This window comes from Mycobacterium sp. NGS57, from assembly GCF_059812405.1.
The window spans coordinates 451,266-561,234 of the sequence record NZ_JCALCP010000002.1; the positions used below are offsets into that span (position 1 = coordinate 451,266).

Annotated in this window: 116 protein-coding genes, 1 tRNA gene and 1 pseudogene (2 of these 118 only partly in view); 58 read left to right on the top strand and 60 right to left on the bottom strand. The window is 69.0% G+C overall.

Annotated elements, in window-relative coordinates; genetic code table 11:
• Positions 1-14, bottom strand: the 5' portion of a protein-coding gene (locus AC5Y43_RS05615) for a TetR/AcrR family transcriptional regulator (protein WP_499970128.1). It extends 652 nt beyond the left edge of the window; the window shows 14 of its 666 coding nt (coding positions 1-14); its start codon is at positions 12-14; its stop codon lies off the left edge, out of view.
• Positions 15-118: 104 nt separating this feature from the next.
• Positions 119-823 carry a TetR/AcrR family transcriptional regulator gene (locus tag AC5Y43_RS05620; RefSeq protein ID WP_499970130.1) on the bottom strand — a complete coding sequence of 235 codons (705 nt, stop codon included), beginning with the start codon at positions 821-823 and terminating at the stop codon, positions 119-121.
• 405 nt (positions 824-1,228) lie between these two features.
• Here AC5Y43_RS05620 and AC5Y43_RS05625 point away from each other — a divergent pair, with 405 nt between their 5' ends.
• A complete protein-coding gene (locus AC5Y43_RS05625; RefSeq protein ID WP_499970132.1) occupies positions 1,229-1,630 on the top strand; it encodes a DUF4267 domain-containing protein in 402 nt (133 codons plus the stop codon).
• Between the two features lie 7 nt (positions 1,631-1,637).
• Here AC5Y43_RS05625 and AC5Y43_RS05630 read toward each other — a convergent pair whose 3' ends face one another.
• From AC5Y43_RS05630 to AC5Y43_RS05640, 3 genes are all read right to left on the bottom strand, one after another.
• Positions 1,638-3,101 (bottom strand): protein adenylyltransferase SelO, encoded by a 1,464-nt coding sequence (locus AC5Y43_RS05630; RefSeq protein WP_499970133.1) that lies wholly within the window; start codon positions 3,099-3,101, stop codon positions 1,638-1,640.
• A 27-nt stretch (positions 3,102-3,128) separates the two neighbouring features.
• Entirely contained in the window at positions 3,129-3,695 is a 567-nt protein-coding gene (locus AC5Y43_RS05635; protein ID WP_499970135.1) for a hemerythrin domain-containing protein, read from the bottom strand.
• A gap of 160 nt (positions 3,696-3,855) precedes the next feature.
• Entirely contained in the window at positions 3,856-4,134 is a 279-nt protein-coding gene (locus AC5Y43_RS05640) for a WGxxGxxG family protein (protein WP_499970138.1), read from the bottom strand.
• A 258-nt stretch (positions 4,135-4,392) separates the two neighbouring features.
• Here AC5Y43_RS05640 and AC5Y43_RS05645 point away from each other — a divergent pair, with 258 nt between their 5' ends.
• The 3 genes from AC5Y43_RS05645 to AC5Y43_RS05655 all read left to right on the top strand — a co-directional run bounded on the left by AC5Y43_RS05645 (position 4,393) and on the right by AC5Y43_RS05655 (position 6,920).
• Positions 4,393-5,211: a hypothetical protein gene (locus AC5Y43_RS05645; protein ID WP_499970140.1), complete on the top strand. Its 819-nt coding sequence runs from the start codon at positions 4,393-4,395 to the stop codon at positions 5,209-5,211.
• A gap of 80 nt (positions 5,212-5,291) precedes the next feature.
• A complete protein-coding gene (locus AC5Y43_RS05650) occupies positions 5,292-6,212 on the top strand; it encodes an HpcH/HpaI aldolase/citrate lyase family protein (RefSeq protein ID WP_499970472.1) in 921 nt (306 codons plus the stop codon).
• Positions 6,213-6,224: 12 nt separating this feature from the next.
• Entirely contained in the window at positions 6,225-6,920 is a 696-nt protein-coding gene (locus tag AC5Y43_RS05655) for a mycothiol-dependent nitroreductase Rv2466c family protein (protein ID WP_499970142.1), read from the top strand.
• A gap of 15 nt (positions 6,921-6,935) precedes the next feature.
• Here AC5Y43_RS05655 and AC5Y43_RS05660 read toward each other — a convergent pair whose 3' ends face one another.
• Complete coding sequence (locus tag AC5Y43_RS05660; protein WP_499970144.1) at positions 6,936-8,210, bottom strand: HNH endonuclease; 1,275 nt, start codon at positions 8,208-8,210, stop codon at positions 6,936-6,938.
• A 47-nt stretch (positions 8,211-8,257) separates the two neighbouring features.
• Here AC5Y43_RS05660 and AC5Y43_RS05665 point away from each other — a divergent pair, with 47 nt between their 5' ends.
• From AC5Y43_RS05665 to AC5Y43_RS05675, 3 genes are read left to right on the top strand one after another with little or no spacing between them, the layout of a single operon-like run.
• On the top strand, positions 8,258-8,623 hold the full coding sequence (locus tag AC5Y43_RS05665; RefSeq protein WP_499970146.1) for a DUF488 domain-containing protein: 366 nt from the start codon (positions 8,258-8,260) through the stop codon (positions 8,621-8,623).
• Positions 8,624-8,676: 53 nt separating this feature from the next.
• Positions 8,677-8,814, top strand: coding sequence for a hypothetical protein (locus AC5Y43_RS05670; RefSeq protein ID WP_499970148.1), 138 nt, complete (start codon positions 8,677-8,679; stop codon positions 8,812-8,814).
• A 14-nt stretch (positions 8,815-8,828) separates the two neighbouring features.
• Positions 8,829-9,458, top strand: a complete 630-nt coding sequence (locus AC5Y43_RS05675; protein WP_499970150.1) for a GNAT family N-acetyltransferase — start codon at positions 8,829-8,831, stop codon at positions 9,456-9,458.
• A gap of 6 nt (positions 9,459-9,464) precedes the next feature.
• Here AC5Y43_RS05675 and AC5Y43_RS05680 read toward each other — a convergent pair whose 3' ends face one another.
• Positions 9,465-10,481 (bottom strand): phosphotransferase, encoded by a 1,017-nt coding sequence (locus tag AC5Y43_RS05680; protein ID WP_499970474.1) that lies wholly within the window; start codon positions 10,479-10,481, stop codon positions 9,465-9,467.
• 103 nt (positions 10,482-10,584) lie between these two features.
• Between AC5Y43_RS05680 and AC5Y43_RS05685 the strand changes: the two genes are divergently transcribed.
• Positions 10,585-11,169, top strand: a complete 585-nt coding sequence (locus tag AC5Y43_RS05685; RefSeq protein WP_499970151.1) for a TetR/AcrR family transcriptional regulator — start codon at positions 10,585-10,587, stop codon at positions 11,167-11,169.
• Here the strand turns inward: AC5Y43_RS05685 and crcB (AC5Y43_RS05690) are convergent.
• Together crcB (AC5Y43_RS05690) and crcB (AC5Y43_RS05695) are read right to left on the bottom strand one after the other, a co-directional pair.
• Entirely contained in the window at positions 11,153-11,533 is a 381-nt protein-coding gene (gene crcB / locus AC5Y43_RS05690; protein WP_499970153.1) for a fluoride efflux transporter CrcB, read from the bottom strand. The two genes, AC5Y43_RS05685 and crcB (AC5Y43_RS05690), sit on opposite strands and share 17 nt — an antisense overlap.
• Positions 11,530-11,928, bottom strand: a complete 399-nt coding sequence (gene crcB / locus AC5Y43_RS05695) for a fluoride efflux transporter CrcB (RefSeq protein WP_499970155.1) — start codon at positions 11,926-11,928, stop codon at positions 11,530-11,532. The genes crcB (AC5Y43_RS05690) and crcB (AC5Y43_RS05695) overlap by 4 nt, the downstream gene beginning before the upstream one ends.
• Before the next feature lie 42 nt (positions 11,929-11,970).
• Between crcB (AC5Y43_RS05695) and pgm the strand changes: the two genes are divergently transcribed.
• From pgm to AC5Y43_RS05710, 3 genes are all read left to right on the top strand, one after another.
• Positions 11,971-13,599 (top strand): phosphoglucomutase (alpha-D-glucose-1,6-bisphosphate-dependent), encoded by a 1,629-nt coding sequence (pgm, locus tag AC5Y43_RS05700; protein ID WP_499970158.1) that lies wholly within the window; start codon positions 11,971-11,973, stop codon positions 13,597-13,599.
• A 59-nt stretch (positions 13,600-13,658) separates the two neighbouring features.
• On the top strand, positions 13,659-14,864 hold the full coding sequence (locus AC5Y43_RS05705; protein ID WP_499970476.1) for an MFS transporter: 1,206 nt from the start codon (positions 13,659-13,661) through the stop codon (positions 14,862-14,864).
• Positions 14,865-14,904: 40 nt separating this feature from the next.
• A tRNA-Ala gene (locus tag AC5Y43_RS05710) sits at positions 14,905-14,977 on the top strand.
• A 28-nt stretch (positions 14,978-15,005) separates the two neighbouring features.
• Here the strand turns inward: AC5Y43_RS05710 and idi are convergent.
• Positions 15,006-15,587: an isopentenyl-diphosphate Delta-isomerase gene (gene idi / locus AC5Y43_RS05715; RefSeq protein WP_499970160.1), complete on the bottom strand. Its 582-nt coding sequence runs from the start codon at positions 15,585-15,587 to the stop codon at positions 15,006-15,008.
• Between the two features lie 223 nt (positions 15,588-15,810).
• On the opposite strand from idi, the gene AC5Y43_RS05720 reads away from it, so the two are divergent.
• On the top strand, positions 15,811-16,584 hold the full coding sequence (locus AC5Y43_RS05720) for a UbiA family prenyltransferase (protein ID WP_499970478.1): 774 nt from the start codon (positions 15,811-15,813) through the stop codon (positions 16,582-16,584).
• A gap of 9 nt (positions 16,585-16,593) precedes the next feature.
• Here the strand turns inward: AC5Y43_RS05720 and AC5Y43_RS05725 are convergent, their stop codons facing one another.
• Positions 16,594-17,397: a DUF1906 domain-containing protein gene (locus AC5Y43_RS05725; protein WP_499970163.1), complete on the bottom strand. Its 804-nt coding sequence runs from the start codon at positions 17,395-17,397 to the stop codon at positions 16,594-16,596.
• Positions 17,398-17,524: 127 nt separating this feature from the next.
• Entirely contained in the window at positions 17,525-18,484 is a 960-nt protein-coding gene (locus AC5Y43_RS05730) for an Acg family FMN-binding oxidoreductase (RefSeq protein ID WP_499970165.1), read from the bottom strand.
• A 212-nt stretch (positions 18,485-18,696) separates the two neighbouring features.
• On the opposite strand from AC5Y43_RS05730, the gene AC5Y43_RS05735 reads away from it, so the two are divergent.
• Both AC5Y43_RS05735 and AC5Y43_RS05740 read left to right on the top strand, forming a co-directional pair.
• Positions 18,697-20,100 (top strand): WS/DGAT/MGAT family O-acyltransferase, encoded by a 1,404-nt coding sequence (locus AC5Y43_RS05735; RefSeq protein ID WP_499970167.1) that lies wholly within the window; start codon positions 18,697-18,699, stop codon positions 20,098-20,100.
• Between the two features lie 69 nt (positions 20,101-20,169).
• On the top strand, positions 20,170-20,505 hold the full coding sequence (locus AC5Y43_RS05740) for a cupin domain-containing protein (protein ID WP_499970169.1): 336 nt from the start codon (positions 20,170-20,172) through the stop codon (positions 20,503-20,505).
• A gap of 39 nt (positions 20,506-20,544) precedes the next feature.
• On the opposite strand, the gene AC5Y43_RS05745 is transcribed toward AC5Y43_RS05740, so the two are convergent.
• Genes AC5Y43_RS05745 through AC5Y43_RS05755 form a run of 3 tightly spaced genes read right to left on the bottom strand, consistent with a single transcriptional unit; the run spans position 20,545 to position 24,915 of the window.
• A complete protein-coding gene (locus AC5Y43_RS05745; protein WP_499970172.1) occupies positions 20,545-23,118 on the bottom strand; it encodes a multicopper oxidase domain-containing protein in 2,574 nt (857 codons plus the stop codon).
• Positions 23,115-24,212: a DUF8744 domain-containing protein gene (locus tag AC5Y43_RS05750; RefSeq protein ID WP_499970174.1), complete on the bottom strand. Its 1,098-nt coding sequence runs from the start codon at positions 24,210-24,212 to the stop codon at positions 23,115-23,117. The genes AC5Y43_RS05745 and AC5Y43_RS05750 overlap by 4 nt, the downstream gene beginning before the upstream one ends.
• Positions 24,205-24,915, bottom strand: a complete 711-nt coding sequence (locus AC5Y43_RS05755) for a helix-turn-helix transcriptional regulator (protein ID WP_499970176.1) — start codon at positions 24,913-24,915, stop codon at positions 24,205-24,207. Before AC5Y43_RS05755 ends, AC5Y43_RS05750 begins: the two co-directional genes overlap by 8 nt.
• A gap of 77 nt (positions 24,916-24,992) precedes the next feature.
• Between AC5Y43_RS05755 and AC5Y43_RS05760 the strand changes: the two genes are divergently transcribed.
• Entirely contained in the window at positions 24,993-25,760 is a 768-nt protein-coding gene (locus AC5Y43_RS05760; RefSeq protein WP_499970178.1) for a DUF2249 domain-containing protein, read from the top strand.
• Between the two features lie 13 nt (positions 25,761-25,773).
• On the opposite strand, the gene AC5Y43_RS05765 is transcribed toward AC5Y43_RS05760, so the two are convergent.
• The 7 genes from AC5Y43_RS05765 to AC5Y43_RS05795 form a co-directional block, all read right to left on the bottom strand.
• Positions 25,774-25,965 carry a ferredoxin gene (locus AC5Y43_RS05765; RefSeq protein WP_499970181.1) on the bottom strand — a complete coding sequence of 64 codons (192 nt, stop codon included), beginning with the start codon at positions 25,963-25,965 and terminating at the stop codon, positions 25,774-25,776.
• A 31-nt stretch (positions 25,966-25,996) separates the two neighbouring features.
• Complete coding sequence (locus AC5Y43_RS05770) at positions 25,997-26,467, bottom strand: hemerythrin domain-containing protein (RefSeq protein WP_499970183.1); 471 nt, start codon at positions 26,465-26,467, stop codon at positions 25,997-25,999.
• Between the two features lie 16 nt (positions 26,468-26,483).
• Entirely contained in the window at positions 26,484-26,951 is a 468-nt protein-coding gene (locus AC5Y43_RS05775) for an OsmC family peroxiredoxin (RefSeq protein ID WP_499970185.1), read from the bottom strand.
• 124 nt (positions 26,952-27,075) lie between these two features.
• On the bottom strand, positions 27,076-28,197 hold the full coding sequence (locus AC5Y43_RS05780) for a mandelate racemase/muconate lactonizing enzyme family protein (protein WP_499970187.1): 1,122 nt from the start codon (positions 28,195-28,197) through the stop codon (positions 27,076-27,078).
• Positions 28,198-28,201: 4 nt separating this feature from the next.
• Positions 28,202-28,528: a carboxymuconolactone decarboxylase family protein gene (locus tag AC5Y43_RS05785; RefSeq protein ID WP_499970189.1), complete on the bottom strand. Its 327-nt coding sequence runs from the start codon at positions 28,526-28,528 to the stop codon at positions 28,202-28,204.
• Positions 28,529-28,558: 30 nt separating this feature from the next.
• Complete coding sequence (locus AC5Y43_RS05790) at positions 28,559-31,369, bottom strand: aconitate hydratase (protein ID WP_499970191.1); 2,811 nt, start codon at positions 31,367-31,369, stop codon at positions 28,559-28,561.
• 21 nt (positions 31,370-31,390) lie between these two features.
• Positions 31,391-32,380 (bottom strand): Acg family FMN-binding oxidoreductase, encoded by a 990-nt coding sequence (locus AC5Y43_RS05795; RefSeq protein WP_499970193.1) that lies wholly within the window; start codon positions 32,378-32,380, stop codon positions 31,391-31,393.
• Between the two features lie 85 nt (positions 32,381-32,465).
• Between AC5Y43_RS05795 and AC5Y43_RS05800 the strand changes: the two genes are divergently transcribed.
• Together AC5Y43_RS05800 and AC5Y43_RS05805 are read left to right on the top strand one after the other, a co-directional pair.
• Positions 32,466-33,200 (top strand): helix-turn-helix transcriptional regulator, encoded by a 735-nt coding sequence (locus tag AC5Y43_RS05800; protein ID WP_499970196.1) that lies wholly within the window; start codon positions 32,466-32,468, stop codon positions 33,198-33,200.
• The gene (locus AC5Y43_RS05805) at positions 33,193-33,630 is read left to right on the top strand and encodes a group III truncated hemoglobin (RefSeq protein ID WP_499970198.1); all 438 of its coding nucleotides are present in this window, start codon (positions 33,193-33,195) and stop codon (positions 33,628-33,630) included. The genes AC5Y43_RS05800 and AC5Y43_RS05805 overlap by 8 nt, the downstream gene beginning before the upstream one ends.
• A gap of 19 nt (positions 33,631-33,649) precedes the next feature.
• Here AC5Y43_RS05805 and AC5Y43_RS05810 read toward each other — a convergent pair whose 3' ends face one another.
• Entirely contained in the window at positions 33,650-34,396 is a 747-nt protein-coding gene (locus AC5Y43_RS05810; protein WP_499970200.1) for a succinate dehydrogenase/fumarate reductase iron-sulfur subunit, read from the bottom strand.
• Positions 34,393-36,138, bottom strand: coding sequence for an aa3-type cytochrome oxidase subunit I (gene ctaD / locus AC5Y43_RS05815; protein WP_499970202.1), 1,746 nt, complete (start codon positions 36,136-36,138; stop codon positions 34,393-34,395). Before ctaD (AC5Y43_RS05815) ends, AC5Y43_RS05810 begins: the two co-directional genes overlap by 4 nt.
• Before the next feature lie 294 nt (positions 36,139-36,432).
• Here ctaD (AC5Y43_RS05815) and fdxA point away from each other — a divergent pair, with 294 nt between their 5' ends.
• Both fdxA and AC5Y43_RS05825 read left to right on the top strand, forming a co-directional pair.
• Positions 36,433-36,786 carry a ferredoxin gene (gene fdxA / locus AC5Y43_RS05820; protein ID WP_499970204.1) on the top strand — a complete coding sequence of 118 codons (354 nt, stop codon included), beginning with the start codon at positions 36,433-36,435 and terminating at the stop codon, positions 36,784-36,786.
• 52 nt (positions 36,787-36,838) lie between these two features.
• On the top strand, positions 36,839-37,999 hold the full coding sequence (locus AC5Y43_RS05825; protein WP_499970206.1) for a 3-keto-5-aminohexanoate cleavage protein: 1,161 nt from the start codon (positions 36,839-36,841) through the stop codon (positions 37,997-37,999).
• 5 nt (positions 38,000-38,004) lie between these two features.
• Here AC5Y43_RS05825 and AC5Y43_RS05830 read toward each other — a convergent pair whose 3' ends face one another.
• The 4 genes from AC5Y43_RS05830 to AC5Y43_RS05845 all read right to left on the bottom strand — a co-directional run bounded on the left by AC5Y43_RS05830 (position 38,005) and on the right by AC5Y43_RS05845 (position 39,822).
• The gene (locus AC5Y43_RS05830) at positions 38,005-38,280 is read right to left on the bottom strand and encodes a hypothetical protein (protein ID WP_499970208.1); all 276 of its coding nucleotides are present in this window, start codon (positions 38,278-38,280) and stop codon (positions 38,005-38,007) included.
• A gap of 65 nt (positions 38,281-38,345) precedes the next feature.
• Positions 38,346-39,062, bottom strand: coding sequence for a C39 family peptidase (locus AC5Y43_RS05835; RefSeq protein WP_499970210.1), 717 nt, complete (start codon positions 39,060-39,062; stop codon positions 38,346-38,348).
• Positions 39,063-39,122: 60 nt separating this feature from the next.
• Positions 39,123-39,446, bottom strand: coding sequence for a DMT family transporter (locus AC5Y43_RS05840; RefSeq protein WP_499970212.1), 324 nt, complete (start codon positions 39,444-39,446; stop codon positions 39,123-39,125).
• 4 nt (positions 39,447-39,450) lie between these two features.
• Complete coding sequence (locus AC5Y43_RS05845; RefSeq protein ID WP_499970214.1) at positions 39,451-39,822, bottom strand: hypothetical protein; 372 nt, start codon at positions 39,820-39,822, stop codon at positions 39,451-39,453.
• Between the two features lie 79 nt (positions 39,823-39,901).
• On the opposite strand from AC5Y43_RS05845, the gene AC5Y43_RS05850 reads away from it, so the two are divergent.
• The 3 genes from AC5Y43_RS05850 (at position 39,902) to AC5Y43_RS05860 (ending at position 42,647) form a co-directional block, all read left to right on the top strand.
• The gene (locus AC5Y43_RS05850; RefSeq protein ID WP_499970216.1) at positions 39,902-40,831 is read left to right on the top strand and encodes an alpha/beta hydrolase; all 930 of its coding nucleotides are present in this window, start codon (positions 39,902-39,904) and stop codon (positions 40,829-40,831) included.
• 61 nt (positions 40,832-40,892) lie between these two features.
• Positions 40,893-41,687: an SDR family NAD(P)-dependent oxidoreductase gene (locus AC5Y43_RS05855; RefSeq protein WP_499970218.1), complete on the top strand. Its 795-nt coding sequence runs from the start codon at positions 40,893-40,895 to the stop codon at positions 41,685-41,687.
• On the top strand, positions 41,688-42,647 hold the full coding sequence (locus AC5Y43_RS05860; RefSeq protein ID WP_499970221.1) for a phosphotransferase family protein: 960 nt from the start codon (positions 41,688-41,690) through the stop codon (positions 42,645-42,647).
• Here AC5Y43_RS05860 and AC5Y43_RS05865 read toward each other — a convergent pair.
• Positions 42,644-42,886, bottom strand: coding sequence for a hypothetical protein (locus AC5Y43_RS05865; RefSeq protein WP_499970223.1), 243 nt, complete (start codon positions 42,884-42,886; stop codon positions 42,644-42,646). The two genes, AC5Y43_RS05860 and AC5Y43_RS05865, sit on opposite strands and share 4 nt — an antisense overlap.
• 190 nt (positions 42,887-43,076) lie before the next feature.
• Here AC5Y43_RS05865 and AC5Y43_RS05870 point away from each other — a divergent pair, with 190 nt between their 5' ends.
• Positions 43,077-43,763, top strand: coding sequence for an MspA family porin (locus tag AC5Y43_RS05870; RefSeq protein ID WP_499970480.1), 687 nt, complete (start codon positions 43,077-43,079; stop codon positions 43,761-43,763).
• Here the strand turns inward: AC5Y43_RS05870 and AC5Y43_RS05875 are convergent.
• Genes AC5Y43_RS05875 through AC5Y43_RS05885 form a run of 3 tightly spaced genes read right to left on the bottom strand, consistent with a single transcriptional unit; the run spans position 43,760 to position 46,983 of the window.
• Positions 43,760-45,055, bottom strand: a complete 1,296-nt coding sequence (locus tag AC5Y43_RS05875) for an acyl-CoA dehydrogenase family protein (protein ID WP_499970225.1) — start codon at positions 45,053-45,055, stop codon at positions 43,760-43,762. The two genes, AC5Y43_RS05870 and AC5Y43_RS05875, sit on opposite strands and share 4 nt — an antisense overlap.
• Positions 45,056-46,210: a CaiB/BaiF CoA transferase family protein gene (locus tag AC5Y43_RS05880; RefSeq protein WP_499970226.1), complete on the bottom strand. Its 1,155-nt coding sequence runs from the start codon at positions 46,208-46,210 to the stop codon at positions 45,056-45,058.
• On the bottom strand, positions 46,207-46,983 hold the full coding sequence (locus tag AC5Y43_RS05885) for an enoyl-CoA hydratase/isomerase family protein (protein ID WP_499970228.1): 777 nt from the start codon (positions 46,981-46,983) through the stop codon (positions 46,207-46,209). Before AC5Y43_RS05885 ends, AC5Y43_RS05880 begins: the two co-directional genes overlap by 4 nt.
• A 216-nt stretch (positions 46,984-47,199) precedes the next feature.
• On the opposite strand from AC5Y43_RS05885, the gene AC5Y43_RS05890 reads away from it, so the two are divergent.
• Positions 47,200-48,156, top strand: a complete 957-nt coding sequence (locus AC5Y43_RS05890) for an LLM class F420-dependent oxidoreductase (protein ID WP_499970229.1) — start codon at positions 47,200-47,202, stop codon at positions 48,154-48,156.
• 4 nt (positions 48,157-48,160) lie between these two features.
• Here the strand turns inward: AC5Y43_RS05890 and AC5Y43_RS05895 are convergent, their stop codons facing one another.
• Positions 48,161-48,988 carry an oxidoreductase gene (locus AC5Y43_RS05895; RefSeq protein WP_499970231.1) on the bottom strand — a complete coding sequence of 276 codons (828 nt, stop codon included), beginning with the start codon at positions 48,986-48,988 and terminating at the stop codon, positions 48,161-48,163.
• Between the two features lie 414 nt (positions 48,989-49,402).
• The gene (locus AC5Y43_RS05900) at positions 49,403-50,944 is read right to left on the bottom strand and encodes an ATP-dependent DNA ligase (RefSeq protein WP_499970233.1); all 1,542 of its coding nucleotides are present in this window, start codon (positions 50,942-50,944) and stop codon (positions 49,403-49,405) included.
• A 113-nt stretch (positions 50,945-51,057) separates the two neighbouring features.
• Between AC5Y43_RS05900 and AC5Y43_RS05905 the strand changes: the two genes are divergently transcribed.
• On the top strand, positions 51,058-51,816 hold the full coding sequence (locus AC5Y43_RS05905) for an SDR family NAD(P)-dependent oxidoreductase (protein WP_499970235.1): 759 nt from the start codon (positions 51,058-51,060) through the stop codon (positions 51,814-51,816).
• 114 nt (positions 51,817-51,930) lie between these two features.
• Entirely contained in the window at positions 51,931-54,108 is a 2,178-nt protein-coding gene (locus tag AC5Y43_RS05910; protein ID WP_499970237.1) for an acyl-CoA dehydrogenase family protein, read from the top strand.
• 80 nt (positions 54,109-54,188) lie between these two features.
• Here AC5Y43_RS05910 and AC5Y43_RS05915 read toward each other — a convergent pair whose 3' ends face one another.
• The gene (locus tag AC5Y43_RS05915) at positions 54,189-54,521 is read right to left on the bottom strand and encodes a Zn-ribbon domain-containing OB-fold protein (protein ID WP_499970239.1); all 333 of its coding nucleotides are present in this window, start codon (positions 54,519-54,521) and stop codon (positions 54,189-54,191) included.
• Between the two features lie 56 nt (positions 54,522-54,577).
• On the opposite strand from AC5Y43_RS05915, the gene AC5Y43_RS05920 reads away from it, so the two are divergent.
• The 3 genes from AC5Y43_RS05920 to AC5Y43_RS05930 all read left to right on the top strand — a co-directional run bounded on the left by AC5Y43_RS05920 (position 54,578) and on the right by AC5Y43_RS05930 (position 58,302).
• Positions 54,578-55,771, top strand: a complete 1,194-nt coding sequence (locus AC5Y43_RS05920) for a thiolase family protein (RefSeq protein WP_499970482.1) — start codon at positions 54,578-54,580, stop codon at positions 55,769-55,771.
• Positions 55,772-55,801: 30 nt separating this feature from the next.
• Complete coding sequence (locus AC5Y43_RS05925; protein WP_499970484.1) at positions 55,802-57,229, top strand: FadR/GntR family transcriptional regulator; 1,428 nt, start codon at positions 55,802-55,804, stop codon at positions 57,227-57,229.
• Positions 57,230-57,309: 80 nt separating this feature from the next.
• Positions 57,310-58,302 (top strand): anti-sigma factor RsbA family regulatory protein, encoded by a 993-nt coding sequence (locus AC5Y43_RS05930; RefSeq protein ID WP_499970241.1) that lies wholly within the window; start codon positions 57,310-57,312, stop codon positions 58,300-58,302.
• A 6-nt stretch (positions 58,303-58,308) separates the two neighbouring features.
• Here the strand turns inward: AC5Y43_RS05930 and AC5Y43_RS05935 are convergent, their stop codons facing one another.
• Positions 58,309-58,461, bottom strand: a complete 153-nt coding sequence (locus AC5Y43_RS05935; protein WP_499970242.1) for a hypothetical protein — start codon at positions 58,459-58,461, stop codon at positions 58,309-58,311.
• A gap of 314 nt (positions 58,462-58,775) precedes the next feature.
• Between AC5Y43_RS05935 and AC5Y43_RS05940 the strand changes: the two genes are divergently transcribed.
• The gene (locus AC5Y43_RS05940; RefSeq protein ID WP_499970245.1) at positions 58,776-59,279 is read left to right on the top strand and encodes a homocitrate synthase; all 504 of its coding nucleotides are present in this window, start codon (positions 58,776-58,778) and stop codon (positions 59,277-59,279) included.
• On the opposite strand, the gene AC5Y43_RS05945 is transcribed toward AC5Y43_RS05940, so the two are convergent.
• Positions 59,280-60,761, bottom strand: coding sequence for a cytochrome P450 (locus tag AC5Y43_RS05945; RefSeq protein WP_499970247.1), 1,482 nt, complete (start codon positions 60,759-60,761; stop codon positions 59,280-59,282).
• 127 nt (positions 60,762-60,888) lie between these two features.
• On the opposite strand from AC5Y43_RS05945, the gene AC5Y43_RS05950 reads away from it, so the two are divergent.
• Entirely contained in the window at positions 60,889-61,533 is a 645-nt protein-coding gene (locus AC5Y43_RS05950; protein WP_499970249.1) for a TetR/AcrR family transcriptional regulator, read from the top strand.
• A gap of 18 nt (positions 61,534-61,551) precedes the next feature.
• On the top strand, positions 61,552-62,451 hold the full coding sequence (locus AC5Y43_RS05955; protein WP_499970252.1) for an SDR family oxidoreductase: 900 nt from the start codon (positions 61,552-61,554) through the stop codon (positions 62,449-62,451).
• On the opposite strand, the gene AC5Y43_RS05960 is transcribed toward AC5Y43_RS05955, so the two are convergent.
• Positions 62,413-63,453 (bottom strand): DNA polymerase IV, encoded by a 1,041-nt coding sequence (locus AC5Y43_RS05960; protein WP_499970486.1) that lies wholly within the window; start codon positions 63,451-63,453, stop codon positions 62,413-62,415. The two genes, AC5Y43_RS05955 and AC5Y43_RS05960, sit on opposite strands and share 39 nt — an antisense overlap.
• On the bottom strand, positions 63,441-64,043 hold the full coding sequence (locus AC5Y43_RS05965) for a TetR/AcrR family transcriptional regulator (protein WP_499970254.1): 603 nt from the start codon (positions 64,041-64,043) through the stop codon (positions 63,441-63,443). The genes AC5Y43_RS05960 and AC5Y43_RS05965 overlap by 13 nt, the downstream gene beginning before the upstream one ends.
• Before the next feature lie 89 nt (positions 64,044-64,132).
• On the opposite strand from AC5Y43_RS05965, the gene AC5Y43_RS05970 reads away from it, so the two are divergent.
• The 7 genes from AC5Y43_RS05970 (at position 64,133) to AC5Y43_RS06000 (ending at position 70,891) form a co-directional block, all read left to right on the top strand.
• Complete coding sequence (locus AC5Y43_RS05970; RefSeq protein WP_499970256.1) at positions 64,133-64,699, top strand: NAD(P)H-dependent oxidoreductase; 567 nt, start codon at positions 64,133-64,135, stop codon at positions 64,697-64,699.
• Positions 64,700-65,159: 460 nt separating this feature from the next.
• A complete protein-coding gene (locus AC5Y43_RS05975) occupies positions 65,160-65,399 on the top strand; it encodes a redoxin NrdH (protein ID WP_499970257.1) in 240 nt (79 codons plus the stop codon).
• Between the two features lie 41 nt (positions 65,400-65,440).
• Positions 65,441-65,893 (top strand): class Ib ribonucleoside-diphosphate reductase assembly flavoprotein NrdI, encoded by a 453-nt coding sequence (nrdI, locus tag AC5Y43_RS05980; RefSeq protein ID WP_499970259.1) that lies wholly within the window; start codon positions 65,441-65,443, stop codon positions 65,891-65,893.
• Positions 65,863-68,028 carry a class 1b ribonucleoside-diphosphate reductase subunit alpha gene (gene nrdE, locus AC5Y43_RS05985; protein WP_499970260.1) on the top strand — a complete coding sequence of 722 codons (2,166 nt, stop codon included), beginning with the start codon at positions 65,863-65,865 and terminating at the stop codon, positions 68,026-68,028. Before nrdI ends, nrdE begins: the two co-directional genes overlap by 31 nt.
• Before the next feature lie 87 nt (positions 68,029-68,115).
• Complete coding sequence (locus tag AC5Y43_RS05990; RefSeq protein WP_499970261.1) at positions 68,116-68,844, top strand: TetR/AcrR family transcriptional regulator; 729 nt, start codon at positions 68,116-68,118, stop codon at positions 68,842-68,844.
• An 80-nt stretch (positions 68,845-68,924) separates the two neighbouring features.
• Positions 68,925-70,439: a flavin-containing monooxygenase gene (locus AC5Y43_RS05995; RefSeq protein WP_499970263.1), complete on the top strand. Its 1,515-nt coding sequence runs from the start codon at positions 68,925-68,927 to the stop codon at positions 70,437-70,439.
• Positions 70,436-70,891, top strand: a complete 456-nt coding sequence (locus tag AC5Y43_RS06000; RefSeq protein ID WP_499970264.1) for a universal stress protein — start codon at positions 70,436-70,438, stop codon at positions 70,889-70,891. The genes AC5Y43_RS05995 and AC5Y43_RS06000 overlap by 4 nt, the downstream gene beginning before the upstream one ends.
• 16 nt (positions 70,892-70,907) lie before the next feature.
• On the opposite strand, the gene AC5Y43_RS06005 is transcribed toward AC5Y43_RS06000, so the two are convergent.
• Genes AC5Y43_RS06005 through AC5Y43_RS06015 form a run of 3 tightly spaced genes read right to left on the bottom strand, consistent with a single transcriptional unit; the run spans position 70,908 to position 72,911 of the window.
• Positions 70,908-71,447 (bottom strand): TetR/AcrR family transcriptional regulator, encoded by a 540-nt coding sequence (locus AC5Y43_RS06005; RefSeq protein WP_499970266.1) that lies wholly within the window; start codon positions 71,445-71,447, stop codon positions 70,908-70,910.
• Positions 71,431-71,877, bottom strand: coding sequence for an SRPBCC family protein (locus AC5Y43_RS06010; protein WP_499970267.1), 447 nt, complete (start codon positions 71,875-71,877; stop codon positions 71,431-71,433). Before AC5Y43_RS06010 ends, AC5Y43_RS06005 begins: the two co-directional genes overlap by 17 nt.
• A 44-nt stretch (positions 71,878-71,921) precedes the next feature.
• Positions 71,922-72,911, bottom strand: a complete 990-nt coding sequence (locus AC5Y43_RS06015) for a tocopherol cyclase family protein (protein ID WP_499970268.1) — start codon at positions 72,909-72,911, stop codon at positions 71,922-71,924.
• A 137-nt stretch (positions 72,912-73,048) separates the two neighbouring features.
• Here AC5Y43_RS06015 and nrdF point away from each other — a divergent pair, with 137 nt between their 5' ends.
• Together nrdF and AC5Y43_RS06025 are read left to right on the top strand one after the other, a co-directional pair.
• On the top strand, positions 73,049-74,023 hold the full coding sequence (gene nrdF, locus AC5Y43_RS06020; RefSeq protein WP_499970270.1) for a class 1b ribonucleoside-diphosphate reductase subunit beta: 975 nt from the start codon (positions 73,049-73,051) through the stop codon (positions 74,021-74,023).
• A 72-nt stretch (positions 74,024-74,095) separates the two neighbouring features.
• Positions 74,096-74,473, top strand: a complete 378-nt coding sequence (locus AC5Y43_RS06025) for a DUF3349 domain-containing protein (RefSeq protein WP_499970272.1) — start codon at positions 74,096-74,098, stop codon at positions 74,471-74,473.
• A 3-nt stretch (positions 74,474-74,476) separates the two neighbouring features.
• Here AC5Y43_RS06025 and AC5Y43_RS06030 read toward each other — a convergent pair whose 3' ends face one another.
• Positions 74,477-75,517 carry an NAD(P)-dependent alcohol dehydrogenase gene (locus tag AC5Y43_RS06030; protein WP_499970274.1) on the bottom strand — a complete coding sequence of 347 codons (1,041 nt, stop codon included), beginning with the start codon at positions 75,515-75,517 and terminating at the stop codon, positions 74,477-74,479.
• A gap of 206 nt (positions 75,518-75,723) precedes the next feature.
• Complete coding sequence (locus AC5Y43_RS06035) at positions 75,724-76,758, bottom strand: iron-siderophore ABC transporter substrate-binding protein (RefSeq protein ID WP_499970488.1); 1,035 nt, start codon at positions 76,756-76,758, stop codon at positions 75,724-75,726.
• Positions 76,759-77,080: 322 nt separating this feature from the next.
• Between AC5Y43_RS06035 and AC5Y43_RS06040 the strand changes: the two genes are divergently transcribed.
• The 9 genes and pseudogenes from AC5Y43_RS06040 to AC5Y43_RS06080 all read left to right on the top strand — a co-directional run bounded on the left by AC5Y43_RS06040 (position 77,081) and on the right by AC5Y43_RS06080 (position 86,729).
• Positions 77,081-78,355 (top strand): RNA-guided endonuclease InsQ/TnpB family protein, encoded by a 1,275-nt coding sequence (locus tag AC5Y43_RS06040; RefSeq protein WP_499970276.1) that lies wholly within the window; start codon positions 77,081-77,083, stop codon positions 78,353-78,355.
• Between the two features lie 56 nt (positions 78,356-78,411).
• On the top strand, positions 78,412-80,172 hold the full coding sequence (gene ctaD, locus AC5Y43_RS06045; protein ID WP_499970278.1) for an aa3-type cytochrome oxidase subunit I: 1,761 nt from the start codon (positions 78,412-78,414) through the stop codon (positions 80,170-80,172).
• 26 nt (positions 80,173-80,198) lie between these two features.
• Positions 80,199-81,434 carry a phosphoserine phosphatase SerB gene (serB, locus tag AC5Y43_RS06050; RefSeq protein WP_499970280.1) on the top strand — a complete coding sequence of 412 codons (1,236 nt, stop codon included), beginning with the start codon at positions 80,199-80,201 and terminating at the stop codon, positions 81,432-81,434.
• Positions 81,434-82,306 (top strand): ABC transporter ATP-binding protein, encoded by an 873-nt coding sequence (locus AC5Y43_RS06055; RefSeq protein WP_499970282.1) that lies wholly within the window; start codon positions 81,434-81,436, stop codon positions 82,304-82,306. The genes serB and AC5Y43_RS06055 overlap by 1 nt, the downstream gene beginning before the upstream one ends.
• Positions 82,303-83,127, top strand: coding sequence for an NUDIX hydrolase (locus AC5Y43_RS06060; protein WP_499970285.1), 825 nt, complete (start codon positions 82,303-82,305; stop codon positions 83,125-83,127). Before AC5Y43_RS06055 ends, AC5Y43_RS06060 begins: the two co-directional genes overlap by 4 nt.
• A pseudogene (locus tag AC5Y43_RS06065) lies at positions 83,124-83,795 on the top strand (enoyl-CoA hydratase); the annotation flags it as partial. The gene AC5Y43_RS06060 and the pseudogene AC5Y43_RS06065, both read left to right, overlap by 4 nt.
• 22 nt (positions 83,796-83,817) lie before the next feature.
• Positions 83,818-84,801: a class I SAM-dependent methyltransferase gene (locus AC5Y43_RS06070; RefSeq protein WP_499970287.1), complete on the top strand. Its 984-nt coding sequence runs from the start codon at positions 83,818-83,820 to the stop codon at positions 84,799-84,801.
• Positions 84,802-84,818: 17 nt separating this feature from the next.
• A complete protein-coding gene (locus tag AC5Y43_RS06075) occupies positions 84,819-85,991 on the top strand; it encodes a THUMP-like domain-containing protein (protein ID WP_499970489.1) in 1,173 nt (390 codons plus the stop codon).
• Between the two features lie 54 nt (positions 85,992-86,045).
• Positions 86,046-86,729 (top strand): esterase, encoded by a 684-nt coding sequence (locus AC5Y43_RS06080; RefSeq protein WP_499970288.1) that lies wholly within the window; start codon positions 86,046-86,048, stop codon positions 86,727-86,729.
• 3 nt (positions 86,730-86,732) lie between these two features.
• Here AC5Y43_RS06080 and AC5Y43_RS06085 read toward each other — a convergent pair whose 3' ends face one another.
• On the bottom strand, positions 86,733-88,055 hold the full coding sequence (locus tag AC5Y43_RS06085; RefSeq protein ID WP_499970290.1) for an outer membrane protein assembly factor BamB family protein: 1,323 nt from the start codon (positions 88,053-88,055) through the stop codon (positions 86,733-86,735).
• An 80-nt stretch (positions 88,056-88,135) separates the two neighbouring features.
• Between AC5Y43_RS06085 and AC5Y43_RS06090 the strand changes: the two genes are divergently transcribed.
• The 3 genes from AC5Y43_RS06090 (at position 88,136) to AC5Y43_RS06100 (ending at position 91,877) form a co-directional block, all read left to right on the top strand.
• Positions 88,136-88,873, top strand: coding sequence for an acyltransferase (locus AC5Y43_RS06090; RefSeq protein ID WP_499970292.1), 738 nt, complete (start codon positions 88,136-88,138; stop codon positions 88,871-88,873).
• A 177-nt stretch (positions 88,874-89,050) separates the two neighbouring features.
• Positions 89,051-90,691: a triacylglycerol lipase LipY gene (gene lipY / locus AC5Y43_RS06095; RefSeq protein WP_499970293.1), complete on the top strand. Its 1,641-nt coding sequence runs from the start codon at positions 89,051-89,053 to the stop codon at positions 90,689-90,691.
• 106 nt (positions 90,692-90,797) lie between these two features.
• On the top strand, positions 90,798-91,877 hold the full coding sequence (locus AC5Y43_RS06100) for a GGDEF domain-containing protein (protein ID WP_499970294.1): 1,080 nt from the start codon (positions 90,798-90,800) through the stop codon (positions 91,875-91,877).
• A gap of 12 nt (positions 91,878-91,889) precedes the next feature.
• On the opposite strand, the gene AC5Y43_RS06105 is transcribed toward AC5Y43_RS06100, so the two are convergent.
• From AC5Y43_RS06105 to AC5Y43_RS06115, 3 genes are read right to left on the bottom strand one after another with little or no spacing between them, the layout of a single operon-like run.
• On the bottom strand, positions 91,890-93,218 hold the full coding sequence (locus tag AC5Y43_RS06105; RefSeq protein WP_499970296.1) for a cryptochrome/photolyase family protein: 1,329 nt from the start codon (positions 93,216-93,218) through the stop codon (positions 91,890-91,892).
• Positions 93,219-93,221: 3 nt separating this feature from the next.
• Entirely contained in the window at positions 93,222-93,701 is a 480-nt protein-coding gene (locus tag AC5Y43_RS06110; RefSeq protein WP_499970297.1) for a TspO/MBR family protein, read from the bottom strand.
• Positions 93,698-95,782, bottom strand: a complete 2,085-nt coding sequence (locus tag AC5Y43_RS06115; RefSeq protein ID WP_499970494.1) for an MMPL family transporter — start codon at positions 95,780-95,782, stop codon at positions 93,698-93,700. Before AC5Y43_RS06115 ends, AC5Y43_RS06110 begins: the two co-directional genes overlap by 4 nt.
• A gap of 154 nt (positions 95,783-95,936) precedes the next feature.
• On the opposite strand from AC5Y43_RS06115, the gene AC5Y43_RS06120 reads away from it, so the two are divergent.
• Genes AC5Y43_RS06120 through AC5Y43_RS06130 form a run of 3 tightly spaced genes read left to right on the top strand, consistent with a single transcriptional unit; the run spans position 95,937 to position 98,262 of the window.
• Positions 95,937-96,437 (top strand): MarR family winged helix-turn-helix transcriptional regulator, encoded by a 501-nt coding sequence (locus AC5Y43_RS06120; protein ID WP_499970299.1) that lies wholly within the window; start codon positions 95,937-95,939, stop codon positions 96,435-96,437.
• A gap of 22 nt (positions 96,438-96,459) precedes the next feature.
• A complete protein-coding gene (locus AC5Y43_RS06125; RefSeq protein WP_499970301.1) occupies positions 96,460-96,960 on the top strand; it encodes a TspO/MBR family protein in 501 nt (166 codons plus the stop codon).
• A gap of 24 nt (positions 96,961-96,984) precedes the next feature.
• Positions 96,985-98,262 (top strand): glycosyltransferase, encoded by a 1,278-nt coding sequence (locus AC5Y43_RS06130; protein WP_499970303.1) that lies wholly within the window; start codon positions 96,985-96,987, stop codon positions 98,260-98,262.
• Here the strand turns inward: AC5Y43_RS06130 and AC5Y43_RS06135 are convergent.
• The 11 genes from AC5Y43_RS06135 to AC5Y43_RS06185 all read right to left on the bottom strand — a co-directional run bounded on the left by AC5Y43_RS06135 (position 98,212) and on the right by AC5Y43_RS06185 (position 107,359).
• Positions 98,212-98,727 (bottom strand): MarR family winged helix-turn-helix transcriptional regulator, encoded by a 516-nt coding sequence (locus AC5Y43_RS06135; RefSeq protein WP_499970305.1) that lies wholly within the window; start codon positions 98,725-98,727, stop codon positions 98,212-98,214. The two genes, AC5Y43_RS06130 and AC5Y43_RS06135, sit on opposite strands and share 51 nt — an antisense overlap.
• A gap of 36 nt (positions 98,728-98,763) precedes the next feature.
• Positions 98,764-99,177 (bottom strand): DUF2784 domain-containing protein, encoded by a 414-nt coding sequence (locus AC5Y43_RS06140; RefSeq protein WP_499970307.1) that lies wholly within the window; start codon positions 99,175-99,177, stop codon positions 98,764-98,766.
• A 1-nt stretch (position 99,178) separates the two neighbouring features.
• Positions 99,179-100,174 (bottom strand): Rieske (2Fe-2S) protein, encoded by a 996-nt coding sequence (locus tag AC5Y43_RS06145; protein ID WP_499970309.1) that lies wholly within the window; start codon positions 100,172-100,174, stop codon positions 99,179-99,181.
• On the bottom strand, positions 100,171-101,685 hold the full coding sequence (locus AC5Y43_RS06150) for an FAD-dependent oxidoreductase (RefSeq protein WP_499970311.1): 1,515 nt from the start codon (positions 101,683-101,685) through the stop codon (positions 100,171-100,173). The genes AC5Y43_RS06145 and AC5Y43_RS06150 overlap by 4 nt, the downstream gene beginning before the upstream one ends.
• Positions 101,682-102,407 carry a class I SAM-dependent methyltransferase gene (locus AC5Y43_RS06155; RefSeq protein WP_499970313.1) on the bottom strand — a complete coding sequence of 242 codons (726 nt, stop codon included), beginning with the start codon at positions 102,405-102,407 and terminating at the stop codon, positions 101,682-101,684. The genes AC5Y43_RS06150 and AC5Y43_RS06155 overlap by 4 nt, the downstream gene beginning before the upstream one ends.
• Positions 102,394-102,705 carry a lycopene cyclase domain-containing protein gene (locus AC5Y43_RS06160; protein WP_499970315.1) on the bottom strand — a complete coding sequence of 104 codons (312 nt, stop codon included), beginning with the start codon at positions 102,703-102,705 and terminating at the stop codon, positions 102,394-102,396. Before AC5Y43_RS06160 ends, AC5Y43_RS06155 begins: the two co-directional genes overlap by 14 nt.
• On the bottom strand, positions 102,702-103,025 hold the full coding sequence (locus tag AC5Y43_RS06165; protein WP_499970316.1) for a lycopene cyclase domain-containing protein: 324 nt from the start codon (positions 103,023-103,025) through the stop codon (positions 102,702-102,704). The genes AC5Y43_RS06160 and AC5Y43_RS06165 overlap by 4 nt, the downstream gene beginning before the upstream one ends.
• Positions 103,022-103,972: a phytoene/squalene synthase family protein gene (locus AC5Y43_RS06170; RefSeq protein WP_499970318.1), complete on the bottom strand. Its 951-nt coding sequence runs from the start codon at positions 103,970-103,972 to the stop codon at positions 103,022-103,024. Before AC5Y43_RS06170 ends, AC5Y43_RS06165 begins: the two co-directional genes overlap by 4 nt.
• On the bottom strand, positions 103,969-105,489 hold the full coding sequence (gene crtI / locus AC5Y43_RS06175) for a phytoene desaturase family protein (RefSeq protein ID WP_499970320.1): 1,521 nt from the start codon (positions 105,487-105,489) through the stop codon (positions 103,969-103,971). Before crtI ends, AC5Y43_RS06170 begins: the two co-directional genes overlap by 4 nt.
• Positions 105,490-105,508: 19 nt before the next feature.
• On the bottom strand, positions 105,509-106,612 hold the full coding sequence (locus AC5Y43_RS06180) for a polyprenyl synthetase family protein (RefSeq protein WP_499970496.1): 1,104 nt from the start codon (positions 106,610-106,612) through the stop codon (positions 105,509-105,511).
• Between the two features lie 246 nt (positions 106,613-106,858).
• Complete coding sequence (locus tag AC5Y43_RS06185) at positions 106,859-107,359, bottom strand: STAS domain-containing protein (RefSeq protein WP_499970322.1); 501 nt, start codon at positions 107,357-107,359, stop codon at positions 106,859-106,861.
• A gap of 428 nt (positions 107,360-107,787) precedes the next feature.
• Between AC5Y43_RS06185 and AC5Y43_RS06190 the strand changes: the two genes are divergently transcribed.
• Positions 107,788-108,471, top strand: a complete 684-nt coding sequence (locus tag AC5Y43_RS06190) for a phosphodiesterase (protein WP_499970498.1) — start codon at positions 107,788-107,790, stop codon at positions 108,469-108,471.
• Positions 108,472-108,983: 512 nt separating this feature from the next.
• Positions 108,984-109,415: a hypothetical protein gene (locus AC5Y43_RS06195; RefSeq protein WP_499970324.1), complete on the top strand. Its 432-nt coding sequence runs from the start codon at positions 108,984-108,986 to the stop codon at positions 109,413-109,415.
• 1 nt (position 109,416) lies between these two features.
• Here AC5Y43_RS06195 and AC5Y43_RS06200 read toward each other — a convergent pair whose 3' ends face one another.
• Positions 109,417-109,969: the end of a TIGR01777 family oxidoreductase gene (locus AC5Y43_RS06200; RefSeq protein ID WP_499970326.1), read on the bottom strand. 803 nt of this gene lie beyond the right edge of the window; 553 of the gene's 1,356 nt are visible here — the last part of the coding sequence; the start codon falls outside the window, past its right edge; it ends in the stop codon at positions 109,417-109,419.

Sequence of the window (109,969 nt, forward strand, 5' to 3'; positions counted from 1 at the left end):
GCCGGATCAGACATGTGTGTCACAGGTGCGTAGGTACCCCCGTACTCGGTTATTGAAAACGTCCTTTTCCTAGTGAAAACGATCGCTTTCACTAGGCTGCGGCCTTTCGCCGCCCGGGCTAACCGACAGCCTCCTCGTCCGCGGTGACTTGTTCGATCGTGTGCGGTGCCACGCCCAGCCCGCGCAGGCAGAAGCGCACGGCGCGGTCGCGGACGTGCTCGCGGTCCCAGTGGTTCACCGCCCATTGCCGTTGCGTGCCGGCCCAGACCACGCCGTGGATCGACTTGGCCGCGGTCGCCGGAATGATGTCCTTGAACACCCCGAGTTCCAGGCCGTGCTGAAGCTGCTCGATGAGCGGCTCGAGGATCGCGCTGTAGGCGGGAGCCACCATGTCGGGTGAGGAGACCGCCTTGGACTGCGCCTCCAGCGACAGCTGGCGCAACTCCGCCTTGATGTCTTCGTCGAAGGCGAGGTCTAGTCGCCCGTCGATCCAGGCGGCGACCGCGTCGACCGGGTCGGTGGCGTGCGACATCCTCGCCCTCAGCCGCGCCACCTCGGTGCGCGTCAAGTCGAGGAAGACCGCCGCGACCAACTGGTCCTTGGAATCGAAATGCCGATAGAAGGCGCGGGTGCTCAGCCGCGCGCGCTCCAACACCGCGGCGATGCTGAGCCCTCGAACCCCCTGCTCGCGAACCGATTTCGACGCGGCATCCACGATGGCGCGGCGCACCTCCGGATCGGGCGCGAGCTTTTTCCGCCGCGGTGTGACCGCATGGCCGACGAATTGCTGCCGACGCGCGAGCGGATCCCCCTGTCCCGTCATAGTTAAGCAAAATAAACCGCGAACCGTTCGTACACATGCACTTTCGTAAAGCCCAAGCCGATCTACTAATCGCCGAGCGCGTGCGCGACCCGGACTGATGTTGCCGGAACGCCATTAGACGAATGCACAATAGTTACGTTCAAGATCAAACTGAAAGCCCTTGTGCCTGGTCGCTCAGTTTTTCGGTATCGCAACCGCCGGCGGGCAACACGTCGCGGCAAATCCATTGGCGCCAAAACACGTTTGCGGCCTTCCATGACCCAGCCGTTACATTCGTCGCGCCGACCGTCAGGAGGCCGGTCATCGAAAGCCGAACTTTCGGTGAACAATAGTTCGCTTCCACACCCGGCATATGACGACCGGTTTTTTCGCCGCCGGCCCGCCGGGTTGGTCTAGGCTGCGGCCATGTCGATTGACCGCGCCGGGCTCCTCGCCGGGACCATCCGCCTCGCGTCGGGTGTCTCCTTTCTTGTGGACCCGCTCCGGGCGAACCGGTTGTGGGGCGATATGGAGGAGCCGACGCCGACGGCGCGACTGCTGCTGCATTCGATGGGCTATCGCGATGCGCTGATCGGCGGGCTCCTCGCGGTCGCCGCCCTGCGCGGCAGGGGCACCCGCGGCTGGTTCCTCGCCTCGGGTGGCGCCGACGCGGCCGACCTGCTCGGGGGGTTGCGGGTGCATCGGGAGTTGCAGCCCGTGCAGCGGCTCGTCGGCCTGGGCGGCGCCGCGGTCGGCATCGGGGTCGGGCTTTGGGGCGCGACCCGCCGGATCCCGGCCGAGCCGCGTGACGAGAGTTCGCGACGCTAACGCAATCTCAAGTGCCGCAAAACGTTTGGTACTTCCCGAACTCCTCCGGCGCCGGGCTGGCGTAGCGCTCAAGGCCTGGTCGTTCCACGTAGGGCGCGCCGACAGCATCGAGCAGCCGCACCAGAGGGTCGAGGTCGTCGGCCGTCGCCGCGGCCGGCGCCTCCTCGACCAGGTGGTTGCGGGGGATGTAGATCGGGTTGATGCGGTCCATCGCGTCGGCGTCGGGGCCCAAGGCTCGCCAGCGCGACGCCCAGTCGTCGAAGCCCGCGAGGTTGGCGAACAGTCCACGCGCGGACTCGGGATTGCCCCGCGCCGCTCGACCCAGGTGGCGGAAGAAGGAGGTGAAGTCGACGTGGCTCTCCTGTAGCAGTGCGAGCACGTCGTCGACCAACGGCGTGACGATGCCCGCCTCGAGGTCGGCGGGCAGGCCCAGTTTGGCGCGCATGCCTGAGGACCACACGGCGTCGTAGGTGGGCCGGAACACCCCGAACGCCTCCTCGGCCAGCGCCACCGATTCCTCAATGTTGTTGGACAGCAACGGAAGAAGGGCCTCGGCGAACCGTGCCAAGTTCCACCCCGCGACCACCGGCTGGCTGCCGTACGCGTAGCGCCCCCAGAAATCGATCGAACTGAAGACCGTCTCCGGGTCGTACGCCTCCATGAAGGCGCAGGGTCCGTAGTCGATGGTTTCGCCGGAGATCGTCATGTTGTCGGTGTTCATCACCCCGTGGACGAACCCGATCAGCATCCAGCGGGCGATCAGCGCCGCCTGGGCGGTGACCACGGCTTTGAACAGCGCCAGGTACGGGCGGTCGGTCTGCGCCGCGTCCGGATGGTGGCGCGCGATCGCGTGGTCGGCGAGCCGGCGCAGCAGGCCGACGTCGCCGGAGGCCGACACGTATTGGAAGCTCCCGACGCGCAGGTGGCTGCTGGCGACGCGGGCGAGGACGGCGCCGGGCAGCACCGTCTCGCGCTGCACCGGTCGCCCGGTGGCGACCACGGCCAGCGACCGCGTCGTCGGGACACCCAGTGCGTGCATCGCTTCGCTGACGACGTATTCGCGCAGCATCGGTCCGACCGCGGCCAGGCCGTCGCCGCCGCGGGCGAAGGGGGTGGGACCGGACCCCTTCAGATGGATGTCGCGCAGGCGCCCGTCGGCGTCGACGAGCTCGCCGAGCAGCAACGCGCGGCCGTCGCCCAGCCGCGGGATGTAGCCGCCGAACTGATGCCCGGCATAGGCCTGGGCCACCGGGATGGCACCATCGGGGACCAGGTTGCCCACCAGGAAACGCAGGCCCTCCGGCCCGCGCAGCCAGGCGGCGTCGAGGCCGAGCTCCGCGGCCAGCGACTCGTTGAGGGCGAGCAGCCGGAGTTCGGGGGCCGTCTCCGCCTGCCAGCGCACGGCCAACTCCGGCAACTCGCGGAAGAACCGGTCGTCTAACGCGACGGTGGTGACGGGTGCGACGCTCACCTCACCGAGACTACGGAAAGCCCCGGGCTAGCCGATCGCCTGCGCGATCAGGTCGCGGGCGCGGTCGAGCATCGAGGCGAACGGCCCGACGGCGAAGTTGAGCTTCGCCGACTCCACCCCCGGATGCGGCCGGGTGGGCGCGATGGCCTCGGCCGCGCGCACCGCCGCGCCCATCCGCTTGAGGTCGTCGGTGTCGACGTTGCGCTCCAGCACGGGGAATTCCTCGTCCTCCTCGTGCCGGGCGTGGTCGAGCACTGCGTCGCGCAGCTTGGTGATCTCGTCGAGGAACTGCTGCGAGGTGACGTCGAGTTTTTCGATGGCGGACAGCAATTCCTTTGCCTCGTGCTCTTCTTGCAGCCGCGCGTCCACGATCGCGTCGCCGGCGTCGGCCTCGCGGCGCACCCGGGGATGCACCACCATCTCCTCGGCCGTTTCGTGTACGGCCAGCAGCTGGCGCAATTCGATGAACGGCGCCTCGCGCGCCTGGGGGTCCGATGCGTGCAGCACGTCGTCGAACATGTCCTCGATGAGGTTGTGCTGTGCCTTGAGGAACGCGACGACTTCCTCGGGTGATTGGACGATCATCTCGGCCATCGCCGATACCTCCGGTGATAGGGGATTGAGGGGGCGGGCTTCGGGCTGTGCACCGCTGCGCCAGGCGTACCCGGCGGGGGGACGTGTAAACGCGGGTGCCATGCCGCGCGGACCCCCGCCAGACGCGCCCAGCGTCTGGCGGGGGCCGCCAAGGAACCGGCTAGACGGCACCCCCGCGCGGTGTGGTTGTCCCGACACCGGTCACCGCGTTGGCGTCCCTGCGGCGCTTCAGCCCCACGAGCCCACCCAAGCCGAGGAGGCCGAGCAGCCCCCACAAACCTGAGTTGTCGCTGTGCTGCTGCTGGTCATTGTTGTTGTCCGCCAAAGTTGTCGTGGTTGGCGACGGCGCCAGAGCATTCTCGACGGTGGCGTTGGCGACGCCGGCCCCGCCGAACAACAGCGCTCCGGTCGCCGAAATGACTGCAATGGTTTTGCGCATGATTACTCCTGAATGGGTTCTCTCGATCGAGACGGGATGACCGAGACAGAGTTCGGGGCCAGTTCGCTCTAGTCCCCTCGGGAAGCGACGTATCGCAAGCCGTCGGCTACCCGCCACGCCCCCGGTGAAACCCAGTGCGAGCGATTGTTCGCCGCGCGCGGCCCGCCGCCCAGGTTGCTGGGCAAACGCGGACTGAGGGGTCCAAGCGGAATTCAAAGCATGGATGCGGTGTCAATCGCAAAGTGCGATCATTTGCTGATGGGACCGCAGGATCCCGCCGAGCGCGTCGCCGAGCTGGAGCGCCGGCTCGCGCACCAAAAGCGCATCGCGGACCTGGAGCGCCAACTGGCCGAAGCGAAATTCGCCGCCGGGTTGGGACAATCCGTCGGGCGGCCGGCCCGCGCCTCCGCCGCCCAGCTGGAGGCCGTCGACGAGCACGCGCACCGATTGGTGCAGGGCCTGCAGGCCCACCGCGGCCAGTCGTCGGGACCGCAGGTGGCGCAGCTTCGCGAGGCGCTGTCGCGCGCTGTCGTCGAGGCGGGTTTGTCGCGAGATCAGTACAGGGATGCCCTGGATCGCGCCGGTCTGCGAGCCGGCGGGACGATCAAGATCGGCGGCCAGGTCGTCTACCAGCGTTACGACCCTTCCGATCCCGTTTACCTGGCCCCTCGCGGGCGCACCTACGCGGCGGAGTACACGCCGGAGCCGCGGCGCAAGCGCGTCGGCGCCGATCGTGCCGGCGCGATCATCGGGATGCTGGGCGGGGCGGTCGGCCTGTGTGTCGGCGGTGCGGCGGCAGTCACCGCGCTCATCCCGTCGACCGCGCTATGGATGAGCCCCATCGTGTGCGGCAGTGGGTACGACATGGCCTACAAGACCTCGCAGTACAGCTACAAGCCCGGCCAGTCCGGCACCAGCGTGCGCTTCCAGTGTGTGAATGGCGGTGACTTCTACGACGTCAACGACTTGGCCGTCTTTGCGCTGCAGTCGTTGCTCGCCGCGCTGGTGTTGTGTGTCGTCCTCGCGATCGGTGGCGTGCTGTGGCGGCGGGGCAGGCTGCGGCAGGGCGGGGCTTAGGACCACACGTTTCGCCGTGCCGCTACGGTTTAAGCACACCAGTTAGCACCCACGGAATGAAAATGGCGACAGATCACGCAATGTACGACCAGGTCGACGACCCAACGCCGGATCCCGCCGACATCGGGTGGCGCATCGATCCCGTGCTGGCGCGCAGTTGGCTGCTGGTCAACGGCACGCATGCCGACCGGTTCCAGGCCGCGGCGCACTCGCGCGCCGACATCGTCGTGCTCGACATCGAGGATGCCGTCGCGCCCAAGGACAAGCAGGCTGCGCGCGGCAACGTCGTGAATTGGCTCAGTCCCGAAAACGGCGACTGGGTCCGCATCAACGGGTTCGGCACCCCGTGGTGGGCCGACGACCTGGCGGCACTGGCCGGAACCCCGGTAGGCGGGGTGATGTTGGCGATGGTCGAGTCGGTGGACCATGTCACTGAGACCGCCCAACGCCTGCCCAACGTGCCGATCGTGGCACTGGTCGAAACGGCGCGCGGCCTGGAGCGCATCACCGAGATCGCCGCGGCGAAGGGCACCTTCCGGCTCGCCTTCGGCATCGGCGATTTTCGCCGTGACACCGGATTCGGGGAGAGCCCCACCACGCTGGCGTACGCGCGCTCACGCTTCACCATCGCGGCCAAGGCGGCCAACCTGCCGAGCGCGATCGACGGGCCGACGATTGGTTCCAACGCGCTCAAGCTCATCGAGGCAACGGCCGTTTCCGTCGAATTCGGCATGACCGGCAAGATCTGCCTGACACCGGACCAGTGCGCCGTGGTGAACGAGGGGTTGTCGCCTTCGCACGACGAAATCTCCTGGGCCAAGGAGTTTTTCGCCGAGTTCGAACGTGACGGCGGAGAGATCCGCAACGGCTCCGACCTGCCGCGCATCGCCCGGGCGACCAAGATTCTCGAGCTGGCCCGCTCGTACGGCATCGTGGCCTCGGAGTTCGACGACGAGGAAAAGGTTCATTCGCCGGCGCCGTCGGATACCTACCATTACTAGGAACGGGTTCCGATGAGCGTCGCCGTGGACTTTCACTTCGACCCGATGTGCCCGTTCGCCTATCAGACCTCGTTGTGGATCCGCGACGTCCGCGAGCAGCTCGGCATCACCGTCAATTGGCGGTTCTTTTCCCTCGAGGAGGTCAACCGGTCCGAGGGGCAAAAGCACCCCTGGGAGCGGGAATGGTCCTACGGCTGGTCGCTGATGCGAATCGGGGCGCTGCTGCGTCGCACGGACATGGCGGCGCTGGACCGGTGGTACGCCGCGATTGGGCGTGAGCTGCACACCCTGGGCGGAAAGCCCCACGATCCCGCGGTCGCGCGGAAGCTGTTGGGCGACATCGGTGTCGATGCCACGGTTTTGGACGCGGCGCTGGCCGACACGACCACCCACGACGAGATCCGCGCCGACCACCAGCGCGTCGTCGACGCCGGCGGATTCGGCGTGCCGACGCTGTTCTTGTCGGGGCAATGCCTGTTCGGGCCCGTGCTGGTGGATCCGCCGACCGGCCCCGCCGCCCTGACGTTGTGGGGCGTTGTCACCGGCATGGCCGAGCTGCCGCACGTCTACGAACTGCAGCGGCCCAAGGCGCCGGCCGACCTCGAGCTCATCGGCCGAAGCCTGCGCCCCTACCTCGACGGGCGGGATTGGGTCAGCATCAACCGCGGCGAGGTCGTCGACGTCGAGCGCCTGACCAACCCGGGCTAACCGCGGGCGTCGTGACTACGCGGCGTATCTCACAAGCGTGACGCCCACGTGGAGTTCGACTTCGTTGACGGTCACGACCGGCGCGCGCGGCGGTGCGGTCGACCGGTAGGTTTGGCCCGTCGGTGTGGTGAATTCGGCTGTGTGGGTGTGGGATTCGTCGACCGTGGTGCGGACCCGCCAGCCGGGGGCTTGCTTGGTGTAGTTGCACGCTTCACAGCAGCCCAGACCATTGGCGGCGGTGGTGGGACCGCCGTGGGCCCATGGCTCGGCGTGGTCGCGGTGGCGGATCGGCGCGTCGCAGTACGGGGTGCGGCAGCGCCCGTCGCGCAGTTCGATGAAGGTGGCCAGCCCGCGCGGGAAAAGCCGCGCGCGTGACTCCATGGCGACCAGCGCGCCCGAACGGGGGTGGGCGTAGAGCCGGCGCAGCGTCGCCTTGGACCGCCGGTCGTTGACCGCGTCGGCGATCATGGAGCGCGCGACACCCGCCGGAATGGGTCCGTAGCCAGGCAGGTCCGCCGGCGCGCCGTCACCGCCGAGCAGGGTCTCGTCGGGCAGGACCAGGTTGACCGCAATCGGCTCGGCGACCTCGGCGGGCCGTCCGGTGACGCGCTCGACCAGGGTGTCGGCCATGACCTGTCCGCGGGAGCGGTCATCGAACGTGGTGTCGGCCGCGCGCTTGAGCGCCGCATATACCGCCACGCCCTTGGCCACCGGCAACAGCGCCGTCAGATACGCCATGGTGTCGGGGGCCGGGCGGATGGTGACGGTGCGTTCCTCGTGGGCCTTGGCGGCGCGCTCGACGACGGCACGCGGGTCGAGCCGGTAGGCGATCGCCTTGGCCGCCGCGGCCACCCGGGCATCGCCCATCCCGGCCAGCCCGGCCGCATCGGCGCACAACTCGGCGTCCAATCTGCGGCGGTCCTCGACGTCCAGGCACGCGCTCTCGCGCACGATCAGCGTGGCCCGCCACTCGGACAGGGCCCCGCATTCCAGCGCCGCCAGGGTGTGGGGCATCTCGTGCACCAGCGCCTTGGCGAAACCCAGATGCCGACCGCCGCGAAAGGGGGAGTCCTGCCGGGCCAGCGCGATCTCGCCGGCCACCCCGCGCCCGCGCCGCGCGGCGGGCACCCCGGCGGCGGCCTCGGCCGCACGCCGCGCCCCGTCGAAAGCGGCCGCCAGCCGGGCCTGACCCGCCGCCGCCGCGCACTTGACGCGCTCCAGCTCCGCGATGCGCTCTACCAGCGCCTTCTCGTCGGCTAACGGGTCTACGGCCACCAGTGGATCGAACATACGTTCGACTATACCAGGCCTCCCGGCACGGCGCTACTGTGGCCTCCATGGGTGCCAAAAGCAGGATCCGGGTGGCGCGCGTGTACGAGGACCCAGGTCCCGACGACGGGCACCGCGTGCTGGTGGACCGCATCTGGCCACGCGGAATCCGCAAGGACGACCCACGGGTCGGCACTTGGTTCAAGGACGTCGCGCCCTCGAAAGAACTGCGGGAGTGGTACAGCCATGACCCGGACAAGTTCGACGAGTTCGCGGAGCGCTACGCCGACGAGCTCCGCGACAACCCGGCACTGGGCGAACTGCGCAAGCTGACGAAGCAAGGCGTCGTGACCCTGGTGACGGCCACCCGTGCGGTCGACATCAGCCAGGCGGCCGTGCTGGCCAGGCTTCTCAAAGGCCGTCGACCGGCGTGAGACGATCGTGCGGTGTGATAGCCGTTCCCGCACAAGCGGATTGGCTTGAACCGATGAGCACGATGAGCTCGGCCGCGGCGGACCTCGCCGCGTTCGGCGTCGACGAGATGGTGCTCGTGGCGGCGCCGTCGGACCGCCCGGAAGCCGCCGGCCGTCGGGTGACGGGCCTGGCCGACGGGTGGCTTCGGTAGGCTGGAATTTCGTTATGAGCGAACCCGAAGTGATCTTGCCGCGGGAGCTGACCGACATCAGCGACGAGGTCCGCAACGTCCCGCCGCCGCCGGGTACGGCAGAGGTCCCCGAGCCGTACGCGTTCCGGCTTGCCGATCCCGAGGCCGACGCGGAGATGGTCGCCGAATGGATGAACCGGCCCGCCCTCGCCGAAACGTGGGAGTACGCCTGGCCGGCCGAACGCTGGCGTCGCTACCTGCGCGCGCAACTCGACGGCGCCTATTCCCGGCCGTTTTTCGCCAGCCTCGACGGCCAAGACCAGGCTTACATCGAGTTGTACCGCGCCGCAAAGGATTCCATCGCCACCCGGTACGAAGCCGGCCCGTTCGACTTGGGAATACACGCCGCCATCGCCAACGAAGAATTGGTGAACCAGGGCATCGCCGGGTTCGTGCTGCCCCACTTCGTGGCCAGCGTGCTCGGCCAGGACGAACGGTGCCGGCGGATCATGTTCGATCCCGACCACCGCAACAAGACCGCGCGGCGGTTCTGTGAGCGGGCCGGTTGCGTGTTTCTCGGCGAGCACGACATGTCGAATCGGCGCATGGCGCTTTATGCGCTGCCGCTGACCCCCGGGGACATTCCCAAGCTCCGCGAGGCCTGACCTGGGTTATCCGGCGATCTCGGCCAGGGCCGAGGCCGTGTCGAGGTCGCCGTAGGCGATCGAATACCGTTGCGCCAGAGCCAAAGCGATGTCGGGACGCTGCCACAGTTCCCCGGCGCTGGCCGTGCACAACCACAGCGTCAGCCCGTGTGCCACCGACGCCCGGTAACGTAACCAGATCTCGTCGGCGCTCGGCATCTCGTCGGCGGGCAGGCCCAGTGAACCGCGGTACTCCTCGAGCAGCGCGCGCTCGCTGCGGCGACGATCCTCGACGGTCAGCGCGCCCTGCAGGAAGTAGCCCAGGTCCAACGACCAGTTGCCGCGGCGCGCGACCTGCCAGTCGAGGAAGCCGACCTCGCCGCTGGGCAGCAGGTAGGTGTTGCCGATGTGGGGGTCGCCGTGCAGCAGGGTTTGCGGCGATGTGGTCAGCGTTCTGATGTAGGGCTTCCAGAGGGATTCGATCAGCCCGTCGATGGTCAACGACGTCACGGCGGAGGGAGTGTCGTCACTGAGTCGTTCCAGCGCGCTGGGCAGCGGCGCGAATTCCATTCCGTCCCAGGGCAAGAACGGTTCGAGCCAGCCCAGGGCCGGATCGCGCAGCACCCGGTCGCCCCAGTACTTGCCGTGCATCCGCCCCAAACCCCTTACACCGGTAGCGACTTCGTCGACGGTCATCGGCCGGGTGGCGTCGCGGGGGTCGGCCCCGCGGGCGGTGAGATCCTCCATGATCATCACGAAGTCGTAGTCCGCCTCGTCGATGAGGGCGGTGTAGACGGCGGGATGTTCCAAGGGCAGCTGTGCCCCGCAGGTGAACAGCCGCGGCTCGTGGAACATGCCGCTCGTCATGCGGATCATCGCCTTGTGCGCGGGATCGGCGGCCTTGGCGAACACCGTCGCCGGCCCGTTGCCGGCCGAGTAGGTCACCCGTAGGCGGGCGCGACGGTTGGTGCCGTCGTCGCGCGCATCGACGGTTACCGCTTCCACCGTCGCACCCGGATGGTCCGCCGCCAGCGCCGCCGTCATCCATTCCGGGGTGATGTCCTCCCAGGCCTTGGGCACCGGCAGCGGGTTGGTCACGACGATCCTTTCGACGCAAATAAGGGAAACGACACGTATCGTATCGCTTATGACCTCGGCCCGCGGCCGGCCCCGCGATACCGAACTGCACCGGGCGATCCTGGTTGCCGCCCGCGAGCTGCTGGCCAGTGGAAGTTACGCCGAACTGTCGATGGAAAGCGTCGCGGCGCGCGCCGGGGTGGGGAAGAAGACCCTGTATCGCCGGTGGCCGTCGAAGGCGCCGTTGGTCGCCGAGGCGGTCCTGGAGGCGTACGGGGGGTCGGGCTCGTTTCCCGTCGCGCAGACCGGAGACGTGCGCGCCGACTTGCGGTCGTGGCTCGACGAGCACGCCGAGTTCCTGGGCGAGCCGGCGAACGCTGCGTTGGTGCGGGCGCTGGTCGCCGCCGCGGCGGCCAGACCGCCGGACGGCGCGGCCCTGTACCAGCAGCTGAGCGCGCCCCAACACGACGGGTTGACCACCCGGCTGCGTCAGGCTGTCGAGGAGGGACAACTGCGCGCCGACGCCGACCTCGATGCGGTCGCGGGCGCGCTGATCGGCACCCTGCTCCTGCAGGCGCTCGCGCAACCGATCCCCAAACCCCGGTTCGATGGCCTGCTGGACGCGCTGCTGAGGGGCGTCACGAACGCGAAATGAATTGCTGCCCAACCCATTGCCCGAGTATCGCGGCGGCAATCCCGAGCACGAGGCTGACGACGACATTGGCGAGCGCCGTCCGCGTCCGGCGTTCCTCGCCCAGGCGCTGGGTTTCCAGCATCCACGTGGAAAACGTGGTGTAGGCCCCGACGAACCCGGTCCCGGCGACGAGCGCCGCGTCCTTGCCCAACGTGAGGGCCCCGAGGAAGCCCAGCAGCGCGGCGCCGCTGATGTTCACGGCCAAGGTCCCGTACGGGAACGCGCGGGCTACGCGGCGGGCCACCGCGCGATCGACCAGAAAGCGGAGCACCGACCCGATGCCGCCGACGACCGCCACCCCGGCCCACACCGCAACCGCGGTCACGAGTGCACCCGCACCCGGCGCACCAAGGTGGTGGTCAGGGAGACGGCCACCAATCCCAGCGCGATGCTGCTGGCGGCGTAGGAAGCGGCCAGGGCCCAGTGGCCGTGCTCGATCATCCGCAGCGTCTCGACCTGCATGGTGGAGAACGTGGTCAAGCCGCCGCAGAATCCGGTGCCGAGCAGCGGGCGCCGGTAACTGGACACCGGCAGCCGCTCGAGAAGCCGGGTGGTGAAATAGCCGAGCAGGATCGCGCCGACGATGTTGACGACGAACGTCGCCCACGGCCAGCTCGCCGGGTCGCCGACAGCGGCGGTGCTCAGCGCCGCGCGGGCCAGCGCGCCGAGCGCGCCGCCGACGAAAACCGCGGTCAGCTCGCGGTAGTCGGGTTGGGGCACGCCTAGCAGCGTAGGCGGCGGGCATGGGCAGAATTGGTAAGCATGGCCCACCCGCGTGCCGGTCAGCCGGCCCAGCCCGAAGACCTCGTCGACCTGCCCCACCTCGTCACGTCGTATTACGCGATCGAACCCGACCCGGACGACGTCGCCCAGCAGGTGGCGTTCGGGACGTCGGGCCACCGCGGGTCGTCGTTCAACGGCGCGTTCAACGAGGCACACATCCTGGCAATCACCCAGGCCATCGTCGAATATCGTGCGGCCCAGGGCACCACCGGGCCGCTGTTCATCGGGCGTGACACCCACGGCCTTTCCGAGCCGGCCTGGGTGTCGGCCCTGGAGGTGCTGGCCGCCAATGACGTGGTCGTTGTGATCGACAGTCGCGACCGCTACACGCCGACCCCCGCGATCAGCCACGCCATCCTGACCCACAATCGCGGCCGCACCGATGCGCCGGCCGACGGGATCGTCGTCACCCCGTCGCACAACCCGCCGTCCGACGGCGGTTTCAAGTACAACCCGCCCAACGGCGGCCCGGCGGACACCGAGGCGACCAACGCAATCGCCAAGCGCGCCAACGAGATTCTCCGCGACGGGGCGGGCGTCAAGCGGGTGTCGCTCGCCCGCGCGCTGGCGGCCGCGAAGCGCTACGACTACCTGGGCGCCTACGTCGACGACCTGCCGAGCGTGGTCGACGTCGCGGCGATCCGTGAGGCCGGGGTGCGCATCGGCGCCGACCCGCTCGGCGGCGCGAGCGTCGACTACTGGGGCGAGATCGCCGAGCGCCATGGCCTGGATCTGACCGTGGTCAATCCGCTGGTCGACGCGACGTGGCGGTTCATGACGCTCGATCACGACGGCAAGATCCGGATGGACTGCAGCTCGCCGGACGCCATGGCCTCGCTGATTGGCAACCGCGAGCGCTACCAGATCTCCACCGGCAACGACGCCGATTCCGACCGCCACGGCATCGTCACCCCCGACGGGGGGCTGCTGAACCCGAACCACTACCTGGCGGTGGCCGTCGAGTATCTCTACACGCACCGGCCGTCCTGGCCGGGGGGCATCGCGGTGGGCAAGACGGCGGTGAGTTCGTCGATCATCGACCGGGTGGTCGCCGGCATCGGCCGCACACTCGTCGAGGTGCCGGTCGGCTTCAAGTGGTTCGTCGACGGCCTGCTCGGCGGGACGATCGGCTTCGGCGGCGAGGAGTCGGCGGGGGCGTCGTTCCTGCGGCGTGACGGGTCGGTGTGGACCACCGACAAGGATGGAATCATCTTGGCGCTGTTGGCTTCTGAGATCCTGTCCGTCACCGGTGTGAGCCCTTCGCAGCGCTACCGCGAGCTGACCGACGAATACGGGACGCCGTTTTACGCGCGGGTAGACGCGCCCGCGGACCGCGAGCAGAAGGCCCGGCTGGCCAAGCTCTCGCCAGACCAGGTGGGTGCCACCGAGTTGGCGGGGGAGCCGATCACGGCGAAGCTGACCGCGGCGCCCGGCAACGGCGCACCGTTGGGCGGGCTGAAGGTGACGACCGCCGACGCGTGGTTCGCCGCGCGGCCGTCGGGCACCGAGGACGTCTACAAGATCTACGCCGAATCCTTCCGCGGCCCCGAGCACTTGGCCGAGGTCCAGGCAACCGCGCGCGAGGTGGTGAATAAAGTCATCGCGTGACTTTTTCCCTCCGCACTGGCCGCTCGGGGGGCTGGCGGCAGCTACCACGCGAAATCTGGATCCTCAGCTGGGCCAACATCATGATCGCGCTGGGCTATGGCGTGGTGTCGCCGGTGTTGCCGTCCTTCGCGCGCACGTTCGGGGTCAGCATCGGCGCCGCCACGTTCGTCATCACGATCTTCTCGGTGGCGCGCTTGTGTTTTGCGCCGCTTAGCGGCCTCATGGTGCAGCGATTCGGCGAACGGCCGACCTACCTGTGGGGCGTGCTGGTGGTGGCGTTGTCCACCGTGGCGTGCGCCTTCGCCGAAACGTACTGGCAACTGCTGTTTTTCCGTGCCCTCAACGGCATCGGCTCGACGCTGTTCTTCGTCTCCGCGTTCGGGCTGATGATTCGCATCAGCCCCGCCGACGCGCGCGGGGAGGTCGCGGGCTTGTTCACCACGTCGTTCCTATTGGGGGCCGTCGGCGGACCGGTGGTCGGCAGCCTCACGGCGAGCTGGGGCTTGGCCGTCCCGTTCATCGTCTACGGCATCGCGCTGCTCGGCATGGCTTTATGGCTGTCCTACAGCCTGCGGACTTCGGAGCTGACCGCGCCCAGCCATGTCACGCGGACCGCGGTGACGATGGGGGAGGCGCTGCGCCACCGCGCGTACCGGTCGGCGCTGCTGTCCAACTTCGCGACCGGCTGGTCGGTGTTCGGGCTGCGCATCTCGCTGGTGCCGCTGTTCGTCTCCGACGTCATGGGCCGCGGCGTCGGGATCACCGGGCTGGTGCTGGCGACTTTCGCCGCCGGCAACGCGCTGGCCGTCATCCCCAGCGGCTACCTGTCCGACCGGATCGGGCGGCGCTCGTTGCTGATCGTCGGCCAGGCGACGGCCGGGATCGCGACCATCTGGCTGGGCGCCGTGTCGTCGCTGCCGGTTTTCCTGGTGGCGGCGTGCGTGAGCGGTGCGACGGCCGGCATCTTCATCTCCCCGCTGCAGGCCGCCGCCGCCGACATCCTCGGCAGCGACGCGCGCGCGGGCGGCCCGGTGGCGGCGGTGCAGATGACGTCCGACGTGGGCGCGATCGTAGGTTCGATAGCGGTGGGCCAGATCGCCGAACACCTGACCTTCGGGCTGGGCTTCATTGTCAGCGGGGTGGTCCTGTTGATCGCGGCCGCGGGGTGGGCGCGGGCACCGGAAACGCGGGTGGCGCCGGCGCCGCCTGCCGAAGTCGTCGCGCCAGAAGAGGACGGCGAGCTGGCCGGTGACCAGCAGCTTTGAAGGGCGGCTGCAGGTGGTGTAGCTTCGATGGGCATCACTTGGGGCTATGGCGCAGCTGGTAGCGCACCACACTGGCAGTGTGGGGGTCAGGGGTTCGAGTCCCCTTAGCTCCACCCATCGCGGATGTCAGCTCACCCATGCTTATCCGCTACATGGCGCGCGCAAGACCCGTGGATGGTCACGCACGAGGCGCGCCCATTCGAGCTTGAACCACGGTGTGAAAGTCTCGGGCGCGCTGATGATTTCGGCGTGCAGTGCCTGCGGGCTGACGTAGCGCCAGGCCGCGATCTCATGGGCGTTCGGGCGCGGTCGCTCGGCGCTGCGCCCGGCGTAGACCCAGCACAACTCGTGTTCGGCGCCTTGCGAGTCGTACTGGGCCTGGTACTGGAACTTGAACAGGAATTCCACCTCCGCCCTCAGGCCGAGTTCCTCCTGTAAGCGGCGCCGGACGGCGTCGTCCATCGACTCGCCCACGCGTGGATGCGAGCAGCAGGTGTTCGACCAGTGGCCCGGCCACAGGCGTTTGCTCGTCGCGCGCTGCTGCAGAAGCAGTTCGCCGGCCGGACTGAATACGAACACCGAGAAAGCGCGGTGCAGCGTTCCGCGACCGGCGTGCGCATCGGCTTTCGCGAGGGAGCCGATCTCGCGGTCATCGCTGTCCACCAGAATCAGCCGTTCGTCGTCGCGGGAGACGACTTGGTTGTCGGGTTCCGGGTTATTCAAGCCGCACGTCGATCCCTGGTGAAGTAATCAGCACAGCGGGCACGGCCTTCCGTCACATTTCAGAATTCACTACCATTTCCGGTCTATCTCACACTGATTCACAGTTTCCGCCTCCGCAAGGGCGCCGACGTGAGGGGAGACCGGCATTATGGTCGACACGCGGTCAGCGCCCTCCGTCCTCAGTCGTGTCCGAGCGCTGGTCACCGCAGGTCATCCGGTGGAGATGCTCGCTATCACGGCCCTGACCACCGCCTTGGCGGTGCAGGTGGCATCGCACGGCATGGGGCCCGTACTGACCGCGCCTGCCATGCTGGCCGGCCTGCTCTCGGTCGGCTGGTCCAACGACGCCTTGGACGCGGCCCGGGACGCCGCGGCGGGCCGGACGGACAAACCGATCGCCACGGGTGCCCTCAGCGTGCGCGCGGTCTGGATCGCGGCCTTCGCGGCGCTGCTCGCGGCGCTGGCGATGTCGCTGGCCATCGGCGTGGCAACCGCGATCATCCTGGCGGTGATCGTCGGCCTGAGCTGGGCCTACAACCTCGGCCTGAAGTCGACGCTGGCGGACGGCCTCGTCGCGGTCCTCGTGTTCGGCCTGTTACCCGTGTACGCGGTGAGCACGCTGCCAGGTCACCTCGTGCCGGCGTGGTACGCGATCGCGGTGGCGGCCCTGCTCGGCGCGGGCGGTCACTTCGTTATCGCGCTGCCGGATCTCGCCGCCGACCGGGCCACCGGTGTAAACGGGCTGACGCAGCAGGTAGCTGCACGTTGGGGCGTCGGGACCATGCGGGCCGTCGTGCTGGTGCTGCTGGTGTCGCCGTCCGTGCTGCTGTTGCTGGCCTCAAGCCGCCCGTGGGTCGCGCTGGCCGGGCTGAGCGTCGCCGTCCCCCTCGGGCTGATTGCCGCCCGCGGCGCCGGCCGGGTGTCGCTGTGGGCCGTGGTCGGCATCGGGGCTGTCGATGCTGTCGTGTTTGGTGTGGGCGGGTGCCCCCTGATCTGAGATCACGCATCAGGGATGCAGGTTCCATTGACCGCAATCCGCGGCAAGGACGTCGTTGACGTCGACTTCGAGTCCCCCGACTACGGGTCCGGGATTCGACGCGGTACTCACCACGCGTTGGTAGAGAACGGCGGTGGGCTCGATCTGACCGCGGGACCAGGACCGGGTCTGCCACGCCCACCGGTGGCCGGGACTGCGCGAACTTCCGATGACGCCGTCGGCGGCGGCCCATCGGCACACATCGATACCGCCGTAGACGCCGGTGCGCTGCACGCCCAGTACCGAATTGATTCCGCGAAACCACTTGAGTGCCAAACTGTTCCAGGTGTCGTGGTTGATGTCCTCGTCGACGCTGAAGAAGATCGGGGCACTCTGACCGCCACCCGCCGCGGTATGCAGCTTCCAGGCGGTGCGAGCATCGGCCACGCCGCCCTCGAACCCGCGCCTGAAGTCCGATGGCGCTGTCCCGCCTGGCTTTCCGTATTGGTAATTGCTGACGATCATGAGCCCCGCGGCGGTCAACTGCTCGGCGTACGGCCGGGTGATCGGCTTGGCGCCCATGGACGAGCCGGGACGCGACAGCGACACGTAGTTGATGACCCCGGAGTAGCCGGCAGCGCGAATATGCTCCGCTGAAACTTGGCGCATGGCGAAGTCGATCAGCCTGGGCGGGGCGGCGGCTGTCGCGGGAACGGCGACGCTTGCCGATGCCGCGAACAACCCGGGCACCGCTGACATGGCGATGGCGCAGCGCAATACGTCGCGCCGGGGCAGAGTGCGCTGCAGGCACACATCGACCGGCAAATCCTGCATCGCGTGATGCTAAGTAGGTGACTTCGATGAACAGAAGTGGCGGGCAGTAGTCGATATCAAATCGGTCTTTGTGGTTCACCGACCTGAGTCAATGGCTGCTTGGACCGTGAACGGCCCTGCTCCGCCATCAATCGATTTCAGTCGACCACTCCACGACCCGGGAAAGGTCGCGCCGCGGCGTCGGCGGCAACGGATCGGCTTTGTCGGGCGCCCAGCCCAGCCGCACCAGCATCTGCGGGTATCCGTCGGTACCCAACACACCGAGGCGAATAGCGTCGCGCGTTTGCGGGATTTCCAGCGGTTCGGTGATGGGGCAGGAGGCCAGCCCCATCGCCGTCGCGGTCAGCAGCAGCGCGCTGCTCGCCTCGCCGGCGCGCAGCCAGGCCAGACGGTCGTCGGCGACAGTGCCGAGTACCAGGACGGTGGCGTTGTCGTCGGCGGGTGAGGCGCCCGGCGGCTGCGCCAGGCCCGGGCCCGCGAAGATGCGGCCGGGTACCGCTGCGCTGCAGTCGTGTTCGGGGACGTTGCGCGCCGGCACACCGGCGCGGGATCCGTAGCGCCCGCTCCACCGGGTGAGCTCGGCGAGGTAGTCCGGATCGGTCGCGTGGGCTCGCGCGGCCCGCTTGACGATCTCGTGCAGGTGTCCCATGTCGTCGACTCGGCGGAGGGTGACGCCCATCCGGTCTGCCAACGCCGTCAGCGCGGCGATATCGCCCTCGGCAACCGGCCGAGAGCTGTAGATCCGCCGGTCGGTCCGGCGCCGCGGGATGGCCGCCGCCAGGACGAGCTGGGTGGTATCGGGGTCCTCGCGGTGCACCTCGATGGCCGCCAGGTGGTTGGGGTCGGCCGGATTGGGCAACCGGTGCACGTCGGTGCGCCACCCCGCGGCCGCCAACGCGACGACGCAATGGTGAAGCACTGCACCGCAACTCAGGATCAAGTCCCGGCCGTCCGGGTCGGTGTTCGGCAGGCGCATACCCGGGTCGGCGTAGAGGTGCAGAGTCGTGCGACCAGCCCGCCACCGCCACGGCTGCGTGTTGTCGATGGACGGCGCCCGGATGGCCAGGCTCAGCACCGCGTCCCACATGGCCGCCTCCCGACCGATCCCCTCGCCCCGGATCTATATGAATGAATAATATCCTTTAAATAACCCGCGCGGCAAGGGCGAGGGAGGCTCGGCACCGACGGTCACGGTGCGAGAGTCCTTCGGCCTGGGGACTTTTGGCCCTGCCGTCGGGGCCACGCCGGCCGGAGAATTGTTGTTACTACTAGTTTCAGATAAAGCCGGAGGTGGGGGTCATGGACCAACTGACAACCCTGGACGCGGGCTTTCTCAAGGCCGAAGACGCCGACCGCAACGTGAGTCTGGCGATCGGAGGCCTGGCCGTCATCGAGGGACCGATCCCGGACCGTGACGCGCTGTTGGCGACGCTGGCCCAGCGGATCCGCGCCTGCCCCCGCTTCCGGCAGCGCCTGCGCACGCGCCCATTCGACCTTGGTGCGCCCGAGTGGGTCGACGATCCCGATTTCGGTCTCGGCCGGCACGTGCGGCACGTCGCCCTGCCGCGGCCGGGCGACGACGGGGAGTTGTATCAGCTTGCCGCCGATGTCATTTCCCGGCGCCTCGACCGCGATCGGCCGCTGTGGGAAATCTGGATCATCGAAGGCCTCACCGACAACCGGTGGGCGATGCTCACCAAGATTCACCACTGCATGGCTGATGGAATCGCGGCCACTCACATGCTCGCCGGCCTGTGCGACGACGGTATTGGTGAGAGCTTCGCGCGACATATCCGTGCGACCAAAGAACCTGAGCGGCAAGGGGCCTCGCCACCTACATGGAATCCCCTGAGCGTGCTGGGCGGTCTATGGCATGCATCGGCCGCCGTCACGGCCTCCGCCGCGCGCACGGCGTTGGGGGCCGCGGAGATCGCGGCCGGGTTGCTGCGCCCCACCACGACATCGCTGAACGGGCCGATCACCACCCTGCGCCGCTACGGCGTCGCGCGCGTGCCGCTCGCCGACATCGCGCAGGTGTGTCAGGCGTTCGGTGTCACCATCAATGACGTTGCGCTGGCAGCCATCACGGAGAGTTACCGCAACATCCTCGTCCAGCGGGGCGAAGAACCGCTGCCGGATGCGCTGCGCGCGTTGGTGCCGGTGTCGATGCGGTCGGTCGACGCGCTGGACCAGACCGACAACCGCGTCTCGGTGATGCTGCCGTACCTCCCCGTCGACGAGCAGCACCCGATCGAGCGGTTGCGGGCCGTCCATTCCCGATTGGACCGCACGAAATCACACGGTCAGCGCCAGGCGGGGCAGGCGTTCGTGTCGATGGCCAACCTCATACCGTTCCCGCTGACCGCTTTGGCCGTCCGGTTGTTGACCCGGCTACCGCAGCGCGGCGTCACCACGCTGGCAACGAACGTCCCGGGACCCCGCCAGCCGCTGCAACTGATGGGCCAGCGGGTACTGAGCGTGTTCCCGGTCCCGCCGATCGCGATGCAGTTGCGCACCGGGGTGGCCATGCTCAGCTATGCCGAGGACCTGTTCTTCGGCGTCCTGGCCGACTACGACGCCGTGGCCGACATCGACGCGATGGCGCGCGGGATCGAGACGGCGGTGGCGCGCCTGGTGGCGATCAGCAAGCAGCGCAAGCGAATACACGGCCGCCGGGGCCTGTCGCTCGTCGTCAACGACTGATCGCTCGCAGCGCTCCCGTCGCCAACCTGCCACCGGCATACGCATTGCGACGAGGAAGGAGCCCGTCGGATGGACAAGATCTCGCTCACAGCTCTCGCGCGGGAGCAGTTGGCGGCGGCGCACCGGGCCGCCAGCGGCCGCAGCGCCCACACCGTGTACGGAGGTCACCAACACACGCTGCGACAAACCATGGTTGCCTTGACAGCTGGGGTGGCGCTGCATGACCACGACAGCCCCGGCGAGGCCACGTTGCAGGTGTTGCAGGGACGCATCCGGCTGACGGCGCCCGAAACCAGCTGGGACGGCGCCCCGGGCGATCACCTGGTGATCCCGCCGAGCCGGCACGGAGTACAGGCCGTCGAAGACTCCGTCATCCTGCTCACCGTCGCCAAAAGCGTTAGCTGAGGCGCGATGTCGCGCCGTCGACCGAGGCGCGCTTGACGATTACCGCCCGGCCACCTCGATGATGCCGTGGGCGCCGCGCTCGGCGTCGACCATCGCGTGTGACACGAACGGGTATCGACCGGGCTCACCGAAGGTCAGCTCGACGAATCCGCCTTGGGCCGCGAACAATCCGAGCGTCTGCGCGCCGCCCGCGCCCGGGCGCAGCCGGTAGTCGCCCTCGGACCACACGGTGTCGAACTGGCCCCCGACCACGTGGAAGGAAGTGCCCCGGTTCGGCCCGGCGGCAAGCACCCAGATGCGGACCCGCTCACTCACGCGGGCGGTCAGCGGCGCATGGTCGTACTGCCGCGCGTAGCCGTTGAACACCACCAGGTCGGGTTTGTCGGCGGCGACCTTGTCCGCGTCGGCCTCGCCTCCGGGCGCGCCGAGGTACATCTCCGACTGCACGATCACATATTCACGATCGACGCGCGGCAACTCCGGTGGGTCGATGACCACCGCCCCGAACATGCCGTTGGCGATATGCAGCGACATCGGCATCGTCGAGCAGTGGTACAGCCAGATGCCGGCACGCGTCGCGGTGAATCGGTACACCAGGCTCTGGCCGGGTTGGATGGTCCGCATCGGCATGTCGGGGGCCAGCGACCCGGCGTGGAAGTCGATCGAATGTCCGGTGCTGCCGTCGTTGACGAGGGTGATCTCGAAGACGTCGCCGAGCTTGCCCCGTAACGTGGGCCCGGGAGCGGTGCCGCCAAATGTCCAGAGCCGCTGGCTGATTCCGGGAGAGATCTCCCGTTCGATCTCGGTCACCGGCAGCGTCACGCGGTGATCGGCCGTGGCCGGCGGCGCCGTGGCGTCGCGCGGGGCGAAGCCGGGGCCCGGATCGGCGCCGAGGCTGCGGGCGATGTCGGCGGGCGGAATGGTCGCGGCGGGCGCCGGGCCCTGGTGGTTGTGATGATGCGTCGCGGGCGGGGGCGTGCCGGTCACCCGGACCGAGAACGTCATGCCCATCTGCCGGTGCCCGGCCACCGCGCACCAGCCGTCGAGGCTGGAGCCGATCACGCCGGCGTCGAGCACGGCCGACTCGCCCGGCGCGATCCGTCCGGTGCGGGTGCCGTTGGCCAGCACCAGGTCGTGTTGGTCGCTGCCGGTGTTCGCGAGGCTGATCAGCAGCCGGTCTCCGGCGGGCACCTCGACCGCGTCGGGTACGAAGCGCATGCCCTCGATCCGCACCGTCGCGGTAGTGGTGTGCCCGGTGGCCGTCACCGCCAGCCGAGGGGAGGTGCCGATACCGACCGACGTGGGGTCGGCGGCCACGCCGGCCGCGGCGACGAGCACGACGACCGAGAGCCCGGCGGCGGCGGCGCCGAGCCGTCGAGCCGGCGGGGCCGCCGGCTGCGGTTGGCCCGGCCCCGCCGGTGTGTCCCGCTCCTGATGCGCGCGCCACACCGCCCGGACCAGCAGCGGCAGGAAAGCCGCGTAGGACAGCAGCACCAGCATCGACGCGGCGACCCGCACCAGGCTCGGCGTCGGAAGCACACAGAGCACCAGCCCGGAGTTGGCGACGGCGAGCCGCCACGGGGCGCCTCGCTCGAGCTCGGCCGCGGCCGCCATCGTGGCGGCACGGCCGCCCATCACCACGGGGGTCAGGTAGGTCAACGATCCGAGCAGCACCTGCACCAGAAAGCCGGCCAGCACCGCCGCGGTGAGGTCACCGGCCGCTGCCACCGCCGCCGGCCAGGTCGGTGCGCTCGCCAGCGCGACGGCGGCCAAGGCCAGCGACCCGATCAGCCACGCCACGCCCGCCAGCACGGACAGGGTCGCGAAGTCACCGGGCCGCTTGCGGCGGATCTCGTCGAGGTGCGGCCGCAGCACGAATCCGACGGCGCCGAGGTAACCGGCGGCACCGGCCCCGGTGATCAGCGGTGAGGCCGCCACCGCACCGCCGGTGGCCACGGCCAGGGCAATCAGCAACCCCGGCAACCCGCGGCGGGCGGCCACCTCGACTCCGGCGGCCATCCGGGTGCGCAGCATCGTCGGCCACAGCGTGACCAGGGTGCCTACCACCATGAGGCCCACCCAGCCGAACAGGTTCACCACCGCGTGCGCGATGACGAACCGCTCGTGAACGCGGCCCGGCAGCACCGAATTCGCCATCGCCACACCAAGTCCCGCGCCGAGCGCCAGGCACACCATGGCGGCGACGTAGTAGCGCACGGTGACACCGAAGCGGGACGGCAACGCGGTGCGCAACTGCCGCAGAAGTATCGCCCCGTGTGCCAGGGCGACGGCGCCGACCACCACACCGCCCACGAGCACGACCGGCCACCACCTCCCCAGCATGCCGGCGACCACCGTGACGGCCCCGGCGTTGAAGGCGGTGATCAACAACACTTCCGCGGTCCGCGGATCCGGCGGCCGGCGCAGCAAGGCGTCGGTGAAATGCCGACTCCAGATCAGGATCGCGTTGCCTGCGGCGCCCAGCGCCAACAGATGTATCAGCAGCCAGCCGGACAGCGGGACGAACCGATGCGCGACCGCCACCCCGACGAGGGCGGCGAGCCAGGCGAACACGACCGCCCCGACACGCAGGTGCCACCCCGAGCGGTTCATGCCGGCACCCGAGTGGCCGCGCGTGCCGCCGAATAGGCGGCGACGGCGACGAAGCCAAGCACCGCAACGATATTCAGCACGCCGCCCGCCTGCACGGCCCACTGGACGTCGCGCGTGTCACCGACCGCCAGCCGCAGCAGCAACGACAGGTGCAACAGCGCGACCGGGCCATACATCGAAGGAAGGTAGGGCAGCGGGCGGCGCAACACGGCCGGCAGGATCACGGGTGCGTGCGCCATGATCATCGACAGCACAAATCCCAGCATCATCGCGTGCACCACCGCGTCGTAGCCGCGCGCGGAATCCTCGGGGGCGACCTGTCCGACCAACAGCCACGTCAGCGCCGGCACCAATAGCCACACGTAACCGGCGAGCAGGCACACCGCCATGTATCGCGTCAGGCCCGTGGCGCGCACCGTGTGGCGGGCGACGTCGAACCGGCCCAGCCACAGCACCGCCGCCAACAGCGTCGCGCCGAGCAACGGGTAACCGGGCGCCGGCCACAACAACGCGGCGACGGTGGCCGCGACCATCGTCGCGGCGACGAGGGTGATCAGCGCCTCGGCGCGGGTGCCGAGCATCGCGACGCGGGCGAGTTCGAGTCGTTCCCCGACGATGGTGAGGATCAGAAAACCCGAAAGCCACGGCAGCAGATCGGGAATCAGTACGCCACCCAGCCACAACACCGCGGCACCGGTCGCCAGCACCGCACCGGCAACCTGGACCAGAACCGCCACGTCCGCGGACCGCCGCCACAACGAGACGTACACCGCAACCAGCGCCGCGGATCCGGCGAGCAGCAGCGTGCCGCCGAGATTTCGTGGCGCCCTGGTGACCAACAGCACCGCGCCGGCGCCGAGGAACATCGGGGCCAGGTAGCCCCACCAGCACTGCGCGGCCACGGCGCGCTCCAGCGCGATCACCGTGCCGACGAACCCGAGCACCAGCAGGATGCCGTGCACCTCGGTCAGTCGGGTCGTCTCGATCGGCGCGGGCAGGCCGAGCAGCATCAGCGCGGCGTCGAGTCCGGCCAACAGCGCGAACCCGCCGGGTACCAAAAGGATTGCGCGGGGCGGGATTCGGCGCTCAGACATCATGTCGCACCACGGGATGGGGCAGGAACAGCCGGCATGCGCCGGGCTCGGCGAACGGAATGAGATCGAGTCCCGCCCGCCGGTGCACGCCAAGCCGCTCGAGCATCCCCTCGACGATGCCGAGGTGGACCTGACAGACGACGGTGGGGTAGCGGCGGGCAGCGTCCAGCAGCGGGCAGCGGCGCAGTGCGATGCCGCGCGGGTCGTTCGGGCTGTCTGCGTCGACGTCCGGCGCGAAGCCGAGGCGGTCCAGCGCAACGAGGACGGACTGTCGCGGATCGTCGCCGGCCCGGCTGGACTCGTCGATGAGTTCGCGTCCCCACTCGACGCCGGCGGCTCGCGCGTCGCGCTCCGGATTTGCGCTGGTGCGCGCCAGATGGCCGGCCAGCGCGGTCGCCAGCCCCGCGTAGTCGCGGACCGCCACGGCGGGGTCGGCGGCCGACACCCGATACAACGTGGCCGGACGTCCGCGTCCGAGTGCGCCCGCGGTGGAGCGCTCGACGAGCCCCAGCCCGGCAACCGCGTCGAGATGTTCACGAACGGTGTTGGGGTGCAGGTCGAGAGCGGCGGCGGCGTCGGCGACCCGGACGGGGGAGTGCGCGCGTACGTACTCGAGCACCCGCAGGCGTTGCCCGGACAGCGCCACCGGGGCCTCGAGGACCGGAGTCGGTTCCGGGCCCAAAACGGTTGACCCTTTTTTCACGGAATTTAGTGTAGTAAATTGTCGGTCAATGCACACAGGGCAATGAGTCACATTCGAGTCAGTGGAGAGGAACCAACATGCCAGCCAACGATGTGATCGTGGCGTCCACAGCCGCCGATGCCGAGGCGGTCGAAGCGATCACGAATCACCACGCGCAGCTGGCCGGCCAGCTTGCGGTGCTCACTGATGCGATGCTGTCCGCGATCGAGCGCGGTGCGGACTTCGAACCGGCGCGGGCCGCGGCAATGGTCTTTCTGACCGGCGAGCTGCTGCCGCACGCCGCCGCGGTAGAGGAGCGTTTGTACCCGGCCGCCACCCGCACCGAACGCGCGCGGCCCCTGGTCGAATCGATGATTGCGGCGCACCGCGTCATCGGCTCCCTCGTCGACGGCATCCGTACGGAACCGCCGGTGCGCGCGGCCGGTTCCGGCCAAGCCCTGCGGGTGCTGTTCGACGCACACCTGGCCGACGAGAACGAGCGGATCCTGCCGATCGTCGCCGCCGATCCGGAGGTCTCCCTCGTCGAGGTGACCCACGGCATGCACGAACTCCTGGGGCATGCCCACTCGAGTGACGGTGCGGAGCACTCACACAGCTGCGGTTGCGGCGAATCCGACGCCGACGATCCGGTGCTCGACGTGCGCGAGGTGCCGCATTCGATCCGGCACGCCACCGTGTTCGGCGCGTTCGACGCCGTTCCGAACGGCGGAACGCTGGTGCTGGTCGCTCCGCATGATCCGATCCCCCTGCTGCGCCAGCTCGACTATCGCGCGTCGGGCCGGCTCGTGATCGACTATGAGCAGCGCGGCCCGGAGGCGTGGCGCCTGCGGCTGACCAAGCGGTAGGCCGGGTCGGCTTCTAGTCTTTGCGGGACAGCGCCGCGCGCGGGCACGCGGCGATGGCCTGCTCGACGAGCGTCTCCTGCTCGACGGGGACGGGGTCGGTGAGGACCACGGCGTACTCGTCCTCGTTGAGTTCGAACACCGCCGGCGCGATGTTCACGCAGAAGGCGTTGCCCTCGCACCGATCGAGATCTACGACGACGCGCATGAAATGTCCTCCCTTGGCGTGACTTCGAGGTTCACCCAGCCGCCTGCTGGCACACCCATCCGTCCGGGGTGCGGCCGGTCTCGAAGAACCGGGTCGCTTCCGCGTTCGTCTGCGGCGGCAGTTGGTCGGCATTCGGATAGATGATCGGCTCCTCTTTGGAGTTGTGCTGTTGAAGCTGATCCAGCAGCTGCGTGCAGGCATCGCGCAGCCGCCGGCCGTCGTCCCCATCGGTGAGCAGATCGGTCAGGGCCTCCATGGTGCGCCATAGCTCCCCATGCTCGCGCAACATCACGAAGACCGGCATCACCAGACCGGCCTCGCGGATCGGCGGGAACAGGAAGACCTCCTCGAGATAGATGTGCCGGCGCAGCGCGTCCAACGTCCCGGTGAGCAGTTCGGGCTGCAGGCTGCCGCAGTCGAGCTTCTCGACGAAAGTCTCTATCGCGGCGTCGATTTCGTGGTGTTCACGCGTCAGGGCGTCAGATAGCGTCGGGCTGGCCATCGTGTGCTCCTCTGCGTCAGCTCGCGGGACGGGCGGGCTCGGTCTCCTCGAGTTCGGCGTCGACGCTGATCGTGGCGCCGGCGAACAGCCGCGATACCGGGCACAGGGCGGCGGCCTCGTCCACCACGGCCGCGAACGCTGCGGCGTCCAGCCCGGCCACGCGTGCCTTGACTCGCAACCGCGACGTGGTGATCGTCGGGACTCCGTCGACCGCATCCAGGGTGACGGTGGCCGTGACATCGAGTCGCTGTGGGGGGGTGTGGTTCTCGCCCAGTTTCAACGCCAACGCCATCGAGAAGCACGACGAGTGCGCCGCAGCCGCCAGTTCTTCCGGGCTGGTCTTGCCGCCCGGTTGCTCGGTCCGGGAGGCCCAGGTCAATGGCAGGCCGTCCAGCGCCCCGCTGCTGCCCTGCGACAATGTGCCTTCGCCCGAGGCCAGCGGCCCTTCCCAGGTGGTCTGCGTGGCCCGTTCCGCAATGCTCATAACTCTCGACCCCTTTCTCCGAAACACTCAGATATTTTTACAAGTGCGCCTTGTGTAAACCCTAGACCGTCACCGCGCGCATTGACCAGAGCGATTTGGCCGGAGCGTGAGACGGCGGCCAGCGTCATGGCGGAGTTTCCCGGCGGTAAGCGCTGACGACATCGGGATCGGGGTCAATCCCGAGGCCAGGTCCCTGCGGGACCGCGACCCGGCCCGACGCCGGGGTGAGGGCATCGCCGTAGATGGGCGCTTCCAGATCGAACCAGCGCCACTCGATCATGGAGTCGGCGGTACCCAGCGCAGCGGTCGCGTGAATCGCCGCGAGCAAGCCCGGACCGTCGTAGAAGGAGTGTGTCATCACCGGGATGTTGTGGGCGGCCGCGAGGGGAAAGACCTTACACAGCTCGCTGATGCCTCCCATCTTGGCCGGGCTTGGCTGAACAAAGTCGACCGCTTTCGCGGCCAGCATTCGCTCGAATTCCATGAGGGTGGAGACGTTCTCACCGGCCGAGACCGGGATGTCGGCGGTTCTTCGCAGCTCGGCAAGGCCATCAAAGTTTTCCGGCGGCCAGAGTGGCTCCTCGAGAAACTTGATTCCGACCGCCTTCAGATCGCGCGCGGCGGGACCGGCTTCGGTCAAGGTCCAGGGACATCCGGTGTCCACGATCAGCCCCACGTCGGGGCCGGCTTCCGCGCGGGCCGCGCGAATCGCCGGCAGGCCCGCCTCGTGCAGCTTGAGCACGCGAAAGCCGGCACCGATTGCTCGCCGAACGGCGGCGCGGACCAGCGACGGGTCGGAATAGCAGGCCAGACTTGCATAGCAAGGCATGGTGGTCATTCCGCCGCCAAGGAGTTGACACACCGGCGCGTCGGCGAGCTTGCCGGCAATGTCCCACAGGGCGATATCCACCGCCGAGAGCCCATAGGTCAAGGCGCCGCCGCGGCCGAAAACATGCAGCTTCTTTTGCACCTCCAGCATCAGCGGCCCGATTCGAGTGGCGTCCCGGCCGATGCACAGCGGCGCGATCAGTTCGTCGACGGCGAGCTTGGCCGATTCGACGGCGCGAAACCCGAACGCTTCCCCCCAACCCTCGGCTCCGTCCCGGGTGGTCACTTTGACGAGCAGCGAGTCTGCGGCAGACAGCTGATCGCCCCAGAGGGACGCACCGGGTGTGGCATCCGCCTTCAACGGGATACGCAGCGGAACCGTTTCGATCTTGGCGATGGCTGCGGCGGTGGGAGGCATGCGATTATTTGGCGAGTTCCTCGAGGGCCAGCGTGGCGTGAGCATAAGCGCCCCCGGCGCGCATCTCGGCGGCGACCCAGATGGCCTCCATGATCTCCTGGTCGCTGTTGCCTTTCCGGCGCGCGAGCCGCGTGTGGCCGCGGATGCAGTAGGGACATTGGGTGGTGTGGGCGACCGCGACAGCGATCAGCTGTTTGGTTTTTTCGGGCAGCGCGCCGTCGGCGAACACCGCACGGCTGAACGCCTCGAACGCGTCGTGGGTGTGCGGGGCGAGTTCCCTACGGAGTTGGTGGATCTCGGGGGCGGTGGGGTGATACATCTCCCCGGCCATGATGGCTCCTTCCGGCGTCGATCTGCCTCGTCAGGGTGTTGGGGCGGCGGCGTCGGCGTCGCCGAGCAGCTGCCTCAGGACGTACTGCATGATGCCGCCGTGGCGGTAGTAGTCGGCCTCGCCGGGGGTGTCGACGCGCACGATCGCGTCGAACTCGACGTCACCCGCTTTGACATGCACGGTCTCGGGGATCTTGTCGCGCAATGCGTCGATGCCGGTGATGTCGACGATCTCCTCACCGGTGAGCTCCAGCGAGTCCGCGTTTTGCCCGTCGGGAAATTGCAGCGGCAGCACCCCCATCCCGATGAGGTTGGAGCGGTGGATGCGTTCGTAGGACTCGGCGATCACCGCGCGCACACCTAGCAGCGCGGTGCCCTTGGCCGCCCAGTCGCGCGACGAACCCGACCCGTATTCCTTGCCGGCGAGAATAACCAGGGGGGTGCCCGCGCCGGCGTAACCTACCGACGCGTCATAGATGGTCGCCACCGGTCCGCCCGGCCGGGTGAAGTCGCGCGTCCACCCGCCCTCGGTGCCGGGTGCGAGCTGGTTGCGCAGTCGGATGTTCGCGAACGTACCGCGGATCATCACGTCGTGGTTGCCGCGTCGTGAACCGTAGGAGTTGAAGTCCTTGCGTTGAATGCCGTGCTCCGACAAGTACTTTCCCGCGGGTGAATCTGGCTTGATGGATCCGGCGGGGCTGATGTGGTCGGTCGTTACCGAGTCACCCAGTTTCGCGAGCACCCGGGCGCCGGTGATGTCTACGACCGGCTCGGGCTCACGTTCCATCCCGTCGAAGTAGGGCGGCTTGCGCACGTACGTCGAGTCGGGTTCCCACCCGAACCTGTCGCCGTCGGGAACCGGCAGCGAGCGCCAGCGCTCGTCGCCGGTATATACGTCGTCGTAGTCCTTACTGAACATCTCGGAGCGCAGCGAGCTGGCGACTACTCCGGTGATCTCCTCGGTCGCGGGCCAGATGTCGCGCAGGAAGACGGGCCGCCCGTCGCTGCCGGTGCCCAGCGGGTCGCGCAGCAGGTTGAGGTGCAAGGTACCCGCCAACGCGTAGGCCACCACCAGGAGCGGGGATGCCAGGAAGTTCATCTTGCATTCCGGATGGATGCGTCCCTCGAAATTCCGGTTGCCCGACAGCACCGAGCAGACGGTCAGGTCGTTGTCGGTTACCGCCTGGCTTACCTCGGGAATCAGTGGCCCGGAGTTACCGATGCAGGTCGTGCAGCCGTAGCCGACCAGATTGAATCCGAGCTTGTCCAAATACGGTGTGAGCCCGGCTCTTTCGTAGTAGTCGGTGACCACGCGCGAACCGGGGGCCAGTGAGGTCTTGACCCAGGGCTTGGAGGTGAGGCCTTTCTCGACAGCCTTTTTCGCCAGCAGCGCGGCACCGATCATCACCGACGGGTTGGAGGTGTTGGTGCAGGAGGTGATCGAGGCGATGACCACGTCCCCGTTGTCGACGCTGACCCGATCTCCGTGCAGGTTGATTTGGACCGGGTTGCGTGGCCAGGCGTTTCCGTCGCCGTCGGTCTGCGGCGCGTGTGGGCGATCGCCGGGGTGGTCGCTGCTGACAGCGATCGGATCGCTGGCGGGAAACGACTCCGCGGATGCCTCATCCAGACCCAATTCCATTGCCTCGGCATATGTCTGACCGGACAGCAGCGCGGCGACTGCTTGGGGAGCGACGCGCAACGGGATGCGGTCCTGCGGTCGTTTGGGCCCCGCGATCGACGGCTCGACCGCGCTGAGGTCCAGCTCGATCGTTTGCGAGAACGTCGGCTCGTCGTCGGGGTGGTGCCACAGGCCCTGCTCCTTGGCGTAGACCTCCACGAGCCGGATCTGTTTCTCGGGGCGTCCCGTCAGCCGTAGGTAGTCCAAGGTGATGTCATCGATCGGGAAAATCGCGCACGTCGCGCCGTACTCGGGGCTCATGTTGCCGATGGTGGCCCGGTTGGCGAGCGGTACGTTGGCCACGCCGGGCCCGTAGAACTCGACGAACTTGCCAACCACACCGGTGCGGCGCAGCAACTCGGCCACGGTCAGCACCAGGTCGGTGGCGGTGACGCCGGGGGGTAGCTCGCCGGTCAGCTTGAGACCCAGCACCTGCGGAATCAGCATGCTCATCGGCTGGCCGAGCATGGCCGCCTCGGCTTCGATGCCGCCGACACCCCAGCCCAGCACACCCAGTCCGTTGACCATCGGCGTGTGTGAGTCGGTGCCGACCAGCGTGTCGGGGTATGCCAACGGCCCGTCCGCGCTGTCGCGCGTGAATACCACGCGGGACAGGTATTCCAGGTTCACCTGGTGGCAGATGCCAGTGTCCGGGGGCACCACCCGGAAGTCCGCGAAGGCCTGCTGCGCCCAACGCAGCAACTGGTAGCGCTCGGCGTTGCGCTCGAACTCCAATTCGGCGTTGATGCGGAAGGCATCCGGGCGACCGAAGACATCGGCGATCACCGAGTGGTCGATCACCAACTCGGTCGGACACAGCGGATTGATGCGTCTCGGGTCACCGCCGAGTTCGGTGATGGCATCGCGCATCGCGACCAGATCCACCACGCATGGCACCCCGGTGAAGTCCTGCATCAGGACCCGCGCCGGCGTATAGGCCACTTCTCTGCCGTGCCGGGCAAGGGGATCCCATGCGGCCAGCGCATTGATCTGCTCAGCGGTGACCAAGCGCCCGTCCTCGTTGCGCAGCAGATTTTCCAGCAGGATCTTCAAGCTGTATGGCAGCCGATCCGTGCCGTCGATCCGGTCGAGGCGGTGGATGATGTACGTCTTGTCGTCGACCGTGAGCCGGGCGAGTGTTCCAAAGCTGTTCGAAACCATGGGATATCGCGTCTCTGCGGGTCAGCTCGTCAACCGCAACACGTCGGCGAGCGAACGCCGCGGGGTGGGCGGCGGCAGCGCGTCCAGCACCGGCGCCACACCGACCCGGATCAGGACCTGGGGCAGGTCGGTATGGTCCGTCAGCGCCGCGAGGAGTTCGCGGCTGACCGACAGTTCCGTCAGATGTGACACCGGGCAGGTGGCCAAGCCGGCCATCGTGCATTCCAACAGGACGCTCGACAGCGCCTCGCCGCACGCCAGCGCATCGGCGCGGCTGTCACCGTCGGTCGACAGCATCAGGATCTCCGAGTAGTCGTGGACGATCGCGGTGCGCCGCTCGCTGTGGTGGGTGAAGGGAAAGGCCCGATTGACGCCGACCCGATCGTGCTCGGCAACCGAAACCAGGGAGCTGTACGGGATGCCCTCCGAAATCTCGAATGGCGATGTCCACCAGTTGAGTTCGCAATGATACGTGGAGTCGTACCGGCGCAGCGATTCGGTCAGCTCGGCTGCTTCGGCAAGGCGCGGACGCATCTCCTCTCCGAGGACGTCCAAACGCACCGCCTCGGTATCGATGCTGCTGCGTAGCAGGGGCTCCAACGCCCCCCAGTCGGCGGGCGCGAAGAACGGGAGCCGATCGGTTCGGCGATTCAAGATCGCGTCGGCACGGCGACTTTGCTCGTCGGTCACGTCACCCGCGGGGGCGAATTCCACCCGTGCCAGGTGCGTGGGGTGATCCGGGTCGGGAAAACGCTCGACCTCGGCCCTCCAGCCCGCGGCCGCCATCGCCACCCGAAGATGCTCGAGCGCTCCGCCGCAACCGATATGGGCCTCCCGCATCGATCGGTCCGCGTGCACGACGCGACTCCGGTCAAGAAACAGGTCCAAGCGGGGGCCGTCCGCCGCCCACCGCCACGGTTGGGTGTTGTACAGCGACGGGGCACGGCACGCCAACCGCAGGGCGTTCTCGATGACTTCGATTTTCACGGTCTCCACCATCGTTCCCAACACAGCGCACCTGCCTTGCATCGAGCTTATTATTAATGAATAATATCCTCTAAATAACCGCAGGGCAACCGGCGAGAGGAGGGATGGGGTGGATTACCAGCGCGCCGAGAGCGAGGCCGGACGACTGCACCGGTCCGGCCGCAACCAGCAACGCCAACGGGTCCTTGAACTGGTGCGCGAGCGCGACGAGCCGGTCGACGCGGCCGAACTCGGCGCCCGCCTGGGCCTGCATACGACCACGGTGCGGTTCCACCTTGACGCGTTGTGCGGCGACGGAGTCGTCGAGCGTAGCCGGATCACCCGGGCTGGTGTCGGTCGTCCCCGCACCGGCTACCTTGCCGTGCGCGAGCGGTTGGACTATCGAAGCCTGGCCGAGATATTGGCGCTGGAACTGGGTGACACCGTCGACGAGCGGCGCCGGCGTGCCGAAGCCGTCGGCCGCCGCTGGGCCGAGCGCGTCAGGGGTGCAGTTGCAGCGCGCCAACAGTTCCCGGATCGTGCCGAACCGATGGCAGTCCTCGAGCAGCAAGCCGAGATGGTCGCGAAGGTCTTCGACCGGATGGGATTCGGCCCGGAGCTGAGTCCGCCCGAGGCATCGGCGACCGGCAACCAGCGGAGCATCGAGCTGCACAGCTGCCCGGTCCGCGACCTGGCCCGGGCCCACCCCGAGGTGGCGTGTGCCATGCACCGTGGAATGCTGCGGGGACTGCTCGCGAATACCGCGGCCCGCGAGGGCGATTCGGCTTCTCGCGCGATGCAAGCCGAGCTGGAGTCGCTCGTCGAACCCGACTTGTGCCTCGTACGGGTGATCGCACATGACTGAGTTGCGTGCGCCGGGCGGTCAAGCGGTCGCCGATCTCGCCGACCGCGCGGATGTCGAGGCGCTGCTGCGCCGGTTCTACGGTCGGGTGATGCTCGACGACACGCTCGGCGAGCCCTTCGCCGAGTTACGCAGCACGGGCCTGGACTCGCACATCCCGGTGATGGCCGACTTCTGGGAGACCGCGCTCTTCCGCGCCGGACTTTACCGGGGGAGTGCGTTGCATGCCCACCGACGCGTCCATGAGCGAACTCCGTTGAGCGGCCGTCACTTCATCCGGTGGCTGACCGTATGGATCGACACCGTTGATGAGATGTTCGATGGACCCGTGGCCGAGCGCGCGAAGATCCAGGGCACCAGGATCGCCTGGGCCATGCACCGGCGGCTGACGGGCACGGACACGCCTGAGCTCGACACCCTGATTGCCCGCTGAAGCCAGTCCGAACGGAGCACTACCGGCGGAAGAGCTTGCGCCCCAGCCAGACAGCCGGGTCATACCTGCGGCCCGCGACGCGTTCCTTCATCGGGATGATCGCATTGTCGGTGATCTTGATGTGCTCCGGACAGACCTCGGTGCAGCACTTGGTGATGTTGCACAGCCCCAGGCCGTGCCGGTCCTGGGAGAGATCCCGCCGGTCGGCGGTATCGAGTGGGTGCATCTCCAGCTCGGCGATGCGAATGAAGAAGCGCGGTCCGGCGAACGCCTTCTTGTTGTCTTCATGGTCGCGAATCACATGGCAGACGTCTTGGCACAGGAAGCATTCGATGCACTTGCGGAACTCCTGGGAGCGCTCGACGTCGGCTTGGGCCATCCGGTATTCGCCGGGCCGCAGGTCTTTGGGTGGCGCGAACGACGGGATTTCCCTGGCCTTCTCGTAATTGAACGAGACATCGCTGACGAGATCGCGAATTACGGGGAAGGCTCGCATCGGGGTGACGGTGACGACGTCGTCGTCGGCAAAGGTCGACATGCGGGTCATGCACATCAACTTCGGATAGCCGTTGATCTCCGCCGAGCAGGAACCGCATTTGCCCGCTTTGCAGTTCCAGCGCACCGCGAGGTCATGGGCTTGTGTGGCCTGCAGCCGGTGGATGACGTCCAGCACAACCTCGCCCGGGTTGACCTCGACGGAGAAGTCGCGGAGCTCACCGCCGCCGCCGTCGCCGCGCCATACCCGCATGGTTGCGGTGTAGGTCACGAACCTCTCCGGTCGGCCGGAGTTTTCTCAGGTGGCGGCCCGGCATTGATGCGGGGTTTGTGTCCGACGTGCAGCTCGCTGCGCATCCGCTCCATCATGTGCGGGTAGTGCAGCTCGAAAGCCGGGCGCTCCGAACGGATCCGGGGCAGCTCGGTGAAGTTGTGCCGCGGCGGCGGGCAGCTGGTCGCCCACTCCAGCGAGTTGCCGTGCCCCCACGGGTCGTCGACGGTGACCGGTTCACCGAACCGCCAACTCTTGAACACATTCCACACGAACGGGAACATCGAGACACCCAAAATCAACGCGCCGATCGTGGAGACGATGTTCAGCGGCTGGAAGCCGTCGGTGGGCAGATAGTCGGCGTAACGGCGGGGCATACCCATGTTGCCGAGCCAATGCTGGACCAAGAAGGTGGTGTGGAAGCCGATCAGGGTCAGCCAGAAGTGCAGCTTGCCCAGTCGCTCGTCGAGCAGCCGGCCGGTCATCTTCGGAAACCAGAAGTAGATACCGGCGAACGTGGAGAACACGATGGTGCCGAACAGCACGTAGTGGAAGTGTGCGACGACGAAGTAGGTGTCGGTCACGTGGAAGTCGATCGGTGGGCTGGCCAACATGACGCCCGATAGTCCGCCCAGCAGGAACGTCACCAAAAAGCCGAACGCGAACAGCATCGGCGTCTCGAAGGTCAACTGGCCCTTCCAGATAGTGCCGATCCAGTTGACGAATTTGATACCGGTCGGCACGGCGATCAGGTAGCTCATGAACGAAAAGAACGGCAGCAGCACGGCTCCGGTGGCGAACATGTGGTGCGCCCACACCGCCACCGACAGCGCCGCGATCGACAGCGTCGCGTACACCAGCGTGGTGTAGCCGAAGATCGGCTTGCGGGAGAACACCGGCACAACCTCGCTGATGATGCCGAAAAACGGCAGCGCGATGACATACACCTCGGGGTGGCCGAAGAACCAGAACAGGTGCTGCCACAACAGGACTCCGCCGTTGGCCGGGTCGTAGACGTGGGCACCGAGGTGGCGGTCGGCGGCCAGCCCGAACAGCGCCGCGGTCAGCAGCGGGAAAATGATCAGCACCAGGATCGAAGTGATCAGGATGTTCCAGGTGAAGATCGGCATCCGGAACATCGTCATCCCCGGCGCGCGCATGCACACCACGGTGGTGATCATGTTGACCGCGCCCAGAATGGTGCCCAAACCACCGACCGCCAAACCTAGGATCCACAGGTCGCCCCCGGCGCCGGGACTGTTGACGGCGCTGGACAGCGGCGTGTAGGCGGTCCACCCGAAATCGGCAGCGCCGCCGGGGGTGATGAACCCGGCCAGGGCGATCAGCGCGCCGAATGCAAACAGCCAGAATGACAGGGCATTGAGCCGCGGGAACGCGACGTCGGGTGCGCCGATTTGCAGCGGCAGCACCAGGTTGGCGAACCCGAACACGATCGGGGTGGCGTAGAACAGCAGCATGATCGTGCCGTGCATGGTGAACAGCTGATCGAACTGCTCGTTGGACAAAAATTGCAGCCCCGGCGCGGCCAGCTCCGTCCGCATCAACAGCGCCAGCAGGCCGCCGATGAAAAAGAAGATGAAGCACGTGACGCAGTACATGATGCCGATCAGCTTGTGATCGGTCGTGGTGATCAGCTTGTAGAGCAGGCTGCCCTTTGGTCCCTGCCGCGCGGGAAAAGGGCGGCGTGGCACCAATATTCGCGGCGACACTTCGGTAGCCATCAGGCCCTCCACTGACTCGGTGTTGGACGGCCGACCGTTAGCCGACGCCCGTCGGTTCGCGGGCTACCGCGACGGCGAGTGCATGTCGGGCTTGCACAGCTGCGGGTTGCGGGCCTCCGGGAATTTCTACAAGCGCACTTGTGGAAACGGTACCTCATGGGCGGGGGATTGGGAAGGTCTTCCACGTCACCTCGGTCCGTGCCGCCGGAGTCGGCGGGCGCCGGTTTCGTTGTCGGCCATGGGCGCTCATAATTCGAGTGGTTTATACAAGCACGCTTGTGTAAACTCCGCGACATGGCATATGTGATCGGAGAACCCTGTGTTGACGTGATGGACCGGGCGTGCGTTGAGGAGTGCCCGGTGGACTGCATCTACGAAGGCGGCCGGGCGCTCTACATCCATCCCGACGAATGTGTGGACTGCGGCGCGTGCGAACCCGTCTGCCCCGTCGAGGCGATCTACTACGAGGACGACCTGCCCGAAGAGCTTCAACCCTATCTAGCGGACAACGCGGCGTTCTTCTTCGACCCGCTGGCCGGTCGTAACGAGCCGCTGGGGTCACCGGGCGGGGCTGCCAAAGTCGGCCCGCTGGGCGTCGACACACCGCTGGTGGCCAGCCTGCCCAGGCGGGACGAGCAGCAAGCGTGAGCGCGGTCGCCATGTCACATGCGGACACCTGTGAAGAAAGGGCAGCAACGCGATGAGCCTTCGCGACGACGGCAAGGTGTGCCTGGAAGTCGGGGTCAACGAGGAGGCCACCAAGGACGAAAACCCGAACGTGCCCTACGGTGCTGAAGAGACGGCTCGCGATGTGGTGGAGTGTATTCAGCACGGAGCCACGGTGGTTCATTACCATGCCCGATACGATGACGGTCGGCAAGCCTGGTCCGACGACGAGGTCTCCCGCGCCGTATTGGCTACGGCGGCCCGTGATGTGGATCCGCTGGCCTACCCTGGCTACGCCGGTAGCCTCGAGCACGTCTGGGCGCTGGCCGCGCGGCCACCAGCCGGTGCCGAGTTGTTGTTCGCACCGTTCGACCCGGTTCAGCACGTCAAGCGCGTGGTGTGGCTGGAAGACGAGAACCAGTTCCAAGTGGCCGATTTCGGCCCCGACGATCCGAACGGCTCACATCCGCCCTACCCGCCCGAACTCGACCAATTCACCAAGGTGGGGCTGGTACCGAGCATCGCCGTGTTCAACGCCGTCGACCTACGCTGGGTGATACTGGCCGCCCGCATCGGGATCTTGCGGCAACCATTGAATATCAAGCTGTTCTTTTCCGATCGTTGGGTGTCCAATAACGAGCCTGACCCTGCCGTACTCGACTTCCTGGTCTCGCGCATCCCGAAATGGATCGACCACGAAATCGTCGTCGTGCCATATGCGATGAGCTCCGCCGAACGCTGTCAAGAGCTCTGGGAGCACGCACTGGACCGTGGACTGGGCATTCGCGTGGGCATCGGGGACTGTCCGTCGGTGTTCCGGACTGTCACCAACGCCGAGATGGTGGATCGCGCGGTCAACCTCATCACCAAACGGGGGCTCACCCCGGCCACACAGGCTGACATGCGCGCCCGCTTCGCTGCGGCCGAGGTGGACGAAACCGAGCTGATAAGGGTGGTCGTCAACCGAAATCGCTGCCTGGGATGGGGCGTGTGCTACTCCCACGCCCCAGAGATCTATCAACCCGACGCCGAGGGCTTCTGCGTCGTCGTCAAGCCCTACGTCGATGCCAGCCTCCTGGAGAAGGCCATCGAGGGTGCGGCGAGCTGTCCGGAACGGGCGATCAGGGTCGAGTTATGCGAGGACACGTCACCGCCGGAAGATGCCCAGTCGGTAGCGGGCAAGGGCGCCCGCTAGCGGTATTACCGCCAGCTGGCCGGCAGATCGACGATGTGATTGGGGCAGTAGTCCTGGGCCGCCAGGGACATGACGTTCCGCGCGGCCTCGGCCGACATCCTGGCGCGCAGCATCATGAAGGCGTATTCCGCTGGCGCGTAACCAGCTTCGGGGCCGGCCGGGTCGTCCATCAGCTGGCAGGCCTGCTTTTCCAGGTCGCTGTCGGCGTGCGCGGTGCCCGCGCCGAACAGCGCCGGCAGGGCGACGAGCCCGCCGGCGGCGATTTTGGTGGCAAGCCTCAATGTTTCACCTTCACCCGCATCTCGCCGGCCAGTGTAGAGCGCTTCTCGCGGGACGGAGTCCCGCCCTAATCGGTGACGGTCATCTGGTCGTCGCTGCTGGCCCACGATCGGGCGAAGACGTCGAGCGGCACCCGCTCGCTTCGGCCGTCTTCGTTGCCGCTGTCGTTGAGGTACACGACGCCGTCAGCGGTGTCGATACCGGTGACGACCACCGCGTGGTTGGCCTCGGGCCGGCCGTCCGGTGTCTTGTCCTCGACGAGCTCGCCCCAGATGACTTCGGAGTTGACCCCTGCGATCACCTTGCGGCCCTTAACCAGATCCTGCTCGAGCGCGCTCATGTCCGTGGGGACGCCGGCGCTTGCGGCGCTGTCCCTGTTGGTGGTCACGGCGTGGATCCCGTAGTGCGCGAGCAGCACCGGCTCGTCGTCGAAGGAGGTGCCGGCGCCGGCCTTGTGCTGCTTCGGCTTGGTGTACACCGGCCCGGCGTGCACGACGCTCGGAGTGGACTGCGCCAGCTTGACGATGTCGCGCTCGGTGGGCTGGCGACCGGTCAGCTCACCGACCACGTCGGCGACGGCCATCTCCACGCAGTCGTCGTCGTATCCCTGGTAGCGCCAGAACGGGGCGGCCGCCGCGGGATTGCCAAAGAGCGTGCCCTCGCCGCGGGGCGGGGTGGGCGTGGCGTGCGCGGTCCCCGCGTCCAGGCCCACGTTCAAGCCCAGCGCCATGCCCAACGCTGCCGCGCCGGCCAGGACCGCCGGGGCCGTGCGGGTGCCGATCATGCTGTGCCCTTCTCACGAATCTCCAATACATGTCTGAGAAGAGGCTGCGTTCGTTACCTGCTAATGGGCTCCGGCCAGGTTCAGTGTGACCACGCCGGCGATGATCAGCGCGACGCCGGCGACCTTCGCCGCGGACACGGGGGAGCCGAGGAACAGCACGGCGATCAGCACGATGGCGGCCGTGCCGATCGCCGACCACAACGCGTAGGCGACGTCCGTGCGCATGCCGCGCGAGATCGACAGGGCCAACAATGCGAAGGAGACGGCGTACCCGGCCAGGCAGGTGAGCGTCGGCCACAGCCGGCTGAACCCTTCGGTGCTCTTGAGCAGGCTGGTCGCGACCACTTCGGCGAAGATCGCACACAGCAGGATGAGGTAGGTCATCGAGTCACCGCGACGACGACGTCGCCGGGTTCTCGGCCTGCGCCTCGTCCTCGACAGCCTCGAGGTGGCTGTCGTGGGCGGCCTGCCAGTGCTCGTCGGCCGCCTGCTGCAGCCGGGCCGAGCCCCCGCGCCCGGCCATCGCGGCGCGCTGGTAGGCGTTGGCCGTGCGCTCGTGCGCCCGCGCCAGTTCCTCGTGCCGCCGGGCGGCGGCGTGATGAGCGTCGACGGCGAACCGCAGCGATTCCTCGGCGCGATGTTGCGCGAGGATCACCGACTCCGGGGACGGCCGCTCGCCGGCGGCCAGCTCGGCCCGCCGCTGGCGAAGCTCCTGCACCCGCTCCCCGACCTGCTCAGCACGTTCGGATCCTTGACCCATGGCACCTCCCGACGACACCTGCAACCAACCACCACGCTACGACGGTAGAAACTATGACGGCTACGACGGAGGGTGCGCCATGACCGTTTCCGCACGACCGATGCGCTTCGACGTCGGCGACGCGATCGGCGAGGAGGCGTCGTTGGCGGCGACCTATTACCCCGCGGCCGGGGGCGTTCCGGCCCCCGCCGTCCTTGTCTGCCTGCCCGGCGGCACCTACAGCCGCGAATACTGGGACCTGAACATTCCCGGCCGCAGCGGCTACAGCTTCGCCGACTTCGCCACCCGCAACGGCTATGCCGTCGTGACGATCGACCCACTCGGCACCGGCGAAAGTTCCAAGCCCGCAAGCGCTTTCGGCTTCGCCGACATCGCCGCCGCACTCGCCCGGGCCGTGGCCGCGCTGCCGGGCGTTACCGGTGACCACGCACCCGCGGTCGCCGTGGCGCATTCATTGGGGGCCTACCTGGCCATCGTCCAGCAGGCGCTCTTCGGCAGTTACGCCGGCCTGGCGGCGCTGGGCTGCACCAACCAGCACGTCGCGCCGCTGAACCTGGATGCCGCGGTCCTCGCGCAAGCCGCGACCCCGCAAGGCCGCGCCGAACTGGCCCGGCAGATCCTCTCCGCCCTGCCCGACCCCTATTTCGAGGGCCCCCGTGAGTACCTGCAGAGCTGGTTTCACCTCGCCGACGTGCCCGCCGACGTCGTGGCCGCGGACTGTGTCACCGCAAAGTCCGTGGTACCGCGGGTGTTTGGCACCGCGATGATCCCCGGCGTAGTCGCCGACCATGCCGCGCGGATCGGCGTTCCCGTGCTCCTGGGCTACGGCGTCGTCGACGTCTCGCCGGAGCCCCGCGCGGAGGCCGGCCTGTACCGCGCCAGCCCCGACATCACCACCGTCGTCCTGGCCGACAGCGCGCACTGCCACAACATGGCGTCGAGCCGCCAGCGGCTGTGGCGGCGCCTCCTCGGCTGGGTGGAGACCGCCCTTCCGGCCGACAGCGGATAATGGCATTCTCTTCATTGGAGAAGCCGTTTCCGGTACCCGGCCGAGGAGTGGAGGCATGCACATGGGCGCAGATCAACGCTGCGACGGGATGGTGGCACTGGTCACCGGGAGTAGCCGGGGTCTGGGCAAGGCGATCGCCGCGCGGCTCGCCGCGCGCGGCGCCACCGTGGCGCTGACGGCCCGCACGATGGACCCGGACCCCAAATACCACGGATCGTTGAGCCAGACCCGCGACGAGATCGTCGCCGCCGGCGGCAAGGCCGTCGCGGTCCAGGCGGATCTCTCCCAATCCGAGGACCGCGAAAGGCTTTTCGCCGAGGTGGCCGGCGCCGTCGGCGCGCCCGACATCCTGGTCAACAACGCCGCGGTCACCTTCCTGCGGCTGCTGGACGGGTTCCCCGAGCGGCGCGCGCGCCTGATGGTCGAGATGCATGTGCTCGCACCGTTGCATCTGAGTCAGTTGGCGATCCCCGCGATGCGCGAGCGGGGCCGGGGCTGGATCCTCAACGTGACGTCGGTCGGCGGTGACCTGCCCACCGGACCGCCGTTCTCGGAGTTCGACCGGACCGCGGGGTTCGGTGTCTACGGGACGGTCAAGGCCGCACTCAACCGGCTCACCAAAAGCCTTGCCGCCGAACTCTACGACGACGGCATCGCCGTCAACGCCGCCGCGCCGACCAACCCCGTGGCCACCCCCGGGGCGGGGACCCTGGACCTGGCCAAGACCGACACCGAGGACATCGAACTGATCACCGAGACCGCCGTGCGGTTGTGCACCGGCGACCCGAAGACCATGACCGGGCGCATCGCGCATACCCAGTCCTTCCTCGCCGAAGTCGGCTGGCCGGCGAGCTGAATGGTCGAGCTCGACCTAGGCACGCTGCGGCGGCGGTTGCGTGCCGCCGGCGTTGCCGGCGTGGTTCCGCTCGCCGGCGGCGCGTCCAGCCTTACCTTTCGCGGTGAGTGCGACGGCCGGGCGGCGGTGATCAAGGTCGCGCCGCCCGGTGTCGAGCCGGTCGCGCACCGCGACGTGCTGCGTCAGGCCCGCATCATGAAAGCGCTTGCGGCGAGCCCGGTCCCGGTCCCACAGGTGCTGTGGGAGGATCCCGGCGACCCGCCGGACACGCCGCCGCTGTTCGTGATGTCGCGCGCCGAGGGTGAGTGCGTGGAGCCTTTGTTCGACGGCTGTGCCCCCAGCCCCGATCTACCCGAGCGGTACCGCACCGCGTGCCGCGTGATGGCCGCCCTGCACGTCCTGTCACCGGCCGACCTGGGCTTGGGTGGCGAACCCGTCGTCGACGCGGTCGCGGAAGTCCGGCGCTGGTGTGACACGCTGCAGACCGTCGACGCGACACTGGTGCCCGGCTGGCAGGGCGTGCGCGACGCGCTGTTGGCTTGTGCGCCAACGGCCGTGGGGCCCCGCGTGGTGCACGGCGACTTCCGGCTGGGCAACACGCTCGCCGAGGGCAGCCGGGTCAACGCGGTGATCGATTGGGAGATCTGGTCGCTCGGCGATCCGCGCATCGATGTGGGCTGGTTTCTGATCAACTGCGACCCGGACACCTACCGGCGCGTTGCCGCCCCGGCCGGCGTCGTTCCGCCGACCGCCGAACTCGCCGAGATCTATCAGGCTGAATTGGGTTGCAAGATACCAGATTTGAGTTGGTTCACCGCCCTGGCCTGTTTCAAGTCAGCGGCGACGTGGTCGCTGATCGTCAAGCACAATCGCCGAAGGCGCTCTCCGCGAGCGGAGTTGGAGGCGATGGCCGTCGCCCTGCCGGGACTGCTGGAGCGGGCGCGGTCGATGCTGGATTAGTGGCACCGAACATACAAGTTTTGGCAATACATGCCGGTGCGGTTCGAATTGGCCGACGGGCCGCCCTCGTCGCGGGGATCCACAAAGAGGTCCGGTGTTTCGGTCAGCAATTGATCGATCAACCCGGGCGCCGGCGGTGTAAATGGATCATCCGCGTGCGCGACGCCGGGGCCGACGACCAAGGTCATGGCCGTCATCCCACCGGCCAGGATCCCCAGCGCGAGCAGGTGACGTTTCATAGCAGCCTCTCTGGCCTGGTGTCGGATAGTGGCAATTCTAGCCGTCCGGCGAAGGAAACGGTTGCCTGCCAGCATCAAGACGTGAAGTCGCATTCCAGTTACGAACGGACAACAACTGTGGCGGGGGCCCAGCAAATACGTCGACGCCGGATCGCCGCCGCGTACGGTCCGGTCCGTGAGGCCAATTGCCGTGGTCGTCCGCCGCGCCGCGGTTGGCGCCGTCTGCCTTGCCATGCTCGTGACCACCGCACCGCCGACCAGCGCCGACCCCGAGGTCGACCCCGCCGCGTCCGCCGCGCCGGCACCCGACGGCCGGGTCCCCTCGAACCCCCCAGTAACCCTCAACACCCCTGACGGCTGGACCCTGGGCCTCGGGGCCAAAGACGAGTCGCAGGTCCCGGTGGCGCCGTTGACCACCGCGCTGGCCTCCCGCGAATACCTGTCGAGCGGCATATACGTCGCCTCGCTGATCGGACCGGAACCGCCCCGAGGCGAGCTCGAGGTGGGTTACGAGATCGGCTGCGGAATCGACATGAGCACATCCAACGGCGTCACGATGGCGGGGAGCGCCGGCATCACCCCGGGGATCGGGACGACGGCGCTGTTGCCCGGCACCGTAACGGGTCTTCTGCCGATTGTTTCGACCCCGGTCAACGGGGTGCTCAGCGTGGGTCTGAAGCCGGGCCTGGTGATCATCGTGCCGGTGGTCAGAAAGGAGTTCAAGGGACCCAGTCCCTGGGTGATGATCAGCAACTTTCACGTGAAAATCGACGGGTGCGTGGGCCAGTCTTTCATCCGCTCGTATGCGGTGCTGACCCGATCGACCGACCAATCCGACGTGGTGCTGTCCTACGTCGGCGTCACCAAGGCCGTCTAGCGGCGGGGGATGCCCGCCAGCTTGTCGGCGAACTTCGCCTCGGCCTCGGCGCGCAGCCGCAGCAAATGTTCGGAGGGAAACAGGTCGGGCGCCGGCGGGCGGTCTTTCAGCAACAGCCGGGCCAGCGTCACCTTGTGCACTTCGGTGGGGCCGTCGGCCAGGCCGAGCACGAACGACTCCACCAGGTACTGCACGAACGGCATCTCGTGCGTGGTGCCCAGAGATCCATGCAGCTGAAGCGCCCGCGACGACACGTCGTGCAGCACCTTCTGCATCATCGCCTTCACCGCCGAGATATCGGCGCGCACCGCCTTGTAGTCGTTGAATTGGTCGATCTTCCAAGCGGTTTGCAGGGTCAGCAGCCGGAAGGCCTCGATCTCCATCCACGAGTCGGCGACCATCTCCTGCACGAGTTGCTTGTCGGCCAGCACCTCGCCCTGGGTGTAGCGCGACACCGCCCGCTCACAGATCATGTCGAAGATGCGGCGCACCAACCCCACGGTGCGCATCGCGTGGTGAATTCGCCCCCCGCCCAGCCGGGTTTGAGCGACGACGAACGCCCCGCCGCGCGGCCCCAGCATGTGATCGGCTGGTACGCGGACGTTTTCGTAGCGGACGTAGCCCTCGCGCCCGCCGCCCATCGGCTGGTATCCCAGCCCGACGTCGCGCAGCACGTTGATGCCGGGGGTGTCGCCGGGCACGACGAACATCGAGTAGCGCTGGTACGGAGGCGCGTCGGGGTCGGTCATCGCCATCACGATGATGAACGACGCCATCGAGGCGAACGACGAAAACCACTTCTCGCCGTTGATGATCCAGTGATCACCGTCGGGTACCGCGGTGGTGCGGAACACCTTGGGGTCCGCGCCGCCCTGCGGTTCGGTCATCGAGAAGCAGGAAACGATGCGGTTGTCCAGCAACGGCTCGAGGTAGCGCGTTTTGAGCTCGGGCGTGCCGTAGTGCGCGAGGATCTCGCTGTTGCCCGAATCCGGCGCCTGCGAGCCGAAGACGATCGGCGCGCATTCCGAGCGGCCCAGGATCTCGTTCAGCAGCGCCAGTTTCACCTGACCGTAGCCCGGCCCGCCCAGGTGCGGGCCGAGGTGGGTGGCCCACAGCCCGCGTTCCTTGACGATCTGCTGCAGCGGCGGGATGAGGGCCTGGCGCACCGGGTCGCCCAGGTCGTGCGACTCCTTGACGATCAGGTCGATCGGTTCGCATTCGCTGCGCACGAACTCCTCGACCCATTTCAGTTGTTCGGCCCACTGCGGGTCGGTGGAGAAGTCCCACGACATCTAGCGTCTCCTCTTACTCTGCGCCACCACGCCGGAGTCGACGAGTTCGGCGATGGTCTCGGTATCCAGGCCCGCCTCCCGCAGCAGCGCGTGCGTGTGGTCGCCCGGCAGCGCAGGCGCCGACGGCGCCGCAGGCCGGGTGCGCGAGAAGCGCGGCGCCGGGGCGGGCTGCCTGACGCCGTCGACGTCGATGAACGTCTGGCGCGCGGCGAGGTGCGGGTGGTGCGGCGCCTCGGCCAGCGAAAGCACCGGCGTCGCACAGCATCCCGGCGAATCCAGGATGGTCTCCCATTCGTCGCGGGTTTTCTCGGCGAAGCGAGCGCCCAGCTCGGCGCGATGCGCCGCCCACGCCGCCGGGCGGTCGTCGTCGTGGGGCACGTCTTGTACGTCCAAGCCGAGGCGATCGCACAGCTCGGCGTAGAACTTTCGTTCCATTGCGCCGACGGCGACGTGACCGCCGTCGGCCGTGGCGTAGGTGCCGTAGAAGTGGGCCGCGCCGTCGAGCAGATTGTCACGGCGGTGGTCGCGCCAGGTGCCCGCGGTGACCATGCCGAAGTACGGGGCCATCAGCGTCGCCGCGCCGTCGACCATCGCGACGTCGAGGACCTGGCCCTCGCCGGACTGGCGGGCCTCCAGGATGGCGCTGAGCAACCCGACCGCCAGCAGCATCCCGCCGCCCCCGTAGTCGCCGACGAGATTCAGTGGGGGCGTTGGGGATTCGGCGGTGCCGATGCCGTGCAGGGCACCGGCCAGGGCGATGTAGTTGATGTCGTGGCCGGCGTGCCCGGCCAGGGGCCCGTCCTGCCCGTAGCCCGTCATGCGGGCGTACACCAGGCGCGGATTGCGCTCGCGCAGCGCGTCCGGACCGATGCCCAGCCGTTCGGCCACGCCGGGCCGGTAGACGTCGACGAATGCGTCGGCATCGGCGGCGAGCCGGCGGACCAGGTCGACGCCGCGGGCGTCCTTGACGTCGGCGGCCAGCGACCGTTGGCTGCGTCGCACCGTGTAGTCGATCGGCAGCTCGCCGTCGACACCCGCGACGGCGTCGATACGCACGACATCGGCGCCCAAGTCTCCCAACAGCATTCCGCAGAACGGGGCGGGACCCAGGCCCCCCATCATCACGATGCGGACGCCGGTCAACGGTCCGCTCACTTGGACCACTTTTTGCGGCGCTCGGCCGCTTCCTCGGTCGCGTGCGTGATCGCCTGGTTGCGGTTCTCCAGTTCCAGCGCCGCCGACAGGTTCGCCGCGTCGGTGTTGACCTGCAGCGCACGCTTGGTCAGTTGCACTCCCAGCGGGGCCAGGCCGGCGATCAGCGCCGCCAGCTCCACGGCGCGCTCGATCAGCCCGCCGGGTTCGACGACCTCGCTGACCAGTCCGCGCCGATCGGCCTCGGCGGCCGGCACGGTGCGCCCGGTGAGCATCCAGTCGGCGGCGACACTGGTGCCGACGACGCGGGGCAGGTGGTAGCTCATGCCCATCTCGGCGCCCGACAGCCCGAGCAGGATCGCGGCGTTGCCGAACGAGGCCTGCGCCGAACAGATCCGGATGTCGGCGGCCAGGCACAGTGCGAATCCCGCTCCGACGCACGGCCCGTTGACCGCGGCGATGACGGGCTGCGGCAAGGCGCGCACGCCCTCGGCCAGCGCGGCCATGCCCTCCTGGAAGCGCATCCGGTCGATCGCCGGGGCGGTCGCCTCGGGCACGTCGGGCCCGAAGTCGCGCACGTCGATCCCGGCGCAAAAGCCGCGCCCGGCGCCGGTGAGCACGACGGCGCGCACCGAGGCGTCGGCGCCCAAATCGCCGAGGGCCTGGCCCAATTCGGCTTGCATGAGCGCGTTGATGGCGTTGAGGCGCTGCGGGCGGTTCAGGCGCACCAAGACGACGCCCGCGTGGGGCCGGTCGAGTTCCAGCGTGGACGGCACCCACCGATCGTAAGGGGTCTCTCGGCTCAGGAGAACAACCTTCTCCTGAACGGCGAACCCATTCTCGCGAGCGGTTGGTGCGCATGCTCGGCCCCGAGTGTGGGGCCAGCCGCACACTCGGGGCCGAGGTTGCGGCCAGCCGCACGCTCGTCGGGATTGGCGCCGTCGCCGTTCGGTCAGTTGCGTAAGGCGCCGCGCAGCGGGTAGCCCGGCGGAATGACCGAGATCGGATATTTCCTGTCCTGTGAACAGTTCGGCCCCAAGGAACTCGTCGACCAGGCCAAGCGGGCGGAGGCGGCCGGGTTCGACGCGCTCTGGATCTCCGACCACTTCCACCCGTGGAACGACGAGCAGGGCCAGAGCCCGTTCGTGTGGGGCGTGATCGGCGCGCTCTCGGAGGTGACGTCGCTGCCGGTCAGCACCGCCGTCACGTGCCCGACCGTGCGGACGCACCCGGCGATCATCGCGCACGCGTCGGCCACCGCGGCCGTGCAGCTCGACGGCCGCTTCGTGCTCGGGGTGGGCAGCGGCGAGGCGCTCAACGAGCACATCCTCGGCGACCCCTGGCCGTCGGTCGCCGTGCGCCAGGAAATGCTGGAGGAGGCCGTCGACGTCATCCGGCTGCTGCACCGCGGCGACGAGGTCAGCCACCACGGCAAGCATTACGAGGTGCAGGAGGCGCGCATCTACACCCGCCCGGAGCGCCCGGTCCCGATCTACGTGTCCGGGTTCGGCCCCCAGGGCGCCGGGCTGGCCGGGCGCATCGGCGACGGCTATGTGCTGGCGATGCCTGAGGCCGAGCTGGTCAAGGCGTTCCGGGAGTCCGGCGGCGGCGACAAGCCGGTCCAGGCCGGAACCAAGGTCAGCTGGGACGAAGACGCCGACGCCGCGCTGAAGATCGCGCACCGGTTGTGGGGCAACGAGGGACTGCCGGGACAGACCTCACAGATATTGCCGCGGCCCAAGGACTTCGCCGCCCTCATGTCGCTGGTGCCGCCGGAGAAGGTCGCCGAGAGCGTCGCGTGCGGGCCGGATTCCGGCAAGCACATCGCGCAGGTGCGCCAGTTCGTCGACGCCGGCATCGACGAGGTCTACGTGCAGCAGATCGGTCCCGACATGGACGGCTTCTTCGCCGCGTGGGAGCGCGACGTGCTGCCCGAGCTGCGCGGCTGAGTGCTCAGTCGAAGTTGGTTCCGCCGCTGAGCTTTTCCCATTTCGCGATCTCGCCGGCGCGCGCGTCGCTCACGTGCCGGTAGAGGGCCAGCGCGTCGGGACCCAGCAGCAAAAACCCGGGCGGCTCGCTCGACTCGACGGCCGTGATGATCGCCCGGGCGGCCTTGGCGGGGTCGCCGGCCTGGTTGCCGTGCATGGTGTCGTTTTCCTTGCGACGCTGCCCGGCGGTGGCCGCGTAGTCGTCGATGACGGTGACCGACTGGGCCAGCGAGCGCCCGGCGAAGTCGGTGCGAAACGCGCCCGGCTCGACGATCGTGACCGAGATGCCCAGCGGCGCGAGCTCGCCGCGCAGGGCCCCGCTCATGCCCTCGATGGCGGCCTTGGCCGCCGCGTAGTAGCCGGATCCCACCGGGTGCACGGTCGCGCCGATCGAGGAGACGTTGACGATCGCCCCGCTGCGACGTGCCCGCATTCCGGGCAGCACGGCCTTGATCATCGCGACGCTGCCGAAGAAGTGCGTCTCGAACAGCTCGCGGACCTCGGCGTCGTCGCCCTCCTCGACGGCGGCGCGATAGCCGTAGCCCGCGTTGTTGACCAGCACGTCCACACCACCGAATCGCTCGCCGGCCTGGCGCACGGCCGCGGCGACCTGCGCGGGCTTGGTGACATCGAGCGCGACGGCGAGCACCCGCTGCGGTGCGGCCTCGGCGAGGTCGGCGACCTTGGCGGCGTCGCGCGCGGTCACGACCGCGTTGTGGCCGGCCGCGATGACAGCCTCGGCGAGCGCGCGACCGAGCCCGGTCGAGCAGCCGGTGATGAGCCAGGTGGACATGCCCAGAACGTAGCGGATGGCGTCACACGTTTGCGGCGGCGGCTCAGTCTTCGAAATGGCGCTCGTAGTCGGCGCGCTCCAGCCGCCATTGGAGGCTGTACATCGCGGCCGCGAACATCACCATCACCGCGGCGGAGCCAACCGAGATCAGCACGTTCATAATCTGTCCACCTCGCGTGCCATGGCTGCCTTCTCGAGGTATCCGTAGCGGTTCGGGTAGTGCCGCGGCCGTGATGCCTCCGTCGACGTGGCGAACACCCGGCGCAAGACTCCGGCGATCCGAGCCTCGCCGGATGACACCTCAAGTGAAGTCGACATTTGGTGCCTCCTTTGGATGCCACCACGGTATGGCGGACGACCAGGTCCAGGGATGCGTAATTGACTACCTGTTCGGGCCCTGTTTCGGGGCGCGCGTCAATACAGCGCGCGCACGGCGTCGATGGTGTCGGCGTCGGCGGGGCCCTTGTCGTCGCGGTAGCGCACCACCCGGGCGAACCGCAGCGCAACGCCGCCGGGGTAGCGCGACGATTGCTGCACGCCGTCCAGCGCGATCTCGACCACCTGCTCGGGGCGAAGCCGGACGACCCCGTGGTCCAAGCCGTCGTCGACGCCACCCACGGCGAGTTCGCGGAACCGCGCGGTCTGCCAGTCCAGCATGGCGTCGGTCATCCCCTTGAATGTCTTTCCGACCATGACGAACTCGCCACCGGCCTCATCGCGCGCGCCCAGGTGGATGTTGGACAGCTTTCCGCGGCGGCGCCCCGATCCCCACTCGACGGCGAGCACCACCAGATCGAGGTTGTGGACGGGCTTGACCTTGAGCCAGCCCGCGCCGCGGCGGCCGGCGAGATACGGCGCGTCGGGCGCCTTGGCCATGACGCCCTCGTGGCCGGCGGCCAGCGTGGCGTCCAGGAAGGCGCCGGCCCGCGACGGGTCCGAGGTCATCAACCGGTCGACGCGCTGTGCCGGCGGCACCAGCGCGTCCAGCGCGGCCAACCGGTCGGCGGTCGGCGCGTCCAGCAGGTCGGTGCCGTCGCAGTGCAGGACATCAAAGAAGAACACCGAAAGCCGCTGTGCGGCAAGGGCTGCGCCGATGTCGACGGAACGGCCGAACCGGGAGGCCGTGACCTGGAAACGGTGCGGCCGGTCGTCGGGCCGCAGGGCGATCGCCTCGCCGTCGGCGATCAGGTCGGTGACCGCCAGCGCCAGCGTCGCCTCGACGACCTCGGGCAGCCGCGCGGTGACGTCGTCGAGGCTTCGCGTGTAGACGGTGACCTCGTCGCCGGCCCGGTGTATCTGCACCCGCGCGCCATCCAGCTTCGTCTCGAAAATGCTTGTGCCGCCGTGTCGTTCGAGCGCGTCGGCCACACCGGTCGCGGTCTGCGCCAGCATCGGACTGACCGGCCGTCCCACCCGCAGGGTGAAGGCTTCCAGCGCCGCCGCGCCGCCGGAAAGACCGGCGGCCGCGACCGCCGGCAGGTCCCCGCCCAGCATCGCCGCGCGCTGCACCGCGGCCGCCGGGATCCCGGTGGCCTTGGCCACCGCATCGGCCATGATCCCGGCCAGCGCCCCCTGGCGCAGCTCGCCGCCGAGCAACCGCAGCAGGAAGGCCTGCTCGGTCCCGGTGGCGGCGGCGAACAGCCCCGCGACCAGTTCGGCGCGCCTGCCCTGCGCACCCTTGCCGGCCACGGAGCCAATCTGGGCGAAGGTGGCGTCGACGCCGACGACGGTCAGCACCGGCTCGGCCGCCGGCGGCGGGCGGTCGCGCAACGACGCCCACCCGACCCCGATCTGGCGTTGGCGCAGCTCACCCGACAGCCACGACACGATGATCGCCACCGCTTCGGGGTCGGTGGCGGTGCGGCGCAGCAGGTCGGCGATGTGCGCGACCTTGGCCAGCCGCGACGAGGTGCCGCCGACATTAAGCGATGTGCTTGCCACGTCGAGGAGGAGCACGCCGCCCAGCTTGGCATGGCTCGCCGACAAGCGTCGGGGACGGACACGCTAGCGTGCCTACCTAACGTTACAAATCGCACGGATTCTGACAAGCCTAGAAAAAGGAGGCCCGGATGGAGATCAACGGGAAGAAGGTCGTCGTCATCGGCGGCGCGTCGGGGATGGGCCGGGCCACGGCCGAACTGCTGCACGAACGCGGCGCGGACGTCGCGGTGCTCGACCGCGAGGGTTCCGACGGCAAGCAGGTCGCCGAGGGCGTCGGCGGCACGTTCTACCCGGTAGACGTCACCGACTTCGCCGGCACCGAGGAGACGCTGCAGTCCGCGGTCGACAAGCTCGGCGGCCTGCACGTCATCGTGACCACCGCGGGCGGCGGCATCGCCAAGCGGACCATGACCAAGACCGGTCCCCACGACCTCGAGTCCTTCCAGTCCGTGATCGATCTCAACCTCATCGCCAGCTTCAACATCAGCCGGCTGGCCGCCGCGCACATGAGCAAGAACGAGCCCGAGGACGAGGAGCGCGGCGTCATCATCAACACCGCGTCGATCGCGGCGTTCGAGGGCCAGATCGGGCAGGTCGCCTACACCGCCGCCAAGGCGGGCATCGCGGGCATGTGCCTGACCATGGCGCGCGACCTCGGATCGCTGGGCATCCGGGTGCTGGCGATCGCGCCCAGCCTGTTCGCCACCGGGCTGACCAAGGGCATTCCGGACGAATTCGCGACGCAGCTGACCAAGGACGCGGCCTTCCCCAAGCGCCTCGGCCGGCCCGAGGAGTACGCGAAGCTGGCGGCGGCCATCGTCGACAACCCGATGCTCAACGGCCAGTGCCTGCGCCTGGACGCCGGTCAGCGCTTCGCCCCGAAGTAAGCACCCGCGGCGGGCGCCCTTCTCGCAATAAGTACACTCTTTAGCCAGCCGCCCCGCTTCCCCTCGGAGCGGGGCAGGCCACCATCCCGGTAGCGGCGCGAGGAGGGCTCCCTCATGGGTATCGCACTGACCGACGATCATCGCGAACTCGCCGAGGTCGCCCGCGCGTTCCTGACCGCCCAGAAGGCGCGGTGGGCGGCGCGGTCGCTGCTCGACGCCGCCGACGAGGCCCGGCCCGGGTTCTGGCCGAACCTGGTGGAGCTCGGCTGGCTCGGGCTGCACATCGACGAGGAGTACGGCGGGTCCGGCTACGGCCTGCCCGAACTCGTCGTCGTCATCGAGGAACTCGGCCGCGCGGTGGCGCCGGGGCCGTTCGTGCCGACCGTGATCGCCTCGGCGGTGATCGCCAAACAGGGCACCGCCGAACAGAAGTCGCGGCTGCTGCCGGGGCTGATCGACGGGTCCGTCACCGCGGGCATCGGCGTGGGCGGCACGGTGCAGGTCAAGGATGGCAAGGCCGACGGCGACGCCGGAATCGTGCTGGGCGCCGGACTCGGCGAGCTGTTGGTGATCGCCGCCGGCGACGACGTGTTGCTGCTGGACCGCGGCCGCGACGGCGTGTCGGTGGACGTGCCGGACAACCTCGACCCGACCCGGCGCTCCGGCCGGGTGCGCCTGGACAACGTGAGCGTCACCGACGACGACATCCTGCGCGGGGCAAGGGAATCGGCCCTGGCCCGCGCGCGGACGCTGCTGGCCGCCGAGGCGGTGGGCGGGACCTCGGACTGCGTCGACGCCGCCGTCGACTACGCCAAGGTGCGCCAGCAATTCGGCCGCACCATCGCCACCTTCCAGGCCGTCAAGCATCATTGCGCGAACATGCTGGTGGCCGCCGAGGCGGCGACCGCGGCGGTGTGGGACGCGTCGCGCGCGGCGGGCGAGGACTCCTCGGCCGACGAGACGCAGTTCCGGCTGAGCGCGGCCGTGGCTGCGGCGCTGACGTTTCCGGCTTACGCGCGCAACGCGGAGCTCAACATCCAGGTGCACGGCGGCATCGGCTTCACCTGGGAACACGACGCACACCTGCACCTGCGCCGGGCCCTGGTGACCGCGGCACTGTTCGGCGGTGACGCGCCGGCCGCCGATGTCTTCGAGCGCACCGCGGGCGGGGCCGTCCGGGACAACAGCCTGGACCTGCCCGCGGAGGCCGAAGAGCTGCGCACCCGAATCCGCGCCGACGCGGCCGATATCGCCGCCCTGGACAGGGATGCCCAGCGCGACAAGCTGATCGCGACCGGTTACGTGATGCCGCACTGGCCCAGGCCGTGGGGCCGCGCGGCCGATGCGGTCGAGCAGCTGGTGATCGAGGAGGAGTTTCGCTCGGCGGGCATCAAGCGCCCCGACTACGGGATCACCAGCTGGGTGATCCTGACCCTGATCCAGCACGGAACGCCGTGGCAGATCGAAAGATTCGTGGAGAAGGCGCTGCGCAAGGACGAGGTGTGGTGCCAGCTGTTCTCCGAGCCCGAAGCGGGCTCGGATGCGGCGTCCATCAAGACCCGCGCCACCCGGGTGGACGGCGGCTGGAAGATCAACGGGCAGAAGGTGTGGACCAGCGGGGCGCACTACTGCGCGCGCGGCCTGGCCACCGTGCGCACCGACCCGGACGCGCCCAAGCACGCCGGCATCACCACGGTGATCGTCGACATGAAGGCCCCCGAGGTCGAGGTCCGGCCGCTGCGCCAGATCACGGGCGGCTCGGATTTCAACGAGGTGTTCTTCAACGACCTGTTCGTTCCCGACGAGGACGTCGTCGGGGCGCCCAATTCCGGGTGGACCGTCGCGCGGGCGACGCTGGGCAACGAACGCGTCAGCATCGGCGGCAGCGGCTCCTTCTACGAGGGCCTGGGCGACGCCCTGATCGAGCTCGCCAGGCAGCGGCCGGATCAGTTGGCGGGGGCCGACGTGCGCGTCGGGAACTACCTGGCCGACGATCACGCGCTGCGGCTGCTGAACCTGCGCCGCGTCGCGCGCAGCGTCGAGGGCGCGGGCCCGGGACCCGAAGGCAACGTCACCAAACTGAAGCTGGCCGAGCACATGGTGGACGGGGCCGCGATCTCGGCGGCGCTGCTGGGGCCCGACGTGGCCCTCACCGACGGGCCCGGCGCGCTGGCCGGCCGCATGATCATGGGCGCCCGCGGCATGTCCATCGCCGGCGGCACCTCGGAGGTGACCCGCAATCAGATCGCCGAGCGCATCCTCGGCATGCCGCGCGACCCGCTGATCAACTAGCCTTCACCCCGGCGAGCGCCCGTGTTGGTACGCGACACGCCGCGTGCGGCTGGCATTTTGCGGACGCTCGGCGAGGGTCGCTAGGCCGGGGCGAACAGGGGTGCGCCACCGCTGCCCTTGTCGGGCTGGACATCGACGGGCATGCCGCAGCTCACCGAATCCGGCTCGCAGCCAACGATATTGGCGGCCACCCGCAGGCCGCTTTGTTCGGCCAGCTCGACGAGGGCGATCACGTAGGGCGTGGGGATGTCCGGGTTGTACGGATGGTGATTGACCGTGTAGGTGAACACCGTGCCCCGCCCGGAGACCGGCCGGGCCACCAACGCGCCGCCGCAGTCGCGGCATTCGCCGGCCGGGGGGTGCACCCAGCGCGCGCAATCCTCGCAGTGTTCGATGAGCAACTCGCCCGGCACGCCCAATACAGTACACTCTATTGATTCGGTACGGGCTGGTCGGACGGGCGGTGCAGGTGACCTACTTCGAGAAGGACGCGATCGTATCGGGTCTCGGGATCTCGCGAATCGGCCGCCGCACCGGCATCCCCGGCCTGGAGCTGACCATGGAGGCGGTGCGGGCCGCCATCGCGGATGCCGGCCTGACCCCCGCGGACGTCGACGGGATCGCAACCTTGGGTGACACGCCGGCAACGGACGTCAACGCCGAGCTGCGCATCGAGGCCGCCGACTGTGGTGCCGGATTCGGCACCGGCGGGCTGCTGAGTCCGGTGATGTCGGCGTGCCGCGCGGTCGCCGAGCGGCGCGCCCGCCACGTGGTCGTCTACCGGACCATCCAGATGCTGGGCGGGACGGTGCCGGTCAAACCGCAAAAGAATGCGCCCGCCCCGCCGCTCGCGCGCATGTTCGAAACCCCCGAGGGCGCCCCGAAGCCGGCGGTAGGTGCCATGGACGACGTCAACGATCTGGTTGCGGCCCAAGCCTATTCCGCGGCGAACTGGCTGGCGCTGAACTGCCGCCGGCACATGGAGCTGTACGGAACCACCAAGGAGCAGCTGGGCTGGCTGGCGCTCAACGGCAGGCGCAACGCGGCGCTGAATCCCCTTGCGGTGTACCGCGAACCGATGACCATGGCCGATTACCTGGGCGCGCGACCGGTGTCGACGCCGTTCGGGCTGCTGGACTGCGACGTGCCCATCGACGGCTCGATCGCGGTGGTGGTGTCGCACGCGGAATACGCCCGCGACTGCCCGCACCGGGCGGTGGCGGTGGAGGCGATCGGCGGATCCGATGGTGCCGGCGGCTGGTTCCACCGCGACGACTACCCCAAGATGGCGATGTCGGACGCGACCGCGCAGATGTGGTCGCGCACGCAGCTGACGCCCGCCGACCTCGGCGTGGCCCAGTTGTACGACGGTTTCACGTTTCTCGCGCTCGCCTGGCTGGAAGCCCTCGGGGTGTGCGGCGACGGCGAGGCCGGCCCGTTCGTCGAGGGCGGCACGCGCATCGCCCTCGACGGGCAGTTGCCGCTGAACACCTACGGCGGCCAGCTCTCGGCCGGGCGGATGCACGGCTACTGGGCCCTGCACGAAGGGTGCCTGCAGTTGCGCGGCGACGCGGGAGAGCGTCAGGTGTCCAAACGCCCGGAGGTCGGCGTGGTCTCGGTGGGCGGCGGCCCCGTCGCCGGCTGCATGTTGCTGACCTGTTGAGAACGCTTGTGGGAGAGCCTAATTGAGCTGCTGAGCCGCGAGCCGGACACCGGCCGGGTGAACAAGATGGCTTCGAGGGTTGCCCGCCGCATCGAGGCCGATATCGCCCGCCGCGGCTGGACCATTGGCGAATCGCTGGGCTCCGAGCAGGCCCTGCAGCAACGCTACGGCGTGAGCCGCTCGGTGCTGCGGGAGGCCGTGCGCCTCGTCGAACACCATCAGGTCGCGCGGATGCGCCGCGGCCCTGGCGGCGGGCTGCTGATCTGCGAGCCCGACGCCGGCCCGGCGACCCGCGCGGTGGTGATCTACCTCGAGCATCTGGGCACGACGCTGGTCGACCTGCTCAACGCGCGGCTGGTGCTCGAGCCGTTGGCCGCCTCCCTGGCCGCCGAACGCATCGACGAGGCCGGCATCGACCGACTGCGCGCGGTGCTGCGGGCGGAGGAGCGCTGGAACCCGGGCTCGCCCGCGCCGCGCGACGAGTTCCACATCGCGCTGGCCGAGCAGTCGAAAAGCCCGGTCCTGCAACTGTTCATCGACATCCTGATGCGGCTCACCACCCGATACGCCCTGCAGTCGCGGCCGGATTCGGCGACCGAGGCGATCGAGGCGGTCGAGCACATGCACCACGACCACTCCCGGATCGTCGACGCCGTCACCGCCGGCGACGCGGCGCGGGCCAAGACGCTGAGCGAGCGCCACATCGAGGCGGTGACCGGCTGGCTTCAGGAACATCAGGGAGCCGGCCGTAGGCGGCGCCGCTCGCGGCCGCTCGAGGGTGATGCGCCGCGGGGCAAGCTCGCCGAGGCGCTGGCGGCGGCCATCGGCGACGAAATCGCCGCCGGCGGCTGGCGACCCGGCTCGGTGTTCGGGACCGAACCGGCCCTGCTCGAGCGTTACCGGGTGAGCCGCGCGGTGTTCCGGGAAGCGGTGCGGCTGCTCGAATATCACTCGGTCGCGCAGATGCGCCGCGGGCCCGGCGGCGGGCTGATCGTCACCGAGCCCCGCGCCGAGGCGAGCATCGACACCATCGCGTTGTATCTGCAATACCGCAAGCCGACCCGAGAAGACCTGCGCTTCGTCCGGGACGCCATCGAGATCGACAACGTCGCCAGAGTCGTCAAGAGGCGCACCGAGTCCGCCGACGTCGCCGCGCACTTGACGGAGTTGGGCGGCCAGGCCGATGCACGGCAGGCGGCCGTCGAGGAGGGGCGCTTCCACCTCGGGCTGGCGCAACTGGCCGGTAACGCGCTGCTGGGCCTGTTCCTGCGGATCATCATCGAGGTGTTCCGCCGGCACTGGTCGAGCACCGGGCAGTCGGAGCCGACCCCCGCCGACGTCGCCGCCGTCGAGCACGCGCACCTGCGGATCCTGCAGGCGATCGAGGCGGGCGACGACAGCCTCGCCCGCTACCGCGTCCGTCGTCACCTGGACGCCGCGGCGTCCTGGTGGCTGTAGGAGGCGGGTGGCGTGGCGCGCATATCGAAGGCCCGGATGGGGTATGGGGAGGGGATGTCGGTCCAGCAGCGGGTCGGCACGTGATCGAAAGCGAGAGCGCTGGAATGTCGGGGGGCGCACCGGACCCACAAACCGGCCGATCGGGCTTCGTTCATTCCGTGCTCTTCTACCGCTCCCGGCAGGAATGCGTGGAGTTCGTGGTGCGCTTCGTCGGCGACGGCCTGGCAGCCGGCGAACCCGTGTTGGTGGCGGTGCCCGGCGACGATCTCGGCGAGCTGTGGGACGCGTTGCGCGGCACCGACGGCGAGCTGCCACCCGACTTGCAGATGGCCGACATTGCCGAGGTCGGCCGCAACCCGAGCCGGTTCATGGCGCTGGAAGGGTCGTTCGTCGACGAGTATCCGGATCGGCGGGTGCGGATCGTGAGCCAGCTCGCCTGGCCGGGACGCCGCGGCGACGAACTCGTCTCCTGCCTGGAGCACGAGGCCTTGGCCAACGCGGCCCTCGACGGATACCCGGCGACGAAGTTGTGCCTGTACGACGAGAGCCGGCTCACCGACGATGTGCTCGCGGATGCCCGCGCGACCCATCGCGCGCTGTGGAGCCAGGGCGCGATGCACCCCTGCGCCGAGTACGCGCCCGACGACGTCCTGGACCGTTGCAACCAGCCCCTCGACGCCAACCCGGGGGCGGTCACCTACCTGGTCAGGGAGTCCGCGGACCTGCGCCCCGCCCGATCGTTCGCGGTCGACTACGCGGGGTGGGTGGGGATGTCCGAGGACGCCATCGACGACCTGCAACTGGTCGCCACGGAGCTGGCCACCAACAGCCTGATGTACACCGACGGGGCGTGCCGGCTGGCATTCTGGCGCCAGGACGAGCACCTGGTCTGCGAGGCGCGCGACACCGGACGGTTCGACGACCCGTTGGTCGGGCGCCTGGATCCCGGCCCGGCCGGGCCGGCCAGCCGCGGGCTGTATCTGGTCAACGCCATCTCGGACCTGGTGCGCACCCACACCACGTCGACCGGGACGACGATTCAGGCCTATCTCCGGCTCGACCCCAACGACTGAGCGCGCTCAGTTGGACTGCTGTGACGGCGTGGTCAGCACCGGGCCGGGGCTGCTGTCGGTGGGGGCGCACCCGGCGGCCAGCGCGGCGAATACCGCGGCCAGCACCGCGACCAGCGTCCGAACCGACAGGATTGTCTTGCTGGCATTCTTCGCGCTCATCGATCGCCTTTCGCTTGTCCGTCATCGGAGGCACTCACCGCCCAAGATGCTATCGCGATCGCGGCGGAGCTCGACCCGCTTTGCCGCGATAAACTTCGGAAGTCCTTGTCCGGCAAGGCTTTCCTCTGCCCACGCGAAACGGATTTGCATTTACCGGCGGGCGCCGTCTATCGTCGCGCTCGTGCGTCTTCTCGAGGCCTGCCAAAAGGCCGTAGTAGCCGGCACCCGCAGCGGGGTCTGATCCCAGGCCGACCCCCGCCGTGGGTCGGAAGCTACTGCCGTCGGTCGCCCTCTGATCAGAGAAGACCGACACCATGTCTATCCCGTCCATCCCCCTTCGCGACCCGGCGGACGGCTGGTTCGTCGACCACTTCGGCGCCGCGCTGCCGCGCGGTCTGCGCGAGGAGGCCGGGGCGATGTCGTGGGAGAGCTTCGTCGCCGCCTACGGTGACACCGCCGGTCCGGTGCGACTGGGGCAGTGGGCCTGCACCGACATCGAGCGCCCGGCGGGGCGGCTGGGCCCCCAGGCCCGCAACTTCCGGGCCACGATCGCCGTCGGCGATGAGCTCGGGACCTCGACCGCCGCCGCCGGCGGACCCGTCGCCGCCTTGACCGCGATGCTGCACGAGCGCTCGATCACGGTGGAGATGTTGAGGTTTCACCAGATCCGCTCGGCCGACGTCACCGCCACGTTCATCCGCGGCAGCGACGGGATCCGCGCCGAGTGGGCGATGGGCTGGTCGCAGGATCCGACGGAGTCGGCGCTGCGCGCGGTGATCGCCTGCGCCAACAGGCTATTGGCCGGGCAAAAAGCGTGACTACAGCGGGCGCAGCACGATCGGCATGCCGTCCTTGGGCACCGGCATGCCGCCGTAGTCCCACTCGGCCTCATATCCGGGGTGGGGCAGCTCGAGTCGGTACTTGCGCAGCAGCCGGTGCAGGATCGTCTTGATCTCCAACTGCCCGAACGCCATTCCGATGCACTTGTGCGCGCCGCCCCCGAACGGGCTGAACGCGTAGCGGTGCCGCTTGTGCTCGCTGCGCGGCTCGGTGAACCGGTCCGGGTCGAATTTCAGCGGGTCGGTCCACAGCTCGGGCAGCCGGTGATTCATGCCGGGATAGGCGATGACGTTGGTGCCCTTGGGGATGTAGTAGCCCAGCAGATCCGTGTCGCGCACCGTCTGGCGCATGGCCCACTGCACCGGCGTCACCAGGCGGATCGACTCGTTCATCACCAAGTCCAGCGACTCCAGCTTCTCCAGCGAGTCGATGTCGAGCGGACCGTCGCCGAGCCGGTCGGACTCGTCGCGGCAACGCTCCTGCCACTCCGGGTTGGCGGCCAGCTGGTAGATCATCGTCGTCGACGTCGACGTCGACGTGTCGTGGGCGGCCATCATCAGAAAGATCATGTGGTTGACGATGTCCTCGTCGGAGAAGCTGTTGCCGTCCTCGTCCTCGGTGTGGCACAACACCGACAGCAGGTCGTTGCCGTCCTTGCCGCGCTGTTCCTTGACCCGCTCGCGGAAGTAGTTCTCCAGCAGCTCGCGCGCCTTGAGGCCGCGCCACCAGGTGAACGGCGGAACGCTGGTGCGGATGATCGCGTTGCCGGCGCGGGTGGTGACGGTGAACGCCTTGTTCACCTTGGTCACCAGCTCGTGGTCGGTGCCCGGCTCGTGGCCCATGAACACCATCGAGGCGATGTCGAGGGTCAGCTCCTTCATCGCCGGATAGAGCAGGAAGCGCGCGTCGTTGACCACCCAGTCGTTGGCAACCGTCTTCGACACGACACTGTCCATCTGCTCCACATAGGAGACCAGCCGGGGCCGCACGAAGGCCTCCTGCATGATCCGCCGGTGGAACATGTGCTCCTCGAAGTCGAGCAGCATCAGCCCGCGGTGAAAGAACGGCCCGATCACCGGGACCCAGCCCTGCTGCGAGTAGTCCTTGTTGCGGTTGGAGTAGATCACCTGCGCGGCATCGGGTCCCAGTGCCGCGACGCCCGGCAGGACCGGCGAGTCGCCGAACACGACCGGGCCCTTGGTCCGGTAGAGGTGCATCAGGTAATCCGGTCCACCGCGCAGCATCTCGATGATGTGCCCGAGTACCGGCAGCCCCGCGTCACCGAGGACCGGCTTGAGCTCCGTGCCCGGCGGGGGGTCGGCGAGCTTGCGCTCCGGGAACTGCGTGTTCAGCAGCTTGCGCTCCACCACGCCCATGCCCGGGAAGTTGTTGAACGACGGGGTCAACCGGCGCCGCGCCTGGTCAAGCAGGTAGTGCGGCGTGCTGATGGTGGCGGCCATTGCGGCTCCTTTGCGCTCCTGTGCAAGCGGGGAGAGGGGTGACAGCGGTCACTGAGCCCTATCCTTCGGGACAAAGTTGACGGCTGTCAAGTTTGCTTTTCCCCCGGCGTGGTGCAAGGTCAAGGGCGTGAGCAGCCAGCCGGGCGAACCGGCGATCCGCCGGCGCGGTGACAAGCACCGGCAGGCGATCATGCAGGCGGTGCGCGACCTGCTCGAGGAGAAGCCGTTCGCGGAGCTGTCGGTCAGCACCATCAGCCAGCGCGCCGGGGTCGCCCGCTCCGGTTTCTACTTCTACTTCGACTCCAAGTACGCGGTGCTCGCCCAGATCGTGGCCGAGGCGGCCGAGGAACTCGAGGAGCTCACGCAGTACTTCGCCCCCCGCCAGCCGGGCGAGTCGCCCGAGCAGTTCGCCAAGCGGATGGTCCGCAGCGCCGCCGCGGTCTACGCGCACAACGATCCGGTCGTGACCGCGTGCAATGCCGCCCGCTACACCGACGCCGAGATCCGCGACATCCTCGAGCGCCAGTTCGAGGTCGTGCTGGGCGAGATCGCCGACGTCGTCGATGCCGAGATGAAGGCCGGGACCGCCACGCCGATCAGCGACGACATCCCCACCCTGGTGCGGACTTTGGCCGGTGCCACCGCGATGGTGCTCACCGGCGACCCGATCATGGTCGGCCAGCAGGGCGTCCGCGACGACGACATCGAGCGCCGGGTGCGCGTGCTCGAGCAGCTGTGGCTGAATTCGCTGTGGGGTGGGGGCCCGAAATAACGCGGTAGGGTCACGGCCATGGCGGCATCGGGACGGTATTACGCGGGGAAGCGGTGTCTGGTGACCGGCGCGGCCAGCGGCATCGGTCGCGCGACCGCGCTGGCGCTGGCCGCCCAGGGTGCCGAACTGTATCTGACCGATCGCAACCCCGACGGTCTGGAACTGACCGCGGCCGACGCCGCCGCGCTGGGGGCGCGGGTGCCCGTCCACCGCGCCCTCGACATCGCCGACTACGACCAGGTAGCGGCGTTCGCCGGGGCGATTCACGCCGAGCACCCGAGCATGGACGTCGTGCTCAACATCGCCGGGGTGTCGGCGTGGGGCACCGTGGACCGGCTGACCCACGAGCAGTGGCGCAAGATGATCGCCATCAACCTGATGGGACCGATCCATGTCATCGAGACGTTCGTCCCGCCGATGGTGGCGGCCGGGCGCGGGGGGCGGGTGGCCAACGTGTCCTCGGCGGCCGGTCTGGTCGCGCTGCCGTGGCACGCCGCCTACAGCGCGAGCAAGTATGGGCTGCGCGGACTTTCGGAGGTGCTGCGCTTCGACCTGGCCCGCCACCGCATCGGGGTGTCGGTGGTGGTGCCCGGCGCGGTGAAGACACCGCTGGTGAACACGGTCGAGATCGCCGGGGTCGACCGCGAGGACCCTCAAGTCGCGCGGTGGGTGGACCGCTTCAGCGGTCACGCCGTGTCGCCGGAACACGCGGCCGGCAAGATCCTGGCCGGCGTGGCGAAGAACCGCTATCTGATCTACACGTCGCCGGACATCAGGGCGCTGTATGCGTTCAAGCGGCTGGCGTGGTGGCCCTACAGCGTGGCGATGCGTCAGGTCAACCGGATCTTCACGCGGGCGCTGCGTCCCGCTCCGGTGGCGTCAGTCCGGCATGGCCAGCTCGAGGCGCACCCCGAGTAGCCGGATCGGCCGGTCCAGCTCGAAGAGGTCCAGCACGCGCAGGGCGGCGCCGGTGATGGTGCCGGCGTCGGTGTTGGGCTCGGGCAGCTTGCGGATCTTGGTGCGGGTGTAGAACGTCGCCGTCCGCACGGTGACCGCGACGCGGGTGACGATCCGCCCGCCCGCCAGCACGTCGTCGAGCGCCTGTTGCGCCAATCGCGTTACCGCGGCGTGCATTTCGGCGCGGTCGGTCAGGTCTTGGGGAAACGTGACGACGTGGCTGCGCGAGCGCGGAATCCAGGGTTCGGCGCTGACGTCGGCGTCACCGCCGCCCTTGGCCAGCAGCAGCAGCCACAGGCCGGTGCGCGCGCCGAACGCCGACGTCAGCAGCTCCGGATCGCTGTACGCAAGTTCGCGCACCGTCGTGATGCCCAGGGCCGCAAGCTTTTTCGTGGTCTTGGGACCGACACCCCACAGTGCGTCGACGGGGCGGTCCGCCATCACCGTCATCCAGTTCGCGTCGGTGAGCACGAAGACGCCGTCCGGTTTGGCGAAACCGGTGGCGACCTTGGCCCGCTGTTTGTTGTCGCTGATGCCGACGGAGCACGACAGCCCGGTTGCCGACGAGATGGTCGTTCGGATCCGCTCGGCCACGTCGACGGGATCGTCGTCGGTCACCTTGATATAGGCCTCGTCCCAGCCCCACACCTCGACGGGGTTGCCCAGGTCGCGCAGCAGCCCCATCACCTCGTCGGACGCCGCGTCGTAGGCCGCCGGGTCCGACGGCAGGAAGGTCGCGTCCGGGCACCGTCGTGCGGCGGTGCGCAGCGGCATGCCCGCGCGCACCCCGAAATTGCGGGCCTCGTACGAGGCGCACGTGACGACCTTGCGCGGCTCGGCCGGGTCGCCGTTGCCGCCGACGATGACCGGCAGCCCGGCCAGCCCGGGGTGGCGGCGCAACTCGACCGACGCCAGGAATTGGTCGAGGTCCACGTGCAGGACCCAGCCGGTCACCGCCCGCACAGCTTGCGCGCCAGGCTTTCCCACGCGTCGCCGAGCTGCGCCAGGGTGCGGCCACCGGCGTCGAGTTGGTGCTCCACGTAGTCCGGGTCGAGCAGGGCCAGCAGCGCGTCGGTCTGGGCATCGAGGTCGCCGGTGCTGTGCGCCGAAGCCAGCAGCATCCGCACGTGGGTCCGCTGCACCGCGACCGGCGGCCCGAAGCGGCTATGCGGGGCGCGGTTGGCCGCCGACAGCAGCGCGCGGTGGGTGTGCACGAAGCGCATCCGGTCCCGGCCGAAGGCCAGCAGCCGATCCAGCGGCGGGGCGTCGGGACCCAGGGGCGGTGGGCCGAACAGGAAAGCCTGCTGGCTGGCGCGCTCGTCCTCGTCGAGCAGCACCATCATCAGGCCGGCCCTGCTGCCGAACCGGCGGAACAACGTGCCCTTGCCGACGCCGGCGGCCGCGGCGACGTCGTCCATGGTGACGGCGTCCGCGCCGCGCTCGGCGACCAGCGCGCGGGCCGCGTCGAGCAGCAGCGCGCGGTTCCGCGCCGCGTCACCGCGTTCCTGCGGGAGCTCTGGTGGCGCGCAAACGGGCAACTCGGCACCCCTCATCCCTGCACTGTAGCGCCGCCGGAATAAACCGGACCACGGTCCGGTTTGCTCGTGCGAAGATGTAGACCGACAAGCGAAGGGACTCCGAAGTGCCAGAGAACTCCGACATCAAGGTCTTGGCGTTGGTGGGCAGCCTGCGGGCGGCGTCGATCAACCGCCAGATCGCCGAGCTGGCCGCGGCGGTCGCCCCCGAGGGCGTCTCCGTCACGGTGTTCGAGGGGCTCGGGGAGTTGCCCTTCTACAACGAGGAGATCGACGACGCCGTCAGCCCCGGTGTCGCGGCGCCGGCCCCGGTGGCCGCGTTGCGTGCCGCGGCGGGCGGCGCGCATGCCGCCCTGGTGGTCACCCCGGAGTACAACGGCAGCATTCCCGCGGTCGTCAAGAACGCGATCGACTGGCTGTCGCGCCCGTTCGGCGACGGCGCGCTGAAGGGCAAGCCGATGGCCGTCATCGGCGGGTCCTTCGGCCGCTACGGCGGGGTGTGGGCACACGACGAGACGCGCAAGTCGTTCGGGATCGCCGGCGCCCGCGTGCTCGACGCGATCACGCTGTCGGTGCCGTTCAAGACCCTGGAAGGCAGGGCGCCCGCGGAGCACGCGGAGCTCACGGCCAACGTGCGCGACGTGGTGGGCAAGCTCGCCGCCGAAGCCGGCTGAATTTCGCTTTGCTGGCGGGCCGGGATGCGACCGGCGCCCGGCCCGGCCGGGCGGCACGGCGGAGCGTAGTTGTCGGTGGCCGCTGATATACCGGTGGGCATGCACCCCGTCGATCGATTTGTGATCTGCGACACGCCGGTGGCGCGCGCGGCGGACGGCTCGCGACCAGCGAATTTCAGAATTGTTATTCAGAACATCTTGTATCTAGACAAGTTGTCGGCCACTAGGTGTAGTGTTTCGAGCACCGGCAGATCCCAAGATCCCCAAGCCGGCCGGGCTTGGGGGACCTCCCTGAATCGGCTTGAAGGCATCGAAGCGCGCTGTTTCGACCCGGACCGCCGCACGACGGGAATCTGGGGCCCTGACGGACCGCTGAACAACAGCGATGACCGAGTTCGTTGCACTACCCCCTTAGTTGCCAGTCCGTATCAGGTCCACCTTCCGCAAAGGAGCGGCATCCATGAGCATCACCGTGTACACCAAGCCGGCTTGCGTACAGTGCAGCGCCACCTACAAGGCGTTGGACAAGCAGGGTTTGGCCTACGAGAAGGTCGACATCACGCTCGACTCCGAGGCACGCGACTACGTGATGGCGCTGGGCTACCTGCAGGCCCCGGTGGTGGTGGCGGGCAACGACCACTGGTCGGGGTTCCGGCCTGACCGCATCAAGTCGCTCGCCAGCGCCGTGCTGAGCGCGTGAGCATACAGAGGTAGACGTTTAGGTAAGGAGGTTGCGGTGCCATGGACGTCACGCGGCGCAACCTGGTCTATTTCTCTTCGGTGTCGGAGAACACCCACCGCTTCGTGCAGAAGCTGGGTGTTCCCGCCACGCGGATACCGCTGCACGGGCGCATCGAGGTCGATGATCCGTACGTCCTGATACTGCCGACCTATGGGGGTGGGCGGGCCACGCCGGACATCAACGACGGCGGCTACGTCCCCAAGCAGGTCATCGCGTTTTTGAACAACGAGCACAACCGGTCGTTGATCCGCGGCGTCATCGCCGCGGGCAACAACAACTTCGGGGCCGAATTCGCCTACGCGGGCGACGTCATCTCCCGTAAGTGCGGCGTGCCCTACTTGTACCGATTCGAATTGATGGGAACCCCGGACGACGTGGATGCCGTCCGCGCCGGTCTCGCCGACTTCTGGAAGGAACAGACGTGCCACCAACCGTCGCTGCAGAGCCTGTAATTGCCCCCGCGCATGTGGTGCCCGAAGAGACGGACTACCACGCGCTGAACGCGATGCTGAATCTGTACGACAAGGACGGCAGGATTCAGTTCGACAAGGACGTGCTCGCGGCGCGCCAGTACTTTTTGGAGCACGTCAACCAGAACACCGTCTTCTTCCACAATCAGGACGAGAAGCTCGACTACCTGATCCGCGAAAACTACTACGAGCGTGAGGTTTTGGACCAGTACTCGCGCAACTTCGTCAAGACGCTGCTGGACCGGGCCTACGCCAAGAAATTCCGCTTCCCGACGTTTCTGGGTGCGTTCAAGTACTACACCTCCTACACGCTGAAGACGTTCGACGGCAAGCGCTACCTGGAGCGCTTCGAGGACCGCGTCGTCATGGTCGCGCTGACGCTGGCGGCCGGCGACACCGGGCTGGCCGAGAAGCTGGTCGACGAGATCATCGACGGCCGGTTCCAGCCGGCCACCCCGACGTTCCTGAATTCCGGCAAGGCGCAGCGCGGTGAGGCGGTCAGCTGTTTTCTTTTGCGCATCGAGGATTCCATGGAGTCGATCGGGCGGTCGATCAACTCCGCGTTGCAGCTGTCCAAGCGCGGCGGGGGAGTTGCGTTGCTGCTCAGCAACATTCGCGAACATGGGGCACCGATCAAGAACATCGAGAACCAGTCCTCGGGCGTCATCCCGATCATGAAGCTGCTCGAGGACTCGTTCTCCTACGCCAACCAGCTGGGGGCGCGGCAGGGCGCGGGTGCGGTGTACCTGCACGCGCACCACCCCGACATCTACCGCTTCCTGGACACCAAGCGCGAGAACGCCGACGAGAAGATCCGGATCAAGACGCTCTCACTCGGCGTGGTGATTCCCGACATCACCTTCGAGCTGGCCAAGAAGAACGAGGACATGTACCTGTTCTCGCCGTATGACGTGGAGCGGGTCTACGGCGTGGCGTTCGCCGACGTCTCGGTGACCGAGAAGTACTACGAGATGGTCGACGACGCGCGTATCCGCAAGACCAAGATCAAGGCGCGCGAGTTCTTCCAGACGCTGGCCGAACTGCAGTTCGAGTCCGGCTACCCGTACATCATGTACGAGGACACCGTGAACCGGGCCAACCCCATCGACGGCAAGATCACGCACTCGAACCTGTGCTCGGAGATCCTGCAGGTGTCCACGCCGTCGCTGTTCAACGAGGATCTGTCGTATGCCAAGGTGGGCAAGGACATTTCGTGCAACCTGGGGTCGCTGAACATCGCCAAGACGATGGACTCGCCGGACTTCGCCCAGACCATCGAGGTGGCCATCCGCGCACTCACCGCGGTCAGCGACCAGACCCATATCTGGTCGGTGCCGTCGATCGAGCACGGCAACAACGAATCGCATGCCATCGGGCTGGGGCAGATGAACCTGCACGGCTACCTGGCCCGTGAGCGCATCTTCTACGGCTCCGAAGAGGGCGTCGACTTCACCAACATCTACTTCTACACGGTGCTCTATCACGCGCTGCGGGCGTCGAACCGCATCGCGATCGAACGCGGCACGCATTTCAAGGGTTTCGAGAAGTCCAAGTACGCGTCGGGCGAGTTCTTCAACCGCTACACCGACCAGGTGTGGGAACCGGCGACCGAGAAGGTGCGCCAGCTGTTCGCCGACGCCGAGATTCGCATTCCGACCCAGGACGACTGGAAGCGGCTGAAGGAGTCGGTGCAGGCGCACGGCATCTACAACCAGAACCTGCAGGCGGTGCCGCCGACCGGGTCGATCTCCTACATCAACCACTCGACGAGCTCGATCCACCCGATCGTGTCGAGGGTCGAGATCCGCAAGGAGGGCAAGATCGGGCGGGTCTACTACCCGGCGCCGTACATGACCAACGACAACCTGGAGTACTACCAGGACGCCTACGAGATCGGCTACGAGAAGATCATCGACACCTACGCCGCGGCCACCCAGCACGTGGACCAGGGGCTGTCGCTGACCTTGTTCTTCAAGGACACCGCGACCACCCGCGACGTGAACAAGGCGCAGATCTACGCCTGGCGCAAGGGAATCAAGACGCTGTACTACATCCGGCTGCGGCAGATGGCGCTGGAAGGCACTGAGGTGGAGGGTTGCGTCAGCTGCATGCTGTAGTCCGACGCCGCGTCTCGGCGCACCGGATCGGGCCGAGTCTGCCCAGGTCAGCGGGGCCCGCGCGGTATGGTGCTTGATGTGGTGAGAATGCCTCGGCCAGCTAGGCCCCACCCGAGCGCGAATCCGGGGGCCAAGGTCGACGCGCGCAGCGAACGCTGGCGCGAGCACCGCAAGAAGGTGCGCGGCGAGATCGTCGACGCGGCGTTCCGCGCCATCGACCGGCTGGGACCCGACCTGAGCGTGCGCGAAGTCGCCGAGGAGGCCGGCACCGCCAAGCCGAAGATCTACCGGCACTTCCACGACAAGTCCGACCTGTTCCAGGCGATCGGGGAGCGCCTGCGCGACATGCTGTGGGGGGCGATCTTTCAGTCCATCGACCTGAAGACCGACTCGTCGCGCGAGGTGACCCGGCGCGCCGTCGAGGAGTACGTCAACCTGGTCGACCAGCACCCCAACGTGCTGCGCGTCTTCATCCAGGGCCGCTCGGCGGCCAGCCCCAAGATCCTCGACGAGGGCCGCGGGATCACCCTGGCCCTGGCCGACATGTTCGACAACGAGCTGCGCGAGATGGAGCTGGACCACGCGGCGATCGAGCTGGCCGGGCACGCGGCGTTCGGGTCGGCCGCGTCGGCCACCGAGTGGTGGCTGGGTCCCGACCCCGACAGCCCCCGGCGCATGCCGCGCGAGCGGTTCGTCGCCCACCTGACGACGATCATGATGGGGGTCATCGTCGGCACCGCCGAGGCGCTCGGCATCACGATGGACCCCGACCAGCCCATCCACAGCGTCGTGCCCAGCAACCCCGCCGCCAGCTGACCCGCGTTGACATATCCGATACCCTGAGTACTGGATATTTGCGTAACTACTAGGAAGACCGATCCAGCGTGACCGATTCCATGACACAAGCCGAACCGACCAGTCGGGCGCCCGAGCCGGTGCACACCCGCGCCATCATCATCGGGACCGGGTTTTCCGGGCTCGGCATGGCCATCGAGCTGCAGAAGCAGGGCGTGGACTTCGTCATCCTGGAGAAGGCCGACGACGTCGGCGGCACCTGGCGCGACAACAGCTATCCCGGGTGTGCCTGCGACATCCCCTCGCACCTCTACTCGTTCTCCTTCGAGCCCAAGCCGGACTGGAAGAACCCGTTCTCCTATCAGCCCGAGATCTGGGACTACCTCAAGGGGGTCACCGAGAAATACGGGCTGCGCCGCTTCATCGAGTTCAACTCGCTCGTCGACCGCGGCCACTGGGACGACGACGAGAACCGCTGGCACGTCTTCACCACCGACGGGCGCGAATACGTCGGCCAGTTCCTGATCTCGGGGGCCGGCGCGCTGCACATCCCGTCCATCCCCGACTTCGAGGGCAAAGACGAATTCCGCGGTCCCGCTTTCCATTCCGCGCAGTGGGACCACAGCGTCGACCTCACCGGCAAGCGGGTGGCGGTGATCGGGACCGGCGCCAGCGCGATCCAGATCGTGCCCGAGATCGTCAAGCAGGTCGCCGAACTGCAGCTCTACCAACGCACCCCGCCGTGGGTGGTGCCGCGCTCCAACCCCGACCTGCCGGTCGCGCTGCGCCGGGCCATGGAGAACGTCCCCGGGCTGCGCGCCGCGGTGCGGCTGGCCATCTACTGGGGCCAGGAGGCGCTGGCGATCGGGATGACCAAGCGGCCGGGCGCGCTGAAATTCATCGAGGCCTACGCCAAATACAACATTCGCCGTTCGGTCAAGGACCGCGAGCTGCGCCGCAAGCTGACCCCGCACTACCGCATCGGCTGCAAGCGAATCCTCAACTCCTCCACCTACTATGGCGCGGTCGCGGACCCGAAGACCGAGCTGGTGACCGAGGGGATCAGCCGGATCACGGCCGACGGGATCGTCACTGCCGACGGGCGCGAGCGGAAGGTGGACGTGATCGTCTACGGCACCGGCTTCCACGTCACCGACTCCTACACCTACGTCCAGATCAAGGGCCGGCACGGCGAGGACCTGGTCGACCGCTGGAACCGCGAGGGCATCGGCGCGCACCGCGGGATCACCGTCGCCGACGTGCCCAACCTGTTCTTCCTGCTGGGGCCGAACACCGGGCTGGGGCACAACTCCGTGGTGTTCATGATCGAATCCCAGATCCGCTACGTCGCCGACGCGATCAAGACCTGCGACAAGCGCGGCGCGCAGGCGCTGGCCCCCACCCGCGCCGCCCAGGACCGCTTCAACGACGAGCTGCAGCGCAGGCTGGGCCCATCGGTGTGGAACAGCGGCGGCTGCAGCAGCTGGTATCTCGACGAGCACGGCCGAAACACCGTGCTGTGGGGCGGCTACACCTGGGAGTACTGGCGGGCGACCCGCTCGGTCAAGCCCGGGGAGTACCAGTTCTTCGGCGGGCCTGCAAAGCTAGGCAGATGAGCGCTTATCAGACCGTCCTGGTCGGCACCGATGGCTCGGACTCGTCAATGCGTGCGGTGGACCGCGCGGCCGCGATCGCCGCGGAGCACGGCGCGAAATTGATCGTTGCGACTGCGCATCTCCCCGTCCCCCAGGAGCGCGGCCGCTACGCCATCCCGCCGGGGAGCGACCACGGCCAGGATTATCGGACCGTGGGCGAGGCCCCGTTCTACAAGATCCTTCAGGACGCCAGGGAACGGGCACACCAAGCGGGCGCCCAGAACGTGGAGGAGAGGTCGATCGCCGGTTCCCCCGTCAACGTGCTGGTGCAGCTCGCCGAAGAGGTCCACGCCGACCTGATGGTCATCGGCAACGTCGGGCTCAACAGCTTCGCCGGGCGCCTGCTGGGATCGGTCCCGTCCGAAGTCTCCCGCAAGGCCAAGACCGACATCCTGATCGTCCACACCGCCTGAAGCGTCTCGGCGTCAATCACCGGCTGAGCAGCTCCGCGAAGGCGCGCGCGGCCGCGTCGACGCCGGCGTCGTCTTCGGTGGCCACGAGATCCAGTAACAGGCCGCGGATTACGGCCAACCCCAGCCGGGCCATGGCGGGGTCGAACGCGGCGCCGACGACGGCCCGGACCTCGTCGAGCCACCCGTCGACGGCGCCGGGAACCATTGCGGCAAAAGGCTTTTCGCCCTGTGCGGCGCGGGCGTAGCACTCGAAGAACAGGCGTTCGGCCTGCCGCAGCTCGGGTCGCCGCACGTCGGCCCACATGGCGGCGAAGCCCTCCGCCGGGCTCGTCGGCAGCCCGGGCAGGAGCGCCATCTGGCGGCGCTCGACCTCGTCGACGATCGCTACCAGCAGGTCCTCGCGAGACCCGAAGTGGTGCAGCAACATTCGGTGGCTGGTGTTGACGGCGGCGGCCACGTGGCGCAGGGAGCGGTCGCCGACGCCGCCAGCGGCAAACTCCTCGACGAGCGCGTCAAGCAGCTGTCGGCGGCGCCCGACGTCAGGGGTGCGCGCCATCGGCGCGGCTGAGTTGCTCGGACCGGGCCTTGAGGCCCTCGGCCTCGAGCTTGAGGTAGCGCTTGGTCATCGAGCCCATGAGCCGCCCGACGAGCGCGCCGAGTACGCCGTTCTGGTCGATCCGCTGCCGCACCAGGGTGCCGCCGCCCGGCTGGGGGATCACGTCGTGGCGGGCGCTCGCCCGCGCGCCGGGGGCGCGCTGCTCCCAGGTCCACGACGAACCCGGGTCTATCTCGGTGACCCGCCACACCAGCTTCGACATGCGGGGCTGCTTGATCGCGAACCGTTTGCCGACCGCCAGACCGGGCCCGTCGACCGCGGCCAGCGACGTCACCGACGCCGTCCACTCCGGCCAGCGCTCGACGTCGCTGAACACCTGCCACACCACCTGCGGCGGCGCGTCGATCTCGATGCTGTCCTCGGTAATCATGTACCAAATGGTACATGCCGTGCCGCGGGTTGAACAAGGGCCGGTCAGTCGGGCCGGCTGCCGATTTCCAGGCCCGCCAACTGCGTGGTGCCGTCGAAAATGACGCGGCCCCACTCGCGGACCGTGCAGCGCAGGGTGCCGGCCAGATACTCGTAGTCGGTGTCGACGTTGCGGCGCTCCGCGGGCAGCGGCACCGGAAGCACGTGGGGCCCCGCGTCGTCGCCGCGGCCGTCGAGCTCGACGTGGTAGCGCGGGGTGCGCGCGTCGACCCGCCACCGCCGGCCGTCGCAACGAGACGACACCCAGGCCGGGGGAGTGATGCGCAGGACCCGATCCTGTAGTCGCACAACGACTCCGGTCACCTCACGCCGCAGCGGCCCGAACTCCAGCAGGCCCCCCGAGAACGCGACGGACACGTCGCCCTCGTCGAAGTCGTGGGCCTGGCCCCACCACCAGCGGCGTGGAAAGCCCGCGCCCCAATTGCGTTCGCAATACAGCGCGGCGTCGGCGAACCGCCACTGCTGGTCGCCGCACGTCACCGTCCCCGAGGCCGTGCCGCCCAGGCGGTAGGGATGCCAGTACTGATTCAGGAACGGCACCGACGAGACCGCGCCACCCCCGGCAAAAGCCTTGGGCCATGGGAATTCTCGGGTGACCGTGAGGTCGATCGCGCTGTCGCCGATGGCCATGTGTAGCCGCTCGGCGTCGGCGTCGACGAAGTCGCCGCCCGCGCGGGCGGCGACCGAAAAGCGCGAGCGGTCGGCGCTGACGCCGTCGATCGCGGCGGAGCGCACGATGCCACCGGGGTGCAGCGCGATCGCGGCGGTCGACCAGTCGCCGTCGGGGTGCCGGTTCGCGCTGCACAGGGCGACCACGACGCGTCCGTCGGCGGGGTCGGAAAGCCGCCAGAACCAGCCCTCCATCTCGGTGCCGTGGGAGGGCAGCGGATCGCCGAACGGCACATCGGCCCCTGTCCGGCGATAGAGGGAGACAAATTGCTGCGCCGCGCGGGTAATCGGGGCGAGGATGTCCACGGCGCTTCTCATACCCCCGCGCGCGGCGTGCGACACGGCAAAACACAACCTCTTGTGTTGCACCGCCTTGTCGGGCCCCAGGGGTAGTGTCTGAAGTCTCAAGTACAGGCCAAACCGTCTGGTGAAGTGGGGTTCCGGTGACCGAAAACATGAAGCTGATTGACCGCGTTTCGGCGATCAACTGGAACCGTCTGCAAGACGACAAGGACGCCGAGGTCTGGGACCGGCTGACCGGCAATTTCTGGCTGCCCGAGAAGGTTCCGGTGTCCAACGACCTGCCGTCGTGGGGGACGCTGACCGCCAACGAGAAGCAGCTGACGATGCGGGTGTTCACCGGCCTGACGTTGCTGGACACCATCCAGGGCACCGTCGGGGCGGTGAGCCTGATCCCGGACGCGCTGACCCCGCACGAGGAGGCCGTCTACACCAACATCGCGTTCATGGAGTCGGTGCACGCCAAGAGTTACAGCTCGATCTTTTCCACGCTGTGCTCGACGGCCGAGATCGACGACGCGTTCCGCTGGTCGGAGGAGAACCCCAACCTGCAGCGCAAGGCCGAGATCGTCATGCAGTACTACAAGGGCGACGAGCCGCTGAAGCGCAAGGTGGCCTCCACGTTGCTGGAGAGCTTCCTGTTCTACTCCGGGTTCTATTTGCCGATGTACTGGTCGAGCCGGGCCAAGCTGACCAACACCGCCGACATGATCCGGCTGATCATCCGCGACGAGGCCGTGCACGGCTACTACATCGGCTACAAATTCCAGCGCGGCCTGGCCCTGGTCGACGACGCCAAGCGCAACGAGCTCAAGGACTACACCTACGAACTGCTCTTCGAGCTCTACGACAACGAGGTCGAATACACCCAGGACCTCTACGACGAGGTCGGGCTGACCGAGGACGTCAAGAAGTTCCTGCGCTACAACGCCAACAAGGCGCTGATGAACCTCGGCTACGAGGCGCTGTTCCCGCGCGACGAGACCGACGTCAACCCGGCCATCCTGTCCGCTCTGTCGCCGAACGCCGACGAGAACCACGACTTCTTCTCGGGGTCCGGCTCGTCGTATGTGATCGGCAAAGCCGTCGTCACCGAGGACGAGGACTGGGACTTCTAGAAAAACGGGGTGTGAATTTCCGGGGCGGCACGGCCCTACGGTGGCGCCGCTGACCGGATAGCCGCGACACTGATGAGCGTGGCGATAACCCCATCCTCAACGGCCGCGTTCTTCCGTTCCGTGATCCGGTGGCTGCAATGCGGCTACCCGGACGGCGTTCCCGGGCCCGACCGGGTGCCGCTGCTGGAGCTGTTGCGCAGCACGCCGCTCACCGGGGAGCAGATCAAGCAGGTCGTCGACGCCATCGACGAAGAAGTCGCTCCGGATGACGAGATCGGCCGCGATGTGATCGCCGACTTCATCTCCGGGGTGACGCAGCGCGACGCCGGCCCGGAGAACATCGCGCGGGTGGCCGCCCGGCTGGCCGCCGCCGGCTGGCCGCTGGTCGGCATCTCCGTAGGGCCCGAAACGATCGCCGACCGCGACGAGGCGACGGATCAGATCTCGTGAGCTCTACAGCTTCGAGATGTCGACGACGAAGCGGTAGCGCACGTCGCTGGCGAGCACGCGCTCGTAGGCCTCGTTGATGTACTCGGGGTCGATGACCTCGATCTCAGGCGTCACGCCGTGGTCGGCGCAGAAGTCCAGCATCTCCTGGGTCTCGGCGATGCTACCGATCAGCGAACCCGACAGGCTGCGCCGCCAGCCCGCCAGCGGGAACGCCGGCACCGCCATCGCGTGCTCGGGGATGCCGAGTTCGACCATGGTGCCGTCGACGTCGAGCAGCTTGAGGTACTGGCCGAGGTCGAGGTTGGCCGAGACGGTGTTGATGATCAGGTCGAAGCCATCGCGCAGCACCTTGAAGGTGTTGGGGTCGGAGGTCGCGTAGTAGTGGGCGGCACCCAGGCGCAGCCCGTCCTCCATCTTCTTCAGCGACTGCGACAGCACCGTCACCTCGGCGCCCAGCGCCGCGCCCAGCTTGACGCCCATGTGCCCGAGCCCGCCGAGGCCGATGATGGCCAGCCGGGTCGTCTTGCCGGCTTTCCAGTGCCGCAGCGGGGAGTAGAGCGTCACACCCGCGCACAGCAGCGGCGCCGCCTTGTCCAGCGGCAGCGCGTCGGGGATGCGTAGCACGTAGTTCTCGTCGACGACGATCGCGCTGCTGTAGCCGCCCTGGGTGGGCTGGCCGTCCTTGTCGACGCCGTTGTAGGTGGCCATCGACCCGCGCTTGCAGTACTGCTCCAGGCCGGCCAGGCAGCTGCTGCACTCGCGGCAGGAGTCGACGAAGCAGCCCACGCCGACGCGGTCGCCCACCTTGTGCCTGGTGACCGCCGAACCCACCGCGGTCACCACACCGGCGATCTCGTGGCCCGGCACCAGCGGGTAGGTGGGCTCGCCCCACTCGGCCTTGACGGTGTGGATGTCCGAGTGGCAGATCCCGGCGAATTTGATGTCGATCGCCACGTCATGCGGGCCCGGCTCGCGACGGGTGATGGTGGTCTTGGTCAGCGGTGCGGTCGCCGACGTGGCGGCGTACGCGGAAACAGTGCTCATTTGGGAATCCTCTTCGAAAGTTCGTCCGGGAAAAAGTTTAGCTAAGGTAACGGTTTCGGGCCAACCGCGGCGGGTGTGATCTGCGCTGCAGCCGAGTGTGAAACCACGGCTTCGGGTGTGCGTGCAGGGCGGGAATCCGGCCGGGTTTGCCGCCAGGGCTTCACACTGAAAGCCCACGATTCACACTCAACGTCCGGGCGAGCCGTCTAGTTGATCGGTGCGTTGACCAGCCGCAGGTCGTCGACGATGCCGCGGGCCGCGATCAGACCCTCACCGGTCTGCCAGATCTCGTCGTTGACGACGTAGACGCGGTTGTCCCGCGTGGCCGACAGCTTGCGCCACGCGCCGCTGTCCAGCACGGTGGCGGCGCGCGCGGCGGCGCCCGGGCCGGCGCACGACACATAGACGACGTCGGCGTCGGCGGCCGAGAGGTCCGGGTTCTTCGCGAGGTCGGCGTCGGTGGCGGCGATCTCGAGGTAGGGCTTGTCGGTGAAGCGCTGGGCGGCGGGGCGGTCCGCGCCGACCGCGCCGAGCACGCTGGCCGGGAAGTTGTCGGCGCCGTAAACGCGGATGGTGTCGGTGGTCAGCCGCACGATGGACGCCTGGAAGTGCGACGCGTCATGGCTGGTCCCGATCTGGGTGGCCCGCTGGGTGAAACCGCCCAGCAGCGCGTCGACGGCCGCGCCGCGGGCGGTGGCGGCGCCGACGCCGCGCAGGTTGTCCTGCCAGGCGGCGCCCGGGGCGGCCGTGAAAAGCGTCGGGGCGATCGCGGCCAGCTGCGGGTACAGCTTCGGGGTCAGGCCCTGCGACCCGAGGATCAGGTCGGGATGCAGAGCGGTGATGGCGCCCAGGTCGGGGTTGGTGCGGGTGCCGGCGCCGGGCAGCCCGTGCACCGCGCCGCCCAGGTACGACGGCTGGCCCGACGCGCCGTCCGGCAGCGCGGCGCCGACCACCCGCGACTGCAGGCCCAGCGCGCACAGGGCGTCGAGCTGGTCACCGGAGAGCACCACGATGCGCCGCGCCTCGGCGGGGACCGCGACCGTGTCGGGGGTGACGCCGGCGGCGTTGCGGGCCTCGCGGGTCGCCGGGCCCTCGTCGGCCGGGGCGGCGTCGCGCGCACACGACTCGTCGGGGCGCCGATCGTTGCCGAGCACGCCGGCCCCGGCGATCTGGGTGGTGGGCGTCACCAGCGACGGGGACGACGCTTTGGAGCCGTCGGAGCCGCATCCGCCGCAGAGCATAACGGCCGCGGCCAGAACGGCGGCGGCCCCGGTCGATTGCCTGCCGAACACGTTCCCGACGCTAACATCCGGCCAGCTTGGCAACGGCCAGCGGACAATTCGTCAGACATGTGCCGGATTGACCTGCCCAGTGCGGGGACCGCGGTTCTAACCGCCGGAGTCGGCCAGGCGAAAGTCCAGTTCTCGGGGTTGTCGGTGGTCTTTCTTAAGGTGCGAGGTATGTCAGAGCGCTGGCGGGGCTGCGCCCAGGGCGTGGTGTCATTACGCAGGCCGCGTCTGGTGCGCGGCTGCATCGAGAGCGACTCGACGTGGTGAAGGCCTGATGAGACGCACATACGTGTTTTTGTTGCGTCCGACGGCACGTCAGCACACCGCGTTGGCGGCGTGTCTGGAATCGCATCGCGAGTTGTATAACGCGGCGCTGCAAGAGCGTCGAGATGGGTGGGCGCACGGCAAAACGCGGGTTCGCTACGGGGACCAGTCGGCACAACTAAGCGAGATCCGGGCGCTGCGCCCGGATGTAGCAGTTTGGTCGTTTTCAAGCCAGCAAGCCACCTTGCGCCGATTGAACAAGGCGTTTGCCGCGTTTTTCCGGCGAGTCAAGATAGCCAAACGCGGTGTCAAAGCTGGCTATCCCCGCTTCAAGGGCGCGGGTCGGTTCCACAGCGTGGAGTGGCCGAAAGACGGCGACGGCGCCCGCTGGCTGCCTGATCAACGGCGGGTCTATCTGCAAGGCATCGGAGAGGTTAAGGTCCACTTGCACCGCAAAGTGGTGGGCCGGGTGAAGACAATCCAGATCAAACGCCAAGGGCGTCGCTGGATGCTGGCGCTCTCTTGCGATGATGTCCCGACAAATCCGCTGCCCGCAACCGGCTGCCATGCAGGAATCGATCTCGGCATCGTCAGTTTCGCCACCATCAGCGACGGCGAGCACATCGACAACCCCCGTTGGGGACGCGTCGCCGCTGATCGGCTGGGCGCAGCACAGCAGCGGCTTGCCCGTGCCAAGCGTGGTTCGAAGAACCGTGTATTGCGCCGAAACACGGTTGCGGCGCGGCACCGCAAAATTGCAAATCAGCGTAAGGACTTTCACCATAAGCAGGCTCGCGCTCTCGTGGAGCGGTACGACCTGCTGGTGGTAGAGAATCTGCGGATCGCCAACATGGTGCGGCGGCCGAAGCCTGTGGCCGATCAGGAAAGCCCAGGGCAGTTTCTAACCAACGGTGCCCGGGCTAAATCCGGGCTCAATAAGAGTATCGGTGACGCTGGCTGGGGTGGCTTCGTCTCGATTCTGCGCGCCAAAGCGGAGGAAGCTGGGCGTACCTGGATCGCTGTCGACCCCCGGCACACTTCCGATGGCTGCGAACAATGCGGCCATGTCGCCGCTGGAAACCGCGTCAACCAAGCGGAGTTTGAATGCCAACGATGCCTGCATCGTGCCCCTGCAGACGAACATGCCGCACGCAACATCCTCAGGGCCGGACTGGCCCTTCACGCCCAGAAGGCGGGAGAACAGGTCGGCGGTTGCACACCGCCGGAGAAGTCACTTACGACAGTTTGTAGGACCAACCCTGACGGCGAGTTCCACGGAGGCTAAGATTCGAGTCAATACTGGGTTCGGGCCCTGTCCGATACGGATGTTTGGAGGAGCTGTTGACAGCCGAAGCCCCCCCGTTGGGAGAACTCGAGGCCGTCCGTCCGTACCCGGCCCGGACCGGTCCCAGAGGGAACCTCGTCTACAAGCTGATCACCACGACCGATCACAAGCTGATCGGCATCATGTACTGCGTCACGTGCTTCATCTTCTTCTTCATCGGCGGCCTGCTGGCGCTGTTGATGCGGACGGAGCTGGCCGCGCCGGGGCTGCAGTTCCTGTCGAATGAGCAGTTCGACCAGCTGTTCACCATGCACGGCACGATCATGCTGCTGTTCTATGCCACCCCGATCGTGTTCGGGTTCGCCAACCTGGTGCTGCCGCTGCAGATCGGCGCACCCGACGTGGCGTTCCCGCGGCTGAACGCGTTTTCGTTCTGGCTGTTCCTGTTCGGCGCCACGCTGGCGATGGCCGGCTTCATCACCCCGGGCGGGGCCGCTGACTTCGGCTGGACGGCCTACACGCCGCTGTCCGACGCCATCCACTCGCCCGGCGCCGGGGGCGACCTGTGGATCATGGGCCTGGCGGTGGCCGGTTTGGGCACCATCCTGGGTGCGGTCAACATGATCACGACCGTCGTGTGCATGCGCGCGCCCGGCATGACGATGTTCCGGATGCCGATCTTCACCTGGAACATCCTGGTGACGTCGATCCTGGTGCTGATCGCCTTCCCGTTGCTCACCGCGGCGCTGTTCGGGCTGGCCGCCGACCGCCACCTCGGCGCCCATGTCTACGACCCGGCCAACGGCGGAGTCCTGTTGTGGCAGCACCTGTTCTGGTTCTTCGGCCACCCCGAGGTGTACATCATCGCGCTGCCGTTCTTCGGCATCGTCACCGAAGTATTCCCGGTGTTCTCCCGCAAGCCGGTCTTCGGTTACACCACGCTGGTGTACGCGACGCTGTCGATCGCGGCGCTGTCGGTGGCGGTGTGGGCGCACCACATGTTCGCCACCGGAGCCGTGCTGCTGCCGTTCTTTTCGTTCATGACCTACCTGATCGCCGTGCCGACGGGAATCAAGTTCTTCAACTGGATCGGCACGATGTGGAAGGGCCAGTTGACATTTGAGACGCCGATGCTGTTCTCGGTCGGCTTCGCGGTCACGTTCCTGCTGGGCGGCCTGACCGGTGTGCTGCTGGCCAGCCCGCCGCTGGACTTCCACGTGACCGACACCTACTTCGTCGTCGCGCACTTCCACTACGTGCTGTTCGGCACCATCGTGTTCTCCACGTTCGCCGGCATCTACTTCTGGTTTCCGAAGATGACCGGCCGGCTGCTCGACGAGCGACTGGGCAAGCTGCACTTCTGGCTGACATTCATCGGTTTTCACACCACGTTCCTGGTGCAGCACTGGCTGGGCGACCAGGGCATGCCGCGTCGTTACGCCGACTACCTGCCCACCGACGGCTTCCAGCCGCTGAACATCACCTCCACGATCGGCGCATTCATTCTCGGCGCGTCGATGTTCCCCTTCGTGTGGAACGTGTTCAAGAGCTGGCGCTACGGCGAGGTCGTGACCGTCGACGACCCGTGGGGCTACGGCAACTCGCTGGAGTGGGCGACCAGCTGCCCGCCGCCGCGGCACAACTTCACCGAGCTGCCCCGGATCCGTTCGGAGCGCCCGGCTTTCGAGCTGCACTACCCGCACATGGTGGAGCGGCTGCGCTCCGAGGCGCACGTCGGGCGCCACGCCACGGCGCTGGAGTCGCCGAAGGGGTTCGGCCCGCGGACCGAACCGGACCGCTCGACGCATGACCAGTAGCGGCGCCGAACGGCCCTGAGTCGCGAGTGAACTCCCCACTCAAGGTGTCGGTGCTGATCACCGTCACCGGCGTGGATCAGCCCGGCGTGACGTCGGCGCTGTTCGAGGTGCTCTCCCAGCACGGGGTCGAGCTGCTCAACGTCGAACAGGTCGTCATCCGGGGCCGCCTCACGCTCGGAGTCCTGCTGTCCTGCCCGCCCGAGATCGCCGACGGCGGCGTGTTGCACCGCGACGTCGAATCCGCCATCCGCGCACTGGGTTTGGATGTCACCATCGAACGCAGCGACAACGGGCCGATCATCCGGGAGCCCTCAACGCACACCATCTTCGTGCTGGGCCGGCCGATCACGGCCCACGCGTTCGGCGCGGTGGCCCGGGAGGTCGCGGCGCAGGGCGTCAACATCGACCTCATCCGCGGTGTCTCCGACTACCCGGTGACCGGCCTGGAGCTGCGGGTCTCGGTGCCGTCGGGAGCCGACGGCGCCCTGCGCAACGTGCTGACCCGGGTGGCGGGCGAGGAGAGCGTCGACGTCGCGGTCGAGGATTACAGCCTGGAACGGCGGGCCAAGCGCCTGGTGGTGTTCGACGTCGACTCGACGCTGGTGCAGGGCGAGGTCATCGAGATGCTGGCGGCCCGGGCCGGTGCCCAGGGCGCCGTCGCCGCCATCACCGAGGCCGCGATGCGCGGTGAGCTGGACTTCGCGCAGTCGCTCGAGCAGCGGGTGGCCACGCTGGCCGGCCTGCCCGCCACGGTGATCGACGAGGTGGCCGAGCAGCTGGAACTGATGCCCGGCGCCCGGACCACGCTAAGGACGTTGCGGCGCTTGGGTTTTCACTGCGGTGTGGTGTCCGGGGGGTTCCGGCGGATCATCGAGCCGCTGGCCGAGGAGCTGTCGCTGGACTATGTGGCGGCCAACGAGCTGGAGATCGTCGACGGGACGCTCACCGGCCGGGTCGTCGGCCCGATCATCGACCGGGCCGGCAAGGCCCGGGCCCTGCGGGAGTTCGCGCAGCGGGCCGGCGTGCCGATGGCCCAGACCGTCGCCGTCGGCGACGGCGCCAACGACATCGACATGCTGGCCGCGGCCGGGTTGGGGGTGGCGTTCAACGCCAAGCCCGCGCTGCGTGAGGTCGCCGACGCCTCGCTGAGCCACCCCTACCTGGACACGGTCCTGTTCCTGCTGGGCGTGACGCGCGGGGAGATCGAGGCCGCCGACGCGGTCGACGGGCAGGTGCGCCGCGTGGAGATCCCGCCGGATTAATGCCGCCGGCGGTACGGCACGATGGTCGGGTGCCCGAAATCGGAAGTGAGGCAGCCGACCCCGACCTGCTGATCGACTTCAGAGACGTGGCGCTGCGCCGCGGCGGACGCACCCTGGTCGGGCCGCTGGATTGGGCGGTCGAACTCGACGAACGCTGGGTGATCATCGGGCCCAACGGGGCAGGCAAGACCTCGCTGCTGCGCATCGCGGCGGCCGCCGAGCACCCGTCGTCGGGCGTGGCGTTCGTGCTGGGCGAGCGGCTGGGCCGCGTCGACGTCTCCGAGCTGCGCTCGCGAATCGGACTGAGCTCGTCGGCGCTGGCGCAGCGGGTGCCCGGCGACGAACTGGTGCGCGACCTCGTCGTGTCGGCCGGCTATGCGGTGCTGGGTCGCTGGCGTGAGCGCTACGAGGACGTGGACTACGGCCGGGCGGCCGACATGCTGGAAAGCCTTGGCGCCGAACATCTGGCGGACCGCACCTACGGCACGCTGTCGGAAGGCGAACGCAAGCGAGTGCTGATCGCCCGCGCGCTGATGACCGATCCCGAGCTGTTGCTGCTCGACGAGCCCGCCGCGGGGCTGGACCTGGGCGGCCGCGAGGAGTTGGTGGCCCGGCTGGCCGACCTGGCCGCCGACCCGGACGCGCCCGCGCTGGTGCTGGTCACCCACCACGTCGAGGAGGTTCCGCCCGGCTTCAGCCACTGCATGCTGCTCTCGGAGGCCCGGGTGGTGGCCGCGGGCCTGCTACCCGATGTGCTGACCGCCGAGAACCTGTCCACCGCGTTCGGCCAGTCGATCGCGTTGGACGCCGCCGACGGGCGGTATTTCGCCCGCCGCATCCGCACCCGCGCAGCCCACCGGAGGCAGCTATGACGTCACCGCAGGAGCCGCCGCCGCTGGTGCCCCGGCCGGCCGCGACCGTGATGCTGGTCCGCGAAACCTCGGCGAAAGACCTGGCCGTCTTCCTGATGCGACGGCACTCGCAGATGGAGTTCGCCGCCGGGGTGATGGTGTTTCCCGGTGGCGGCGTCGACGACCGCGACCGTAACGCCGAGATCGCGTGGGCCGGGCCGCCGCCGCAGTGGTGGGCGCGGCGCTTCGGCATCGAGCCCGACCTGGCCGAGGCGCTGGTGTGCGCGGCCGCGCGGGAGACGTTCGAGGAATCGGGGGTGCTGTTCGCGGGCCCGGCCGATGACCCGGACGGGATCGTCGGGGATGCGTCGGTGTACCGCGACGCCCGCCACGAGCTGGCCACGGGCGCGCTGTCCTTCGCGGACTTCCTGCGCCGCGAGAAGCTGGTGTTGCGCTCGGATCTGCTGCGGCCCTGGGCCAACTGGGTCACCCCGGAGGCCGAGCGCACCCGCCGCTACGACACCTACTTCTTCGTCGGCGCCCTGCCGGCCGGCCAGCGCGCCGACGGGGAGAACACCGAATCCGACCGGGTCGGCTGGACGACGCCGCAGGCCGCCATCGACGACTTCGCCGCCGGGCGCAGCTTCCTGCTGCCACCGACCTGGACGCAGCTGGACTCGCTGGCCGGCCGCAGCGTCGCCGACGTGCTGGCCGTCGAGCGCCAGGTCGTCGCGGTGCAGCCGCACCTCGAAATCCAGGGCGACAACTGGATTTTCGAGTTCTTCGACTCCGACCGCTACCACCAGGCCCGGGAAGCCGGCGGGATGGGGTGGACGTTTTGAGCGAGTTCGTGTCCGTCGTGGTCAGCGACGGCTCGCGGGACGCCGGCCTGGCCATGCTGCTGCTGTCGCGCCCGCCGACCAACGCGATGACCCGGCAGGTCTACCGCGAGATCGTGGCCGCGGCCGACGAGCTGGGGCGCCGCGACGACGTCGCCGCGGTGATCGTCTTCGGCGGCCACGAGATCTTCTCCGCCGGCGACGAGATGGGCGAGCTGCGCACGCTGACCCCACCGGAGGCCGAGACCGCCGACCGCGTGCGCCGCGCGGCCGTCGACGCCGTGGCGGCCATCCCGAAGCCGACCGTGGCCGCGATCACCGGCTACGCGCTGGGCGCCGGGCTGACGCTGGCCCTGGCCGCCGACTGGCGGGTGGCCGGCGACAACGCGAGGTTCGGCGCCACCGAGATTCTGGCCGGGCTGGTTCCCGGCGGCGGGGGAATGGCGCGGCTGGCCCGGGCGGCCGGGGCGAGCAAGGCCAAGGAGCTGGTGTTCAGCGGGCGCTTCGTCGACGCCGAGGAGGCCCTGGCGCTGGGGCTGATCGACGAGATGGTGGGCCCCGACGACGTCTACGACGCCGCCGCGGCGTGGGCGCGCCGCTTCCTCGACGGGCCGCCGCACGCGATGGCCGCCGCCAAGGCCGGCATCAACGCTGTTTTCGACCGGGAACCGGAAGCCCACTAGGCTGCCCTGCATGACGACGAGTACCGACCTCCCCGGCGACGCCGTTCCCAACCCGCACGCCACCGCAGAACAGGTGGAAGCGGCGCGACACGACAGCAAGCTCGCCCAGGTGCTCTACCACGACTGGGAGGCCGAGAGCTACGACGAGAAATGGTCGATCTCCTACGACCAGCGCTGCGTCGAGTACGCCCGGCACTGCTTCGACGCCGTCGTGCCCGACGAGGTCATCCACGAGCTGCCCTACGAACGGGCACTGGAACTGGGCTGCGGAAGCGGATTCTTCCTGCTCAACCTGATCCAGGCCGGGGTGGCCCGGCGCGGGTCGGTCACCGACCTCTCGCCCGGCATGGTCAAGGTCGCCACCCGCAACGGGCAGTCGCTGGGGCTGGACATCGACGGCCGGGTGGCCGACGCCGAGGGCATCCCGTACGACGACGACACCTTCGACCTCGTGGTGGGACACGCGGTGCTGCATCACATCCCCGACGTCGAGCTGTCGCTGCGTGAGGTGCTGCGGGTGCTGAAGCCCGGCGGCCGGTTTGTGTTCGCGGGCGAGCCCACCAACGTCGGCAACGGGTACGCCCGTGCGCTCGCCGACCTGACGTGGAATATCACCATTCGCGCGGTAAAGCTGCCCGGGCTGAGCGCCTGGCGCCGCCCGCAGGCCGAGATCGACGAGAACTCGCGTGCGGCGGCCCTGGAGTGGGTGGTCGACCTGCACACCTTTGCACCGAAAGATCTGGAGCGAATGGCGACCAGCGCCGGCGCCGAGCAGGTCGAGACCGCCACCGAGGAGTTCACTGCCGCGATGCTCGGGTGGCCCTTGCGCACCTTCGAGTCGACGGTGCCGCCGGGCAAGCTGGGCTGGGGGTGGGCCAAGTTCGCCTTCACCGGCTGGAAGACCCTGAGTTGGGTGGACGCCAACATCTGGCAGCACCTGGTGCCGAAGGGCTGGTTCTACAACGTGATGGTCACCGGGGTCAAACCCTCCTGAACCGCGCTTTCGCAGGGCTGCGGTTCAGCGGCGGCGACGTCGCTTACCTGCGCTCGGAGCCCGGCGCCGCGGCGCTGGCCTGCATTGCCGAGCTCGAGCTGAGCGACGCCACCCGGCTCGCCGACACCGCGACAGCGCGCGCCCGGTTCGGCGACAGGGCGCCGGCGCTGGTCGAGACGACGCTGCTGCGCCGCCGGGCGGTGGAAAAACTGGGGGAGCTGGGGGTCTCCGGCTGGCTGTTCACCGACGAGGCGCTGCAGCAGGCCACCGCGGCGCCGGTCGCGCTGCACCGGGCCGAGCGGCTGGCCGGCCGGCTGGTGCACGACGCGACCTGCTCGATCGGCACCGAGCTGGCCGCGCTGCGGGCGCGGGGGATTCGGGCGGTGGGCAGCGACATCGACCCGGTGCGGCTGGCGATGGCGCGCCACAACCTGGGGTCCGGTGCCGGGCTGTGCCGCGCGGACGCCCTGCACCCGGTGACCCGCGACGCGGTGGTGCTCGTCGACCCGGCGCGCCGCAGCGGCGGGCGGCGGCGGTTCGGGATCGAGGACTACCGGCCCGGGCTTCCCGCGCTGGCCGACGCCTATCGGGGCCGGGACCTCGTCGTAAAGTGCGCTCCCGGAATCGATTTCGAGCAGGTGCGGCGGCTGGGTTTCGACGGCGAGATCGAGGTGACGTCGTATCGCGGGTCGGTGCGGGAGGCGTGCTTGTGGCCGGCCGGGCTGACGTCCCCGGGGGTGCACCGGCGGGCGAGCGTGCTGGATCTCGGCGAGCACCTCACCGACGCCGAACCCGACGAGTGCGGAGTGCGACCGGCCGGACGCTGGATCGTCGACCCCGACGGCGCCGTCGTGCGCGCCGGCCTGGTGCGCCACTACGGCGCGCGGCACGGGCTGTGGCAACTCGACCCCGACATCGCCTACCTGTCCGGGGATGGGCTGCCTCCCGGGGTGCGCGGCTTCGAGGTGCTCGAGCAGCTGGCGTTCGACGAGCGCCGGCTGCGCCGGGCCCTGGCGGCACTGGACTGCGGGACGCTGGAGATCCTGGTCCGCGGCGTGCGCATGGACCCCGACGCGCTGCGGCGACGGCTGCGCCCGCGCGGCGGGCGGTCGCTTTCGGTGGTCATCGCCCGCCTCGGCTCGGGGGCCGCCGGGCATGCGACGGCGTTCGTGTGTCGTCCCTCCCGGTAGGCTGGCTGCATCACTCAGGCGCCCCGCCCTTTGATCTGCGAGGACAATCCGACGATGCGTTACCTGTTGTTAGCGACCGCGGCGCTGGCCGCCGCGGTCCTGCCGACCTGGCCCGCGGTTGCCGAGCCGTCGTGTGCAGCCCTGGGCGGCACGGTCGAGGCCGGGCAGCTGTGTCACGTGCACGCCACCGGCCCGACCTACATGCTCAACATGACGTTTCCCGCCGACTATCCCGACGAGCAGGCGCTGGCCGACTACATCACGCAGAACCGCGACGGGTTCGTCAACGTCGCGCAGGCGTCCGGCGCGCGTGACCAGCCCTACCAGATGGAGGCGTCCACCGAGCAGCACACCGCCGGCCAGCCGCCGCCCGGCACGCGCAGCGTGGTGCTCAAGTTCTTCCAGGACGTCGGCGGATCGCGCACGTCGACCTGGTACAAGGCGTTCAACTACAACCTCGGGGCCAAGCGGCCCATCACATTCGACAATCTGTTCGCCCCCGGCGCGGCGCCGCTGGACGCCATCTTCCCGATCGTTCAGCGCGACTTGGAGCGGCAAAGCCCGTTGGGCGCAGCGATTCTGCCGTCGACCGGGCTCGACCCGTCGCACTACCAGAACTTCGCGATCACCGACGACCAGCTGATCTTCTACTTCGCCCCGGGGGAGATGCTGCCGGCGTTCGCCGGCGCGGCGCAGGCGTCGGTGCCGCGCAATGCCATTCCGCCGCTGGCGATTTAGCGTTCAGGACGGCGCGAAGCAGTAGACCTGGCCGTCGCTGGTGGCGGCCACCACCCGGCGATCGTTGCCGACCGACACCCCGACGGGATAACCCGTGGCGGCCGGCAGCGGATAGCTGCCCAGGGTGTGACCGTTCGCGGGATCGAAGACCAGCAGCGACATGCCGGGCGCGCCGTTGGCGGGCGGGCCGCCGACGACGGCGTAGCCGACCCCGCCGCCGGCCAGACCGGCCGACGACAGCGGCGTGACGTCGTCGCGGCGCCACATCGCGTCGGCGTGGTCGCCGGCATCCTTGAACGCCGCCAGGCGGGTGTCGGGGCCGCCGCCGGACACGATCAGCCCCTGCGGGGTGACCGCGGGCGGCGTTTGCGCCAAAAAGCCCAGCGGCGCAGACCATTTCACCTTCCCGTCGGCGGCGCGCAGCGCCCACAGCCGTCCGTCGCGGCCGTTGACGTAGACGGTCACCCCGTCGGCGGACAACACCGGGCTGGCGATCACGCCGGCGGCCACCGCATCGCTCGTCCACTCCCGGCTCAGCAACGGCGACTGACCCGCGTGATACTTCAGCCCGACCAGCCCGGCCGCCGTCGCGCCGGGCTGCCAGACGGCGAGCACCGCCGTCCCGGTCGCCGCCGAGAACGCCGGCGCCGTCGCGACCGGGCAGCCCGGCCGCGCCGGGGCGCAATCGGAAAGTCCGCGCGTCGCGTCGGTGGGATCGACGCCGTCGACCAGATCGAGCGGGCTGCCGGCGACCTCGCCGCGGTGGGAGTCGAACACCAGCACCTGGCCCAGGTGCGTGGCGACGAGCAGCTGGCCGTGCCCGAGAAACCTTGGGGTGGTGGGCATTCCGATCACCGGCCGGCGCCACCGCGTCCACTGGGTCATCGGGAACGATAAAAACGTCCCCGGCTGGCCGACGTAGAGGTTGTCGAAGCCGTCGAACAGCGGGCCGGCGAAGCCGCCGCCCTGCACCAGCCGGACACACCAGCGCTGGCGGCCGTTGGCGTTGTTCTCCCACTCCATCAGCGAGCATCCACCCGAGGTCTGCCCGTTGAGCGCGAGGTAGCCGCGCGCGCTCAGCGCCGCGCCGGCCGCCAGGCTGCCCTTGACCGATCGCGTCCACTGCAGCGAGAGCTTGGTGGCGCCGGCCGTCGCGGTGTAGCTGCTGTTGGCGGCGTCGCCGTAGGGCGCGGGCCAGCCCCGCGCGGCCGACGCGTCGACCCACGAGTCGGTGTTGCCACAACCCCCGAGCCCGATGGCGAGCGCGGCCGCCAGCGCGGCGCTCGACCCGCGCCGAAGCCCGCGCGGGAGATGTCGGGCAAGCACCTCGGGGTTCCAAATCCTTTACACCGGCGATCGAGTACAGGTGAGGGTAACCCGCGACGCCTCCGATAGGCTTTCCGGCCATGACGAGCATGTGGAATGCTCCGCTCCACCGCCGCTGGCGGGGATCGACGCTGCGGGACCCCCGCCAAGCGCGGTTCCTGACGCTGGCGTCGCTGAGATGGGTGCTGGCCAACCGGGCCTACACCCCGTGGTACCTGGTGCGTTACTGGCGGCTGCTGAAGTTCAAGCTGGCCAACCCGCACATCATCACGCGCGGCATGGTGTTCTTGGGCAAGGGTGTGGAGATCCACGCGACGCCCGAATTGGCGGAGCTGGAAATCGGGCGCTGGGTGCACATCGGGGACAAGAACACCATCCGCGCGCACGAGGGCTCGCTGCGGTTCGGCGACAAGGTGGTGCTGGGCCGCGACAACGTGATCAACACCTACCTCGACATCGAGCTCGGCGACTCCGTGTTGATGGCCGACTGGTGCTATGTCTGCGATTTCGACCACCGCATGGACGACATCACCCTTCCGATCAAGGATCAGGGCATCGTCAAGTCTCCGGTGCGGATCGGGCCCGACACCTGGGTCGGGGTCAAGGTGACGGTGCTGCGCGGCACGGCCATCGGTCGCGGCTGCGTGCTCGGCTCGCACGCGGTGGTGCGCGGCGTCGTCCCCGACTACTCGATCGCCGTCGGCGCGCCGGCCAAGGTGGTCAAGAACCGGCAGTTGTCCTGGGAGAGTTCGGCCGCCCAGCGCGCCGAGCTGGCCGCCGCGCTGGCCGACATCGAACGCAAGAAGGCGGCGCGGTAGCGGGCCGTCGCTGACGTCCACGAGCCCGGGCAATTCCGGTCAGTTGTCTTACCGCCTTCCCGCCGCGTCAAGGCCGGGAAAGCCGTGCCCCGATCTCCTGGTGGCGAGCGGACCCGACGTTGTACGTTTCTATGAGTTTCCTAAAGGGGTGTTGACCGGCTTTCGAGGGGAGAACCAATGAGCTTTTCCGTGTGGCCGCCCGAGGTCAATTCGCTACTGCTGCTCGACGGCCCGGGTCCGGGACCGATGCTGGAGGCGGCCGCGGCCTGGGACGGGGTCGGCAGCGAGCTGAGTTCGGCGGCGAACGCGTTCAGTTCGGTGACCTCGGACCTGACGGGCGCGGCCTGGCAGGGCCCGGCGTCGGCGTCGATGACGACCGCGGCCGTCCGCTACGTGGACTGGCTGGGCGGGGCCGCCGCCCGGGCCGAGCAGTCGGCCGCCCAGGCCCGCGCGGCGGCCACCGCGTACGAGTCGGCGCTGGCGACGATCGTGGACCCCGCGATGATCTCGGCCAACCGCGGCCAGTTCGTGTCGCTGGTGATGTCGAACCTGTTCGGCCAGAACGCCCCGGCGATCGCGGCCGCCGAGGCCACCTACGAGCAGATGTGGGCCCAGGACGTCGCCGCGATGGGCGGCTACCACGCCAGCGCGTCGGCGACGGTCGCGCAGCTGGCCTCGTGGGAGCAGGCGCTGGAGAACCTGCCCGCCGAGTTCGCCAAGGCGCTCGGGAACGGATTCGCCCTCGTCGAGCAGGAAATCCAGCAGGCCCCGACCACGGCGATCAACGGGTTCACCCGGGTGGGCGACACGATCTTCAACGGGATCTTCGGGCTGCGCGCGGACCCGCCGTTCGCGGCGAACCAGACCGGCGCCTACAGCGGCACCCCCTCGCTGGTGACCAGGCTCGAAGAGGCCGCGCTGTATCCGGTAAAGCCGTTCCTGGCCTTCTCCGGGCTCGACACGATGATCTCGTCGCCGAGTTCCCCACTGCTGCAGCTGTTTACCGGCAACATCCCCGGCCTGGATTTCTTCATCGGCAACCACCCGCCACAGTTGCTGACGCTGCTGATGGGCGAAACGGTCCAGACCACCACATATAACGGGATGCCGGTCGTGCAGCTCACGCCGGCCCATCCGACCGGCGACTACGTGGTCGCCATTCACGGCGGCGCTTTCATCTTCCCGCCGTCGATCTTCCACTGGCTGCAGTACACCGTGATGGCCTACCAGACCGGCGCGACCATCGAGGTGCCGATCTACCCGCTGCTGCAGCAGGGCGGCACCGCCGGCACCGTGGTGCCCAACATGGCCGGGTTCATCTCCTCGCAGGTCGCCGCGCACGGCACCCCCCACGTCAGCGTGATCGGGGACTCCGCGGGCGGCAACCTCGCGCTGGCGGCTACCGAATACATCGCCGGCCATGTTGGCTATCAGGAGCCGTCGTCGATGGTGCTGCTGTCGCCGTGGCTGGACCTGGGAATGACCAACCCCGCCATCGGGCTGGTCCAGGATCCCCTGCTTCCCGTTGGGGCGGGGCAACTGATCGGCAAGGCGTGGGCGAACGGTCTTTCCATCACCAACCCGATGGTGAGCCCCCTGTACGGGAACCTCAGCGGACTGCCGAAGACGTATGTCTACACGGGCAACCTGGATTCGCTCTCCCCCGACGCGCTGGTCCTGCAGCAGCTGGCCGCGCAGGCGGGGGCGCCGTTCAACTTCGTGCTGGGCAACGGCGAGATCCACGACTGGGTGATCCTCACCCTCGACGGCCCGCAGTACTGGGCACAGATCGACCAGGAGCTCGGCTTGGTGGCCTGACGGTCCTTGACCGCGCGGATTGCCGCGCGTCCTGGTCGTAGTGTTGAATCCGTTGTCGGTGGACGACTTCCAAAACCCGCGGCGTGGCGCGTAGGGCTGTTCGGCGATGAGCAGATCGGATCAGTTCGACTGGTTCAGCGCATACCTGGAAACCCGCGGCCTGCAGCGGGTGTGGCGGCTGGCGACGTTCGGATTCACCGCGTCGCAGGCGGCGCTCCCGCTGGTGATGCTCGCCACCCCATACGGACCCGACCATCCGGGATCCAAGGCGGTGGCGGTGGCGGCGGCCGTGCTCGGCTCCGCCGCCGCGGTTCTGTGGCTGCTGCGCTGGCCCACCCGGCGCCAGTCGATCCTGTATACGCAGGCCGCAACCGTCGCGATCGCGGCGACGTGCTTGACGCTGTCCAACCCGTACTCGGGATTGTTGGGGTGCACGACGTTTGCGGTCGTCGGTGGGTTCATCGCCTATTTCCACACGGTTGGGTATGTGATCGCCAACTTCGCCGTGGCCGCCACCTGCGCGGTGGTCCTGGCCTGTCGCCTCGTCGTGAGCACCGGCGACGTCGCGCTCACCGCGGCCTCGCTGATCACCGTCGCGGCGCTCAACGTCGGCGTGCCGTTCGGGATCGAGTTGCTGGTGCACGCGTTGCGGGCCGATTTGCGAAGTTCGGACCGCGATTCGCTCACCGGGCTGCACAACCGGCAGTCGTTCTACAGCTCGGCCTATGAGCTGATGATGCGGCAGCGCGGTTCGCCGGGCACCTACCTGGTGATCGCCTTGATCGACCTCGACAATTTCAAGCAGATCAACGACACGCAAGGGCATGCGGTCGGCGACCGGGCCCTGGTCGCGGTGGCCGCGGTCCTCAAAGAGAACTGCCGCCCGAGCGCGGTCATCGGCCGCCTCGGCGGCGAGGAATTTTTGATCGCGGATATCGATTCCACCCCGAACCCGGCCGCGCTCGCCGAGCGACTTCGCCGTGCGGTGGCTTTGACGCCGTTGCGCATCACCGCGAGCATCGGCACCGCGGGCGCCCTGGTCGGCGGCGGCCAGAGCGTCACCGACATGCAACTCATCGAAGATCTCGTCAGTACGTCGGACGCTGCCATGTATGAGGCCAAACGCGGTGGGGGCGACCGGGTTTGCCACTATTCGAACGTGGTGCGCACTCGGGACCGCCAGTGACGGCCCGCGCACTCACATGCTCTGATACCGGCGCAGCGCCTCGGCGCGCTCGGCACCGTGGTCGACGATCGGCGCCGGATACTCCTGTGGCCGTTGGCCTTTGCGCAGGTGCGGGTCGCCGGCCGCGCGCAGCTCGGGGACCCAGCGCCGGATGTAGTCGCCCGAAGGGTCGAACTTCTGGCCCTGGCTGAGCGGGTTGAACACCCGGAAGTACGGCGCGGCATCGGTGCCGCATCCCGCGCACCACTGCCAGCCGTGCTGGTTGTTGGCCATGTCGCCGTCCACGAGCTGGTCGAGGAACCACGCTGCGCCCCACTGCCACGGCAGATGCAGGTCCTTGACCAGAAACGACGCGACGATCATCCGCACCCGGTTGTGCAGGAAGCCGGTCTCGCGCAGCTGGCGCATGCCGGCGTCGACGACGGGGAACCCGGTCTGGCCGGCCTTCCAGGCCTCGAAGTGGCGGGTGGCCTCGGCGCCGGTGTCGGTCTGGATGGCGTCGAAGTTTCGGTTCCAGTTGCGCCACGCGCTGGCCGGCCAGTGGTGCAGCACGTCGGCGTAGAAGTCGCGAAACGCCAACTCCCGCAGATAGGCCCGCGCCCCGGCGCCACGCAGGTCGACGTCGGCGACCAGGGTGCGGGGATGGATGGTGCCGAACTTCAGGTGGGCCGACATGCGGCTGGTGCAGGCCAGGTCGGGCCGGTTGCGATCCGCGGCGTAGCGGTGTAAGCCGTTGTCCACGAACGACTTCCAGAGTTCGCCCGCGGACTCCTCGCCTGCCGTCACGTCGAGGGTGGCGCCGGGGTCGGGGATCTCGCACCGCTCGATCGGCAGGCGCGCCGGATCGATCCAGCGCGCGGACTCGGGCCCCGATTTCGCCGGCGACCGCCACCCGACCTCGCGCCAGCGGTGCAGGAACGGGGTGAACACCCGGTAGGGCGAGCCGTCGTTCTTGACGACGCGCCCGGGTGACACCAGGTAGGGCGAGCCCGTGGCGACCAGTGGCACGCGATCCAGTGCGGCGCGGACCTTCTCGTCGCGGCGCGTGCCGTACGGCGCGAAGTCCGCCGAGATGTGCACCGACGACGCGCCGATCTCGTTGACAATGCGGGGAATCTGGCGCTCGGGTGGTCCGCGGGTCACCAGCAGGCGGCCGTCGAGGTCGTGGCGCAGTTGCCGCAGCGAGTCGCCCAGAAACTGCAGCCGGCGTTCACCCGAGGAGGCTTCCAGCCGCGGGTCGAGGACGAAACAGGCCAGGACGTCCCCGCTTTCGGCGGCGGTGGCCAGCGCGGGGTGGTCTTTCAGCCGCAGGTCGCGGCGAAACCACAACAGCGCGACCATGATTCAGCGGTTCAGGCGCCAGATGTGAGTGGACAGCGCGGTAGCGAACCCGCACCACAACGGATACGGCGCCAGCGCCGCCCCGGCGCGCGCGTCGGCGTCGGCCGCCCGCCGGACCAGATCGGCGCTGCTGGCGGTGAGCGCCGCGGCGCCGAGGGCGGCGGCACCGAGTTTGTGGTAGCGGAAGAACAACCAACTCCATCCGGCATTGAGGACGAGGTTGGTCCCGAGGGCGGCGATGTAAGCGCGGGCCTTGTCGTCGCGGCCGGCCGCGCGGAAGTGGTCGATGGCCACCGCGGAGGTGGCTGCGATGTCGGTGTACAGGCTGGTCCACGCCACCGGGAACACCGCGCCGGGTGGCTGATAGCGCGGCTTGCGCAGGCGCGCATACCAGGCGGGGTTGCGCGCCGGACTGGCGATGCTGCCGGCCCCGGCGGCCGCCGCGACGGCCAGCGCCGTGCCGGCGAGCGTCTGCTTGTTCATGTTGCCTCCCTGGGGGTTTGGCGTTCGGGGTGGGTGGGCCACCAGATGCGGTCGCCGATGAGGGCGAACAGCGCGGGGATGACCAGGGTGCGCACGACGAAGGTGTCGAGCAGGATTCCGAGCCCGACGATGATGCCCAGTTGCGTCAGCACGATCAGCGGCAGCACCCCCAGCACACAGAAGACGGCCGCCAAAACGATTCCCGCGCTGGTGATCACACCCCCGGTGGCCGACACCGCACGGACCATGCCGGACGAGGCGCCGTGGGCGCCGGGATGTGAAGCCTCCTCGCGGGCGCGGGTGACCAAAAAGATGGTGTAGTCGACGCCGAGGGCGGCCAGAAACAGGAATGCGAACAACGGGGTGCCGTTGTCCAGCGCGGGAAATCCGAAGGCGTGCACGCTTGCCCAGCCGCCCAGGCCCAGCGCGGCCAGCGCCCCGAGGATCGTCGCGGCAAGCAGGGTCGGCGGCGCGAGCGCCGAACGCAACAGGACGTAGAGGACGGCCAGGATCACGGCCAGGATCGCCGGAATCAGCACCCGCCGGTCGTGCGTGGCGGCGTCACGGACGTCCAGCGCCTGCGCGTCGGCGCCGCCCACCAGTGCGCCGGGCGCGGCCGCCCGCGCCGAACCCCGCAGGGCCGCCACCGTTGTGAACGCGCGTGCGGACGAGGGCGGAGCGTCGATCACGACCGACCACTTCGTCAACCCGGTCGCCGAGCGGCCCGCCTCGGACGCCGAGACCACGCCCGGGGTGGACCGGATCGCCCGCTGCACCGGCTCGGCCTCGGCGGTGGGGGCGACGACCAGCGTGGGGCTGGCCGTGCCGCCCGGAAAGTGCGCGGCCAGCACGTCATAGCCGGACACCGAGTCCGCGCGGACGCGGAACTGTTCGGTCTGCGACAACCCGATTCGCGTTCCCAGCAGGCCGGTGGCCAGGGCCGCCAGGACCGCGATCGCGACGACGGCGACCACGGCCGGACGCCGGTTCACCCATTCGGCGACGCGGTGCCACGGCCCGGAATCCAGGCCGGCGCCGCCGTCGGCGCGGGGGATGAAGGGCCAGAACAGGCGCCGCCCGCACAGCGCGAGCACCGGCGGCAGCACCACCAGCACCGACACGGCGGCCACGAACAGCCCGCAGGCGGCCAGGGCGCCCAGGCTGCGGGTGCTCGGGGTCGACGCGAACAGCAGCGTCAGCAACGCCAGCACCACGGTGGCGTTGCTGGCGACGATGGCCGGCGCTGCCATGCGAACCGCCCGGCGCAGCGCTGCGCGGTGTTCCGACTCGGGCGCGCGGTTCCCGCGAGCGCCCGTGTTTGTACGCGACATGCCGGTGATTGTTGGCATTTTGGGGGCTCTCGGCGGCAATGAACTTTGCCCATGGCGCGAAAGCTCCTGCCGGTACCGGGAAATCAGCAGCAGCGCGTAGTTGGTGCCCGCCCCGAACACCAGCACGCTGGTGATCCCGGCAGTGGAGCCGTCGAAGCTCAGCCCCGTCAGCCCCGCCACCGCGGTGCCCACCGCCGTGGCGACCCGGTCGGCGAACCCGATCACCAGCAGCGGCGCCAGCCACAGCACCGGGGAGCGGTAGGTGGCGATGAGCAGCAGCGCCACCACCGACGCCGTCACGGCCAGCAGGGTGACGTTGGCGTTGGTGAACGCGTTGGCGATGTCGGCACCGAACGCCGGGCCCCCGGTGACGTGTGCCCGCAGCCCCGCGGGCAGACCCGCGCCGGCGGCGCCGCGCAGCGCGGCGACCGCGTCGTCGAGGTCCAGGCCGGACAACTCGGCGCTCACCGACACCATCCCGATAGCCGCCTTGCCGTCGGCCGAGATCCGCACCGGCGCCGCGCCGGGTTGCCGGGACAGCGCCAGCGTCCGGTCGACGGCTGCCCGTGCGGCGCCGACGTCCGCGGCGTTGAGCGCCGCTCCGTCGGCGCGGTTGACCACGACGATCAGCGGGGCCCGGCCGCCGCCGGGAAACTGGGGGGCGAGGGCGTCGAGCTTGGCGGAGTCGGACGCGGACGGCACCGACTGCGGTGCCTGACCCGCCGCCGCGTTGCCGCCGATGAACACCATGAGGGCAATACCCAGCAGAACCGCCGCCAATCCGGGCAGCCAGGAACGCCGGCCCGTCACGACGTTGGCCAGAGCGTCCCACACCACAGTCGCGATCCTTTCAGTCACTTAAACATTAATCAAATTAACAATTGCCTGGTATGCTGCGATTCTGATGACGGGTGCCACCGAGCGCGCGGGGCTGGAGGCGCTGATCGCGGCCGACGCGCGTGCCCTCACCGCCGAATCCGACCAGTTGGGTCGTGCCTTCGCCGCGGTGCATGGGTTGCGCCCCAGTGATTTTCGCGCATTGCTGCATATCCTGGTCGCCGAAACTTCGGGTACCCCGCTGACCTCGGGGGAGCTGCGGCACAAGATGGGACTGTCCGCGCCGGCGATCACCTACCTCGTCGAGCGGATGATCCGTTCCGGTCACGTTCGCCGTGACCGCGACGCCGCCGATCGCCGCAAGGTCATCCTGCGCTACGCGGGACGAAAACTGGACATGTCCGACGACTTCTTCGTCCCGCTGGCAGCCCATACCCACGCCGCTATGGCGGGGTTGCCCGACGCCGATTTGACCGCCGCGCATCGCGTGCTGGCCGCGGTGATCGATGGCATGGGGCGATTCCACTACGAAGTGGGAGTCTTTGGCGCCGGCGTGGGTACGACATAACGGTGAACGTAGAGGATCCCCGATGCGCATTTCCACTCTGAGCGCGGCCTTCGCGGCGGTCGCCGCGACGTCCGTGGTTGGTGGGCTGGCCACCCGCCCGGCGAGTCAATCGGTTTGGTACCAGAGGCTGCACAAACCGGCGTATCAGCCGCCGCGGGCGGTGTTCCCCATCGTGTGGCCGGCGCTGTACGCCGACATCGCGGTGGTGTCGGCGAACGTGGTCGACCGGCTGTGCCAGACCGGCAGCCGGCCGGCGGCCCGGCCGTATGCGATGCGGCTCGGCCTCAATCTCGTGCTGAACGCGGGCTGGTCGTGGGTGTTCTTCAATCGGCGCCGGCTGGCGGCAGCCGTCGGCCTCAACGCGGTGCTGACGCTCAGCAGCGCGGATCTGGCCCGTCGCGCCATCGCCGTCCGGGGCAGGAACGCGGCACCGCTGATGCTCTATCCCGCGTGGTGCGCGTTCGCGTCCGTGCTGTCCGCCCACATCTGGGCGTTGAACCGCGGCCGGATCGACGCGCCGTGACGCGGATTTCGTGAGGTCGCGAGCATGGCCGTGATTCTGGCTTACGGGTCGCCCGCGCTGGGGCATCTGTATCCGCTGGGAGCACTGCTGCGCGAGTTGGGCCGGCGCGGGCACGAGATTCACCTGCGCACCCTGGCCGCAGAAGTTCCCGGAATGCGCGCGATCGGCTTCCGCGCCGAGGCCGTCGATCCGCGGATCGAGGCCATCAGCGGCCGGGACTGGCTGGCGCCCAACGCGTTAGGGGTCCTCAGGCGGACCGTCGACGTGCTGTGCCGGCGCGCGGTGATCGAAGTCGACGATGTGCGACACGCGATGTCGCGGGTGCGGCCCGACGCGGTCATCGTCGATGCCAACTGCTGGGGAGCCATGTCGGCGGCCGAGACCGCTGGCGTTCCCTGGCTGGTGTTTTCACCGTTCACGCCCTACCTCAGGTCGCGTGCGGCACCGCCGTTCGGTCCCGGCCTGCGGCCGCTGCCCGGTGTGGCGGGCAACATGCGCGATGCTGCGGTGCGCCCGGTCGTGAGCCACCTCTTCGATCGCCGGATCGTGCCGCGGGTGAACGCCATCCGGAGAAGGCTCGGGGTGCCGACGGTCGCGTCGGTGGACGGGCTCATGCGCCGCGCCCCGTTGCTGCTCGCGGTCGGCGGCGAGCCGTTCGAGTACCCGCATCCGGACTGGCCCGACGTGCATTTCATCGGCGCGTGTGCGTTCGAGCCGGCGCCCGCGGCGGTCCCGGGCTGGGTGAGTGCCATCGACAGGCCGATCGTCCTGGTCAACACGTCCTCCATCGCGCAGGCGGACGCCGGGCTGGGCCGGATCGCCCTGCAGGCGTTGGCTGACGAGCCGGTCCATGTCGTCGCGACGTTTCCCGCGGGCGTGCCCGAGGGGTTGCCGCGGACAGCCAATGCCACGGTGTGCCGGTTTGTGAACCACGGTGTGGTCCTCGACCGTGCGATCTGTGCCGTCACGCACGGGGGGATGGGTACCACGGTGAAGGCGCTGGACCGTGGTATTCCGGTGTGCGCGGTGCCGTTTGCCCGCGATCAGGCGGAGGTCGCGCGCCGCGTGCAGGTCGCGGGCTGCGGCACCCGGCTGCCGGCCAGGCGGCTGACCGCGGCGCGGCTGTTGGCCGCGGTGCGGGAGGCTGCCACGATGGCCGCGGGCGCGCGACGGGTGGCCGCCGGGTTCGCCGCGACCGGCGGCGTGGCGCGCGGGGCGGACCTGGTCGAGCGGCGCTTGCCCGGTCGGGTGCTACCGCGAGGTTTTGGCGGGGTCGCCGGCGAGGTCGTCTTCGAACGATGACAGCGCCGCGATCATCGCCGTGAAGACCCGATGGGCCGCGGCGAGATCCTTGTCGGTCAAGTCCGCCATCGCCGCGTTGAGATGAACACGCAGCGGCCGGAAGAAGCCCTGCGCCAACGTCATACCGCTGTCCTCGTAGCGCAGCAGCCACTTTCGCCGGTCCTCGGGGTCGGGCTCGCGCCGAATGTGGCCGGCCTCGATCATCCGGTCGACGAGGTAGGTGATCGCGGCCGGAGACACGTCCATGCGCTGCCGCAGCTGGGCCAGCGACAGCGGTTTGCCCGCGGTCTCGCCGACCATGATGTGGAGCAGGGCGTGGAAGTCGCTGCTGCTGACGTCGTTCGTCCGGGCGAAGTGACGGCCGATGCGGTCGGATTGCGCGGTGATGGCGCGCATGTCGGCCGACAACCGCCTTTCCAGCTCGGCCCGGTCGGGCGGTGGGTCATGTGCGCGGCGCTTGGTCACCTACCCGCATCCTTCACTCAGACGTCACGGCGAACCCTACCCGAGCGCCGGGATGGTCGGCGTCACACCGGCCTCCGGGTGAGGGTGCTGCCCTCGATGCCCGCGGCCACGCCGATGTTTCGCAGCCAGGCCGATCCAGGACACGGCGGCCGCGGCGAAGGCGAGGGCCTGGGCGGCGCGGGTGCGTCCCCGCGGATAGCACACGCCGGCCACGTAGCCGTCGATGAATCCCGTTGCGGGCAGCGGCTTCATTCCGGCGCGGGCGCGCGCCCGGTCTTCCAGCGAGGTGAGCGGACACGGCCAGCGCAGCGTCACCACCGCCGCGCCCCAGCACACGGCCGCCGCGTGCAGCCAGGCGGTGCGCGGCCACCGCAGCGCCAGAAATCCGCCGGCGGGCACGTAGAGGAGGTAGGCGAAGTGTGCGCCCGCGGTAAGCCTGACGACGAACATGTCAGCCCCTCGTGCGGACTTGGTAGCGGCGTTCGGCGTAGGCCAGGTCATCACGCCACAGCCGGGTGGCGGCACGGCGCATCAGCGGTGCGATCAACGCGCCGGCGTGGCGCGCGGCTGCGAAGCCCGGGCGCTGCGAGGTCGCGACGACGGCCTCGACAACGGTGACGCCCGGCCGCCCGTCGGGCCCGGGACCTGTTGGCGTGGCGTGGGTTTCGACGACGCTGCCGGTGCCCTCGCCCTCGACGATGCGCATCACGACGGTGCGTGCCTCGGGCGTGGCGAATTCGGCGATCACCGGCACCCCCAGGCGGCCCATTCGGAAGGTGACCGAGACCAGAAAGCGGTCGTCGTGCTCGGTGGGAGTGGTGAGCACCTCCAGGCGGGTGAAGGAGTACGGGTGAAACCACGCGCCGTGCCAAGGGTCGAGCCGGTTGGCGACGATATCGACGGGTTCGCACCGACCGGCCACCCGGGCGACCGCCGCCAGGGTGTCGCCGGTGGGCCGCGGCGCGATCACCGGCGCGTCCAGCGGGTCTTCCCGCCCGACTGCGTCCAGGCGCACCCACGCCAGCACGCCGTCGTCGTGGCAGGGGAACGGCTTCCAGCCGAACTCGCAGGTGTCGCCGTCCAGGGCCAGCCCGTGCCAGCGACAGAACAGGACGCCCCCGCGAACCGCTCCGTCGGCGAGATCGGCACCCAGGTGGGGGCACGTCGCGGGACCGACGCGCAAGCGGCGGCGCCCGTCGCGCCAGGCGACCAACTCGATGCCGGCCACGCGCGCTCCGAACGGGCGACCGGTGCGCACGTCGCTGCTCGCCGCGAACACGAACCAGTTCCCGGTCGGGCGGCGTTGGGACCGGTCCAGCGCGGCACCGATGATCCCCGGCTGTGCGTCGCGGTAGGTCGGGCGCTGCTGTGTCCATGGGACGTGCGGGATCACACCGATGGGCCAGTCTTTCGGCCACCGTCGGCGCACGCGGTCACCGACGCTCATCGCCGCCGCCGCTCGGCCAGTGACCGCAGCAACGCCGAGCGCCCGCGGGTGGGAACCGTGCACAGCGGGTGGCCGGCCAGCCCCCACGAGGCGAGCAGGCGATTGGCGGCCGACCAACCGGTGGTCGCCGCGCGTTCCATCAGCGCCACCGGCAGGTCGACGCGGATCCCGTCGCCGGCCAGTACCAGTCCCGGCTGCGGCGTGTCCACGGTCGGTCGCTCCGCATACGTTCCGGGCGCAAACAGGGGACAATCGGCGCGGCGCAGTTCACATTCGTCGAGGACCCGCGCCGCCGCGGTTTCCGGATACAGGCGGTGCAGCCGCCCGAGCGCCGCGGCGGTCGTCGATGCGGAACTGGCCGCGTACGAGTGCAATTCGACGACCGATCCGTCGTGACTGCGGGCCCACGCGGCGGCCTCGTGCTCGTAGCGCTCGAGCACGCTCACGTTGTCGACGGGCTGCTGGCCGGCGGTGCCGAGGAAGGCCGGCCGGTCCGCGTCGACGCGCCGGTCCAGCCACAGCCGGTGCACCACGAAGGGCGGCGCGGTGCGCAGCCGCGCTATCCGGGCGCGCCATGCATCGTCGCCGAGGCCGGGCGAGGCGGCCACCACCCGTTGCAGTCCGGCCACGTCGAGCGCCAGCACAACGGCGTCCGCGTCCAGGTGCTCACCGGAATCGGTGTGCACGCGAAGGGCTTTCGTGCCCCCGGTGGTGATCCGGGACACCGGTGCGCCGAGGTGTACCCGAACATCCCTGTCGCTCAGATAGCTCCGCAGCGGATTCCACAGGCTCACATCGAAGTTGGCGGTGGCGACATCGAAGATGAGGCCCTCGCTGGAGCCCAGGAAGTAAATGTGGAACATGGTCGCCAGTTCCGCGGCGGACAACTGCGCCGGCTCGGCGAAGAAGCTGCGCGAGAATACTTCGAACGCGAGGTGCCGCGCGGACTCGGGGAAGTTGATGCTCTTCAGGAAGGTTTCGGCGTCGATGTGGTCGAGCCGCCGGTAGATGTCCGGCACCGAGACCGCGGCCAGTGGCGCAGCGGCCCGCGCGTTGATGCGCGCGAGGTCGCCGAGCCGAAATGTCGGGCTGCGCAACGCAAACGCGAGCGCGTTCCACGGCGGGGTGCGGGGCAATCCGCGGAACGTGTCGCGCCGGCCCGCGCCGTCGATCAGGGGGTAGTCACGGACGGGTGCGAGCATGCGCAGGTCGGGATCGACGCGGCGCAACAGGGCCCTCAGGTTGTAGTACTGGCGGAAGAAGGCGTGAAACCCGCGGTTCATCGCCAGCTCGGCGCCACCCCGGTGTTCGGTCCAGCCGCCCACCCGGCCGCCGAGATAGTGCTGGCGTTCCACGATGCCGACGTCGATCCCGCGCTCGGCGAGCCCGGTGGCGGCGGCCAGGCCGGCGATCCCGGCGCCGACGACGACGGCGCGGGGGCGCCGCGACAGCGCGCCGGCGTGGGGTAATCCCGGCGGCGGCTGATGAATTCGGCGGCGACGGTCCGTCATTGGGTTGCCCTGCCCAAGAAGGTGTGCACGACATTGTGTTCCCAGCCCGGCATGGTCTCGCGGCGCACGCCTGCGAATCCGGCGTCGGTCATCCGGCGCTCCAGCCGCGCCGCCCCGTCGAAGGTAAGGACGCTGCGCCACAGATGCCGATACAGGGTGGTGTCTTGGGTGCGCCACCAGCCGGCGGGAATGATGATGCCCCAACACACCGCGTGCCAGACCAGGGTCGCGGCGCGGGAATCGCGCACCGAGTACTCGTGCAGCGCAAGCTTTCCCCCGGGCCGCAGCAATCCGCGGAAGGCGCGCAGTTGGCGGTCCGGGTCCGCGAGGTTGCGCAGCAGGTAGGCGGCCAAGATCCCGTCGAACGGTCCGGCGATGCCGTGCTCGTCCAGGTCTTCGACGCGCGCGTGCACGAAGCGGACGGATTGCGGCCACGGCTTTTCCCTTGCCGCATCGAGCATTCCGCGCGCCGCGTCGACGGCGACGATCTCCGCCTCGGGTGCCACCGCCAGCAGCGCGGCCGTCGAAGCGCCGGTGCCGCAGCCCGCGTCGAGCAGGCGCAATCCGCGGCCCGCTCCCGGCAGCCGCATGCGGCGGGCCGACAGGCACAGGTTCGGGTGGTAGTACGGATTGGCGCCGACCAGCCGGTCATACGCCGCCGCGCCCCCGTCGAAGGCGCCGGGGACCTCGCCGCGGGGCAGGCCCGTTTTACCGACGCGCACGTTGGCGCTCCCACAACAGCAGCACCGCGGTCACCAGCGCGAAGCCGAACAGGAAGTCCTCGATGGGGATGTCGAACGGAAAGCGCACGCCGCTGGTTTGGTGTTCGTCGTAGATCACGACCGGGGCGCTGCGTTTCGTCAGCCAGCCGTCGACCGGGACCTGAAATCCCAACACGATGACCATCGACAGCCAGTAGGCGGGCCGGCGGAACAGGCCGGTGTGCAACAGCGTGAACTCCAGCGCGCACACCGCCAAGACCGACGCGATCGCCGGCACGGTGTAGCCGAGGCCGTTCATCGGCGCCCGACCCGATCGAGGATGGTCGTCACCGCGTTGTAGGTCAGCAGGGCGCACACGGGGATCACCAGGAAGAACAACGCTTCCTCGACGGGGATCCCGAACGGTAGGTGGGCTCCGCTGATGTATCTGTCGTTGTAGGTCCACACGTGGGCCGCGACCGCGACCGCGTCCCAGACGAGAAACACCGCCGCGACGCCGAACACCGCGCGCGCGAGCCGGCGCGGTTGTCGGTACACGCCGGCTCCGAACAACTCCAGCGGCGCCGTGACCGCCAGGCACAGGCCGAGCAGGATCAGGTACTGCCACCGGTCGATCACGCCGCACCGGCTTTCCGCTCGGGTTGGGCCAGCCGGACCCGCCACGCCTGCAGGAGGGCGCCGCCGGCGACCCGGAGTCGTCGGGTCGTGCCGACGGTGGCGCGCCGGGTGAACACCGAGAAGTCGCAGTCCTCAATGCTGTCGAGGATTTCGGAGTAGAGCGTCAACGCGGTCGCCACGCACGGGCGGGAACGGGGCGCGAGCAACGCGACCCCTTTGGCGGCGAAGCGGTAGATCTCGCGGGTGATGTCGTGCTGAGCCTCCAGGGCGGCCCGCACCCGCGCATCGGTGCGCCGGTGCGCCTGACACCAGGTCATCAGCGCCCGGTCCACACCGAAAGCGGCGAGTTCGTCGGCGGGGAGGTAGATCCGGTTGCGCGTCAAATCCTCGTCGACGTCGCGCAGGAAATTGGTGAGCTGGAAGGCCCGGCCCAGCGCCGCCGCGTACGGGGCGGCGTCGACCGGAGCGCCTACCGTGCCCAGGATCGGAAGCATCTGCAGCCCAATGACTTCCGCGGAGCCACGCATGTAGCGATTGAGCGCCGGGCGGTCCGGATAGTCGGTGACGGTGAGGTCCATGCGCATGGAGGCGAGGAAGTCCTCGAACAGATCCGTGGCGATCCCATAACGACGGACGGTATCGTCGACCGCGGCGAGGACGGGCTCGTCGTGGCGCTCGCCGGTGGCGAAGAAGCGATCCGACAGCCGCCGCAGCGCCTCGGCCCGCACGGATCCGTCCAGTGCCGGATTGAGCTCGTCGAGGATGTCGTCGGCGTGGCGGGCGAAGGCGTACAGCGCGTGTACCGCCGGGCGCTGATCCGGTGCCAGCAATCTCGTGGCAAGGAAATACGTGCGGCCGTTTTCGGCGGCGATCTGCCGACAGCGCCGATAGGCCGCGCGCAGGCGCGGATCCCGGATCCCGGCGGCGTCCAGTTCCGCGCGAATCATCGCGATCCGGCCTTCAAGTCGAGTGTCCTGGCGCTCCGAGAGGTTGTTCCGGTGATGCGGTCGGCGGCCAGTCGGCCCGAGATGAGCGTGGTCGGCACCCCCACGCCGGGCAGGGTCGAGGACCCGGCCAGCACCGCGTTGCCGATGCCGCGCACGATGTTGGCGGGGCGAAACGGTCCGGTTTGAGCGAACGTGTGGGCCAGCGCGAACGGCGTCCCCGCCGCCATGCCCTGGGCGGCCCAGTCGGCGGGGGTGTCGACGTGCAACAGCCGGGCGTCGTCGCGCACTCCGGGCAGCAGCCGGTCCTGCACGACGTCGAGGAGGGAATCCGCGTACCGGCCACCGATATTCGGCCAGTCGATGCCGTCGCGCGATAGGTTGGGCGCCGGTGCCAGCACGTAGAGCAGGTCGCGGCCGGCAGGGGCCAGGCTCGCGTCGCTGGCCGTCGGCCGGGTGACCAGCAGCGAGGGGTCGGCCATGAGTCGCCCGTCGTCGACGATGTCGGTAAACGTCGTTTCCCATTCCGCGCCGAAAAGGATGCTGTGGTGGGCGCTTTGGGGCGGCGCGGCGCGGCATCCCACGTGCAGGACGACCGCCGAGGGCGCCGCGCGCAGCGGGACGAGGCGCCGCGGCCGGTGGCCCAGCAGCCGGTAGGTCTGCGGCAGCTCGGTGGTCAACACCACCGCGTCGCAGGCGATGCGGTGATCCTGGTCGGTGTGCACGGCGGTGACCCGTTCGCCGGCGCGCTCCAGGGCGGTGACCGTCGACCCGTAGCAGAACCGCACGCCGGCGTCGGCGGCCGCCGCGGCCAGCGCGTCGGGCAGTGCGCGCACGCCGCCGCGCGGAAAGAACACGCCCGCAACGGTGTCCATGTAGGCGATCACCGCATAGACCGCCAGGGCATGCTGCGGCGCGACACCGGCGTACAGGGATTGGAAGGTAAACACCCGGCGCAACCGGGGGTCGCTGAGGTGGCGTTTGACCATCGTGTCCCAGCGCCGAAATCCACCGAGCATCACCAGCCGGGCCAGCCGGCCGTTGAGCAGGGCGAGCGGGGAGTCGAAGTTGGCGGCGATGAACCCGTCGAACTCGGTGCGGTACAACCGGTTCAGCCAGTCGCGCAGCCGACGGTATCCGTCGGCCTGACGCGGGCCGGCGAACTCGCGCACCGCGGTGGCCATCCGGTCGGCGTCGCTGTGGACGTCGATGCTGCTGCCGTCGGCGAACATCGCCCGATAGGCCGGGTCGACCGGCATCAATTCCAGCCGCTGCGAGGCGGTTTCGCCCACGGCGGCGAACGCCTCGTCGATGAGATCGGGCATCGTGAGCACCGTCGGACCGGTGTCGATGCGATAGCCGTCGATGTCGCGACGGCCCGCCCGGCCGCCGGGCCAGGGCTGCCGCTCCACGACCGTTACTTCCCGGCCGCGCCCGGCCAGGTGCAGCGCGGCCGCGAGCCCGGCGAATCCCGCACCGACCACGACGACGTGATCGGTGCGCCCCCGGACCGTCCTCATTGGTGCCCCCCTGCCACGCTCAAGCCGCCCGTCGTGTGCACAGGCCGGCCATATCGATCAGCGCGGCGGTCAAGCTGGTGTCAAGCGTGCTGCGATCCAGCGCTTTTCGTGCGGTCTCGACGCGCTGGGCGATCATGTCCTCGATCCATCCCACGGCGCCGGTAGCGCAAATCAGGCTGCGCCAGTGCTCGAGCGCGGAATCGTCGAGCCGGTCGCTGTCCATCAGTTGGCGGAATTGCCGCCGGGTCGACGCGTCGGCCAACTGATGTGCGGCCACCACGACGCTGGTGGCCTTGCGTTCGATCAGGTCTCCACTGTTGGGCTTGCCGGTAGCAGCGGGTGAGCCGAAGATACCGAGGATGTCGTCGCGCAGCTGAAACGCTTCGCCGACGGCGCAGCCGTAGTCACCCAGCGCGGCCAAAGCGGGCCCGTCACAGCCGGCCATCGCGGCCCCGATCTCCAAGGGCCTGCGCACTGTGTAGTTGCCCGACTTGAGGCGGGCTACCTCGAGCACCGCCTCCAGCGTCGGCAGGTCGCGCAGATCGGTTGCCAGATCGGCGAATTGGCCTACCGCGAGCTCGGTGCGCATGGCGTCGTAGCGCGGCCAGGCCCGCGTCAGGTGGAACTGGCGCAGCCCGCTGTCGCGCAGCATCTGCTCGGCCCAGATCAGGCAGAGGTCGCCGAGCAGGATGGCCGCAGATTCGCCGAACCGTCGCGACGAGCCGGACAGCCCGCGCCGGCGATGCCAGGCCGCGAATTGGAGGTGCGCTGCGGGGCGTCCGCGTCGCGAGTCCGAATCGTCCATCACGTCGTCTTGCAGGAGCGCGAAGGCGTGCAGCAGTTCGAGGCTGGCGGTCGCCGACAGGGCCGCGTCGCTGGCCGGTGCGCCGCACAGCCAGCCCAGGTACATGAAGGTCGATCGCAGGCATTTGCCGCCACGGACGAACTCCACCAGGACGTCGCGAGCGACCTCGACGCCGCAGGCGCCCAGCTCGTCGGCGCACCGGGCGGCGACGAACTCGGCGACCTTCGACTGCACGGCCTGGCGGAAACCCGTCCGCCAGGTTTCGCACTGATTCGGGTCGAGCAGATGCGCCGGGCCTAACGGTGTGGTCTCGGTGATCCGCACCCCGGGTAACGCGCGCACAGGTCCCAACAAAGCCTCCCTCGCGACGTCGCTCCGCCTCCGGCTCGAACGGCTCAGGTTCACGCGTTGATACCCCTTCGACGACAACACAAACACCGGGCAGCGTCGGACCCGCTTGCGTGGCCCGGGCCGGCAGCCGCATGCGGTTAAGTTATTGAAACATTAATTTACTGAATGATTGACGGATCCGCCAGTGGCGGCCGAAATCGCGCCCTCCCGGCCTCACGACGGGATGGCGGCAACGCGTGCGGGCTCGTGCTGGGGGTTTCGGACCAGGCCCGCGAGGAACCCGCGCTGCGATCTGACGATGTCTTCAATGATCTGCAGGGCCTCGGGCACCGATCCGACGACGGGCAGGCCGTGGTCTTTGACGAGGTGCAGCAGCGGGCGGACCGCGGCGCCGGTGACCACGCTGCAATGCACGCGGGCCTGGTGATGCTCGCTGTTGAGGGCGAGCAGCGCCCGAAAGCCGTCGATGCTGAGAAAGTCCAGGTGACTCAGATCGAGGATCAGCGGCGTTTTCAGGCGGCGGAAACGGCGGATCGCTTCGGCGACGTCGTTTGCGTTGGACGCGTCGATTTCGCCGGCGAAGCGCAGGACGGTGCCCAGGCTGCGGGCGTAGACGAAAAGTCGCACGCCGTCGAAGTCGGCCGTGTAGCGGCAGCGGACGGGTTGGCTTTGGCCCGGGGGGCCGGGCGAACCGGGGGAAAGGTGAGCAGTCATGTGTGCGCCGATCCAGATGAGGGGGGAGCGAAGGGTGCGTCGCGTACCGCGCTCCGTGATGTCCAGCTGTTAGCTCAACCTGACACGAGACTAGCGCCGCGGCCGCCTGGTGCCGGGCTGAGCCCGTGGGGGCAGCGAAGTCTTCGTATTTCGGCCTCACTACCAGCGCACGGATTCGCTTACCGACCCGCTGGGCCGCGGTCGGTTCGGGGTCTCGGCAGCGGGTATGCGGCCGCCGCCCTGATCCGTAACGGCTGCGAGCGGTGGCCCAATGGAAGCCCCAATAAAGGCGATGCGTCGCCGCTGCGGTCACCTGGCGTTCGTCTGTGCGCTCCCCCGCGGGCCGATGCGACGGCGGATCGCTGGTGACCGATCGGGACGAGCGTCTGGCGGGGTTTTTCCAGCGGCAGAACGGGAACCCGGCGCCGGTGAACGTTTCCGGACTTCTCGACGTTGCGGCCAAGCCCTTCCAGTGGGGAGCCGCCCTGCGCGGGCACCGGTTCTTCCACCCGGTCGGCGTGCTGGCCGAGGGCGTCGTCGAACGCGTCGCGCCCGCCGCCGAGGGGTTGCCCCTGCCGTCGTCCGAGGTCGTCGCCCGGGTCTCCAAGGCCGTCGGGATGCCCGGGTCGTTGCCCGATTTCGTCGGGCTGGCGATCCGCGTCGCACCTCGGCAGGCGGCCGCGACGCCGTGGGACATCCTGCTCGTCTCCGCGGGTTCGGGGGTGCTGACCCGGGCCGCGGCGCTGCGCCCGACCACGTCGTGGAGTGGGCAGACGCTGACCAGCCTCATGCCGTACCGCCATCGCGGCGGCATCTGGTGGCTGCGGGCCCGAAGCTCAAGTGATACCAACGGATTTGGCCTGTCGCTCGACAGCGTCCGCGACGCGCTCGATGGCGGCGGCATCGAGTTTGCCATCGACCAGGCCCAGGGCAGGTCCGATTTCACGCCGCTGGCCCGGCTGACGCTGACGGGTGTGCTCGACCCCCGGCCGGACGTCTCGTTCGACCCGGTCGTCAACATCGCCCCCGGGCTGAGCCTCTATCCCGGATGGCTCGCCGACCTGCGGGCCCGCGCCTACCAGCACAGCCGGCGGGGCCGCGGCGCGGAGTGACGGCCGATGCCCTCGAAGCGCCTTGTCATCGCCGGGGCCAGCGGCAACGTGGGTACCGCCTGCTGCGCCGGGTCGCCGCAGGCGGCACCGACTACGACATCGTCGGCATCGCGCGGCGGCAGCCGCCGCCGGACGGCGTCTATCGGTCAGCCGACTGGCAGCAGCTTGATCTCGCCGACCCCGGCGCGGAGGCCAAGCTGCGCAACGTCTTTCGCGACGCCGACTGCGTGGTGCCGCGGGACGCTATGGGCACCAGGTCGACGAATCCTGGTCGACGGCGGGGCTGGCCTCCTCCGCCTACGGCAGGGCGAAGTCGGCGGCGGAGAAACTGCTCGACGATTACGAAGCGCGCAATCCCGGCGGGGTCGGCATCACGCGGATGCGGCCCGGGCTGATCATGCAACGCGACGCGGCGGCAGGGTGGCGCCGCTACACGCTGCCCGCCTACCTCGCGCCCGGATCGGTGCGCCGGCTGCCGGTGCTGCCGCTGGACCGCGCTGCGGGTGTCCATGGTGCATGCGGACGACATGGCCGACGCCTGCGCCACAGCGATCGAGCGGCGCGCGCTCGGGCCGTTCAACCTCGCCGCCGAACCTCCGGTCTCCCGCGATGACATCGCACATGTGTTGGGGGCGCGGCCGATTCACGTGCCGTCGGCCGTGCTGAGGCTTTTGGTGGACGCGTCGTGGCGGGCGCGGCTGCAGTCCATCGACCGCGGCTGGCTGGACATGGCGTTCGCGCTGCCGCTGTTGGCGACCGACCGGGCGCGCGCCGAGCTGGGCTGGTCGCCCCGCTGGAGCTCCGTGGCGGCCCTGGCCGTGGCGGTCGACGGGATGGTGCACGGTGGGCGCACCGCCAGCCCCGTCCTTCGTCCGCGATCCCTGCGCGACGCGCTCGTCCGCGACGTGTCCAAGGGGCCGCTCACCACACGGCAGGTGCCCTGACTCAGCGGAGACGCCCGAGCACGTGACGCAGGGCCCCATCGAGGTCGGGCCGGCGAAAGCGGTGCCCGGCCGCGGCGAGCGTTTCGGGCAGGACCCGTTGGCTGGCGCAGGCCACTTCGCGGGCGCCCTGCCGTCCCAGCAACAGCCGCGGACCCAACGGGGGCACCGGTAACACCGCGGGCCGGTGCAGTACGTGGGCGAGCGTGCGAGTGTACTCCGCGTTGCGGACCGGTTGCGGTGCAACGGCATTCACCGGGCCCACTAGAGCGGGGTCCCACAGCGCACGGTGGTAGACGTCGACCAGGTCGTCGATCCCGATCCATGACAGCCATTGCCGGCCGTCGCCGAGCCGGCCGCCAAGCCCCGCGCCGAACAGGGGGCGCATCAGCTTCAGTGTGCCTCCGCGGGGCGATTGCACGATGCCGGTGCGCACCCGCACCACGCGGGCCCCGGCCCCCTGGGCCGGCGCGGTCGCGTCCTCCCATTCGGCGACGACGTCGGCCAGGAAACCGTCGCCGCGGGCGCTGCCCTCGGTCAGGGGTTCGTCGCCGCGG

Bases quoted from the DNA above. Each gene is read 5' to 3' on its own strand.
- AC5Y43_RS05620 (WP_499970130.1), bottom strand. From the start codon at position 823: ATGACGGGACAGGGGGATCCGCTCGCGCGTCGGCAGCAATTCGTCGGC.
- AC5Y43_RS05625 (WP_499970132.1), top strand. From the start codon at position 1,229: ATGTCGATTGACCGCGCCGGGCTCCTCGCCGGGACCATCCGCCTCGCG.
- AC5Y43_RS05635 (WP_499970135.1), bottom strand. From the start codon at position 3,695: ATGGCCGAGATGATCGTCCAATCACCCGAGGAAGTCGTCGCGTTCCTC.
- AC5Y43_RS05640 (WP_499970138.1), bottom strand. From the start codon at position 4,134: ATGCGCAAAACCATTGCAGTCATTTCGGCGACCGGAGCGCTGTTGTTC.
- AC5Y43_RS05645 (WP_499970140.1), top strand. From the start codon at position 4,393: ATGGGACCGCAGGATCCCGCCGAGCGCGTCGCCGAGCTGGAGCGCCGG.
- AC5Y43_RS05650 (WP_499970472.1), top strand. From the start codon at position 5,292: ATGTACGACCAGGTCGACGACCCAACGCCGGATCCCGCCGACATCGGG.
- AC5Y43_RS05655 (WP_499970142.1), top strand. From the start codon at position 6,225: ATGAGCGTCGCCGTGGACTTTCACTTCGACCCGATGTGCCCGTTCGCC.
- AC5Y43_RS05660 (WP_499970144.1), bottom strand. From the start codon at position 8,210: ATGTTCGATCCACTGGTGGCCGTAGACCCGTTAGCCGACGAGAAGGCG.
- AC5Y43_RS05665 (WP_499970146.1), top strand. From the start codon at position 8,258: ATGGGTGCCAAAAGCAGGATCCGGGTGGCGCGCGTGTACGAGGACCCA.
- AC5Y43_RS05670 (WP_499970148.1), top strand. From the start codon at position 8,677: ATGAGCACGATGAGCTCGGCCGCGGCGGACCTCGCCGCGTTCGGCGTC.
- AC5Y43_RS05675 (WP_499970150.1), top strand. From the start codon at position 8,829: ATGAGCGAACCCGAAGTGATCTTGCCGCGGGAGCTGACCGACATCAGC.
- AC5Y43_RS05680 (WP_499970474.1), bottom strand. From the start codon at position 10,481: ATGACGGCGGCGCTGGCGGCGGACCATCCGGGTGCGACGGTGGAAGCG.
- AC5Y43_RS05685 (WP_499970151.1), top strand. From the start codon at position 10,585: ATGACCTCGGCCCGCGGCCGGCCCCGCGATACCGAACTGCACCGGGCG.
- pgm (WP_499970158.1), top strand. From the start codon at position 11,971: ATGGCCCACCCGCGTGCCGGTCAGCCGGCCCAGCCCGAAGACCTCGTC.
- AC5Y43_RS05720 (WP_499970478.1), top strand. From the start codon at position 15,811: ATGCTCGCTATCACGGCCCTGACCACCGCCTTGGCGGTGCAGGTGGCA.
- AC5Y43_RS05725 (WP_499970163.1), bottom strand. From the start codon at position 17,397: ATGCAGGATTTGCCGGTCGATGTGTGCCTGCAGCGCACTCTGCCCCGG.
- AC5Y43_RS05730 (WP_499970165.1), bottom strand. From the start codon at position 18,484: ATGTGGGACGCGGTGCTGAGCCTGGCCATCCGGGCGCCGTCCATCGAC.
- AC5Y43_RS05735 (WP_499970167.1), top strand. From the start codon at position 18,697: ATGGACCAACTGACAACCCTGGACGCGGGCTTTCTCAAGGCCGAAGAC.
- AC5Y43_RS05740 (WP_499970169.1), top strand. From the start codon at position 20,170: ATGGACAAGATCTCGCTCACAGCTCTCGCGCGGGAGCAGTTGGCGGCG.
- AC5Y43_RS05745 (WP_499970172.1), bottom strand. From the start codon at position 23,118: ATGAACCGCTCGGGGTGGCACCTGCGTGTCGGGGCGGTCGTGTTCGCC.
- AC5Y43_RS05750 (WP_499970174.1), bottom strand. From the start codon at position 24,212: ATGTCTGAGCGCCGAATCCCGCCCCGCGCAATCCTTTTGGTACCCGGC.
- AC5Y43_RS05760 (WP_499970178.1), top strand. From the start codon at position 24,993: ATGCCAGCCAACGATGTGATCGTGGCGTCCACAGCCGCCGATGCCGAG.
- AC5Y43_RS05765 (WP_499970181.1), bottom strand. From the start codon at position 25,965: ATGCGCGTCGTCGTAGATCTCGATCGGTGCGAGGGCAACGCCTTCTGC.
- AC5Y43_RS05770 (WP_499970183.1), bottom strand. From the start codon at position 26,467: ATGGCCAGCCCGACGCTATCTGACGCCCTGACGCGTGAACACCACGAA.
- AC5Y43_RS05775 (WP_499970185.1), bottom strand. From the start codon at position 26,951: ATGAGCATTGCGGAACGGGCCACGCAGACCACCTGGGAAGGGCCGCTG.
- AC5Y43_RS05780 (WP_499970187.1), bottom strand. From the start codon at position 28,197: ATGCCTCCCACCGCCGCAGCCATCGCCAAGATCGAAACGGTTCCGCTG.
- AC5Y43_RS05785 (WP_499970189.1), bottom strand. From the start codon at position 28,528: ATGGCCGGGGAGATGTATCACCCCACCGCCCCCGAGATCCACCAACTC.
- AC5Y43_RS05790 (WP_499970191.1), bottom strand. From the start codon at position 31,369: ATGGTTTCGAACAGCTTTGGAACACTCGCCCGGCTCACGGTCGACGAC.
- AC5Y43_RS05805 (WP_499970198.1), top strand. From the start codon at position 33,193: ATGACTGAGTTGCGTGCGCCGGGCGGTCAAGCGGTCGCCGATCTCGCC.
- ctaD (WP_499970202.1), bottom strand. From the start codon at position 36,138: ATGGCTACCGAAGTGTCGCCGCGAATATTGGTGCCACGCCGCCCTTTT.
- fdxA (WP_499970204.1), top strand. From the start codon at position 36,433: ATGGCATATGTGATCGGAGAACCCTGTGTTGACGTGATGGACCGGGCG.
- AC5Y43_RS05825 (WP_499970206.1), top strand. From the start codon at position 36,839: ATGAGCCTTCGCGACGACGGCAAGGTGTGCCTGGAAGTCGGGGTCAAC.
- AC5Y43_RS05835 (WP_499970210.1), bottom strand. From the start codon at position 39,062: ATGATCGGCACCCGCACGGCCCCGGCGGTCCTGGCCGGCGCGGCAGCG.
- AC5Y43_RS05840 (WP_499970212.1), bottom strand. From the start codon at position 39,446: ATGACCTACCTCATCCTGCTGTGTGCGATCTTCGCCGAAGTGGTCGCG.
- AC5Y43_RS05845 (WP_499970214.1), bottom strand. From the start codon at position 39,822: ATGGGTCAAGGATCCGAACGTGCTGAGCAGGTCGGGGAGCGGGTGCAG.
- AC5Y43_RS05850 (WP_499970216.1), top strand. From the start codon at position 39,902: ATGACCGTTTCCGCACGACCGATGCGCTTCGACGTCGGCGACGCGATC.
- AC5Y43_RS05855 (WP_499970218.1), top strand. From the start codon at position 40,893: ATGGGCGCAGATCAACGCTGCGACGGGATGGTGGCACTGGTCACCGGG.
- AC5Y43_RS05860 (WP_499970221.1), top strand. From the start codon at position 41,688: ATGGTCGAGCTCGACCTAGGCACGCTGCGGCGGCGGTTGCGTGCCGCC.
- AC5Y43_RS05865 (WP_499970223.1), bottom strand. From the start codon at position 42,886: ATGAAACGTCACCTGCTCGCGCTGGGGATCCTGGCCGGTGGGATGACG.
- AC5Y43_RS05875 (WP_499970225.1), bottom strand. From the start codon at position 45,055: ATGTCGTGGGACTTCTCCACCGACCCGCAGTGGGCCGAACAACTGAAA.
- AC5Y43_RS05890 (WP_499970229.1), top strand. From the start codon at position 47,200: ATGACCGAGATCGGATATTTCCTGTCCTGTGAACAGTTCGGCCCCAAG.
- AC5Y43_RS05895 (WP_499970231.1), bottom strand. From the start codon at position 48,988: ATGTCCACCTGGCTCATCACCGGCTGCTCGACCGGGCTCGGTCGCGCG.
- AC5Y43_RS05905 (WP_499970235.1), top strand. From the start codon at position 51,058: ATGGAGATCAACGGGAAGAAGGTCGTCGTCATCGGCGGCGCGTCGGGG.
- AC5Y43_RS05910 (WP_499970237.1), top strand. From the start codon at position 51,931: ATGGGTATCGCACTGACCGACGATCATCGCGAACTCGCCGAGGTCGCC.
- AC5Y43_RS05935 (WP_499970242.1), bottom strand. From the start codon at position 58,461: ATGAGCGCGAAGAATGCCAGCAAGACAATCCTGTCGGTTCGGACGCTG.
- AC5Y43_RS05940 (WP_499970245.1), top strand. From the start codon at position 58,776: ATGTCTATCCCGTCCATCCCCCTTCGCGACCCGGCGGACGGCTGGTTC.
- AC5Y43_RS05945 (WP_499970247.1), bottom strand. From the start codon at position 60,761: ATGGCCGCCACCATCAGCACGCCGCACTACCTGCTTGACCAGGCGCGG.
- AC5Y43_RS05955 (WP_499970252.1), top strand. From the start codon at position 61,552: ATGGCGGCATCGGGACGGTATTACGCGGGGAAGCGGTGTCTGGTGACC.
- AC5Y43_RS05965 (WP_499970254.1), bottom strand. From the start codon at position 64,043: ATGAGGGGTGCCGAGTTGCCCGTTTGCGCGCCACCAGAGCTCCCGCAG.
- AC5Y43_RS05975 (WP_499970257.1), top strand. From the start codon at position 65,160: ATGAGCATCACCGTGTACACCAAGCCGGCTTGCGTACAGTGCAGCGCC.
- nrdI (WP_499970259.1), top strand. From the start codon at position 65,441: ATGGACGTCACGCGGCGCAACCTGGTCTATTTCTCTTCGGTGTCGGAG.
- AC5Y43_RS05990 (WP_499970261.1), top strand. From the start codon at position 68,116: ATGCCTCGGCCAGCTAGGCCCCACCCGAGCGCGAATCCGGGGGCCAAG.
- AC5Y43_RS05995 (WP_499970263.1), top strand. From the start codon at position 68,925: ATGACACAAGCCGAACCGACCAGTCGGGCGCCCGAGCCGGTGCACACC.
- AC5Y43_RS06000 (WP_499970264.1), top strand. From the start codon at position 70,436: ATGAGCGCTTATCAGACCGTCCTGGTCGGCACCGATGGCTCGGACTCG.
- AC5Y43_RS06005 (WP_499970266.1), bottom strand. From the start codon at position 71,447: ATGGCGCGCACCCCTGACGTCGGGCGCCGCCGACAGCTGCTTGACGCG.
- AC5Y43_RS06010 (WP_499970267.1), bottom strand. From the start codon at position 71,877: ATGATTACCGAGGACAGCATCGAGATCGACGCGCCGCCGCAGGTGGTG.
- AC5Y43_RS06025 (WP_499970272.1), top strand. From the start codon at position 74,096: ATGAGCGTGGCGATAACCCCATCCTCAACGGCCGCGTTCTTCCGTTCC.
- AC5Y43_RS06030 (WP_499970274.1), bottom strand. From the start codon at position 75,517: ATGAGCACTGTTTCCGCGTACGCCGCCACGTCGGCGACCGCACCGCTG.
- AC5Y43_RS06035 (WP_499970488.1), bottom strand. From the start codon at position 76,758: ATGCTCTGCGGCGGATGCGGCTCCGACGGCTCCAAAGCGTCGTCCCCG.
- AC5Y43_RS06040 (WP_499970276.1), top strand. From the start codon at position 77,081: ATGAGACGCACATACGTGTTTTTGTTGCGTCCGACGGCACGTCAGCAC.
- AC5Y43_RS06055 (WP_499970282.1), top strand. From the start codon at position 81,434: ATGCCGCCGGCGGTACGGCACGATGGTCGGGTGCCCGAAATCGGAAGT.
- AC5Y43_RS06060 (WP_499970285.1), top strand. From the start codon at position 82,303: ATGACGTCACCGCAGGAGCCGCCGCCGCTGGTGCCCCGGCCGGCCGCG.
- AC5Y43_RS06070 (WP_499970287.1), top strand. From the start codon at position 83,818: ATGACGACGAGTACCGACCTCCCCGGCGACGCCGTTCCCAACCCGCAC.
- AC5Y43_RS06080 (WP_499970288.1), top strand. From the start codon at position 86,046: ATGCGTTACCTGTTGTTAGCGACCGCGGCGCTGGCCGCCGCGGTCCTG.
- AC5Y43_RS06090 (WP_499970292.1), top strand. From the start codon at position 88,136: ATGACGAGCATGTGGAATGCTCCGCTCCACCGCCGCTGGCGGGGATCG.
- lipY (WP_499970293.1), top strand. From the start codon at position 89,051: ATGAGCTTTTCCGTGTGGCCGCCCGAGGTCAATTCGCTACTGCTGCTC.
- AC5Y43_RS06100 (WP_499970294.1), top strand. From the start codon at position 90,798: ATGAGCAGATCGGATCAGTTCGACTGGTTCAGCGCATACCTGGAAACC.
- AC5Y43_RS06105 (WP_499970296.1), bottom strand. From the start codon at position 93,218: ATGGTCGCGCTGTTGTGGTTTCGCCGCGACCTGCGGCTGAAAGACCAC.
- AC5Y43_RS06110 (WP_499970297.1), bottom strand. From the start codon at position 93,701: ATGAACAAGCAGACGCTCGCCGGCACGGCGCTGGCCGTCGCGGCGGCC.
- AC5Y43_RS06115 (WP_499970494.1), bottom strand. From the start codon at position 95,782: ATGGTGTTCATCGGCGGCAACGCGGCGGCGGGTCAGGCACCGCAGTCG.
- AC5Y43_RS06120 (WP_499970299.1), top strand. From the start codon at position 95,937: ATGACGGGTGCCACCGAGCGCGCGGGGCTGGAGGCGCTGATCGCGGCC.
- AC5Y43_RS06125 (WP_499970301.1), top strand. From the start codon at position 96,460: ATGCGCATTTCCACTCTGAGCGCGGCCTTCGCGGCGGTCGCCGCGACG.
- AC5Y43_RS06130 (WP_499970303.1), top strand. From the start codon at position 96,985: ATGGCCGTGATTCTGGCTTACGGGTCGCCCGCGCTGGGGCATCTGTAT.
- AC5Y43_RS06140 (WP_499970307.1), bottom strand. From the start codon at position 99,177: ATGTTCGTCGTCAGGCTTACCGCGGGCGCACACTTCGCCTACCTCCTC.
- AC5Y43_RS06145 (WP_499970309.1), bottom strand. From the start codon at position 100,174: ATGAGCGTCGGTGACCGCGTGCGCCGACGGTGGCCGAAAGACTGGCCC.
- AC5Y43_RS06150 (WP_499970311.1), bottom strand. From the start codon at position 101,685: ATGACGGACCGTCGCCGCCGAATTCATCAGCCGCCGCCGGGATTACCC.
- AC5Y43_RS06160 (WP_499970315.1), bottom strand. From the start codon at position 102,705: ATGAACGGCCTCGGCTACACCGTGCCGGCGATCGCGTCGGTCTTGGCG.
- AC5Y43_RS06170 (WP_499970318.1), bottom strand. From the start codon at position 103,972: ATGATTCGCGCGGAACTGGACGCCGCCGGGATCCGGGATCCGCGCCTG.
- crtI (WP_499970320.1), bottom strand. From the start codon at position 105,489: ATGAGGACGGTCCGGGGGCGCACCGATCACGTCGTCGTGGTCGGTGCG.
- AC5Y43_RS06185 (WP_499970322.1), bottom strand. From the start codon at position 107,359: ATGACTGCTCACCTTTCCCCCGGTTCGCCCGGCCCCCCGGGCCAAAGC.